The organism is Streptomyces sp. NPDC056222 (assembly GCF_042264065.1).
In the GTDB taxonomy this organism is placed as follows: Bacteria; Actinomycetota; Actinomycetes; order Streptomycetales; family Streptomycetaceae; genus Streptomyces.
Genome location: NZ_JBHJTL010000022.1, coordinates 1 through 93,173, shown reverse-complemented (window position 1 = coordinate 93,173; position 93,173 = coordinate 1). Strand labels below are relative to the sequence as shown.

Annotated in this window: 84 protein-coding genes, 1 tRNA gene and 1 pseudogene; 40 read left to right on the top strand and 46 right to left on the bottom strand. The window is 70.9% G+C overall.

Features of this window, described 5'->3' with window-relative positions:
* Positions 1 to 45: 45 nt before the first annotated feature.
* From pknB to ACFC0D_RS13645, 6 genes are all read right to left on the bottom strand, one after another.
* Positions 46 to 2,013, bottom strand: coding sequence for a Stk1 family PASTA domain-containing Ser/Thr kinase (gene pknB, locus ACFC0D_RS13670; RefSeq protein ID WP_376434419.1), 1,968 nt, complete (start codon positions 2,011 to 2,013; stop codon positions 46 to 48).
* Positions 2,014 to 2,166: 153 nt separating this feature from the next.
* A complete protein-coding gene (locus ACFC0D_RS13665; protein ID WP_376434417.1) occupies positions 2,167 to 3,633 on the bottom strand; it encodes a peptidoglycan D,D-transpeptidase FtsI family protein in 1,467 nt (488 codons plus the stop codon).
* Positions 3,630 to 5,060, bottom strand: coding sequence for an FtsW/RodA/SpoVE family cell cycle protein (locus ACFC0D_RS13660; RefSeq protein WP_329118513.1), 1,431 nt, complete (start codon positions 5,058 to 5,060; stop codon positions 3,630 to 3,632). Before ACFC0D_RS13660 ends, ACFC0D_RS13665 begins: the two co-directional genes overlap by 4 nt.
* 25 nt (positions 5,061 to 5,085) lie before the next feature.
* Positions 5,086 to 6,564 carry a Stp1/IreP family PP2C-type Ser/Thr phosphatase gene (locus tag ACFC0D_RS13655; protein WP_376434414.1) on the bottom strand — a complete coding sequence of 493 codons (1,479 nt, stop codon included), beginning with the start codon at positions 6,562 to 6,564 and terminating at the stop codon, positions 5,086 to 5,088.
* Between the two features lie 176 nt (positions 6,565 to 6,740).
* Positions 6,741 to 7,265 (bottom strand): FHA domain-containing protein, encoded by a 525-nt coding sequence (locus ACFC0D_RS13650; RefSeq protein ID WP_329118517.1) that lies wholly within the window; start codon positions 7,263 to 7,265, stop codon positions 6,741 to 6,743.
* A gap of 10 nt (positions 7,266 to 7,275) precedes the next feature.
* Entirely contained in the window at positions 7,276 to 8,136 is an 861-nt protein-coding gene (locus ACFC0D_RS13645) for an FhaA domain-containing protein (protein ID WP_376434411.1), read from the bottom strand.
* Positions 8,137 to 8,589: 453 nt separating this feature from the next.
* Here ACFC0D_RS13645 and ACFC0D_RS13640 point away from each other — a divergent pair.
* The 3 genes from ACFC0D_RS13640 (at position 8,590) to ACFC0D_RS13630 (ending at position 11,338) form a co-directional block, all read left to right on the top strand.
* Positions 8,590 to 8,673, top strand: a tRNA-Leu gene (locus ACFC0D_RS13640).
* Positions 8,674 to 8,944: 271 nt separating this feature from the next.
* Entirely contained in the window at positions 8,945 to 10,639 is a 1,695-nt protein-coding gene (locus tag ACFC0D_RS13635) for a sensor histidine kinase (RefSeq protein WP_376434435.1), read from the top strand.
* Positions 10,640 to 10,678: 39 nt separating this feature from the next.
* Positions 10,679 to 11,338, top strand: coding sequence for a response regulator (locus ACFC0D_RS13630; RefSeq protein ID WP_376434408.1), 660 nt, complete (start codon positions 10,679 to 10,681; stop codon positions 11,336 to 11,338).
* A 21-nt stretch (positions 11,339 to 11,359) separates the two neighbouring features.
* Here ACFC0D_RS13630 and ACFC0D_RS13625 read toward each other — a convergent pair whose 3' ends face one another.
* A complete protein-coding gene (locus tag ACFC0D_RS13625) occupies positions 11,360 to 11,857 on the bottom strand; it encodes a MarR family winged helix-turn-helix transcriptional regulator (protein ID WP_376434406.1) in 498 nt (165 codons plus the stop codon).
* A gap of 81 nt (positions 11,858 to 11,938) precedes the next feature.
* Here ACFC0D_RS13625 and ACFC0D_RS13620 point away from each other — a divergent pair, with 81 nt between their 5' ends.
* The 4 genes from ACFC0D_RS13620 to ACFC0D_RS13605 all read left to right on the top strand — a co-directional run bounded on the left by ACFC0D_RS13620 (position 11,939) and on the right by ACFC0D_RS13605 (position 16,014).
* Positions 11,939 to 13,063, top strand: a complete 1,125-nt coding sequence (locus ACFC0D_RS13620; RefSeq protein ID WP_376434404.1) for a hypothetical protein — start codon at positions 11,939 to 11,941, stop codon at positions 13,061 to 13,063.
* A 124-nt stretch (positions 13,064 to 13,187) separates the two neighbouring features.
* The gene (locus ACFC0D_RS13615; RefSeq protein WP_376434402.1) at positions 13,188 to 14,636 is read left to right on the top strand and encodes a DUF2252 domain-containing protein; all 1,449 of its coding nucleotides are present in this window, start codon (positions 13,188 to 13,190) and stop codon (positions 14,634 to 14,636) included.
* A 102-nt stretch (positions 14,637 to 14,738) separates the two neighbouring features.
* Positions 14,739 to 15,626, top strand: a complete 888-nt coding sequence (locus ACFC0D_RS13610; protein WP_376434400.1) for a hypothetical protein — start codon at positions 14,739 to 14,741, stop codon at positions 15,624 to 15,626.
* Between the two features lie 43 nt (positions 15,627 to 15,669).
* Positions 15,670 to 16,014, top strand: coding sequence for a rhodanese-like domain-containing protein (locus tag ACFC0D_RS13605; protein WP_329118527.1), 345 nt, complete (start codon positions 15,670 to 15,672; stop codon positions 16,012 to 16,014).
* A 7-nt stretch (positions 16,015 to 16,021) separates the two neighbouring features.
* Here ACFC0D_RS13605 and ACFC0D_RS13600 read toward each other — a convergent pair whose 3' ends face one another.
* The 6 genes from ACFC0D_RS13600 to paaA form a co-directional block, all read right to left on the bottom strand.
* Positions 16,022 to 17,155, bottom strand: coding sequence for an acyl-CoA dehydrogenase family protein (locus tag ACFC0D_RS13600; RefSeq protein ID WP_376434433.1), 1,134 nt, complete (start codon positions 17,153 to 17,155; stop codon positions 16,022 to 16,024).
* Positions 17,156 to 17,234: 79 nt separating this feature from the next.
* Entirely contained in the window at positions 17,235 to 18,323 is a 1,089-nt protein-coding gene (locus ACFC0D_RS13595; RefSeq protein ID WP_376434398.1) for a 2Fe-2S iron-sulfur cluster-binding protein, read from the bottom strand.
* Positions 18,324 to 18,821, bottom strand: a complete 498-nt coding sequence (gene paaD / locus ACFC0D_RS13590) for a 1,2-phenylacetyl-CoA epoxidase subunit PaaD (protein WP_376434396.1) — start codon at positions 18,819 to 18,821, stop codon at positions 18,324 to 18,326. It lies immediately after the preceding gene.
* On the bottom strand, positions 18,815 to 19,540 hold the full coding sequence (paaC, locus tag ACFC0D_RS13585) for a 1,2-phenylacetyl-CoA epoxidase subunit PaaC (RefSeq protein ID WP_376434394.1): 726 nt from the start codon (positions 19,538 to 19,540) through the stop codon (positions 18,815 to 18,817). The genes paaD and paaC overlap by 7 nt, the downstream gene beginning before the upstream one ends.
* On the bottom strand, positions 19,537 to 19,824 hold the full coding sequence (paaB, locus tag ACFC0D_RS13580; RefSeq protein ID WP_315893767.1) for a 1,2-phenylacetyl-CoA epoxidase subunit PaaB: 288 nt from the start codon (positions 19,822 to 19,824) through the stop codon (positions 19,537 to 19,539). The genes paaC and paaB overlap by 4 nt, the downstream gene beginning before the upstream one ends.
* The gene (gene paaA, locus ACFC0D_RS13575) at positions 19,821 to 20,852 is read right to left on the bottom strand and encodes a 1,2-phenylacetyl-CoA epoxidase subunit PaaA (RefSeq protein WP_376434391.1); all 1,032 of its coding nucleotides are present in this window, start codon (positions 20,850 to 20,852) and stop codon (positions 19,821 to 19,823) included. Before paaA ends, paaB begins: the two co-directional genes overlap by 4 nt.
* 126 nt (positions 20,853 to 20,978) lie before the next feature.
* Between paaA and ACFC0D_RS13570 the strand changes: the two genes are divergently transcribed.
* From ACFC0D_RS13570 to ACFC0D_RS13560, 3 genes are read left to right on the top strand one after another with little or no spacing between them, the layout of a single operon-like run.
* Positions 20,979 to 21,707 carry a DUF5819 family protein gene (locus ACFC0D_RS13570; RefSeq protein WP_376434389.1) on the top strand — a complete coding sequence of 243 codons (729 nt, stop codon included), beginning with the start codon at positions 20,979 to 20,981 and terminating at the stop codon, positions 21,705 to 21,707.
* Positions 21,704 to 23,035, top strand: a complete 1,332-nt coding sequence (locus tag ACFC0D_RS13565; protein ID WP_376434387.1) for an HTTM domain-containing protein — start codon at positions 21,704 to 21,706, stop codon at positions 23,033 to 23,035. The genes ACFC0D_RS13570 and ACFC0D_RS13565 overlap by 4 nt, the downstream gene beginning before the upstream one ends.
* On the top strand, positions 23,032 to 23,712 hold the full coding sequence (locus ACFC0D_RS13560) for a TrmH family RNA methyltransferase (protein ID WP_376434385.1): 681 nt from the start codon (positions 23,032 to 23,034) through the stop codon (positions 23,710 to 23,712). Before ACFC0D_RS13565 ends, ACFC0D_RS13560 begins: the two co-directional genes overlap by 4 nt.
* Positions 23,713 to 23,732: 20 nt before the next feature.
* Here ACFC0D_RS13560 and paaN read toward each other — a convergent pair whose 3' ends face one another.
* Positions 23,733 to 25,430: a phenylacetic acid degradation protein PaaN gene (paaN, locus tag ACFC0D_RS13555; RefSeq protein WP_376434383.1), complete on the bottom strand. Its 1,698-nt coding sequence runs from the start codon at positions 25,428 to 25,430 to the stop codon at positions 23,733 to 23,735.
* A 262-nt stretch (positions 25,431 to 25,692) separates the two neighbouring features.
* Here paaN and ACFC0D_RS13550 point away from each other — a divergent pair, with 262 nt between their 5' ends.
* Positions 25,693 to 27,192, top strand: coding sequence for a 3-hydroxyacyl-CoA dehydrogenase (locus ACFC0D_RS13550; RefSeq protein ID WP_376434431.1), 1,500 nt, complete (start codon positions 25,693 to 25,695; stop codon positions 27,190 to 27,192).
* Complete coding sequence (locus tag ACFC0D_RS13545) at positions 27,189 to 27,782, top strand: TetR/AcrR family transcriptional regulator (protein ID WP_329118546.1); 594 nt, start codon at positions 27,189 to 27,191, stop codon at positions 27,780 to 27,782. The genes ACFC0D_RS13550 and ACFC0D_RS13545 overlap by 4 nt, the downstream gene beginning before the upstream one ends.
* A 65-nt stretch (positions 27,783 to 27,847) precedes the next feature.
* On the opposite strand, the gene ACFC0D_RS13540 is transcribed toward ACFC0D_RS13545, so the two are convergent.
* On the bottom strand, positions 27,848 to 28,393 hold the full coding sequence (locus tag ACFC0D_RS13540) for an Lrp/AsnC family transcriptional regulator (protein WP_376434380.1): 546 nt from the start codon (positions 28,391 to 28,393) through the stop codon (positions 27,848 to 27,850).
* 177 nt (positions 28,394 to 28,570) lie between these two features.
* On the opposite strand from ACFC0D_RS13540, the gene pdhA (ACFC0D_RS13535) reads away from it, so the two are divergent.
* The 7 genes from pdhA (ACFC0D_RS13535) to ACFC0D_RS13505 all read left to right on the top strand — a co-directional run bounded on the left by pdhA (ACFC0D_RS13535) (position 28,571) and on the right by ACFC0D_RS13505 (position 36,683).
* Positions 28,571 to 29,731 (top strand): pyruvate dehydrogenase (acetyl-transferring) E1 component subunit alpha, encoded by a 1,161-nt coding sequence (gene pdhA / locus ACFC0D_RS13535; RefSeq protein WP_376434429.1) that lies wholly within the window; start codon positions 28,571 to 28,573, stop codon positions 29,729 to 29,731.
* The gene (locus ACFC0D_RS13530; protein WP_376434378.1) at positions 29,731 to 30,759 is read left to right on the top strand and encodes an alpha-ketoacid dehydrogenase subunit beta; all 1,029 of its coding nucleotides are present in this window, start codon (positions 29,731 to 29,733) and stop codon (positions 30,757 to 30,759) included. Before pdhA (ACFC0D_RS13535) ends, ACFC0D_RS13530 begins: the two co-directional genes overlap by 1 nt.
* Entirely contained in the window at positions 30,759 to 32,081 is a 1,323-nt protein-coding gene (locus tag ACFC0D_RS13525) for a dihydrolipoamide acetyltransferase family protein (protein WP_376434376.1), read from the top strand. The genes ACFC0D_RS13530 and ACFC0D_RS13525 overlap by 1 nt, the downstream gene beginning before the upstream one ends.
* A gap of 94 nt (positions 32,082 to 32,175) precedes the next feature.
* Positions 32,176 to 33,069, top strand: a complete 894-nt coding sequence (locus ACFC0D_RS13520) for an NTP transferase domain-containing protein (RefSeq protein ID WP_376434374.1) — start codon at positions 32,176 to 32,178, stop codon at positions 33,067 to 33,069.
* Positions 33,066 to 34,607, top strand: a complete 1,542-nt coding sequence (locus ACFC0D_RS13515) for a molybdopterin-binding protein (protein WP_376434372.1) — start codon at positions 33,066 to 33,068, stop codon at positions 34,605 to 34,607. Before ACFC0D_RS13520 ends, ACFC0D_RS13515 begins: the two co-directional genes overlap by 4 nt.
* A 20-nt stretch (positions 34,608 to 34,627) precedes the next feature.
* A complete protein-coding gene (locus ACFC0D_RS13510) occupies positions 34,628 to 35,686 on the top strand; it encodes a potassium channel family protein (RefSeq protein WP_376434427.1) in 1,059 nt (352 codons plus the stop codon).
* Between the two features lie 10 nt (positions 35,687 to 35,696).
* Positions 35,697 to 36,683, top strand: a complete 987-nt coding sequence (locus tag ACFC0D_RS13505; RefSeq protein ID WP_376434370.1) for an NAD(P)H-quinone oxidoreductase — start codon at positions 35,697 to 35,699, stop codon at positions 36,681 to 36,683.
* 87 nt (positions 36,684 to 36,770) lie between these two features.
* Here the strand turns inward: ACFC0D_RS13505 and ACFC0D_RS13500 are convergent, their stop codons facing one another.
* The 5 genes from ACFC0D_RS13500 to ACFC0D_RS13480 form a co-directional block, all read right to left on the bottom strand.
* Positions 36,771 to 37,316, bottom strand: coding sequence for a bacterial proteasome activator family protein (locus tag ACFC0D_RS13500; protein ID WP_376434368.1), 546 nt, complete (start codon positions 37,314 to 37,316; stop codon positions 36,771 to 36,773).
* Between the two features lie 96 nt (positions 37,317 to 37,412).
* The gene (locus ACFC0D_RS13495; RefSeq protein ID WP_376434366.1) at positions 37,413 to 40,268 is read right to left on the bottom strand and encodes an FtsX-like permease family protein; all 2,856 of its coding nucleotides are present in this window, start codon (positions 40,266 to 40,268) and stop codon (positions 37,413 to 37,415) included.
* Positions 40,265 to 40,999: an ABC transporter ATP-binding protein gene (locus ACFC0D_RS13490; protein ID WP_376434364.1), complete on the bottom strand. Its 735-nt coding sequence runs from the start codon at positions 40,997 to 40,999 to the stop codon at positions 40,265 to 40,267. The genes ACFC0D_RS13495 and ACFC0D_RS13490 overlap by 4 nt, the downstream gene beginning before the upstream one ends.
* A 148-nt stretch (positions 41,000 to 41,147) precedes the next feature.
* On the bottom strand, positions 41,148 to 41,843 hold the full coding sequence (locus ACFC0D_RS13485) for a PadR family transcriptional regulator (protein WP_376434362.1): 696 nt from the start codon (positions 41,841 to 41,843) through the stop codon (positions 41,148 to 41,150).
* Between the two features lie 106 nt (positions 41,844 to 41,949).
* Positions 41,950 to 42,330, bottom strand: a complete 381-nt coding sequence (locus ACFC0D_RS13480) for a hypothetical protein (RefSeq protein ID WP_376434360.1) — start codon at positions 42,328 to 42,330, stop codon at positions 41,950 to 41,952.
* Positions 42,331 to 42,340: 10 nt separating this feature from the next.
* Here ACFC0D_RS13480 and ACFC0D_RS13475 point away from each other — a divergent pair, with 10 nt between their 5' ends.
* Entirely contained in the window at positions 42,341 to 42,673 is a 333-nt protein-coding gene (locus ACFC0D_RS13475; protein WP_376434358.1) for a hypothetical protein, read from the top strand.
* A gap of 116 nt (positions 42,674 to 42,789) precedes the next feature.
* Here ACFC0D_RS13475 and ACFC0D_RS13470 read toward each other — a convergent pair whose 3' ends face one another.
* Positions 42,790 to 44,415 (bottom strand): protein kinase, encoded by a 1,626-nt coding sequence (locus ACFC0D_RS13470; RefSeq protein WP_376434356.1) that lies wholly within the window; start codon positions 44,413 to 44,415, stop codon positions 42,790 to 42,792.
* A 269-nt stretch (positions 44,416 to 44,684) separates the two neighbouring features.
* On the opposite strand from ACFC0D_RS13470, the gene ACFC0D_RS13465 reads away from it, so the two are divergent.
* Positions 44,685 to 46,340 carry a protein kinase gene (locus ACFC0D_RS13465; RefSeq protein ID WP_376434354.1) on the top strand — a complete coding sequence of 552 codons (1,656 nt, stop codon included), beginning with the start codon at positions 44,685 to 44,687 and terminating at the stop codon, positions 46,338 to 46,340.
* 15 nt (positions 46,341 to 46,355) lie between these two features.
* Here ACFC0D_RS13465 and ACFC0D_RS13460 read toward each other — a convergent pair whose 3' ends face one another.
* The 3 genes from ACFC0D_RS13460 to ACFC0D_RS13450 all read right to left on the bottom strand — a co-directional run bounded on the left by ACFC0D_RS13460 (position 46,356) and on the right by ACFC0D_RS13450 (position 48,597).
* Complete coding sequence (locus tag ACFC0D_RS13460) at positions 46,356 to 47,372, bottom strand: phosphotransferase (protein ID WP_376434352.1); 1,017 nt, start codon at positions 47,370 to 47,372, stop codon at positions 46,356 to 46,358.
* Between the two features lie 15 nt (positions 47,373 to 47,387).
* Entirely contained in the window at positions 47,388 to 47,804 is a 417-nt protein-coding gene (locus tag ACFC0D_RS13455) for a pyridoxamine 5'-phosphate oxidase family protein (protein WP_376434350.1), read from the bottom strand.
* 133 nt (positions 47,805 to 47,937) lie between these two features.
* Positions 47,938 to 48,597, bottom strand: coding sequence for a response regulator (locus ACFC0D_RS13450; protein ID WP_376434348.1), 660 nt, complete (start codon positions 48,595 to 48,597; stop codon positions 47,938 to 47,940).
* Positions 48,598 to 48,933: 336 nt separating this feature from the next.
* Here ACFC0D_RS13450 and pdhA (ACFC0D_RS13445) point away from each other — a divergent pair, with 336 nt between their 5' ends.
* From pdhA (ACFC0D_RS13445) to ACFC0D_RS13435, 3 genes are read left to right on the top strand one after another with little or no spacing between them, the layout of a single operon-like run.
* Positions 48,934 to 50,100, top strand: a complete 1,167-nt coding sequence (gene pdhA, locus ACFC0D_RS13445) for a pyruvate dehydrogenase (acetyl-transferring) E1 component subunit alpha (protein WP_376434346.1) — start codon at positions 48,934 to 48,936, stop codon at positions 50,098 to 50,100.
* A gap of 2 nt (positions 50,101 to 50,102) precedes the next feature.
* Positions 50,103 to 51,083 carry an alpha-ketoacid dehydrogenase subunit beta gene (locus ACFC0D_RS13440; RefSeq protein ID WP_376434344.1) on the top strand — a complete coding sequence of 327 codons (981 nt, stop codon included), beginning with the start codon at positions 50,103 to 50,105 and terminating at the stop codon, positions 51,081 to 51,083.
* A 31-nt stretch (positions 51,084 to 51,114) separates the two neighbouring features.
* The gene (locus ACFC0D_RS13435) at positions 51,115 to 52,497 is read left to right on the top strand and encodes a dihydrolipoamide acetyltransferase family protein (protein ID WP_376434425.1); all 1,383 of its coding nucleotides are present in this window, start codon (positions 51,115 to 51,117) and stop codon (positions 52,495 to 52,497) included.
* Between the two features lie 80 nt (positions 52,498 to 52,577).
* On the opposite strand, the gene ACFC0D_RS13430 is transcribed toward ACFC0D_RS13435, so the two are convergent.
* Positions 52,578 to 53,423 (bottom strand): SDR family oxidoreductase, encoded by an 846-nt coding sequence (locus ACFC0D_RS13430; RefSeq protein ID WP_376434342.1) that lies wholly within the window; start codon positions 53,421 to 53,423, stop codon positions 52,578 to 52,580.
* A gap of 101 nt (positions 53,424 to 53,524) precedes the next feature.
* Here ACFC0D_RS13430 and ACFC0D_RS13425 point away from each other — a divergent pair, with 101 nt between their 5' ends.
* The 3 genes from ACFC0D_RS13425 to ACFC0D_RS13415 all read left to right on the top strand — a co-directional run bounded on the left by ACFC0D_RS13425 (position 53,525) and on the right by ACFC0D_RS13415 (position 55,936).
* Positions 53,525 to 53,917, top strand: coding sequence for a winged helix-turn-helix transcriptional regulator (locus ACFC0D_RS13425; protein ID WP_376434340.1), 393 nt, complete (start codon positions 53,525 to 53,527; stop codon positions 53,915 to 53,917).
* Between the two features lie 67 nt (positions 53,918 to 53,984).
* Positions 53,985 to 54,626: a GntR family transcriptional regulator gene (locus ACFC0D_RS13420; protein ID WP_376434338.1), complete on the top strand. Its 642-nt coding sequence runs from the start codon at positions 53,985 to 53,987 to the stop codon at positions 54,624 to 54,626.
* The gene (locus ACFC0D_RS13415; RefSeq protein WP_376434336.1) at positions 54,623 to 55,936 is read left to right on the top strand and encodes a nitrate/nitrite transporter; all 1,314 of its coding nucleotides are present in this window, start codon (positions 54,623 to 54,625) and stop codon (positions 55,934 to 55,936) included. Before ACFC0D_RS13420 ends, ACFC0D_RS13415 begins: the two co-directional genes overlap by 4 nt.
* A gap of 55 nt (positions 55,937 to 55,991) precedes the next feature.
* Here ACFC0D_RS13415 and ACFC0D_RS13410 read toward each other — a convergent pair whose 3' ends face one another.
* Positions 55,992 to 56,819, bottom strand: a complete 828-nt coding sequence (locus tag ACFC0D_RS13410) for a maleylpyruvate isomerase family mycothiol-dependent enzyme (protein WP_376434334.1) — start codon at positions 56,817 to 56,819, stop codon at positions 55,992 to 55,994.
* 155 nt (positions 56,820 to 56,974) lie between these two features.
* On the opposite strand from ACFC0D_RS13410, the gene ACFC0D_RS13405 reads away from it, so the two are divergent.
* Together ACFC0D_RS13405 and ACFC0D_RS13400 are read left to right on the top strand one after the other, a co-directional pair.
* Positions 56,975 to 57,769, top strand: coding sequence for a carbon-nitrogen family hydrolase (locus tag ACFC0D_RS13405; RefSeq protein WP_376434332.1), 795 nt, complete (start codon positions 56,975 to 56,977; stop codon positions 57,767 to 57,769).
* Between the two features lie 210 nt (positions 57,770 to 57,979).
* Positions 57,980 to 59,182, top strand: coding sequence for a trans-sulfuration enzyme family protein (locus ACFC0D_RS13400; RefSeq protein ID WP_376434330.1), 1,203 nt, complete (start codon positions 57,980 to 57,982; stop codon positions 59,180 to 59,182).
* A 27-nt stretch (positions 59,183 to 59,209) separates the two neighbouring features.
* Here ACFC0D_RS13400 and ACFC0D_RS13395 read toward each other — a convergent pair whose 3' ends face one another.
* Together ACFC0D_RS13395 and ACFC0D_RS13390 are read right to left on the bottom strand one after the other, a co-directional pair.
* The gene (locus tag ACFC0D_RS13395) at positions 59,210 to 59,701 is read right to left on the bottom strand and encodes an LURP-one-related/scramblase family protein (protein ID WP_376434328.1); all 492 of its coding nucleotides are present in this window, start codon (positions 59,699 to 59,701) and stop codon (positions 59,210 to 59,212) included.
* 4 nt (positions 59,702 to 59,705) lie between these two features.
* Entirely contained in the window at positions 59,706 to 59,873 is a 168-nt protein-coding gene (locus ACFC0D_RS13390; protein WP_376434326.1) for a hypothetical protein, read from the bottom strand.
* 9 nt (positions 59,874 to 59,882) lie between these two features.
* Here ACFC0D_RS13390 and ACFC0D_RS13385 point away from each other — a divergent pair, with 9 nt between their 5' ends.
* A complete protein-coding gene (locus tag ACFC0D_RS13385; protein ID WP_376434324.1) occupies positions 59,883 to 61,688 on the top strand; it encodes an NHL domain-containing thioredoxin family protein in 1,806 nt (601 codons plus the stop codon).
* A 550-nt stretch (positions 61,689 to 62,238) separates the two neighbouring features.
* Here the strand turns inward: ACFC0D_RS13385 and ACFC0D_RS13380 are convergent.
* From ACFC0D_RS13380 to ACFC0D_RS13350, 7 genes are all read right to left on the bottom strand, one after another.
* The gene (locus ACFC0D_RS13380; protein ID WP_376434322.1) at positions 62,239 to 62,583 is read right to left on the bottom strand and encodes a hypothetical protein; all 345 of its coding nucleotides are present in this window, start codon (positions 62,581 to 62,583) and stop codon (positions 62,239 to 62,241) included.
* Between the two features lie 71 nt (positions 62,584 to 62,654).
* On the bottom strand, positions 62,655 to 62,882 hold the full coding sequence (locus ACFC0D_RS13375) for a DUF6458 family protein (RefSeq protein ID WP_376434320.1): 228 nt from the start codon (positions 62,880 to 62,882) through the stop codon (positions 62,655 to 62,657).
* 53 nt (positions 62,883 to 62,935) lie between these two features.
* Complete coding sequence (locus ACFC0D_RS13370; protein WP_376434318.1) at positions 62,936 to 64,225, bottom strand: M18 family aminopeptidase; 1,290 nt, start codon at positions 64,223 to 64,225, stop codon at positions 62,936 to 62,938.
* Positions 64,226 to 64,333: 108 nt separating this feature from the next.
* Positions 64,334 to 66,163 carry an acyl-CoA dehydrogenase gene (locus ACFC0D_RS13365; protein WP_376434316.1) on the bottom strand — a complete coding sequence of 610 codons (1,830 nt, stop codon included), beginning with the start codon at positions 66,161 to 66,163 and terminating at the stop codon, positions 64,334 to 64,336.
* 205 nt (positions 66,164 to 66,368) lie between these two features.
* On the bottom strand, positions 66,369 to 66,923 hold the full coding sequence (locus ACFC0D_RS13360; protein ID WP_376434314.1) for a hypothetical protein: 555 nt from the start codon (positions 66,921 to 66,923) through the stop codon (positions 66,369 to 66,371).
* Positions 66,920 to 68,836, bottom strand: a complete 1,917-nt coding sequence (locus tag ACFC0D_RS13355; protein WP_376434312.1) for an alpha/beta hydrolase — start codon at positions 68,834 to 68,836, stop codon at positions 66,920 to 66,922. The genes ACFC0D_RS13360 and ACFC0D_RS13355 overlap by 4 nt, the downstream gene beginning before the upstream one ends.
* Positions 68,837 to 68,841: 5 nt before the next feature.
* A complete protein-coding gene (locus ACFC0D_RS13350) occupies positions 68,842 to 69,279 on the bottom strand; it encodes a hypothetical protein (RefSeq protein WP_376434310.1) in 438 nt (145 codons plus the stop codon).
* Positions 69,280 to 69,517: 238 nt separating this feature from the next.
* Between ACFC0D_RS13350 and ACFC0D_RS13345 the strand changes: the two genes are divergently transcribed.
* The 8 genes from ACFC0D_RS13345 to ACFC0D_RS13310 all read left to right on the top strand — a co-directional run bounded on the left by ACFC0D_RS13345 (position 69,518) and on the right by ACFC0D_RS13310 (position 77,986).
* Entirely contained in the window at positions 69,518 to 70,009 is a 492-nt protein-coding gene (locus ACFC0D_RS13345) for an SseB family protein (RefSeq protein ID WP_361849412.1), read from the top strand.
* A gap of 114 nt (positions 70,010 to 70,123) precedes the next feature.
* Positions 70,124 to 71,095 (top strand): pirin family protein, encoded by a 972-nt coding sequence (locus ACFC0D_RS13340; RefSeq protein ID WP_329118615.1) that lies wholly within the window; start codon positions 70,124 to 70,126, stop codon positions 71,093 to 71,095.
* Positions 71,096 to 71,435: 340 nt separating this feature from the next.
* The gene (locus ACFC0D_RS13335; RefSeq protein ID WP_376434307.1) at positions 71,436 to 71,906 is read left to right on the top strand and encodes a hypothetical protein; all 471 of its coding nucleotides are present in this window, start codon (positions 71,436 to 71,438) and stop codon (positions 71,904 to 71,906) included.
* A gap of 108 nt (positions 71,907 to 72,014) precedes the next feature.
* Complete coding sequence (locus ACFC0D_RS13330) at positions 72,015 to 72,980, top strand: hypothetical protein (protein ID WP_376434305.1); 966 nt, start codon at positions 72,015 to 72,017, stop codon at positions 72,978 to 72,980.
* Positions 72,980 to 74,446: a peptidoglycan-binding protein gene (locus tag ACFC0D_RS13325; RefSeq protein ID WP_376434303.1), complete on the top strand. Its 1,467-nt coding sequence runs from the start codon at positions 72,980 to 72,982 to the stop codon at positions 74,444 to 74,446. Before ACFC0D_RS13330 ends, ACFC0D_RS13325 begins: the two co-directional genes overlap by 1 nt.
* A complete protein-coding gene (locus tag ACFC0D_RS13320) occupies positions 74,443 to 75,528 on the top strand; it encodes an ABC transporter ATP-binding protein (RefSeq protein ID WP_376434301.1) in 1,086 nt (361 codons plus the stop codon). The genes ACFC0D_RS13325 and ACFC0D_RS13320 overlap by 4 nt, the downstream gene beginning before the upstream one ends.
* Entirely contained in the window at positions 75,525 to 76,757 is a 1,233-nt protein-coding gene (locus ACFC0D_RS13315; RefSeq protein ID WP_376434299.1) for an ABC transporter permease, read from the top strand. The genes ACFC0D_RS13320 and ACFC0D_RS13315 overlap by 4 nt, the downstream gene beginning before the upstream one ends.
* 140 nt (positions 76,758 to 76,897) lie before the next feature.
* Complete coding sequence (locus ACFC0D_RS13310) at positions 76,898 to 77,986, top strand: AI-2E family transporter (protein ID WP_376434297.1); 1,089 nt, start codon at positions 76,898 to 76,900, stop codon at positions 77,984 to 77,986.
* A gap of 9 nt (positions 77,987 to 77,995) precedes the next feature.
* Here ACFC0D_RS13310 and ACFC0D_RS13305 read toward each other — a convergent pair whose 3' ends face one another.
* Both ACFC0D_RS13305 and ACFC0D_RS13300 read right to left on the bottom strand, forming a co-directional pair.
* Entirely contained in the window at positions 77,996 to 78,814 is an 819-nt protein-coding gene (locus tag ACFC0D_RS13305; RefSeq protein WP_376434295.1) for an MBL fold metallo-hydrolase, read from the bottom strand.
* Positions 78,815 to 79,057: 243 nt separating this feature from the next.
* Entirely contained in the window at positions 79,058 to 81,274 is a 2,217-nt protein-coding gene (locus ACFC0D_RS13300) for a SpoIIE family protein phosphatase (protein WP_376434293.1), read from the bottom strand.
* A gap of 136 nt (positions 81,275 to 81,410) precedes the next feature.
* Between ACFC0D_RS13300 and aspS the strand changes: the two genes are divergently transcribed.
* Positions 81,411 to 83,228, top strand: coding sequence for an aspartate--tRNA ligase (gene aspS, locus ACFC0D_RS13295; protein WP_376434291.1), 1,818 nt, complete (start codon positions 81,411 to 81,413; stop codon positions 83,226 to 83,228).
* Between the two features lie 90 nt (positions 83,229 to 83,318).
* On the opposite strand, the gene ACFC0D_RS13290 is transcribed toward aspS, so the two are convergent.
* Positions 83,319 to 83,852: an SMI1/KNR4 family protein gene (locus ACFC0D_RS13290; RefSeq protein ID WP_376434289.1), complete on the bottom strand. Its 534-nt coding sequence runs from the start codon at positions 83,850 to 83,852 to the stop codon at positions 83,319 to 83,321.
* Positions 83,853 to 84,047: 195 nt separating this feature from the next.
* On the opposite strand from ACFC0D_RS13290, the gene ACFC0D_RS13285 reads away from it, so the two are divergent.
* Entirely contained in the window at positions 84,048 to 84,980 is a 933-nt protein-coding gene (locus ACFC0D_RS13285; protein WP_376434287.1) for an intradiol ring-cleavage dioxygenase, read from the top strand.
* Here the strand turns inward: ACFC0D_RS13285 and ACFC0D_RS13280 are convergent.
* From ACFC0D_RS13280 to ACFC0D_RS13245, 8 genes and pseudogenes are all read right to left on the bottom strand, one after another.
* Positions 84,977 to 85,744 (bottom strand): triphosphoribosyl-dephospho-CoA synthase, encoded by a 768-nt coding sequence (locus ACFC0D_RS13280; protein ID WP_376434423.1) that lies wholly within the window; start codon positions 85,742 to 85,744, stop codon positions 84,977 to 84,979. The genes ACFC0D_RS13285 and ACFC0D_RS13280 overlap by 4 nt on opposite strands.
* A gap of 119 nt (positions 85,745 to 85,863) precedes the next feature.
* Positions 85,864 to 86,190, bottom strand: a complete 327-nt coding sequence (locus tag ACFC0D_RS13275; protein ID WP_376434285.1) for a hypothetical protein — start codon at positions 86,188 to 86,190, stop codon at positions 85,864 to 85,866.
* Between the two features lie 133 nt (positions 86,191 to 86,323).
* Positions 86,324 to 86,821, bottom strand: coding sequence for a hypothetical protein (locus tag ACFC0D_RS13270; protein ID WP_376434283.1), 498 nt, complete (start codon positions 86,819 to 86,821; stop codon positions 86,324 to 86,326).
* Between the two features lie 136 nt (positions 86,822 to 86,957).
* Positions 86,958 to 87,308 (bottom strand): hypothetical protein, encoded by a 351-nt coding sequence (locus tag ACFC0D_RS13265; protein ID WP_376434281.1) that lies wholly within the window; start codon positions 87,306 to 87,308, stop codon positions 86,958 to 86,960.
* A 17-nt stretch (positions 87,309 to 87,325) separates the two neighbouring features.
* Complete coding sequence (locus ACFC0D_RS13260; protein WP_376434421.1) at positions 87,326 to 89,773, bottom strand: polymorphic toxin type 30 domain-containing protein; 2,448 nt, start codon at positions 89,771 to 89,773, stop codon at positions 87,326 to 87,328.
* A pseudogene (locus ACFC0D_RS13255) lies at positions 89,753 to 91,564 on the bottom strand (putative T7SS-secreted protein); the annotation flags it as partial. The gene ACFC0D_RS13260 and the pseudogene ACFC0D_RS13255, both read right to left, overlap by 21 nt.
* Complete coding sequence (locus ACFC0D_RS13250; RefSeq protein WP_376434279.1) at positions 91,455 to 92,192, bottom strand: hypothetical protein; 738 nt, start codon at positions 92,190 to 92,192, stop codon at positions 91,455 to 91,457. The gene ACFC0D_RS13250 and the pseudogene ACFC0D_RS13255, both read right to left, overlap by 110 nt.
* On the bottom strand, positions 92,189 to 92,719 hold the full coding sequence (locus ACFC0D_RS13245) for an SseB family protein (protein ID WP_376434277.1): 531 nt from the start codon (positions 92,717 to 92,719) through the stop codon (positions 92,189 to 92,191). Before ACFC0D_RS13245 ends, ACFC0D_RS13250 begins: the two co-directional genes overlap by 4 nt.
* Positions 92,720 to 93,173 lie beyond the last annotated feature (454 nt).

The window sequence follows — 93,173 nt, the reverse complement described above, 5'->3', positions numbered from 1 at the left end:
TCATGGATGCCGGGGCCCTCCCCTTACTGCCTTCGCGCGCGGTCGCTAGTCGAAGATGCCGCCGTTGTTGCCGAACATCTTCACGTTGATCGCCTGGTTGGGCTGGCCCACCGTGCCCGCCTGGACGTCCTGCTCCTTGATGCGGGCGTTCGGGTCGTTCGAGCCGTCCACGTTGCCGAGCTGGTAGCCGGCCGCGGACAGCTGGGCGCGGGCCTGGTCCAGAGTCAGGCCGAAGAGGCTCGGGACGGGCTGCTGCGTCTGCTGCGGGCCCTTGGAGACCTTCAGCGTGATCTGGACGTCCTTGGGCTGCTGCGTCTGACCCTCGGGCGTCTGACCGGTGACCGTGCCGGCAGGCTGCTGCGAGTCCTCCTGCTGCTGGGCGATGTTGGTGAACCCGAGCGCGTTGAGCTGCTGGATGGCGACGTTGACGTCCCGCCCGGTGACGTCCGGAAGCGGGGTCTGCTTCTTCTTCGCCACCGTGATCGTGACCTCGGCGTTCTGCTCAGCCTTGGAGCCGCCCGTCGGGTCCTGCTTCAGGACACGGCCGGCTTCCTCCTCGGACTCCTCGAACGCGATCTTGACCTTGAAGCCCTTGTCCTTGAGCGACTGCTCCGCCGTCTCCTGGGACTTCTCGACGACGTCCGGTACCTCGATCTGCGGCGCGCCCTCGGAGACGATCACCGAGACCGTGGCGCCGACGTCCATCTTCGCCGTGCCGTCGGACACCGGCGTCTGGCTGCAGATCTTGCCCTTGGGCTGCTCGCACCGCTCCGCGCCCGCCTGGGTGACCTTGACCTGGGCGTTGGTCGCCAGGCCGTTGGCCTCCTCGAGCGTGTGGCCGACCAGCTGAGGCACGGACACCTGGTCCGTGCCCTTCTTGTCGTCGAAGATCGCCTGGCCGATGAGGATCGCGCCCACCAGCACCAGGATGCCCGCGAGCACCAGCAGGATCGTCGAGGTGTTCGACTTCTTCTGGCGGCGGCGGTCCGGGCGGTCGTCGTAGCCGTAGCCGCCGTCGTCCGGGTTCATCGGGGGAAGCATCGACGTCTGGCCGGCCGGGTCGGCCTGGCGCAGCGCGGTCGTCGGCTGGTCGTCCGACGCGTAGCCGCCGTACCCGCCGCCGTAGCCGCCTCCGTACCCTGCCGCGCCCATCGCCGCGGCCGCGGCGACCGGCTGCCCGTCGAGGCAGGCCTCGATGTCGGCACGCATCTCGTCCGCGGACTGGTAGCGGTAGTCGGGGTCCTTGACCAGCGCCTTCAGGACGATGGCGTCCATCGACGGCGTGATCTCGGGGTCGAAGTTGCTCGGCGCCTGCGGCTCCTCGCGGACATGCTGGTACGCGACCGCGACCGGGGAGTCGCCGACGAACGGCGGCCGGACGGTCAGCAGCTCGTACAGCAGGCAGCCGGTGGAGTACAGGTCGGAGCGGGCGTCGACCTGCTCGCCCTTGGCCTGCTCCGGGGAGAGGTACTGCGCCGTGCCGATGACGGCCGCGGTCTGCGTCATGGTCATGCCCGAGTCGCCCATGGCGCGCGCGATGCCGAAGTCCATGACCTTGACCTGGCCGGTCCGCGTCAGCATGACGTTCGCCGGCTTGATGTCACGGTGCACGATGCCGGCGCGGTGCGAGTACTCCAGCGCCTGGAGGATGCCGACCGTCATCTCGAGCGTGCGCTCGGGCAGCAGCTTGCGCCCGGAGTGCAGCAGCTCACGCAGGGTCGAGCCGTCGACGTACTCCATCACGATGTACGGGATGGAGACCCCGTCGACGTAGTCCTCGCCGGTGTCGTAGACAGCGACGATCGCCGGGTGGTTGAGCGAGGCGGCCGACTGGGCCTCACGGCGGAACCGGGCCTGGAAGGACGGGTCGCGGGCGAGGTCGGCCCGCAGCGTCTTCACGGCGACGGTGCGGCCGAGCCGGGTGTCGTGGGCGAGGTAGACCTCCGCCATGCCACCACGGCCGAGCACCGAGCCCAGCTCGTACCGGCCGCCGAGGCGACGCGGCTCTTCCATAACTGATCCAGCCCTCTCCGTCTGTCCCGACCGCACCCGTGTGTGGTCCGGCGGTGTGCTGTTCGCGCATACGCTACCGGCCACGGGAAGGCGAACCGCCCCGGACCGGCACCTGATACCTGACCGGTACCTGGCCGGTGCCCGGCCGAAAGGTCAGCTCCTGCTCTTCACTACCGCCTTCATCACGGCCTTGGCGATCGGGGCGGCGAGGCCGCCACCGCTGATGTCCTCGCGGTCCGTGCCCGCCGAGTCCTCGACGATAACCGCGACCGCGACCGGGGCGCCCTGGTCGGTCTTCGCGTATGAGATGAACCACGCGTAGGGGCGCTTGGCGTTCTTCTCGCCGTGCTGGGCCGTACCCGTCTTGCCGCCGACCTTCACGCCGCTCATGTTCAGGTCGGCCTTGCCGCCGGTGCCGTTCGAGACGACGTTCTCCATCATCTGCTGGAGCAGCTGCGCGTTCTCGGGCGAGACCGGGCGGCTCATCTCCTCCGGCTCGTTCTGCTTGATCACGTCGAGGTTCGGCGCCACCAGCTTGTCGACCATGTACGGCTTCATCAGCTTGCCGTCGTTGGCGATCGCGGCCGTGACCATGGCCATCTGCAGCGGGGTCGTCGCGGTGTTGAACTGACCGATCGAGGAGAGCGCGTTTCCGCCGCGGTCGGCCTTCTTGTCGTAGACGGAGGCGGCCGAGCGGACCGGCGTGAACTGCTCGGCGTTGAAGCCGAACTTCTCGGCCATCTCGGCCATCTTGTCGCGGCCGACCTCGTCACCGAGCTTGGCGAACACCGAGTTGCAGGAGACCTCAAGCGCCTTGTTCAGGCTGGCGTGCTCGCACCCGCCGGAGTGGTTGATCATGGGCTTGGTGGAGAGCGGGATCTTGTACGGCTCCGGCGTGTCCGTCGCCGCGTTGATGTCGGTGACCTTGCCGTTCTCCAGCGCCGCGGCCGCCGTGACGACCTTGAAGACGGAGCCGGGCGGGTAGATCTCGCGCAGGGCGCGGTTCTGCTTCGGCTTGCTCTTGTCCTTCTCCAGCGCGATCCACGCCTTCTCGTCCTTGCTGGAGTAGCCGGCGAAGGACGAGGGGTCGTACGACGGGGTCGAGGCGAGCGCGAGGATCTTGCCGGTGCTCGGCTCGATGGCCACGACCGCGCCCGTCTTGCTGCCGAGCCCCTCGAAGGCGGCCTTCTGGGCGGCGCCGCTCAGCGTCGTGACGACGTTGCCGCCCTTCTTCTTGTCGCCTGTGAACATCGACAGCGTGCGGTCGAAGAAGAGCCGGTCGTCGTTGCCGGTGAGGATGCCGTCCTCGATCTTCTCGATCTGGTTGGCGTCGTACGCCTGCGAGGCGTACCCGGTCACCGGGGCCCACATGGGGCCGTCGACGTAGGTCCGCTTGAACCGGTAGTACGGGTCCTGGGAGTCGACCGAGCCCGTGATCGGCTTGCCGTCCACGATGATGTTGCCGCGCTCGTTCGCGTACCGCTCGATCGTGACGCGCCGGTTCTTCGGGTGCGCGTTCAGCTCGTCGGCGCGGACGTACTGGATCCAGTTGTCACGGAGCAGCAGGGCGAGGACCAGCAGGCCGCAGAAGATCGCGACCCGGCGCAGGGGCTTGTTCACGGTCGGACCACCTGGGTCATCTCGGCGTCGGGGGACGGGGCGGGGGCGGGCGCCGGGCGGCGCGCGGTGTCGCTGATCCGGATCAGGATGCCGATCAGGGCCCAGTTGGCGATCACGGACGAACCGCCGTACGCGAGGAACGGCATGGTCATACCGGTCAGCGGGATGAGGCCCATCACACCGCCGGCGACGACGAAGACCTGGAGCGCGAAGGCGCCGGACAGGCCCATCGCGAGCAGCTTGCCGAAGGGGTCGCGGGCCGCGAGGGCCGTACGGACGCCCCGCTCGATGATCAGGCCGTACAGGAGCAGGAAGACCATGACGCCGGCCAGGCCGAGCTCCTCGCCGACCGTGGCGAAGATGAAGTCGGAGTTGGCGGCGAAGCCGATCAGGTCCGAGTTGCCCTGGCCGAGGCCGGTGCCCAGGATGCCGCCGGAACCGAACGACATCAGCACCTGGGTCATCTGGTCACAGGCGGCGGCCATGTTGGAGCCCTCGGGCGCCGTCTTCAGACACTCGAACGGGTCGAGCCAGGCGGCCACACGGGACTTGACGTGACCGGCCGTGGAGCCGACGACGACCGCACCCGCGGTGGACATCAGCAGACCCATGACGACCCAGCTGGTCCGCTCCGTCGCCACGTACAGCATGATCACGAACATGCCGAAGAACAGCAGCGACGTACCGAGGTCGTTCTCGAAGACCAGGATGAGAAGGCTGACGGCCCAGATCGTGAGGATCGGGCCGAGGTCACGGCCACGCGGCAGATAGAGCCCCATGAACCGGCGGCTGGCCAGCGCCAGCGCGTCCCGTTTCACCATCAGATAGCCGGAGAAGAAGACCGCCAGGATGATCTTGGCGAACTCGCCGGGCTGGATGGAGAATCCGGCGACGCTGATCCAGATCTTGGCGCCGAAGACATCGGCACCCAGGCCCGGCACCAGCGGCAGCAGCAGCAGCACGAGGGCCGCCACCATCGAGATGTACGTGTAGCGCTGGAGCACCCGGTGGTCCTTCAGGACCAGTAGCACACCCACGAACATCGCGACGGCGATCGCCGAGTACAGCATCTGGCTGGGCGCGTCCGGGGTGAACGTCTTGTACCGGGAGATGATGCGCGGCGACTGGTCCAGGCGCCAGATCAGCACCAGACCCATCCCGTTCAGCAGGGTCGCCAGCGGCAGCAGCAGCGGGTCCGCGTACGGCGCGAACTTGCGCACCACGAGGTGCGCGACGCCCGCGAGCAGGCCGAGGCCGAGCCCGTACCCGAGCATTCCCGCGGGCACCTTGCCGTCGATCGCCAGGCCGACGTTCAGATAGGCGAACACCGGGATGACGACGGCGAACGCCAGCAGCGCCAGCTCGGTGTTGCGGCGGCTCGGCGCCTCGATCGCGCCGATGGTGGTCGTGTTGGTGACAACGCTCATGGTGGTGAAGGCCTCCTACGGGTGCTTACTGCTTGCCGCAGTTCGAGGCCAGCTTCTGCTCGTCCTCCGTGAGGGTGGGGCCCGGGGAGGGAGCGGCTGTGGTGGGCTTGGATTCGGGGGTGGAACCGTCGGCGGGCGGCTTGCTCGCCTGGTCCGCGGCCTTGTCGGCGGCCTCACGGCGCTGCTCGGCCTTCTTGCAGGCCGAGGCCTGCGCCGAAAGCTCCGCGATCTTCGTCTGCGCCTTGCCGAGGCTGCCGCCGGCGATCGTGTCCTCGACCTGCTTGCGCTGGTACGCCGGCAGGTACTTGAGTTCGATCTCGGGGTGATCCTTCTCCACCTCCGACAGCGAGACCCAGGCCAGGTCCTGGCTGATGCCCCGGTACAGCGCCACGTGCTCCTCGTTGGAGCCGACGTAGTACTGCGTCTGCGTCCAGCGGTAGCCGCCGTACGCACCGCCGCCGAGCACGGCCAGCGCCAGGATCAGGAAGAAGCTCCGCTTCAGCCACTTGCGGCCGCCGCGCTGCTTGGTGAAGTCCTCGTCGTCGTACGACCCGAACGAGCCCTGCGGGGGCATCCCGCCGTACCCGTGGTCGTCGCCGCTGCCGGGCGGACCGAAGCCGCCCGCCGGGGGCTGCTGGTGCGGCGCGGGACGGCCGAGCCCGGAGGCACGGCCGGCCGGTGTCTGCATCGCCCCGCCGTCCGAGGGCTGCACCTGGTTCTCGGCGACCGCGCCGACGATCACCGGGGTGTCGCTGAGCTGACCGGCGAGCGTGTCACCGCCGTCGACGTCGAGGACGTCGGCGACGATCACCGTGATGTTGTCGGGGCCACCGCCGCGCAGCGCGAGCTGGATCAGCTCCTGCACGGTCTCCTGCGGACCCTGATAGCTGGCGAGGGTGTCCTCCATCGTCTGATGGGAGACGACTCCGGACAGCCCGTCGGAACAGATCAGATACCGGTCGCCGGCCCGGACCTCACGGATCGACAGGTCGGGCTCGACATGGTCGCCGCTGCCCAGCGCCCGCATCAGCAGCGAACGCTGCGGATGGGTCGTGGCCTCTTCCTCGGTGATCCGGCCCTCGTCGACGAGGCGCTGCACCCAGGTGTGGTCCTGCGTGATCTGCGTGAGCACCCCGTCGCGCAGCAGGTACGCCCGCGAGTCGCCGACGTGCACCAGACCGAGGCGCTGGCCCGTCCACAGCAGGGCGGTGAGCGTCGTGCCCATGCCCTCCAGCTGGGGGTCCTCCTCGACCATCATCCGCAGCTGGTCGTTGGCACGCTGCACCGCCGCACCGAGCGAGGTGAGGATGTCCGAACTGGGGACGTCGTCGTCGAGGGTGACCAACGTCGAGATCACCTCGGAGGAGGCGACCTCACCGGCGGCCTGGCCGCCCATGCCGTCGGCGATGGCGAGCAGCCGGGGACCGGCGTAGCCGGAGTCCTCGTTGCCCTCGCGGATCATGCCCTTGTGCGACCCGGCGGCGAAGCGCAGTGACAGGCTCATGCGCACCTGCCCTGTCGACGTCGCCTCGGGGTACAGCCGGTCTCGAGCCACACTGCCCACCCTCCGGTCGGGAGCCCGTGCCGGGACACGGCCGGTACCCCACGGTCCGCCGCGCGGCCCACCGTGTGGACCGCCTCGGCCCGCTCGCTCCGCTCGCACTCATACATGACGTGGCACTACTTCCGCAGCTCGATGACGGTCTTGCCGATGCGGATCGGCGCGCCCAGCGGAATCGGCGTGGCGGTGGTGAGGCGGGTCCGGTCGAGATACGTGCCGTTGGTGGACCCGAGATCCTCGACGATCCACTGGCCGTCCCGGTCCGGGTAGATCCTGGCATGGCGGCTGGAGGCGTAGTCGTCGTCCAGCACGATCGTCGAATCGTGGGCACGCCCCAGCGTGATGGTCTGCCCCTGCAGGGCGACCGTCGTGCCGGTGAGGGTGCCCTCGGAGACGACGAGTTTGGTCGGGGCGCCGCGGCGCTGCCGCCCACCGCCCGCGTTCTGCTGCCCGCGCTGCTGAGGCGGCGCGGCAGCCTGCTGTCGCGGATTCTGCTGCGGACGGGCGTCCTGGCGGCGCGAACCGCGCTGCGTGACACGCGTGCCGAACAGGTCGCTGCGGATGACCTGGACGGCCACGATCACGAACAGCCACAGAACGGCCAGGAAACCCAGCCGCATGACCGTCAGGGTCAGCTCTGACATTGCCCCCGCTTCACCCTTCGGCTTGCCGGTAAACGATGGTGGTGCTGCCCACGACGATCCGCGAGCCGTCGCGGAGCGTAGCGCGGGTGGTGTGCTGCCCGTCCACCACGATGCCGTTGGTGGATCCGAGATCCTGGATCGTCGAGGGCGTTCCGGTCCGGATCTCGCAGTGCCGGCGGGAGACGCCGGGATCGTCGATCCTCACGTCCGCGTCGGTGCTGCGGCCAAGGACCAGGGTCGGGCGAGAGATCTGATGGCGGGTGCCGTTGATCTCGATCCACCGGCGCACCTGGGCGCCGGAGGAGGGCATGGGGCCGGGGCCACCGGCGGTGGGACGGCCGGCGGCGGGCGCCTGGCCGGGGCGCGGAGCACCGGCGCCCGGCGGCGGGGCCGCGGGCATCGGCGGAGCACCGGCCGGCGGATAGCCGTAGCCACCCGGCGCGCGGCCCTGCGAGGGGCCGGCCGGGGCCTGCTGCGGTGCCGAGTGCTGTGACGAACTCGACGCGAGAGTGCGGCTGCGCACCCGGTACAGACCGGTGTCGAGGTCGTCGGCCTTCTCCAGGTGGACCTTGATCGGGCCCATGAAGGTGTAGCGCTGCTGCTTCGCGTAGTCCCTGACCAGGCCGGCGAGCTCGTCGCCGAGCTGGCCCGAGTACGGGCTGAGGCGCTCGTAGTCCGGCGTGCTCAGCTCGACGATGAAGTCGTTGGGGACGACGGTCCGCTCGCGGTTCCAGATCGTCGCGTTGTTGTCGCACTCACGCTGGAGAGCGCCCGCGATCTCGACGGGCTGGACCTCGGACTTGAAGACCTTGGCGAAGGTGCCGTTGACCAGACCTTCGAGCCGTTGTTCGAAACGCTTCAGGACTCCCATGGGGCACCTCCTCCGTCGTTGTCGTCCTGGTACTGCTTACTGATCGTATCCACGCGTCGGGAAATCGGCTGGTTCCCCTTCTCTGCCCTGTGGACGAGTGTCACCTCTCACAGACCTTCCCCATGGATCGTAGAGGCGGCCTGTGGACAGTGTCCCGCACCCGGCGAGCGAGCAGGTGGACCGGGCAGGGCGGCGGGGGGTGGTCCGCCCCGTTCCTCCCGTTACCCGTCGGCTCCTCGTTCACGCCGAGTGTCCCTCCTCTCTCTGTGGATCCGTGCATCCGTGCCCACCTCTGTCCCGGCATCCGCGCCGGTCCGGGTCTCCGTCTGTCCCTGTTCGTTCGAGGAGGGGGTCAAACAAACGGATGTGAATCCACGGTCTGCGACGTGCTAATCTTCAGATGTCGCCAGGCGATCGCACCGAAAAGGTGAGGGAGCCCGGAGCACACCCAATGCGCGGGTGGCGGAATAGGCAGACGCGCTGGATTCAGGTTCCAGTGCCCGCAAGGGCGTGGGGGTTCAACTCCCCCCTCGCGCACGAGACGGAAGCCCCGTAGGTCATCGACCTACGGGGCTTCCGCGTGTTGGGGACGTGTGCTCACCGATCGACGTCCGGCGCGGTCGGCGGGCGCTGCGGGTGAGGCGTCTCGGCGTCGGGCGGGCTGCCGGGTGAGACGTTCGTCGCGCCGGGCAGCGACGAAAGAGAGCCGCGGCGCCGGGTGGGCGCTGCCTAGGGTGCGACCGTGGACGCGACTTCGAAGAGCAGGGCCGGGATCGGCGCCGGTTGGACATGGTTCGCGACGCCCGGCATGTGGTCGCGGCGCAGGACCGCCGGCGAAGTGGTGCTCGCCGTCGTCATGGCGCTGCTGGCCGCCGGCACGGAGGAACTCGCCGGCGGGGAAGGATGGCAGCTCGCCGCAGTGGCGCTGGGCGCCGCCGTCCTGTCGCTGCTGCGCCGCCGACTGCCCTCCACCACGCTCATCTTCACCGGCGGCCTCGCGCCCCTCCTGCCCGGCTTCCTGGTGCTGCTGATCCTCGTCGGCTGGTCCGCAGGCCGGTACATCGCCGGCGCCGGCCGGGCGCTGATCGCCTTCACCGTCGCGTACGTACTGAACATCGCCACGTCCCTGCTGGACATCTGGGACCTGCACCGGACGCTGACCGTCGTGTTCATGTCGACGCTGTACTACCTGGGGACGACGCTGGCACCCGGCCTCGCCAACCGGTACTGGACCCAGCGACGGACCCTGCTGCACGCGCTGCAGGAGCACAACGCCCAGCTGCTGCGGGAACGCGTGATGGTCGCCTCGTCGGCCCGGCTCCGGGAACGCCAGCGCATCGCCCAGGACATGCACGACAGCCTCGGACACCAACTCGCCCTCATCTCCGTGCACACCGGAGCCCTCGAGGTCGACCGCGAGCTGACCGACCGGCAGCGAGAGGCGGTCGGGGTCCTGCGCAACGCGTCGGTGACAGCGATGCACGAACTGCGCGAGGTCGTCGGCATCCTGCGCGACGGCATCGAAGCCCCGGCGGAGGCGCTCGCGGCGCCCGTACGGGCCGGCGACGAATCGGGACGGGCGGCGCGGGGGACCGCCGGTATCGAGGGGCTCGTCGAGGCGGCACGGGCCGCCGGGAACAAGGTGGAGCTACGGCGGCTCGGGGAGTACCAGCCCCTCCCGCCGGCCGCCGACCACGCCGCGTACAGGATCGTCCAGGAGGCACTCACCAACGCCTACAAGTACGCGCCGGGGGCGCCGATCGACGTCGAGGTGCGGTACGAGCCGGACTCCTTCGTCGTCGAGATCGGCAACGAACCGGTCGCCGACCCGCCGCGGGACGTGGTGAGCGGCGGGCAGGGGCTGACCGGGCTGTACGAGCGGGCCCGGCTCGTCGGCGGCATGGTCCACGCGGGCCCGGCCGACGGCGGCGGGTTCAGGGTCGCCGGCGTACTCCCCTACGGGGTGGTCGACGCGGCGCCCCTGGTCGAAACAGCGCCTTTGGTCGATGCGGCCGACGACTTCCGGCAGCAGTCGACGCGGCATCCGGTCGGCGACCTTGGTCCGGTCACGGTCGGACCGGCCGACCGGACGTTCACGGAACGGGAGCTGGCGATGGCGACGCGCGGGGGCAGGAGCACGGGTGGCGGGATCGCGCTGGGATGCGGGATAGCGTTCGCCGCGCTGGTTCTGCTGCTGGTGGCAGGGGGCTTCGGCATCTACTTCCTGATGGGGTCGATGCGCGAGGGGATGATCGACCCGGCCGAGTACGAGAAGGTCAAGGTCGGCGCGGCCGAGCAGGAGGTGCGCGACCAGCTGCCCTCCGGCGACACCATCGCCACCACCGGGTTGCACGGCAAGGGCCCCGAGGAGCCCGAGGGTTCGAAGTGCCTGGTCCTCATGTCCTCGGAGGTCGGCAAGGACATGGAGACCGAGCCGGTTTTCCGGTTCTGCTTCAAGGACGGCAAGCTGATCGAGAAGAAGTCGTACGAGGTCAAGCGCTAACGCTGGCCCGCCCGAATCGGTAGCCGTTGGGGAGAAGCTGTGGCAGGGCAGCGCATCAGGGTCGTGATCGCCGATGACGAGCCGCTGATCAGGGCCGGAATCCGGATGATCCTCACCTCGGACCAGGACATCGAGGTGGTGGCGGAGGCCGTGAACGGGCGGGATGCGGTCGAGCAGGCCCGCGCGCACACCGCGGACGTCGTCCTCCTCGACATCCAGATGCCGGTCCTCGACGGCCTCTCCGCACTGCCCGAACTGCGCCGGGCGGCACCCTCGACGAAGGTGATCGTGCTCACGACCTTCGGCGAACGGGAGAACGTTCTGCGGGCCCTGGAACACGGCGGCGCCGGCTTCCTGCTCAAGGACACGGCGCCTGCCGAGCTGATCCGGGCGGTACGGGCCGCGGCGGCGGGAGACGCCTATCTCTCGCCCGCCGCCACGCGGCACGTCGTGGAACAGCTGGCCTCGGGGCGGGAAGTGGCCCGCGCCGAGCAGGCGAGGGCGCGGGTGGCGGCGCTGAGCGAGAAGGAACGCGAGGTGCTCGCGCTGCTCGGGGAGGGGCTGTCCAACGCGGACGCCGGGCGGCGCCTGCACATGAGCGAGGCCACCGTGAAGACGTACGTCAGCCGGATCCTCGCCAAGCTGGGGTGCGAGAACCGGGTGCAGGCGGCGCTGCTGGCGCGCGACGCGGGGCTCTGACCTCTGACCTCTGAGCTCTGGCTAGGCGCTTGTCGTGTGAGGGGCGGCGGGGCTGTCGGGGAGCGGGACGGGGCTGTCGGGGAGTGGGACCGGGCCGGCCGCGTTGTAGCGGAGCAGGTACGTGGCGAATCGGGAGAGGTCCTCGGCCGACCAGTCCTTGAGGCGTTCCTGGTAGGCGGCGCGTCGGCTCGCCTGGGTCGAGGCGAGGATGCGGGTGCCCGCCTCCGTCGGGTGCAGCACCTGGACCCGGTGATCCTCCGGGTCCGGTCGACGCTCGACCAGGCCGAGCTTCTCCAGGCCGGCGACCTGGCGGCTGACCGTCGACTTGTCCAGCAGATAGTGGGCGGCGAGATCGGTGGCGCGGCAGCCCTGCTGGTCGACGATGTGCGAAAGCAGTGTGTACGAGACGAGCGGGAGCTCGGGATGGAGCCGGGCGGCCGCGGCGCGGGCCCGGCGGGCGAAGGCCGTCAGCTCCCGCTGGATGGTGTCGACCGATGTCTCGCGCGGGGCGTCGGTCATGGTGCGCTCCTTGGGGTCCCGGTTTGCTCGCTAATATTTCAGTTGTATAGTACAACGGTTGTTTAGTTGCAAAAGCCAACCATGGAGGTGCTCGTGCCCGCAGGGACCGCAGGATCGGCATCAGCGGGAGCGACGGCTCCGGGATCGGCAACGGCACCGACGGCCGCGCTACGGCACGTGCTCCGGCATCTGCTCACCCCGCTCCTCATGTGCGTCGGCATGGGACTCGCCTACCTCGGCGCCTTCCACGCCCCCCAACCCCACGACCTGCGCGTCGACGTCGTCGGCTCCGGCCCGACCACCCAGGTCCTCGCCCAGACCCTCCACGACAAGAGCGCCGGCGCCCTCGACGTCCGTACCGTCGCCGACCGGCAGACCGCCGTCACCGCACTGCGCGAACAAACCTCCTACGGCGCCTACATCCCCGGCGCCCACCCCGAACTGCTCGTCGCCTCCGCCTCATCGGACACCAGCGCCATGGCCGTCGAGAAGGTCTTCACCAAGGTCGCCGCAGGACAGGACGAGCCCCTGAAGGTCACCGACGTCGCCCCGGTCTCCGACGGCGACCCCACAGGACAGGGCATCTTCTTCCTGCTGGTCGCCCTCAGCATCGGCTCGTACGCCTCCGTCGCCGTCATCGGCGGCGCGGGCGCCGTCCTCCCCCTGCGGACCCGCGCCCTGCTCGCCGCCGGAATGTCGCTCGCCGTCAGCCTCATCGGCACCGTCTTCGCCGGACCGATGTTCCACCTCGTCGACCACGGACTCGGCGGAGTCTGGGCCATGTCATGGCTGTACTCGGCCGGCATCCTGCTGATCGGCGTCGGCCTCCACACCTTCCTGCGCCGCTGGACCACCCTCGGCGTGATGGTCCTGTTCGTCATGCTCAACTTCACCAGCTCCGGCGGCATCTACCGCCCCGAACTCCAACCCGGCCTCTTCGCCGCCCTGCACGCCTTCTGGAACGGCGCCGGCTTCGTCGAGGGCGTCCGCAGCCACGTCTACTTCGCCGGCCACGCACTCGGCGGACACCTCCTCGTCCTCACCCTGTGGTTCCTCGCCGGACTCGCCCTCATCGCCATCGCGGCGGTGACCGAAGCGCGCCGACGACCCGCCGTCGCACCCGCGCGGCAGCTGACGGAAAAGGAAGCCGAACAGGAGCAGGAAGAGGAGCTCGAGGAGGAGCTGGAGGAGGCCGTCGGGGTCTGAGCGTTCGGACCCGTGTTGTCCACAGGCCGTTGTCCACAGGGGAAGACGGGCCGCAGGACCCGGCGGTACCGTCATGCCCAGTTGATGTTGGGCAGCGCCACACCAAGTCGGGGGAGGACGTCCCATGGGCGAGATCCGGGCAGCCGTACCGGAACAGCGAGGCACGGACAGCGGACGCGTTCCGCACGTGCCCGGGTTCGCACATCGCGCAGCCGCAGGGGCGACGGACACACCCAAGGAAGAGGGCAAGGCACTGCGCGAGCGCGTCCCGCGCTCCACCCACAGCACGCTCGCCCTCACCGATGACCGGCCCGACGCCGTCCGCGCCGTCGAGGAATCCAGCCGCGACCGCGTGAAGGAACTCGCACCGATACGCGTCGGCAGAATGGCCGCCAGCCCCTTCGCGTTCCTGCGCGGCTCCGCCGGACTCATGGCCCACGACCTCGTCGGCTCCCCCGTCACCGGCGTCGCCGCCCAGATATGCGGCGACGCCCACGCGGCCAACTTCGGCCTCTACGGGGACGCACGCGGCCGCCTCGTCATCGACCTCAACGACTTCGACGAGACCGTCGTCGGCCCCTGGGAATGGGACCTCAAGCGACTCGCCACCTCCCTGGTGCTCGCCGGACGGGAAGCGGGAGCGAGCGAGGACACCTGCCGGGCCGCCGCCTTCGACACCGTCGGCGCCTACCGACGCACGATGCGCCTGCTCGCCAAGCTGCCCGCCCTCGACGCCTGGAACGCCATCGCCGACGAAGAACTCGTCTCCCACACCGACGCCCGCGACCTGCTCGGCACCCTCGAACGGGTCTCGGAGAAGGCCAGGAACAACACCAGCGCACGCTTCGCCGCCAAGTCGACCGAGTCCGTGACCGACACCGAAGGCGGAGGCCGGCGCTTCGTGGACGCACCGCCGGTACTGCGCCGCGTACCGGACCAGGAAGCCGCGGCGGTCGCCGCCTCCCTCGGCGACTACCTGGCCACCGTCTCCGAGGACCGGCTGCCGCTGCTCGCCCGGTACGCCATCCACGACGTCGCCTTCCGCGTCGTCGGCACCGGCAGCGTCGGCACCCGCTCCTATGTCGTGCTGCTCCTCGACCACCGGGGAGAGCCCCTGGTCCTCCAGGTGAAGGAGGCACGGCCCTCGGCCCTGCTCCCCCACCTCCCGGCCGTCGGCTTCGCCGTCCCGGACCCGGGCCACGAAGGACGGCGTGTCGTCCTGGGACAGAAGCGGATGCAGGTCGTCAGCGACATCCTGCTCGGCTGGACCACCGTGCAGGGGCGCCCCTTCCAGGTGCGCCAGTTCCGCAACCGCAAGGGCAGCGTCGACCCGGCCGCCCTCACGCCGGACCAGGTCGACGACTACGGCCGTATGACCGGCGCCCTGCTGGCCCGCGCGCACGCCCACAGCGCCGACCCGCGCCTGATAGCCGGCTACTGCGGAAAGAACGAGGAGCTCGACGAGGCGATCGCCGCCTTCGCCGTCGCGTACGCCGACCGCACGACGGCAGACCACACCGACCTGGTCACAGCGGTGAACAACGGCCGTATAGCGGCCGAGCTCGGAGTATGACGGCCGACGCCTGCCCGACCACGGGCTGACGTCGCCGACGGGGGGACGGGGGCGGGGGGAGGGAGGGGGGAGGGGCCCCCGACGGGATCGTAGGCTGGTGGGGTGACGGACCGGAGCGAGGACGTGGGCGTGGACCAGGACGTGGACCCGGACGCGGGCGCAGGTGCGGGCGAGGACGAGGGCGCGGGTGCGAGCCCGCGTGGTGACGCCGGTGCGGAGCGGCCCGAGGCTCGGCTGGAGAAGGCCGTGCGGGTCGCCGAGCAGGCGCTGATCGAGTTCGAGATCGCGGTGGAGACGTTCCGGGTCGAGGTGGACAACTTCTCCCGGCTGCATCACCAGCGGCTCGGCCCGATGTACACCCGTCTCGACGAGCTGGACGCGCAGATCGCCGAGGCGCGGGCGGCCAGGACCGGGGATCCGGAGGATCTGCGGCGGGCTCAGGAGGCGCGGGCGGTCGTGATGCCGATGCCCGGCGTCGAGGAGCTCTTCCACGACTGGATCGACTCGGACGGGCTGTCTCCCGAGGCCGCCGCGATGCTGACCGAGCAGCCGGTGCAGCCGCCGAAGCGGGTCCGGCCCGGCGAGGAGGCCCGGAAGCTGTATCGCGAGCTTGCCCGGCAGGCCCACCCGGATCTGGCGCGGGACGAGGACGAGCGCAAGCGGCGCGATGCCTTCATCACACGGGTGAACGCCGCGTACGCGCGTGGTGACGTCGCGCTGCTGCGCGAGCTGTCCGCCGAGTGGGCCGCGGGTCCCGTGCCGGAGGAGGAGCGGCTCAGTGAGAGCGAGGAGCTGTACGCGCGCCTCGAGTGGCTGACGCAGCGCAAGGAGCTGTTGACGCTGGTGGCGCGGGAGCTGGAGGACAGCGCGATCGGCGCGATGCTGCGGATGGCGCCCGACGACCCGGACCAGCTGTTGGAGGAGATCGCCGAGCAGCTGCTGGCGCAGGTGTCCGAGCGTGAGGCGGAGCTGGCCGCACTGGTGCAGTAGGTTTTCGTCAGAGCTCGGTTCTGAATGAGAGAAGGCCTGTCCCATGAACTTCGCCCCGCTGCCCTCGGTGGAAGCGGCCTCTGTGCCGGCCGATGCCCTGGTGCTGGATGTCCGGGAGGACGACGAGTGGGCGGCCGGTCATGTCGTGGACGCGCTGCATGTGCCGATGAGTGATTTCGTGGCGCGGTTCGGTGAGGTGACCGAGGCGGTGGCCGATGGCCGTCGCGCGTATGTGATGTGCCGGGTGGGTGGCCGTTCGGCGCAGGTCACGCAGTATCTGGTGCAGCAGGGGATCGACGCGGTGAACGTCGACGGCGGGATGCTCGCCTGGGACGGTGCCGGGCGGCCGGTCGTGGGGAACGACGGCAGCCCGGGCTTCGTCCTGTAGGGGCGGTTCAGCCGAGGGGGTGGGCGGCCAGTAGGTCGCCGAGGGCTTCCTCGTGGGCGGCGGCGGGGCCGAGGGCGAGTTCGAGCTGTTTGGCCCAGGCGTGGTAGCGGTGAAGGGGGTAGTCGGTGTCGGCGCCGAAGCCTCCGTGGAGGTGTTGGGCGGTCTGTACGACGCGGCGGACGCCTTCGGATGCCCAGATCTTGGCGACGGCGATGTCCGCGGCGGGGGGCAGTGGTCCGCCGGCTCCGGTGCTGATGCGCCAGGCGGCCTGCCAGAGGGTGACTTCCATGGCGCGCAGGTCGATGTAGCGGTCGGCGGCCTGGACGGCGACGGCCTGGAAGGTGGCCACGGGGTGGCCGAACTGTTCTCGTTTGCCGGTGTACTGGCTCGTCATGGTGAGGACGTTCTCGCCGAGGCCGAGGGCGAGGGCGCAGGTTCCGGTGGCGAGGACGCCGCGTAGCCATTCCCAGGCGCCGTGGGTGTCGATGACGTCGGCGCTGTCGAGGCGTACGGAGTCGAGGTGGAGTTCGGCGAGGAGTTCGCCGCTCGTGGAGTACTGCTCGGCGAGGGTGAGGCCGTCGTGGGTGCGGGGGAGCAGCGCGAGGACGGTGTGTCCGTCGGTGGTGTGGGCGGGGACGGCGATGCGGTCGGCGCCGTGGGCCCAGGGGACGGCGCTCTGGAGGCCGTCGAGGATCCAGTCGGTGCCGTCGCGGTGGGCGGTGACGGCGAGTTCGGCGGGGTCGTGGCCGGTGCGGCCGTTGGCGGCGGCGGTGAGGACGAGTTCGCCGCGGCCGACGCGGGGGAGGAGATCGGCTGCTGTGTCCTCGGTGGCGTAGCGCTGGATGGTCATGGCGACCGCGCTGGTCTCCAGGAGGGGTACGCGGGCGAGGACGCGGGCGGATTCGCGGAGGACGAGGCAGAGGGTGATGGTGTCGAGGCCGGCTCCGCCGTGGTCGGGGGCGAGGACGAGGCTGAGCAGGTCGGAGGCGGCGAGGCGGGACCAGAGGGGTCGGTCGAAGTCGTCGGCGACGGCGTGGGGGGTGAGCGCTGGGCTCGGTACGCCGTCGGGTGTGACGTCGGAGAAGACCGCTTTGGCCGCTTCGACGGCCGCCTGCTGTTCTTCGGTGAAGGTGAAGTCCACGGCCATGCCCTCCCGTTGCCGATCTGACGGATCGTCAAGATAGAACAGGTTCTAGGGGAAGGGAATGGCCGCGGGGCCTTCAGCGGTCGAAGTCGAGCTCCACTTCCGCGGTGGCCGGGTGGGACTGGCAGGCCAGGACGTATCCGGCCTCGGTCTCTTCCGGCTCCAGGGCGAAGTTGCGGTCCATACGGACTTCGCCGTCGACGAGGAAGGCACGGCAGGTGCCGCACACTCCGCCCTTGCAGGCGTAGGGGGCGTCGGCGCGGGCGCGGAGGACGGTGTCGAGGAGTGTCTCGCCTTCCTCTACCGGCCAGTTGCCGGAGCGGCCGTGCAGGGTGGCGGTGAGGGTGGCGTGGACGGGTGCGTCGGCGCGGGGTGCCGGGGCGGGTGCCGAGCCGTCGTCGACGTGGAAGATCTCCTGGTGGATCCGGGTGCGCTCGACGCCGAGTCCGCGCAGGGCGTGTTCGGCGCTCTGGACGAGGCCGAACGGGCCGCACAGGAACCAGCCGTCGATGTCGGCGACCGGCAGGAGTGCGGGGAGCAGTCCGGTGAGTCGTTCCTGGTCGAGGCGTCCGGACGGGAGGCCCGCCTGCTGCTCTTCGCGGGAGAGCACGGTGACGAGCTGGAAGCGGTCGGGGTAGCGGTCCTTCAGGTCGGCGACCTCGTCGAGGAACATCGTGGAGGACGCGGTGCGGTCGCTCCGCACGAGGCAGAACCGGGCGTCCGGTTCGGCTGCGAGGAGGGTCGCCGCCATCGAGAGGACCGGGGTGATGCCGCTGCCGCCGACGATGGCGGCGAAGCGTCCGGGGCGGGGGGCGAGAGTGAAGCGGCCCATGGGTTCCATGACCTCGACGGTGTCGCCGACGGCCAGTTCCTTGAGGGCGTACGTGGAGAACTCGCCGCCGTCGACGAGCCGGATGCCGACGCGCAGGACGGGGTCCCGGCCCGTGGGGGTGGCGGCGGCGCAGATCGAGTAGGTGCGGCGGATCTCTTCGCCGTCCTGGGAGGTGCGGCGCAGGGCGAGGTGCTGGCCGGGGGTGTGGCGGTAGGCCTCGCTCAGCTCGGGCGGGACGACGAAGGTGACGGCCACCGAGTCGTCCGTGAGCTGCTCGACCTCGCTCACCCGGAGCGGATGGAACCCGGCCCGTCCGGAGCGTGAGGACACCATCTACAACTCCTTGAAGTGGTCGAACGGTTCGCGGCAGGCCGTGCAGCGGCGCAGCGCCTTGCATGCGGTGGAGGAGAACCGGCTGAGCAGTTCGGTGTCGGTGGAGCCGCAGTTCGGGCAGCGGATCGCCAGGGTGAGGGCGACGGGTCCGCCGGCGGGGCCCTGGGGGCGGGGCGGGGCGATGCCGAACTCGGCGAGTTTGCGCCGTCCTTCGTCGCTGATGTCGTCCGTCGACCAGGCGGGTGCGAGGACGGTGACGACGGTGACGTCGGGCACGCCGTGCTCGTGCAGCGCGTGCTCGATGTCGCTGGACATCGCTTCGATGGCGGGGCAGCCGGTGTACGTGGGGGTCAGCTCGACCTCGACGCGGCCCGGGCCGAGGACCTGGACGCCGCGTAGGACGCCGAGTTCCCCGAGGGTGAGGACGGGCAGCTCGGGGTCGGGAACGGCGCCGGCGATCCGGCTCAGCTCCTGCTCCAGGCCCGTCATGGTCACCATGTCGCCCCCGGGTGGCTGCGGTGCAGGTGCTGCATTTCGGCGAGCATCCGTCCGAAGGGCTCGGTGTGCAGGCCCTGCCGGCCGGCTCCCGCGGCCCAGGCGCCGGTGGTGGGTCCGCTCGGGACGGTGAGGGTGGCCTTTTCGATGACGGCGGTGACGGAGTCGAGCCAGGCGCTCTGCAGGGCTTCGTGGTCGACGTCGAGGCCGTCGACGGGCTGGAACAGCTCGCCGGTGTAGCGCCAGAGTGCGTCGCAGGCCCGCTGCATCCGGTCGTGGCTCTCGGGGGTGCCGTCACCGAGACGCAGGGTCCAGTGTTCGGCGTGGTCCTGGTGGTAGGCGACTTCCTTGACGGCTTTCGCCGCGAGTCCGCTCAGGGGTCCGTCGCCGGTGGCCAACTGGCCGTAGAGAAGCCGCTGGTGGGTGGAGAAGTAGAGCTGGCGGGCGATGGTGTGGGCGAAGTCGCCGTTGGGCTGCTCGACCAGTTGGGTGTTGCGGAAGGCCCGTTCCTCGCGGAGGTAGGCGAGCTCGTCCTCGTCGCCGACGAGGGAGAGCAGGATGCGTGCCTGGCCGAGCAGGTCGAGCGCGATGTTCGCGAGGGCGACATCCTCTTCCAGCACGGGCGCGTTGCCGGCCCATTCCCCCAGGCGGTGGGAGAGGACGAGGGCGTCGTCTCCGAGGGCGAGGGCTGCGGCCGCGGTGGCGGTGGTCTGTGCGGTCACAGGTGCTTCACTCCCTCGGGGATCTCGTAGAAGGTCGGGTGGCGGTAGGGCTTGTCGGCCGACGGCTCGAAGAAGGGGTCCTTCTCGTCGGGCGAGGAGGCGGTGATCGCGGCGGAGGGGACCACCCAGATCGAGACGCCTTCGCTGCGGCGGGTGTACAGGTCGCGGGCGTTGCGCAGGGCCATCTCGGCGTCCGGCGCGTGGAGGCTGCCCGCGTGGGTGTGGGACAGTCCGCGGCGCGAGCGCACGAACACCTCCCACAGGGGCCATCCGTCGGTGGTCATGCGCCTGCCTCCCCGTGCTTCTGCTGCTGTGTGTGCTTGTCGGCGTATGCCGCGGCGGCTTCCCTGACCCAGGCGCCGTCCTCGTGGGCCTGGCGACGCTTGTCGAGCCGCTGTTCGTTGCAGGGGCCGTTGCCCTTGAGGACGTCCCAGAACTCGGCCCAGTCGATGGCACCGAAGTCGTAGTGCCCGCGCTCTTCGTTCCACCTCAGGTCCGGGTCGGGGAGGGTGAGCCCGAGGGCTTCGGCCTGGGGGACGGCGATGTCGACGAAGCGCTGGCGCAGCTCGTCGTTGGAGTGGCGCTTGATCTTCCACGCCATGGACTGCGCGGAGTGCGCCGACTCGTCGTCCGGGGGGCCGAACATCATCAGGGAGGGCCACCACCAGCGGTCCACCGCGTCCTGGGCCATGGCGTGCTGGGCCTCGGTGCCGCGGGAGAGGGCGAGCAGGGCTTCGTAGCCCTGGCGCTGGTGGAAGGACTCCTCCTTGCAGACGCGGACCATCGCGCGGGCGTACGGGCCGTAGGAGCAGCGGCAGAGCGGGACCTGGTTGGTGATGGCGGCGCCGTCCACGAGCCAGCCGATGGCGCCGACGTCGGCCCAGGTCAGCGTGGGGTAGTTGAAGATCGAGGAGTACTTCTGGCGGCCGGAGTGGAGCTTGTCGAGGAGCTCGTCGCGGCTGGTGCCGAGGGTTTCCGCCGCGCTGTACAGGTACAGCCCGTGGCCGGCTTCGTCCTGGACCTTGGCCATGAGGATCGCCTTGCGGCGCAGTGAGGGCGCGCGGGTGATCCAGTTGGCCTCGGGCTGCATTCCGATGATCTCGGAGTGCGCGTGCTGCGCGATCTGGCGGACGAGCGACGCGCGATAGGCGTCGGGCATCCAGTCGCGTGGCTCGATGCGCTCGTCGGCGGCGACGGCGGCGTCGAACACCGCCTCGTAGGCGGCCTGGGTCGCCGCCGTGGCCGCGTCCCGCACGGACTGTGTGTCCTGTGCGCCCGCGGTCGCAGCTGTCGCTGACGTCCCTGTGGTCATCGGACCCCCTAGCGCGCCGGCCTACCGACCGATCGTTCGGTTGAATGACTTCAATGGTCGGTCGGCGGCCCGTATGGTGTCAACCCTGTGGATAACTGCGGTGCACGGATCGGGGATCGGGGCGGGATGGACTCGTACGACGACGCGGGCGCGCGCGAGGCGCGCCCAGCCACCGGACGGGAGCCCCGCACGGGCCCCGGGATCGCCTCGCTCTCGCTTCCGTACCAGGTCACCGCGGCGGTCGCGCTCGCCGCCGTCGGCGTCTTCGCCCTGGTTCATCTCGTGATGGTGTTTCTGCACGTCGCGCCGTCGAACACGCTGACCAAGCAGCACGGAGCGGTCGTCGACGACTGGATATATCCCGAGTTCGAGCAGAACTGGAAGCTCTTCGCGCCCAACCCGCTCCAGCAGAACAACGCCGTCCAGGTCCGCGCCGAGGTCGCCGCCGCCGACGGCTCACGGCGCACCACCGACTGGATCGATCTGACCGCGCAGGACACCGAGGCCATCCGCGGCAGCCTCCTCCCCAGCCACACGGAGCAGAACGAGCTCCGCCGGGCGTGGGACTTCTACCTGAACACCCACACCGAGGACCACCGGCCCGAAGGCCTGCGCGGCCGGCTCTCCGAGAGCTACGTCCGCCGGATCGTCATGCTCCGCCTCGACGAGCAGCGCCTCGACGGCGCGGTGGAGCGGATCCAGCTGCGCTCCACCGTTCGCGCCGTCCCGGCCCCGTCGTGGAGCACCGAGAAGACCGCCACGGACCCCGTCCACCGGGAGTTCCCGTGGTGGAAGATATCCGCCGCCGATCTGCCCGGCGGAGTTCGGCACGACCGTACGGAGGCGGCCCGGTGAACCAGCCCTCCCCGAACCAGGTCCCCGAGAACCAGGTCGCCGAGACCCACGCCCCCGTGCACCAGGCCCCGACCCCCGGCGTCCACGCTGCCCCGGGTGAGTACGCCGCTCCCGGCCTGCCCCCCGAGCCCGTCGACCGGCGGCTCGCGCGGGCCATCCAGCGGGTCACGGCCAGTGCCCTCGGGCCGTACCAGAGCGCGATCATCCGGATCGGCTTCTCGCTCACCTGGCTGCTCTTCCTGCTCCGCGAGCTGCCCCACCGACATGAGCTGTACGGCCCCGACAGTCCCTGGTCGTGGGAGATGGGCCGGCAGCTGATCGCCGACAACAGCGCCTTCACGGTACTGATGTGGTCGGACGGCGGGCTCTGGTTCGAGCTCGTCTACGCGATCGCCGTGCTCTCCGCCGCCCTGCTGCTGGTCGGCTGGCGCACCCGCGCCATGTCCGTCGTCTTCATGGTCGGCGTGCTGTCCCTGCAGAATCGCTCCGTCTTCGTGGGCGACGGCGGTGACAACGTCATCCACCTCGCCGCGATCTACCTCGTCCTGACCCGCTGCGGCCAGGTCTGGTCCCTGGACGCCCGCCGGGCGGCCCGCGAGGCCCGTGACGCGGCCGACGGTCTGCCGCCCCGCCGCGACGTCGTCGGACCGCTGCTGTGGGTGGTGCTCGGCGGCTTCCTGCTCGCCGCCACGTACTTCCTCGGTGCCACCGGCTCCACATGGCTGCTGGTGCTGCTGTGGGTGCTGTGGCTGGCGCAGGCGCTGTGGTGGGCGGTGTGCCGCTACGCCCCGGGCGAGCCGCGCACACTCCTCGACGTCCTCGCCAATCTCGCCCACAACGCGACCCTCGTCGTGATCATGGCCGAGGTCTGTCTGATCTACGCCACGGCCGGCTGGTACAAGATCCAGGGTTCGCGCTGGCAGGACGGCACCGCGCTGTACTACCCGCTCCAGCTGGACTACTTCACTCCGTGGCCCGCGCTCTCCGACTTCCTCGGCTCCAGCGGTGTGATGGTCATGGTCCTGACGTACGGCACCGTGATGATCCAGGTCGCGTTCCCCTTCGCCCTGTTCAACCGCAAGGTCAAGAACGTCCTGCTGGTGGCGATGATGCTGGAGCACGCCGGGATCGCGCTGCTGCTCGGACTGCCCCTGTTCTCGCTCGCGATGATCTCCGCGGACGCGGTGTTCCTGCCGACGGCGTTCCTGGTCTGGCTGGGCGCGCGGGTGGGGCTCGGCCGGGACCGGCTGCTGTCCCGCACGCGTGGCAAGGTGCCCGATCAGCGCCGTTCGAGTGAGGAACCCGCCGCCCGTACCCTCGTGGGGTGAGCACCGCAGAACAGTCCGAGCCGATCCAGTACGACGAGGGGTACGCCCCCGAGGTCGGTGTCGGGCCGCATCCGCTGCCCTGGCCGGACGGCGAGCGCTACGACCCCGAGCTGCTGGCGGGCGGGGACCGGCGCAATGTCGTCGACCGGTACCGGTACTGGACGCGGGAGGCGGTCGTCGCCGACCTGGACACCCGTCGGCACGACTTCCATGTCGCGGTGGAGAACTGGGGCCACGACTTCAATATCGGGTCGGTGGTGCGGACCGCGAACGCCTTCCTGGCGAAGGAGATCCACATCGTGGGTCGCCGGCGCTGGAACCGGCGCGGAGCGATGGTCACGGACCGCTACCAGCATGTGCGCCACCACCCGGACACCGAGTCGCTGACCGCGTGGGCCGCGGCCGAGGGCCTGCCGATCATCGGGATCGACAACCTGCCGGGCGCGGTGCCGCTGGAGCGCACCGTGCTGCCGCGGCGCTGTGTGCTGCTCTTCGGCCAGGAAGGGCCGGGTCTGACCGAGGAGGCCCGCAAGCACGCGGAGATGGTCTGCTCGATCGCCCAGTTCGGTTCGACCCGTTCGATCAACGCGGGGGCCGCGGCCGCGATCGCGATGCACGCCTGGGTGCAGCGGTACGCCGAGATCGAGGGTCCGGAAGGGCTCGCGGAGACCCCGTAGGGCCTCCGCGAGACCGTGGCTCACGCCTGGCGGCGGACCTCCACCACCCGGAAGCGGTTGGCGACGAACGCCGCGTCGCACAGGGCCGCGTTCGCGGCCGGGTTTCCGCCGGAGCCGTGGAAGTCGGAGAACGCCGCCGTCTGGTTGACGTAGACCCCGCCCGTCAGGTTCAGCGAGAGCTGGGCCGACTCCTCGAGGCAGACCTCCTCGACGGCGCGCTCGGTGTCGGCCGAGGTGGTGTACGCCCCGACCGTCATCGCGCCCTTCTCACGGACCGTGCGGCGCAGCAGCTCGAGGGCGTCGGCGGTCGAGTCGACGGAGACGGCGAAGGACACCGGGCCGAAGCACTCGGAGAAGTACGCGGCGTCCGCGTCGGGCTTGGAGCCGTCCAGCTTCACGATCACCGGCGTACGGACGACGGCGCCCGGGAAGTCCGGGTTCGCCACCTCGCGGGAGGTCAGCGCCACCTCGCCCAGGCCGGCCGCGGCCTCCAGGCGCGCCTTCACGTCCGGGTTGACCAGCGCGCCGAGCAGGGCGTTCGCCCGGGCGTCGTCGCCCAGCAGGCCGCCCACCGCCGCCGCGAGATCGGCGACCACCTCGTCGTACGACTTGGTGCCCGCGTCGGTGGTGATGCCGTCGCGGGGGATCAGCAGGTTCTGCGGGGTCGTGCACATCTGGCCGCTGTACAGGGACAGCGAGAAGGCCAGGTTGGAGAGCATGCCCTTGTAGTCGTCGGTGGAGTCGACGACGACCGTGTTGACGCCCGCCTTCTCCGTGTAGACCTGCGCCTGGCGGGCGTTGGCCTCCAGCCAGTCGCCGAAGGTGGTGGAACCGGTGTAGTCGATGATCCGGACCTCGGGGCGGACGGCCAGGGTCTTGGCGATGCCCTCGCCGGGCCGCTCGACGGCCAGCGCGACCAGGTTCGGGTCGAAGCCGGCCTCGGCGAGGACCTCGCGGGCCACGCGGACCGTGAGCGCCAGCGGGAGGACGGCCCGGGGGTGGGGCTTGACCAGGACCGGGTTGCCGGTGGCCAGGGAGGCGAACAGGCCGGGGTAGCCGTTCCAGGTCGGGAAGGTGTTGCAGCCGATCATCAGCGCGATGCCGCGGGCGACCGGGGTGAACTCCTTGGTCAGCTCCAGCGGGTCCCGCTTGCCCTGCGGCTTGGACCAGTGGGCGGCGCCGCCGGGGGTGCGGGTCTGCTCCGCGTACGCGTACGCCACCGCCTCCAGGCCGCGGTCCTGCGCGTGCGGGCCGCCGGCCTGGAACGCCATCATGAAGGCCTGGCCGCTGGTGTGCATCACCGCGTGCGCGAACTCGTGGGTGCGGGCGGAGATCCGGGCGAGGATCTCGATACAGACCAGGGCACGGACCTCGGGTCCGGCCTCGCGCCAGGCGCCCATGCCGGCGCGCATCGCGGGCAGCAGGACGTCGATGTCGGCGTGCGGGTACTCCACGCCGAGCGCCGGGCCGTACGGCGAGACCTCGCCACCGGTCCAGCCGTCCGTGCCGGGCTGGTCCAGCTCGAAGCGGGTGTCGAGCAGAGCCTTGTACGCGTCGAGACCGGCGGCGGCGTCCAGCGAGCCGTTCTCGCCGTAGGCCTTCGGGTGCTCGGGGTGGGGCGACCAGTAGGCACGGGTGCGGATCGTGTCGAGAGCCTGGTCGAGTGTGGACCGGTGCTTCTCGGCCAGAGCGTCGGTGGTCAGCTGAGCGGCGGCCATGGCAGGACCAACTCCTCGTTGAGCTGGGCAGGAAGGGACGGACAGAGTTAGAGTAACCGAACGATCGGTCGGGACAAGGGGGTCTGTCGAAGCTGTGGACAACCCATCGGGGAGGATCAGTCGCATGACCGCCAATGTGAGCGACTCCGCGCCGGACGCCGTCCCGGGTTCCGCGCCGAAGCCCGCGCCGGTTTCCGTGCCCGAGCCCGGCACCGACGCCATCGACCGGAGCCGGACCGTCGCCGTCGTCGGCACGGGGACCATGGGCCAGGGAATCGCGCAGGTCGCCCTGGTCGCCGGCCATCCCGTCCGGCTCTACGACAGCGCGCCCGGCCGGGCCGAGGAGGCCGTGACGGCCCTCGCCGCCCGCCTGGACCGCCTCGTCGAGAAGGGGCGGATGGACCGGGCCGAGCGCGACGGAGCCGTCGCGCGGCTCCACGCCGCGGCCGAGCTGACCGAGCTGGCCGACGCCGCGCTCGTCGTCGAGGCGATCGTCGAGCACCTTCCGGTCAAGCAGCAGCTCTTCGGCGAGCTCGAGAAGATCGTCGGCGACGACACCCTGCTCGCCACCAACACCTCCTCCCTCTCCGTCACCGCGATCGCGGGAGGGCTGCGACTGCCCGGCCGGTTCGTCGGGCTGCACTTCTTCAACCCGGCCCCGCTGCTGCCGCTCGTCGAGGTCGTCAGCGGCTTCGCCACCGACGAATCCGCCGCCACGCGCGCGTACGAGACCGCGAAGAGCTGGGGCAAGACGCCGGTGCGCTGCGCCGACACCCCCGGGTTCATCGTCAACCGGATAGCCCGGCCCTTCTACGCGGAGGCGCTGCGGGTGTACGAGGAGGGCGCGGCCGACCCCGCCACCATCGACGCGGTGCTGCGCGAGTGCGGCGGCTTCCGGATGGGCCCCTTCGAACTGACCGACCTCATCGGCCAGGACGTCAACGAGGCCGTCACCCGGTCCGTGTGGGAGTCCTTCTACCAGGACCCCAAGTTCACGCCGTCCCTCGCCCAGCGGCGCCTCGTCGAGTCGGCGCGGCTCGGCCGCAAGTCGGGGCAGGGCTGGTACCCGTACGGGGAGGGTGCGGCGGCCCCCCGGCCGCACACCGCGCCCCCGGCCGAGCCGCCGGCCTCCGTGACCGTCCAGGGCGACTTCGAGCACATGCGCGACCTGGTGGCGCGGATCCAGGAAGCCGCGATCCCGGTCGACTTCGGCAACGAAGGCGTGCCCGGCTACCCGGGCTGGATCGAGCTGCCGAGCGGCACCCGGCTCTTCCTCGCCGACGGGACCTCGGCCGACGAGGCCGCGATGCCGGTCATCCACTTCGACCTGGCGCTGAACTTCTACACCTGCGAGCGGATCGCGCTCGCGCCCTCGGCCACCGTGGACGACAGCGCCCTCCAGGAGGCGATCGGCCTCATCCAGGCGGCGGGCAAGGCGGTCAGCGTCATCCGCGACATCCCCGGCATGATCGTCGCCCGTACGGTCGCGATGCTCGCCGACTTCGCCTTCGACGCCGCCGCGCGCTCGGTGGCCGAAGGCGACGACATCGACACCGCGATGCGGCTCGGCGTGAACTACCCGCGCGGGCCCCTCGCCTGGGGTGAGGAGCTGGGCGCCGGCTGGGTCCTCGAGATGCTGTCGAACCTCCACGAGGAGTACCCGACGGGGCGCTACGCCCCCTCGCAGGCGTTGCTCCGCCGGGCCGCCGCCGAGCGGGTCGCCGCCGAGGCGGCCGCGGCCGCGCAGGAGGCGAAGGCATGACCACCGCGAAGCGCGACACGTACACCCCCGAGACGCTGCTCTCCGTCGCCGTACGCGTCTTCAACGAGCGCGGCTACGACGGCACGTCCATGGAGCACCTCTCCAAGGCCGCGGGGATCTCCAAGTCCTCGATATACCACCATGTCGCGGGCAAGGAGGAGCTGCTGCGGCGGGCCGTCAGCCGGGCCATCGACGGGCTCTTCGCGATCCTCGACGAGCCGGGCGCGGGGCGCGGGCGGGCCATCGAACGGGTCGAGTACGTCACCCGGCGCACCGTCGAGGTGCTGATGGCGGAGCTTCCCTACGTGACGCTGCTGCTGCGGGTCCGGGGCAACACCGACACCGAGCGGTGGGCGATGGAGCGGCGCCGGGAGTTCGACCAGAGGGTCGCCGAGCTGCTGAAGGCGGCCGTGGCTGACGGTGACCTGCGGGCCGATGTGGACATCAAGCTGGCCACGCGACTGCTCTTCGGCATGATCAACTCGCTGGTGGAGTGGTACCGGCCGCTGCCGGGCGCCGACGCGGTCCGTGAGCAGCTCGCCGACACCGTGGTCCATCTCGCGTTCGACGGGCTGCGTACGGCCCGCTGAAGCCGTCCGGGGCCCGCTCAGCGGCCCCGTACGGGCCCACCGCTCTGCGGCCCCGTACGGGCCTCTCAGTGGTCCGGGTCGAGGTCCGTCTCCTCGAAGACCAGCAGTGTGCGGGTGGAGAGCACCTCGGGGATGGACTGGAGCTTGGTGAGCACCAGCTCGCGCAGGGTCCGGTTGTCGGGGGTGTGGACCAGCAGGAGGACGTCGAAGTCCCCGCTGACCAGCGCGATGTGCGCGGCCCCCGGCAGTGCCTGGAGCTGCTCGCGCACGGTGCGCCAGGAATTCTGGACGATCTTGAGCGTGATGTAGGCGGAGGCGCCCTGGCCCGCGCGCTCGTGGTTGACCCGGGCGCTGAAGCCGCGGATCACCCCGTCGTCGATGAGCCGGTTGATCCGCGCGTAGGCGTTGGCCCTGGACACATGCACCCGCTCGGCCACGGAGCGTATCGAGGCGCGACCGTCCGTCTGGAGGATGCGCAGGATGTCGCGGTCGATGGAGTCCAGCGGGCGCGCCGGAGGGCCCTGGGGCACCTGTGACGCCCCGCCGGGCGCATTGCCCGGCGGCTGGGCGAGCTCCCGCTCCCAGCTCTCGGCCATTTGTTCATCCGCCATGTCCCCCCGCCTCTCTCCCATGGACGACATGCTTCCATCCCAGGCTGTGGAGAACCGATTGTCCACAGGCTGAGGGTGCCTGTAGCCAAAATGCCTCCACGACCGAACAATCGGTAGGTGAGGCGCGCCACACCCGCGCCACCCGCCTTCGGGTCTTATGCCCGCTCCCACGAGGAGGTGGACTCGTTGCAACAGCGCAGTTCGACAGTCCAAGAGCCGCCCGGTGCCACCCCTGTCTACCGGCCCACCCCGCCCCCGGCGTGGAAGCCGCGCACCGACCCGGCCCCCCTGCTGCCCGACGCCGAGCCGTTCCGTGTCCTCGGCACGGACGCGGTTGCCGCCGCCGACCCCGAGCTGCTGCGGCGGCTCTACGCGGAGCTGGTGCGCGGTCGGCGGTACAACGCGCAGGCCACGGCCCTCACCAAGCAGGGCCGGCTCGCCGTGTATCCGTCGACGACCGGCCAGGAGGCCTGCGAGGTCGCGGCCGCGCTGGCCCTGGAGGACCGGGACTGGCTCTTCCCCTCGTACCGCGACACCCTCGCGGCCGTCGCCCGCGGCCTGGACCCGGTCCAGGCGCTGACGCTGCTGCGCGGCGACTGGCACACCGGGTACGACCCGCGTGAGCACCGCATAGCGCCGCTGTCCACGCCTCTCGCCACCCAGCTCCCGCACGCGGTGGGCCTGGCCCACGCCGCCCGGCTCAAGGGCGACGACGTGGTCGCGCTCGCCATGGTCGGCGACGGCGGCACCAGCGAGGGCGACTTCCACGAGGCGCTGAACTTCGCGGCCGTCTGGCAGGCCCCCGTGGTCTTCCTGGTGCAGAACAACGGCTTCGCGATCTCCGTGCCGCTCGCCAAGCAGACCGCGGCGCCCTCCCTGGCCCACAAGGCCGTCGGCTACGGAATGCCCGGCCGGCTCGTCGACGGCAACGACGCCGTCGCCGTCCACCAGGTGCTCACCGAGGCCGTGGCACGTGCGCGCCGGGGCGGCGGACCGACGCTGATCGAGGCGATCACGTACCGCATCGAGGCCCACACCAACGCCGACGACGCCACCCGCTACCGCGGCGACAGCGAGGTCGAGGCGTGGCGGGCACACGACCCGATCCTGCTCCTGGAGCGGGAGTTGACGGAGCGCGGGATGCTCGACGAGGACGGAAAGCGGGCCGCGGCCGAGGCCGCCGAGACGATGGCGGCGGCGCTGCGCGAGCGGATGAACGCCGAGCCGGTGCTCGACCCGATGGATCTCTTCTCGCACGTCTACGCCGAGCAGACCACCCAGCTGCGCGAGCAGGCCGCGCAGCTGCGTGCCGAGCTCGACGCCGAGAGCGAGGCGTGATGACGACCCAGGTGGCGGCGGCCAAGGCCGCCAAGCCCGCGAAGCCGGCCACGATGGCGCAGGCGCTGCAGCGGGCCATGCGGGACGCGATGGCCGAGGACCCGACCGTCCACGTCATGGGCGAGGACGTCGGCACGCTCGGCGGTGTCTTCCGCGTCACCGACGGCCTCGCCAAGGAGTTCGGCGAGGACCGCTGTACGGACACCCCGCTGGCCGAGGCCGGCATCCTGGGCACCGCCGTCGGCATGGCGATGTACGGGCTGCGGCCGGTCGTGGAGATGCAGTTCGACGCCTTCGCCTACCCGGCGTTCGAGCAGCTGATCAGCCATGTCTCGCGGATGCGGAACCGCACGCGCGGCTCGATGCCGATGCCGATGGTGATCCGGGTGCCGTACGGCGGCGGGATCGGCGGCGTCGAGCACCACAGCGACTCCTCCGAGGCGTACTACATGGCGACCCCGGGCCTCCATGTCGTCACCCCGGCCACCGTCGAGGACGCGTACGGGCTGCTGCGGGCGGCGATCGCCTCCGACGACCCGGTCGTCTTCCTGGAGCCCAAGCGGCTCTACTGGTCGAAGTCCGACTGGTCGCCCGAGGCGCCCGCGCAGGTGGAGCCGATCGGCAAGGCCGTCGTGCGGCGCCGCGGCACCAGCGCCACGCTGATCACGTACGGCCCGTCCGTGCCGGTCTGCCTGGAGGCCGCCGAGGCCGCCCGGGCCGAGGGCTGGGACCTGGAGGTCGTCGACCTGCGCTCGCTCGTGCCGTTCGACGACGAGACCGTCAGCGCGTCGGTGCGGCGCACCGGACGTGCGGTCGTGGTGCACGAGTCGGCCGGCTTCGGCGGGCCGGGCGGGGAGATCGCCGCCCGCGTGACCGAGCGCTGCTTCCACCACCTGGAGGCACCCGTCCTGCGGGTCGCCGGGTTCGACATCCCGTACCCGCCGCCCATGCTGGAGCGGCACCATCTGCCGGGCGTGGACCGGGTGCTCGACGCGGTGGCGCGGCTGCAGTGGGAGGCGGGGAGCTGATGGCCCAGGTGCTCGAGTTCAAGCTGCCGGACCTCGGCGAGGGGCTGACCGAGGCGGAGATCGTGCGCTGGCTGGTGAACGTCGGCGACGTCGTCGCCATCGACCAGCCCGTCGTCGAGGTCGAGACCGCCAAGGCGATGGTCGAGGTTCCCTGTCCCTACGGCGGGGTGGTGACCGCCCGCTTCGGTGAGGAGGGCACCGAACTGCCCGTCGGCGCACCGCTGCTCACGGTCGCCGTGGGCGGAACGGAAGCTCCCGTGGCGGCGCCCGCGAAGTCCGGGGCGGCCGCCGAGGACGCCGAGTCCTCGGAGTACTCCGGCAATGTGCTCGTCGGCTACGGCACGGCGGGGCCGGCGGCGCGCAGGCGCCGCGTCCGCAAGGACACCGCTCCGGCGGCCCCCGTCGCCCAGGTGGCGGCGCCCGTGAAGCCGGTGCTTCCCGAGGGACCCGTGCCGGTGATCTCCCCGCTCGTTCGGAAGCTTGCCCGGGACAAGGGGCTCGATCTGCGCGAGGTGCGCGGATCAGGTCCGGCCGGACTGATTCTGCGGGCCGACGTGGAGTCGGTCCTGGCCGCCACCGAGCGCCCGGCACCTGCTGCTGCCGCGCCGTCGCCCGTGGCCGTCGTCGCCGCCGGAGGCGAGCGTGTTCCGCTGCGCGGAGTCCGCGGCGCCGTGGCCGACAAGCTCTCGCGCAGCCGTACGGAGATCCCGGACGCGACCTGCTGGGTCGACGCCGATGCCACCGAGCTCATGGCGGCGCGGGTCGCGATGAACGCGGCGGGTGGGCCGAAGATCTCGCTGCTCGCGCTCCTCGCCCGGATCTGCACCCATGCCCTGGCCCGTTTCCCGGAGCTCAACTCCACGGTGGACACGGCGGCCCGGGAGATCGTCCGGCTGCCGTCGGTGCACCTCGGTTTCGCGGCGCAGACCCCGCGCGGACTCGTCGTCCCGGTGGTTCGGGACGCGGGTACGCGCACGGCGGAGTCGCTGACGGAGGAGTTCGCGCGGCTGACCGAGTCCGCCCGGCAGGGGACGCTGACGCCGGCGGACCTGACCGGCGGGACGTTCACGCTGAACAACTACGGGGTGTTCGGGGTCGACGGATCGACGCCGATCATCAACCACCCGGAGGCGGCGATGCTCGGGGTGGGCCGGATCATCCCCAAGCCGTGGGTCCACGAGGGGGAGCTGGCCGTCCGCCAGGTCGTCCAGCTGTCGCTGACCTTCGACCACCGTGTCTGCGACGGCGGCACCGCGGGCGGGTTCCTGCGCTACGTCGCGGACTGTGTCGAGCGCCCCGCGGTCCTGCTCCGCACGCTCTGACGGCCCCGTCCCCGGATCGGCCGCCTGTCTCCGTACGTGAGACGGGCGGCGATCTTCGGGGTCGTACCGGGCGGGCGCGGATCATACTGCTGGGATGACGACCGTGTATGACGCCATCGTGCTCGCCGGGGGTGCCGCGAAGCGGCTCGGCGGGGCGGACAAGCCCGCGGTGCGGGTCGGGGGCCGGGCGCTGCTCGACCGGGTCCTCGCGGGCTGCCGGGGCGCCGGGCGCACCGTGGTCGTCGGCGGTCGGCGGACGACTGTCCGCCCCGTGGTGTGGGCCAGGGAAGAGCCGCCCGGTGGAGGGCCGTTGGCCGCGCTCGACGCCGGGGTGCGCGAGGTGGACGCCGACACGGCGCTCGTCCTCTCCGCCGACCTGCCGTTCCTCGACGAGGGCACCGGTCGGCAGCTCCTGGCCGCCCTGACCGCCGCGCCCGACGCCGAGGCCGCGCTGCTGGTGGACGCCGACGGCCGGGACCAGCCGCTCGTGGCCGCCTACCGCACCGAGGCACTCCGGCGTGAGCTGGCTCTCATCGCCGGCGCGCATGGCACCCTCGCCGGCCTCCCGCTGCGTCTGCTCACGGGGGAGCTCCACATCGTCCGGGTCGCCGCGGAGCCCCTCGCCTCCTTCGACTGCGACACCTGGGAGGACATTGCCGCGGCCCGGGCCCGCATCAGGGAGCATGGGAACGTGCTGGACGAATGGATCACCGCAGTCAAGGACGAGCTGGGCATCGAGATCGACGTCGACACCGGCGTGCTGCTCGATCTGGCCCGGGACGCCGCCCACGGGGTCGCCCGCCCCGCCGCGCCGCTGACCACGTTCCTGGTCGGGTACGCGGCGGCGCAGGCGGCAGGTGCCGACGGCGGCCCCAAGGCGGTCGCCGAGGCCGCCCGCAAGGCCGCCGCCCTCGCCAACCGCTGGGCCGCCGAAGCGGAGCAGGCCGAAGCAGGGCAGGGCGAAGCAGGGCAGGGCGAAGCCGGATGACCCCACAGGAGCGGGCGGCCGGGTCCGGGACCGGCCCGGAGGCCGCCCCCGAGCCCGAGAGCGACGGCAGCGACGAGGCCCTCGCCCTCGTCGCCCCGCCGCGCGCCGCCGAATCCCGACGCGCCGAATCCCGACCCGCCGAGCCCCGCGCCGCCGAGTCCGGGTCGGCAGAACGGTCCGCCGGGCGGCCCGCCGGGCAGTCCGCCGACCCCGCGTCCGCCGATCAGCGCCCCGGCGACCGCCATTCCGGCCCGTCCGACTCCGGCCCGTCCCACCCCGGCCCGTCCCGCTCCTCCGATCCCCACCGCGCCACCGCCTGGCCCGCCGCCCGGGCGGCCGCTGCTCGGGCCGGGGCCGCGATCGGATCCGGTCGCGAACCCCGCCGTACGCCCCTCGGACAGGCCCTCGGCCAGGTCCTCGCCGAGCCGCTCCGCGCGCTCACCGATCTGCCGTCCTTCGACACCTCCGCCATGGACGGCTGGGCGGTCGCGGGACCCGGCCCGTGGAAGATCCACGAGGAGGGCGCGGTTCTCGCCGGCCACGCTCCGCTTGCGCCGCTCGCCGACGGCACGGCGGTACGGATCGCCACCGGCGCACGCGTCCCGCCCGAGACCACAGCGGTCATCCGCAGCGAACACGCCCGCACGGACTCCGGCGGCCATCTGCACGCCCGGCGCGAGGTCCTGCCCGGCCAGGACATCCGCCCCCGCGGACAGGAGTGCCGCTCCGGCGACCGGCTGCTGCCCGCCGGGACGGCGGTGACCCCCGCCGTCCTCGGCCTCGCTGCCGCCGCCGGCTACGACGAGCTGGCGACCCTGCCCCGCCCCCGTGTGGAGGTCCTCGTCCTCGGCGACGAGCTTCTGACGGCCGGACTCCCCCACGACGGTCTGATCCGGGACGCCCTCGGCCCCATGCTCGGCCCCTGGCTGAACGCGCTCGGCGCCGACGTGCTCGCCACCCGGCGGATCGGCGACGACGCCGACGCCCTGTACGCCGCCGTCACCGGTTCCGAGGCCGACCTCGTGATCACCACCGGGGGCACGGCCGCGGGGCCCGTCGACCACGTCCACCCGGTCCTCGCCAAGGCCGGAGCCGTGCTCCTGGTCGACGGTGTGAAGGTCCGCCCCGGCCATCCGATGCTGCTCGCCCGCCTCGACGGCGGCCGGCACCTGGTCGGCCTGCCCGGCAACCCCCTCGCCGCAGTCTCCGGACTGCTCACGCTGGCCGAGCCGCTGCTGGGTGCCCTCGCGGGCGCCCCGGTCCCGCCGCCGTACAGCGTGTCCGTACGGGACGAGGTCCAAGGCCACCCGTACGACACCCGGCTCGTCCCGGTCGCCCACCGGGGCGACGAGGTCGTGCCGCTGCACTACAACGGCCCGGCGATGCTCAGGGGCATCGCCGCCGCGGACGGGATGGCCGTCGTGCCGCCCGGGGGCGCGCGGTCGGGGGACGCACTGGAGATCCTCGACCTCCCCTGGCCGGTGGCCCCGGGCCAGGCACCAGGACAGGGTGCGTCCCAAGGAGCGTGTTTCACGTGAAACTTCCCAGCCGTGACGTCATGGCCCGGAACGCGGACGAGAAGACGTCTCCGTCCCGGATCCGGATGCCCCGGCGCATCGTCGAGAAGCCTCTGCGGCAGGTGACCAGACGGCTGCTGATGGCCCTCGGCGTGCTGACCCTGACCACCTTGATCGTCTATTTCGATCGCGACGGCTACCACGACAACGCCGACGAAACCCTGGACTTCCTCGACTGCGCCTACTACGCGACCGTCACCCTCTCCACCACGGGATACGGCGACATCGTCCCGTACAGCGACTCGGCGCGGCTCATCAACATTCTGGTGATCACGCCCTTGCGCGTCCTGTTCCTGATCATCCTGGTCGGCACCACTCTCGAGGTCCTCACCGAACGGACCCGGGAGGAGTGGCGGCTGAACCGCTGGAGGTCCACCTTGCGTGAGCACACTGTCGTCGTCGGCTTCGGCACCAAGGGCCGCTCGGCGATCCAGACGCTCTGCGCGACAGGGTTGCGGAAGGAACAGATCGTCATCGTCGACCCCTCGACGAAGGTGATCGAGACGGCGAACGCGGACGGCTTCGTCGGAGTCGTCGGCGACGCCACCCGAAGCGATGTGCTGCTCCGCGCGGAGGTCCAGAAAGCCCGTCAGATCGTCATCGCCACCCAGCGCGACGACACCGCCGTCCTGGTGACGCTCACCGCCCGGCAGCTCAACAGGGGCGCGAAGATCGTCGCCGCGGTCCGCGAGGAGGAGAACGCGCAGCTGCTGCGCCAGTCCGGTGCGGACGCCGTGATCACCAGCGCCAGCGCCGCCGGCCGGCTCCTCGGTCTCTCCGTGCTCAGCCCCAGCGCGGGCACGGTGATGGAGGACCTGATCCAGCAGGGTTCGGGGCTCGATCTGGTGGAACGGCCGGTGATAAAGGCCGAGGTGGGCAAGAACGTACGGGAGACCGAGGACCTGGTGGTCAGCGTGCTGCGCGGACACCGGCTGCTCGGATACGACGATCCCGCCGCCAGCCCACTGCAGTTGACGGACCGTGTGATCACGATCGTCCGGGCGGCGCCCGTCACCCCGCTGTCGACGCCGCCCGAGTAGCCTCGCCGCCATGCATGCGATCACGATTCCGGAACCCGGCGGCCCCGAGGCACTCGTCTGGGCCGAGGTGCCCGATCCCGTGCCCGGCGAGGGCGAGGTCCTCGTCGAGGTGGTGGCGAGCGCCGTCAACCGTGCCGATCTGCTCCAGCGACAGGGCTTCTACGACCCGCCGCCGGGCACCTCCCCGTACCCCGGCCTCGAATGCTCGGGGCGCATCACCGAGCTCGGGCCGGGGGTGTCCGGCTGGTCCGTCGGCGACGAGGTGTGCGCGCTGCTCGTGGGCGGCGGTTACGCGGAGAAGGTCGTCGTGCCCGTCGGCCAGCTGCTGCCGGTACCGGACGGGGTGGACCTGGTCACCGCCGCGGCGCTGCCCGAGGTCACCAGCACCGTCTGGTCGAACGTCTTCATGATCGCCCACCTGCGGCCCGGCGAGACGCTGCTGGTGCACGGCGGTGCGAGCGGCATCGGCACCATGGCGATCCAGCTGGCCAAGGCCATCGGCGCACGGGTCGCCGTCACCGCCGGCGGCCCCGAGAAGCTGGCGCGCTGCGCCGAGCTGGGCGCGGACATCCTCATCGACTACCGCGAGCAGGACTTCGTCGAGGAGCTGCGCAAGGCCACGGACGGGGCCGGGGCGGACGTGATCCTCGACATCGTCGGAGCGAAGTACCTGGATCGCAATGTGAAGGCCCTCGCGGTCAACGGACGCCTGGCGATCATCGGGATGCAGGGCGGGGTGAAGGGCGAGCTGAACCTCGGCGCCCTGCTCGCCAAGCGTGCCGCGATCACCGCGACCACGCTGCGTGCCCGCCCGCTGCACGAGAAGGCGTCCATCGTCGCCGCGGTGCGCGAGCATGTCTGGCCGCTGATCGGCGCGGGCACGGTACGCCCCGTGGTCGACCGTACGGTGCCGATGCCCGACGCCTCCGAGGCCCACCGGGCACTGGACTCGGGCTCGCACGTGGGCAAGGTCCTGCTGCTGGCCCCGCGGGCCTGACCCGCTCCAAGGGTTACCTGTACGTGGAAGGGCCCGGCACACACGCGTGTGTGCCGGGCCCTTCCCCTGCGACAGGCGACCTACGGCCTACAGGTACGGCCCCGAGCGGATCGCGTGCCCGTGGCCCTGGTCGTCGTCATCGTCGTGCGGCGCACCCGGCGGAAGCGCCCGGCGCATCTGCTCCAACTGGGCACGGGCCGCCATCTGCTGGGCGAACAGCGCCGTCTGGATTCCGTGGAAGAGGCCCTCGAGCCAGCCCACCAACTGGGCCTGCGCAATGCGCAGTTCCGCCTCGGAGGGGATCGCCTCGTCCGTGAACGGCAGGGAGAGACGCTCCAGTTCCTCGACCAGCTCGGGCGCGAGCCCGTCCTCCAGCTCCTTCACGGAACTGGCGTGAATGTCCTTGAGCCTGACGCGGCTGGCCTCGTCGAGAGGTGCCGCGCGTACTTCCTCCAGGAGCTGCTTGATCATGCTGCCGATGCGCATGACCTTCGCAGGCTGCTCGACCATTTCCGTCACCGGGACCTCGCGGGATTCGTCGTCACCCTGAGTGCCGCCGAGCGCCATTCCGTCCTGTCCCACGATGAGGACCTGGGGGCTCTCCTGCGACCGTTCATTCCTCGGCATCTCCATGCCGCCATTCTCTCGCACACGTGCCTCACCACACGGTGTGCCCCCGGAGGAGGGTGATCCACCCTTCTCCGGGGGCACGGGACGGCAACGGTCCGGTCAGATCGCGGCGCGGCGGGCCAGGGCTCCGCGCGAACGGGTGACCAGGGCGGCCAGGAGCGCGGCACCGATCGGCACGAGCACCAGCAGCCCTGTCAGCGTCTCCCAGGGGACGACGATCGGCACGTACGGCGGGGCGTCCACGCCGCCCCAGCCCTCGTCCAGCGCCCGCTCGTAGAACGCCAGCCGCTCGCGTTCCTCGGTGAGCCGCAGCCCCACGGCCGGCAGGACACCGGCCGCCGACCCGAGGATCACACCCATCGCGGCGACCACCCCGCACTGGAAGCCGCTGAGCGTACGGCGGACCCGCGGGGGTGCTCCGACGGCGGAGAGCGTCTTGAGGTCGGCCTCCGCGTCGGCCTGCGCCAGGCCGGTCGCGATACCGGCGGCGCCGATGGTGACGAGACCGGCGAAGACGGCCAGCGAGAGGAGGATGATGCTGCTCTTGCCGACGAAGCCGTCCTCGACGCGCAGCTCGACATCGCTGCCGATCTTGGCGATCTCCCCGTCGAGCTTCTGGCGCTGCTCGCTGGTCGGCATCGTGTCGGTGGAGAACAGCGAGCCCAGCGGGGCCGTGCTGAGGCCGGCGGCCTTGGCGGCGGCGGGGGTGAGGAGCGCCTGGACGCCGTACGAGTTCTTCTCGCCGGGTACCAGGTAGGCGGGAAGCGACTTGATCTCGCCCGGGACGGGCTTGCCGGCCTGCTCGGCCTCGCTCGCCTTCATGGTGTCGGCGATCAGCTTGACGGAGATCTTTCCGCCCTCATCGACCTGGGGCTTGGAGAAGGAAACGATTTTGCCCTCGGCCAGGGCCTTCTCGGCTCCCGAATCGTCGATTCCGAGGACCTTCAGGACCTTGGCGTCGCCGATCGTCAGCCCGCCCTCGACGTAGATGCCGCCGTCGTTGCTCGACTTGCAACGCCAGTCCTCGGCGAGCTTGCGCCGCTGTTCCTTGGTGAACTTCTCCGAAGGGTCCTCGCCGTTCTCGGAGGTCCACAGCGGGCACTCGTTGGCCTTCGGGATGACGATCTCGGACCTGCCGCAGCCCGGGGAGTCCATGAAGGGCTGGCAGTTGGGCTTGCCGACCTGAACACGGTCGACATCCGCGCGGACGTCGACGGGCAGGTGGCGCTGGACGGCATCGCGGACCGCCGGGACGTCCCGGCCGCCGTCCTCCATGACGAGGGCGGAGACCGCGCCGTGCGGCAGGCTCGCCCGGTACTCGGCCCGCTCCTGGGCGTCGGAGCTGGCCGTGTACGTGGAGACGGCGACGGTTCCGGCGACGGCGGCGAGCACGGCGGCGACGGCGGGTGCCGTACGCCCCCGGTTGCGCACGGCGTCCCGCAGGGCGAGGCGCGGCGACAGGGGCAGCCAGCGGCCGGTCCGGCCGAAGAGACCCACGAGGGCGGGGGTCATGGCGACCACGCCCAGCTCGGCGATGGCGCTGCCGCCCGCGACGATGACGAACTGGTCGGAGATCACCGATCCGTAGAGTGCGATCGCCGCGCCCAGGAGCAGGGCGCCCAGGCCGACCAGCGGCAGCACACGGCTGCTGCGGCGGACACCGCGACGGCCGGTGAGCGAGGCCAGGACGGTCTGCCGGGAGGCGGTGACGGCCGGGACGATCGCGGCCAGGACGCCGGTCAGAACGGCGAGCAACGCGATGGCGAGCAGTTCCAGGGGGCGTATGTCGAAGCTGCCGAAACGCTGCCCGAACGAGTCCTCGAGGACCGGCTGGAGGGCGAAGGTCAGAATCAGCGCGAGGACCGTGCCGGTGACGGCGGCGGCGACACCGATGACGAGACCGCCGCCCAGGACGATGGCCCGGATGTGGCGCCGGTCGCCTCCGTTGGCGCCGACGAGCCCCAGCTGACGGCGCGAGCGGCGCGCGCCGACGGCGAACGCGGGTCCGGCCAACAGACAGATCTCCAGCATCGCGAGGCCGACGACCGTGCCGACCGCGGCGAGTTCGGCGGCCTGGGCGCCCGCGCTGGACTCGTAGTTGCCCCAGCCCTCCCTCTGGTACAGCGGGACCTCGGAGTCGGCGGGCGGGTCGAGGAGCACGGCGCGCGAGACGACGGCGACACCCTTGGTGTTGATCTGCTGCACGGTGTTCCACGTGAAACCACCGGGGGCCTTCACCAGGTGCGTGGTCTCGACGCCACCCCGGGTCATACCGGCCTTCTCGGCCACCTTCGAGTACGGGGCGAGGAAGGCACCGGGCAGAGCGTTGACCTGGTCGGCCTTCAGATCGTTGGGGAGCTCGTAGGAGCCGACGATCCGGTAGGTCCTGTCGTAGCCGCGCGCGGACAGGGTCGAACCGATCGACAGGCCGCTGCTCTCCAGGAAGTGCGTGGTCGCGGCGAACTCGTCCGCCTTCTCGGGGAAGCGTCCCTCCTGGAGGGACATGATGCCCTTGGCGATCGGGTCGGCGGCCTTGAGCTCACGGATCTCGGTCTGGAGCAGTCCGTGGACGGTGGTGAGCTTCGCGTTTCCGGAGCTGTCCGTCAGGACGGTGGATCCGGCCGGGAAGGTCTTGGTGACGTCGGTGGTGCCGGTGGGCCACATCTTGTCGCCGTAGTCCTGCGCCGGCGTGCTCATCTCGCCGTCCGGCGACTGGAGGATCGGCACGCCCGCCACGGCGGCGTCGGTGAACCGGGCGTCGGCGGCGCCGATCGTCCGGTCCAGGCTCTCCTCGGTGGACAACTCGGAGCTGCGGAAGGTCAGATCGGCGGCGCTGACACCCAGGATGGGCAGGGCGATCATGGCGAGGACCAGGAAGCTGCGGCCCTTGTAGCGCCAGGCGTCGCGGCGGGCTATACGGATCGCGGCGCGCCAGGAGTGGAACCAGTTGTTCACCGCTCGGCCGCCTGGCCCGAGAGGAGCGAGTCGGCCTCGCTGCGGACGGTCTGGTCGACGACGGCGCCGTCCCGCAGGAAGACGACGCGGTCGGCCCAGGCGGCGAACCGCGGCTCGTGGGTGACGAGCACGCCCGCGGCGCCGGCGTCGCAGCGCGAGCGCAGCAGGGCGAGGACGGACTCTCCGGTCTCGGAGTCCAGGGCGCCGGTGGGCTCGTCGGCCAGGACGAGGCGACGGTCGCCGACGAGGGCGCGGGCGATGGCCACACGCTGCTGCTGGCCACCGGACATCTCGTCGGGGAAGCGGTCGGCGAGGTGACCCAGGTCCATCTCCTCGAGCGCGGCGAGGGCCTCGCCACGCGCCTTGCGTGCCGAGGTGCCGTCCAGCTCGCGGGGCAGGGCGACGTTCTCGGCGGCCGTGAGGGCGGGGATCAGGTTGTAGTCCTGGAAGACGTATCCGATGCTGCGGCGGCGCAGGGCCGCGAGGGCCTTGCGGCCGGCGGTGGTGATGTCGGTGTTCTCGACGATCACCCGGCCGGAGGTGGGGGTGTCGAGACCGCCCGCGATGGTGAGCAGGGTGGACTTTCCGGAGCCGGACGGGCCCATGACGGCGACGAGTTCACCGGGGAAGACATCGAGGTCGATGCCGCGCAGGGCGTGCACCTCGGTCTCGCCGGAGCCGTGGACACGGGTCAGGTTCTGCAGTTGCAGCACGGGCTGCTGTGTGGACATGGAGGGGTCCCCCTTGGGCGTACGCCGACGGACGGTCGTGTGACGTGCGGTCACGCGCGGTCGCGTGCGGTGTCGTACGGAGCGGTTGGTCTCGTACGGAGCGGTTGAGGTGGTGGTGCGTGTGCGGTGCGGTGTGCGGGCCGCGGTTTCAGCGCAGCGGTGACCGGCGGGCGTCCCGGGAGGACGTGACGGCGGAGTCGGGCGGCCGTGCCTCACCGGCGTCGGAGTCGGTACCCGAGCCGGTACCGGGTCCGGTGTCGGGGCCCGATCGGTCGGAGAGGCCGGTGGTGCCGACGGCGGCCGTCGAGAGCCGGATCAGCCGGGCCTCGCAGTGGTCCAGCCAGCGGGCCTCGGCCTCGGTCTGGAAGATCAGCTGCTCCAGGACGAGGAGCCAGGCCACGTCGTCGCGTTCCCGGGACTCGCCGCTCTCGAGGGCGGCGAGTGCCTGGGCCTTGAGCCGGGTGTAGTCCTGCATCGCCTTCACGGTGTGGCGGCGCTGGGACTGGATGACGGCGCGGATGTCGACCCCGGGCGCCCCGACGGCCATGGCGAGCTTGATGGCGAGCTCGTCGCGGGCCGGGCTGGTGCGGTCCACGGGCTTCGCGAACCAGTTCTTGAGCTCTTCGCGACCGCTGTCGGTGATCGCGTAGAGCGCATGGCCGGCGTCGTCCTCGCCGCCCTGCGCGACCATGCCGTCCCGTTCGAGACGGTTGAGGGTCGTGTAGACCTGGCCGACGTTCAGAGGCCAGGTGGAGCCTGTGCGTGACTCGAACTCCGTGCGGAGCTGCGAGCCGTAGCGAGGCCCGCGTTCGAGGAGGGCGAGCAGCCCGTGGCGGATCGACATACTCAGTATGTATACCGGGTATGCCCAAGACGACAAGCGACCTGAGACGGAACCTCCGGGTCCGACTCAAGGGGGACGAGGCACGGCCGGGCGGGGTGCGGGCCGCTCAGCGGCGGCGCATCCGAACCCCGAGGAAACCGATCCCGAGCCCCACCATCGCGAGCCCCGCGCCGAGGGTCAGGACGGGAATCTGCCGGTCAGCGGTGGTGGCGGTGGCGCGGGGACTGAGCCGGGGAGCCGCGGCGGGCGCGGACGCGGGCGGGGGCGTGTCGGTCGTGGACTCCGTCTCGGGTACCGCTTCGAGTCCGTCGTCCGACCCGTCCTCCTCCTCGGGAGACTCGTCGGCTGTTGCCGTTTTGGTACGTGAGGGCTCCTCCGGCCCGGGGGAGGAGCTCGATTCCTGGGGCGGGACGGGCCGGCCGGGCCGCTCGCGCCCCTCCGCGGCAGGCCGCCCCGCCATGGAACCGGCCGGGGCGGGCTCGCCCATGTAGGAGGGCGTGGGCCGCCCCGAGGTGGGCACGGCGGGAGGGCCGGGAGGCCCGGAGACGCCACCGTTCGTGGCGGCAGGCCGCGGGCGGGGCGCGGCGGAGGAGGAGGGCGAGGGAGAGGTCGTCCGGGACGGCGTGGCCGCCGAGGTCGACGACGTCGGCACCGAGGGTGACGCGGCCGGTTTCGAGGGAGCGGCGGTCGACGACGAGGGTCTCGGGTCCGCCGTCGGCCCTCTCTCCGCCCCGTACGCGACCGGTACGGCACCCACCACCAGCCAGCACACGACCACCGGGCCGATGGCCCGTGTCCGCGTACCGCGGAGTCCTGGAGTCACCGGGTGACCCCCTCCCGTACCGAGCCGCCGAGTTTCAACTCAGCGTCACATGTCGGGACACATCCGGCATCCCGGACGGGAGGAGGGAGTGAGAGCCCTGCTCAGAGGGCTCTCGGCGTACGGCTACTGCGGCGGGTTGCCCGTCGAGACCTTGAGCGTGAACTCGGCGCCGTCCTTGCTGACGTCCTCACCGATCGGCGGGTACTGCTCCAGGACCGTGCCGTCGCCGTAGGTGTTCTCGTCCACCGGCGTCTGCGTCTTGATCTGCCAGCCCGCGGCCTGGATACAGGCCTTCACCGACTGGATGTTCTTGTACGTGAAGTTCGGGACCTCGAACTTGTCCGGGTCGTCGCTCGACTCGGTCGGCTCCGTGCACTTCTTCGTCTCGATGGTCTTCGAGAGGTCCGGCTCCTTGTATCCGGGGGCCTGCGACTGGCTCGTGTTCTGGTTGTCGCCCCCGTTCTTCTCCGAGTCGTCCTTGTTGAGGTTGATCGCCGTGATCACGCCGCCGATCGCCACCAGCGCCACGACGATCGCACCCACGAGCACCGGCATGTTCCGCCGGGAGCCGGAGCCGCCGCCCGTGGTGACCGACGTCTGCTGATGCGCCTGCGGCGCCATCGTGTACGGCCCGGGAGCGGGCGTCTGGTACGCCGGGGCGGGCGTCGGGGCCTGCTGCGGGTACCCGTAGGACGGGGCCGGCGTCGGCGGGCCGTACGGGCCCGGCTGCGGCGTCGGGGGCTGGTACGGCTGCTGGACGCCGTGCACCGAGGGCGGCGGGGTCTGGCCGACCGGCGGGAAGACCGCCGAACCCACGCCCGAACCGCTGCTGACCTGACCACCGGCCACGATCACCGGCGCGCCCGTCTGCCCCGCCGACAGCACGCGAAGGCACTCGTCCTGCATCGCGGCCGCGCTCGGGAAGCGCTCGTTCGGGTTCTTCTTCAGCGCGCGGGCGACGAGCGCGTCCATCGCCGGCGTCACCGAGCGGTTGATGGAGGACGGCGCGACCGGCTCCTCCTGGACGTGCGCGTACGCGATGGCGAGCGGCGAGTCCGCGTCGAACGGAAGACGGCCCGTCAGCAACTGGAAGAGCATGATGCCGACCGAATAAAGATCGGAGCGGGCGTCCACACCGCGACCCAGGGCCTGCTCGGGGGAGAGGTACTGAGGAGTACCGACGACCATGCCGGTCTGCGTCATCGAGGTGACACCGGACTGCATGGCCCGCGCGATGCCGAAGTCCATGACCTTGACGACGCCGCGCTTGGTCATCATCACGTTGCCGGGCTTGATGTCCCGGTGGACCAGGCCCATTTCATGGCTGGTCTCCAGCGCGGCCAGCACGTCGGCCGTCACCTTCAGCGCCTTGTCGGCCGGCATCGCGCCGAACTGCCGTACGTCGGAGGCGAGGACCGAGCCGAGCGGCTGCCCCTCCACGTACTCCATGACGATGTACGGCATGACGGCGCCGTCGAGGGTGTCCTCGCCGGTGTCGAAGACCGAGACGATGTTGGTGTGCGACAGCTTCGCGACCGCCTGCGCCTCGCGCCGGAACCGCTCGCGGAACGACTGTTCCCGGCCGAGTTCCGAGTGCAGGGTCTTGATGGCCACCTGCCGGTCGAGCGCGCTGTCGTAGGCCAGGTAGACGGAGGCCATACCGCCCTCGCCGAGCAGGTCGCGAAGCTGGTACCGGCCGTTCGCGACCGAACCGCCCGCATAGCGGCCCTGTGCGCCGTCCTGGCTCATTCGTGCTCCCCCTACGCGCGCGTGGCGGCGCTGATCGGAATTTCCTGGCCAAGTCTGCCCCAGGGCAACGACACGTCAAGCCAGGTGCCCGTTCCGTGACACTCCGCGTGAGAAGCGTCTCGCAAGCGTTACAGGAACCGCCTGGAATTTGCACAGGCGTACGCGGAAGGGGTTGGATGACCGGTCCATCTCGAACCGTGGTGTCGGACGAAGCCTGTAGCGTGACGGCGGTACGGCATTGCACGGCAGACATACGACGGCGAGGACTGATGGCACCCGAATCCGAAGCAGGCGGCGGCGGCCTGTCGGGCGCCGCCGCCGAGTCCTGGGGCGTCGGCGGAGTGGTCGGTGACGGACGGTACCGGCTGACGCACCGTCTCGGACGAGGCGGCATGGCCGAGGTGTTCGCCGCCGAGGACGTCCGCCTGGGCCGCACGGTCGCCGTGAAGCTGCTCCGCTCCGACCTCGCCGAGGACCCGGTCTCCAAGGCCCGCTTCACCCGTGAGGCGCAGTCGGTCGCCGGGCTCAACCACCATGCGATCGTGGCGGTGTACGACTCCGGCGAGGACGTCGTAAACAACCACTCCGTGCCGTACATCGTGATGGAGCTGGTCGAGGGCCGCACCATCCGCGACCTGCTGATCAGCGCCGAGGCGCCGGGTCCCGAGCAGGCCCTGATCATCGTCTCCGGCGTGCTCGAGGCGCTCGCGTACTCGCACCAGCACGGCATCGTGCACCGGGACATCAAGCCCGCGAACGTCATCATCACGCACACCGGCGCCGTGAAGGTCATGGACTTCGGCATCGCGCGCGCCCTGCACGGCGCGCAGTCGACGATGACCCAGACCGGCATGGTCATGGGCACGCCGCAGTACCTCTCCCCCGAACAGGCGCTCGGAAAGGCCGTGGACCACAGGTCCGACCTGTACGCCACGGGCTGTCTGCTCTACGAACTCCTCGCTCTGCGGCCTCCCTTCACCGGCGAGACACCGTTGTCGGTGGTCTACCAGCACGTGCAGGACGCGCCGATCCCGCCGTCCGAGGTCGCCCACGGGGCGCCGCCGGAGCTCGACGGACTCGTGATGCGGTCGCTCGCGAAGGACCCGGACGACCGGTTCCAGAGCGCCGAGGAGATGCGCGGGCTGATCCAGTACGGCCTGCAGATGCTCCAGCAGGCGGGCGGTCACACCGGCACGTGGAACACGGGCCCGGTGGAGGTGCACGAGGGCGGCCACACGCCGGTCGGCGGCGTCGCGGCGACGACCGCGATGGGGCACCCGATGCACCACGAGACGTCGCAGCGCCCGATCCTGCCGCCGATGAACCCGGACGACGGCGGATACGACGGCGGCGGCCACGGTGGCTACGGGCAGGACGGCTACGGGCACCAGGGCGGCGGCAAGAGCGGTCGGGGCAAGGTACTGCTCTTCGTGGCGCTCGCGATGATCGCGATCGTGGCCGGTGTCGTGTACGCGCTCGACAAGGCCGGTGAGAAGGGCGGCGGTACGAACAAGCCGCCGGCCGTCACCGACTCGCCGTCCACGTCCCAGGAACCGTCGACGCCTTCGCAGGAGACGCCGACGCAGGAGACCGAGGAGCCGGACACCTCCACGGGCGGCAACCAGCAGCCCTGGACGCCGTCCTACAAGCCCTCGTACAAGCCGTCGACGCCGGCCACGCCGACGGGCGAACCGTCGACGGAGCCCACGGGCACGACCGACGGGGGCACGGACACCGAGGGCACGACGGAGGGCACCACCGAGGGGACCACGGAGGGCACCACCGAGGGGACCACCGAGGGCACCACGGACGGCAGCACCAACTCGGGTACGTCGCAGGGCAATACGAACACGGGCACGTCGCAGGGCAACACCAACACGGGCACGTCGCAGGGCACGACACTCGGTACGACCGCGGGCACCTGACCCGTTTGGTGAGACTCACCCCGTGAACGCGTCGCGTACCGCCTCGTACTCGCGGGTCCACCACACCGCCAGGGCCGACGCCGCAGGAAACTGCGGGTCGGCCCTTCGGTCGTGGAGCTGGTAGCGCCAGCGCAGTATCCAGAAGTCGTTGAGCCGTTCCCACCACACGCGGTGCACCGCGGACGCCAGTTCCGCCCCGTCCGCGCCGGCCGCCCGCCGGTAGGCCCGCGCGTACGCCCGCACCTTCTCCAGGGCCAGCTCGCCCGCCGGCCGTACGAAGAAGATGGCGGCGGCCCTGACCGCCTCCTCCGCCCGTGGCTGGACGCCCAGGCGGTCCCAGTCGACGATCGCGGCCGGCTCCGCGCCCCGGTAGAGCAGGTTCAGCGGGTGGAAGTCGCCGTGCACCCAGCCGGCCGCCGCGGCGGCCGGGGGACGGCGGTGGGCGTGCTCGGCGAGGAGCACGCGGCGCTCGAGCAGCCGGTGCTCGGCGAGCGCGTCGAAGCCGGTGCGGGGGTGGCGGGCGCGGGAGAGCCGGAGCAGTTCGTCGATGAGCCGGAAGGTGTCCTCGGGGCGGGCGCTCTCGTGCTCCGCGCCGGGCGGCGGGGACTCCATCACCTGCTCCAGGCAGGTGTGGACGTGCCCGAGGAGCGCTCCCAGGCGCCTCGATCCGCCGGTGGAGAGCTGGGCGCCGTCGCGATGGCGGCCGTCGATCCAGGGGTGGAGGGCGTAGCAGCGGCCGCCGATGACGGCGACGGTGCGGCCGGCGGAGTCGGCGAGCGGCGGGGCGACGGGAAGCCCGAGGGCGTGCAGGCGCTGAGTGGCGCGGTGCTGGCGGCTGATGGTGTCCCGGTCGGCGGTGGGGGCGTCGAGGTGCTGCTTGAGGAAGTAGGCGCCCCGGGTGGTGGCGAGGCGGTAGCCGCGGTTGAGGAGGCCCTGGGTGACGGGTTCGCAGGAGAGCGGCTCACCGGCCTCGTGGTAGCGGCGCAGCAGGGCGCCGACGGGCGGAGTGAGCGTTTCAGATGAGCGCGGCACTCCCCAGATGTTAGATCACGCTACGTGGTGGAGATGTCGCTCCATGGTGTAGTCCAGTTCGTGCAGGGTCACGAACTGGGGCTCGATGCGCATGTAGACCGGCTCGAAGGGTTCGCCGTCCACGACCTGGGGTGCGGCGCCGAAGGCCGCCAGCTGCTCCTCGGTCGGCTCGACGACCTCTGCGGTGCCGGTGAACTGCACGGACCACAGGTTCTCGGCACCCGAGTTGAAGTTGTCCGCGCCGTAGGCGACGACGCTGCCGGCGCAGGCCCGGTGGTAGCCGAGGCCCCGGTGCATCCGGAGCAGGACACCGCCGTCGTCCACGATGTGCCGGGCGGGTGCGACGAACGGCATCGCGCGCATACTCGTCGCCACCCGGCCGTACGACACGCCGTTCAGCAGCTCGATGGCGCGAATCTCGTCGGTGGACATGGCTTCCACTCTCCGCCACCGCCACCGTGCGGGAACAGGGGCCCCCGCCCCGGTCGGGCCGGGACGTAAGTCCCGAATCCCCACCGCCGGTCCGGGCCGGTCCGTCCGGGTGACCCGGGTCGGCGGGTGGGTGTCAGTGGCGCTCCGCCTGCAGCCTGGCGACGTAGGCCGCGGCCTGCGAGCGCCGCTCCATACCCAGCTTCGACAGCAGGCTGGAAACGTAGTTCTTGATGGTCTTCTCCGCCAGGTGGAGCCGCTCGCCGATGGCCCGGTTGGTCAGACCCTCGCCGATCAGGTCCAGGATCTTGCGCTCCTGATCCGTCAGGTTGGCGAGCTTGTCGTCACCCTTCGGATTGTTTCCGTCGCGTAGCCGTTCCAGGACGCGGGCGGTCGCGACCGGGTCCAGCAGGGATTTGCCGGCCGCCACGTCCCGCACGGCCGACAGCAGTTCATTGCCGCGGATGGCCTTGAGGACATATCCCGAGGCCCCGGCCATGATCGCGTCGAAAAGTGCCTCGTCGTCGGCGTACGAGGTCAGCATCAGGCACTTGATGTTCTCGTTCTGCGAACGGACCTCGCGACAGACCTCGACACCGCTGCCGTCCGGAAGCCGGACGTCGAGCACGGCCACGTCGGGGCGGGTCGCAGGGATCCTGACCAGCGCATCCGCCGCCGTACCGGCCTCGCCGACCACGTCGATGTCGTCCTCCACGGAGAGCAGCTCGTGGACGCCGCGCCGGACGACTTCGTGGTCGTCCAACAGAAATACCCGGATTTTTCCATCTTCGCGCACGCAGCCAGTCTCACATATTGGCTCTTCCCGCGCCCGGGGTGCCCGGGATAACGTGCCGGTGTTCCGGCGGCCTGCGAGGCTGTTGGCAGTGCGCTGACCAGCTGCGTTCCCGCGTTTCTCGATTTACTTGGAAATCCAAGCAAAATCGCAGGTCAAATGGGGTTTCGCAGGAATGCGACGCACTGGGTAACGTGCCTATGACAGGGCGCTCGCCGGGGCACCTGTCACGCCCGACCCCGGCCGAGTCGCACCCACCCCGTGCGCGGGCACGGACAAGGCGAGCCGCACTGGCCTACCCGGCAACCCCGGGGGCCGGACCGACGGAGGAGCACGCACGTGACCGTGGAAAGCACTGCCGCGCGCAAGACGACGCGACGCAGCAGCGGCACCAAGCGCACCGCTAGCGCGAGCGTCAAGAAGAGCCAGGCCACCGAGCCCGAGCTCGTTCAGCTGCTGACGCCCGAAGGGGAGCGAGTCCAGCACCCCGACTACGACATCGACCTGAGCGCCGACGAGCTGCGCGGCCTCTACCGGGACATGGTCCTCAGCCGCCGCTTCGATGCCGAGGCCACCGCCCTGCAGCGCCAGGGCGAGCTGGGCCTGTGGGCCTCGCTGCTCGGCCAGGAGGCCGCCCAGATCGGCTCCGGCCGCGCCCTGCGCGACGACGACTACGTGTTCCCCACTTACCGTGAGCACGCCGTCGCATGGTGCCGCGGGGTCGACCCCACCAACCTGCTCGGCATGTTCCGAGGTGTGAACAACGGTGGCTGGGACCCCAACACCAACAATTTCCATCTGTACACGATCGTCCTCGGCTCGCAGACCCTGCACGCCACCGGCTACGCCATGGGCATCACCAGGGACGGCGCGGACTCCGCCGTGATCGCGTACTTCGGCGACGGCGCGTCCAGCCAGGGCGACGTCAACGAGTCGTTCGTCTTCTCCGCGGTCTACAACGCCCCGGTCGTGTTCTTCTGCCAGAACAACCAGTGGGCCATCTCCGAGCCCATCGAGAAGCAGACCCGCGTCCCGCTCTACCAGCGCGCGCAGGGCTTCGGCTTCCCCGGCGTCCGCGTCGACGGCAACGACGTCCTCGCGTGCCTGGCCGTGACCCGGTCCGCGCTGGAGCGCGCCCGCCGCGGCGAGGGCCCGACGCTCATCGAGGCGTACACCTACCGGATGGCCGCCCACACCACCTCCGACGACCCGACCCGCTACCGCCGGGACGCGGAGCGCGAGGAGTGGGAGGCCAAGGACCCGATCCAGCGCCTCAAGACGTACATGGAGAACGAGGGCCACGCCGACGCGGCCTTCTTCGAGGAGCTGGAGAGCGAGAGCGAGGCGCTCGGCAAGCACGTCCGCGAGGTCGTCCGCGCCATGCCCGTCCCGGAGCACATGGCGATCTTCGACAACGTGTACGCGGACGGGCACGCGCTCGTCGACGAGGAGCGCGCGCAGTTCGCCGCCTACCAGGCGTCCTTCGAGGGCGGAGAGGCCGAGTAATCATGGCTGTTCAGAAGCTTCCCCTTGCGAAGGCGCTCAACGAGTCGCTGCGCAAGGCCCTGGAGACCGACCCCAAGGTCCTCGTCATGGGCCTGGACGTCGGCAAGCTCGGCGGTGTCTTCCGGATCACCGACGGACTGCAGAAGGACTTCGGCGAGGACCGGGTCATCGACACCCCGCTGGCCGAGTCCGGCATCGTCGGCACCGCGATCGGTCTCGCGCTGCGCGGCTACCGGCCGGTCGTGGAGATCCAGTTCGACGGCTTCGTCTTCCCGGCGTACGACCAGATCGTGTCCCAGCTGGCGAAGATGCGGGCCCGTTCGCTCGGCACGGTGAAGATGCCGATCGTCATCCGCATCCCGTACGGCGGTGGCATCGGCGCCGTCGAGCACCACTCCGAGTCCCCCGAGACGCTCTTCGCGCACGTCGCGGGCCTGAAGGTGGTCACCCCGGCGAACTCCTCCGACGCCTACTGGATGCTCCAGCAGGCGATCCAGAGCGACGACCCGGTCATCTTCTTCGAGCCCAAGCGCCGCTACTGGGACAAGGGCGAGGTCAACACCGAGGCCATCCCGGGCGAGCTGCACAAGGCGCGCGTGGCCCTGGAGGGCAGCGACCTCACGCTCGCCGCGTACGGCCCGATGGTGAAGACCTGCCTGGAGGTGGCCGCCGCCGCCGCCGAGGAGGGCAAGTCGGTGGAGGTCCTGGACCTGCGCTCGATCTCCCCGCTCGACTTCGACACCATCCAGAGCTCGGTCGAGAAGACCCGCCGCCTGGTCGTGGTCCACGAGGCCCCGGTGTTCTTCGGCTCCGGCGCGGAGATCGCCGCCCGGATCACCGAGCGCTGCTTCTACCACCTGGAGGCCCCCGTCCTGCGGGTCGGCGGCTACCACGCGCCGTATCCGCCGGCGCGCCTGGAGGAGGAGTACCTGCCGGGCCTGGACCGCGTGCTCGACGCCGTCGACCGCTCGCTGGCGTACTGAGGAGAGCATCGTGACGATCCGCGAATTCAAGATGCCCGACGTGGGCGAGGGCCTCACCGAGGCCGAGATCCTCAAGTGGTACGTCCAGCCCGGTGACACGGTCGCCGACGGTCAGGTCGTCTGCGAGGTCGAGACGGCGAAGGCGGCCGTCGAGCTGCCGAGCCCCTTCGACGGAGTGGTCCACGAGCTGCTCTTCCCCGAGGGGACGACGGTCGACGTCGGCCAGGTGATCATCTCGGTGAACGTGGGCGGGGACGCTCCGGCGGAGCCCCCGGCCGCGCCCGCCGCCCCTCCGGCGCCCGCAGCACCCGCCCCCGCGGCGGAGGAGCCCGAGCCGCAGGGCCGCCAGCCGGTCCTCGTCGGTTACGGCGTCGCCGCGACCTCCACCAAGCGCCGCCCGCGCAAGGGAGCCACGGCGGCCGCCGCCGCGGTGCCCGAGCAGGCCGCCGCCGCGATCCAGGGCGAGCTCAACGGGCACGGCGGTGTCGCCACCGCCGCCCGGCCGCTGGCCAAGCCGCCGGTGCGCAAGCTCGCCAAGGACCTCGGCGTCGACCTCACCACGGTCGTCCCGACCGGTCCGGACGGGATCATCACCCGCGAGGACGTCCACGCGGCCGCCGCTCCGGCGGTCGAGGCCCCGGCCCCCGTGGTCGAGGCGCCCGCGCCCGTCTCCGCCCCCGCCGCCGTCCCGGCTCCCGCCGTGTCGGCGGACGCCCGGGAGACCCGTATCCCCATCAAGGGCGTACGGAAGGCCACGGCGGCGGCGATGGTCGGCTCGGCCTTCACCGCGCCGCACGTCACCGAGTTCGTCACCTTCGACATCACGCGCACGATGAAGCTGGTCGAGGAGCTCAAGTCCGACAAGGACATGGCGGGCCTGCGGGTCAACCCGCTCCTCCTCATCGCCAAGGCCGTCCTGGTCGCCGCCAAGCGGAACCCGGACATCAACGCGGCCTGGGACGAGGCGAACCAGGAGATCGTGCTCAAGCACTACGTCAACCTGGGCATCGCCGCGGCCACCCCGCGCGGTCTGATCGTGCCGAACATCAAGGACGCGCACGCCCAGACCCTCCCGGAGCTGTCGAAGTCCCTGAGCGAGCTGGTCGCCACCGCCCGCGAGGGCAAGACCACCCCGGCGGCGATGCAGGGCGGCACCTTCACCATCACCAACGTCGGCGTCTTCGGCGTCGACACCGGTACGCCCATCCTCAACCCGGGCGAGTCCGCGATCCTCGCGGTCGGTGCGATCAAGCTCCAGCCCTGGGTCCACAAGGGCAAGGTGAAGCCGCGTCAGGTCACCACGCTGGCCCTGTCGTTCGACCACCGTCTGGTCGACGGCGAGCTCGGCTCCAAGTTCCTGGCGGACATCGCCGCGATCCTGGAGCAGCCGAAGCGACTCATCACCTGGTCGTAACGGACCGCGCACACTGCGCTGTTTCACGTGAAACGCCCGACCGGCCTGCCGGTCGGGCGTTTGGCTTCCCTGGGCGAGAGCTACCGGAACGCGGCGACGTAGCGCTGCGCCCAAGCGGCGAAGGTTCGCGGCGTACGGCCCAGCACCTGTTCGACGTGCGGGCTGACGCGCTGCTCGGCGGGGTTGGGCTCGCCGAGGATGGTCAGCGTCGTCTCGACCACGGGCTCGGGCATGAAGTGCAGCATCTGCGCCCGGGCCTCCTCCCGGTTCTGCTCCACGAACCGGACGGGCTCGCCGAGGGCGATCGAGATCGCCTCGGCCCGTTCCCGGGGCGTGCTGAGGGCGGGACCGGTCAGCTCGTAGATCTGCCCGTCATGGCCGTCCTCCCGTAGGGCCGCGGCACCGACCTCGGCGATGTCGTCCGGGTCGATGACCGGCAGGCCGGTGTCCGCGAAGGGTGCGGCGATCTCCCTGCGGGTACGGACCGACTCGACCCAGGCGAAGGCGTTGGAGGCGAAGCCACCGGGCCGCAGGACCGTCCACTCCAGGCCGGACGCCCGGACGGCGTCCTCGATGGCGCGTCCCGTGTCCCCGTGGGAGGCCGACTCCGGCCGTGTCGCGACGCCCTGGGAGGACAGCAGGACGACCCGTCGGATGCCGCCGGCTTTCGCGGCGTCGAGGATGGCGTGCGGATGGAGCTGATGCGCGCTGGGGCCGCCGCTCTGCAGGAACAGCGCGTCGGCGCCGTCGAAGACGGGCCGCAGGCTCTCCGCCTCGATCAGATCCGACCGCACATGCCGGACGTTCGGCGGCACATCCGTCTCCGAGATCCCCCGGGACGTCGCGGTCACCTGTTCGCCGGCCGCCGCGAGTACCCGTACGAGCGATCGGCCGACGTTACCCGTCGCCCCCGTCACAACGATCATCGTGAACTCCCCTGTCGTTCCACTTGGTTGACGTCGAGGACGCTAACAGCCTCGGTATAGTAGGTACCTAGAGGAAAGCGACTATGCCCGAGGGGGCGCGCATGGCTACCGAGACGATGCGGACGGCTTCGGCGGACACCGACCCGGAGCTCGCCTGCCCGGTCGCTCCCGTGGTGGACATCGTCTTCAGCCGATGGACCACGCCGATCCTGTGGACCCTCAACGCCCGTGGCCGGCAACGGTTCGTGGAGCTGGAGCGGGCGATCGGCAGGATCACGCCCAAGGTGCTGACTCAGCGGCTGCGTCAGCTGGAGCGCGACGGCCTGGTCGTCCGGACGTACCACCCGGAGGTGCCGCCCCGGGTGGAGTACGAGATCAGCGAACTCGGCCGCAGCCTCGCCCCGCTCTTCGCCCACCTGGCCGAATGGGCAGCCGACAACCTGGACAAGGTCGACGAGGCCCGCCAGGCCTACGACGCCGATCCGGCCCACTAGAACCCCGCCCCGTCCGTATCGCGGACGGGGCTGCCTGTTGCACCCCTGTTGTATCTAAGCTGTGCGCATGCCATCCGCACCCCCAGCAGCCGACCGTGTCTACATGCACGTCAAGCAGGCCGTCCTCGAGCGTCGGTACGAGGGAGGCACGCTCCTCACCGAGGGCGAACTCGCCCAGGCCGTGGGGGTCTCCCGCACCCCCGTACGGGAGGCGCTGCTCAAGCTGGAGATGGAAGGGCTGCTCAAGCTCTACCCCAAGAAGGGCGCCCTGGTCCTCGCCGTCTCCGCGCAGGAGATCGCCGATGTCGTCGAGACCCGGCTGCTCGTCGAGGAGTTCGCCGTCCGCCGTGCCGTGCCCGCGCCGGCCGCACTGATCGCGCGGCTGGAAGAGCTCCTGGAGGAGCAGAAGCTGCGGGCCGAGGCGGGGGACCTCGCCGAGGTCGCCGTCACCGACCGCTGCTTCCACGCCGAGATCGTCAAGCACGCCGGCAACCAGATCCTCGCCCGCCTCTACGACCAGCTGCGCGACCGCCAGCTGCGGATGGGCGTGGCCGTGATGCAGTCCCAGCCCGACCGCATCACCAAGAACATCACCGAGCACGCCGAGATCCTGGAGCGGATCCGCGCGGGTGACGTCGAGGGCGCGGCGCACTGCGTCCGACAGCACCTGAGCTGGGTCAAGGTCCTGGTCCGGGGTGAGGAACGGTGAGCGGACGAGGCTTCGGATCGGCCGTCACCCTGCCCGGTGACCCTCCCGGCGGCAGGCGCGCCGCCCTCGTCTGGGGCGTCGGCGTCGCCGTCTACTTCGTCGCCGTCATCTTCCGTACGTCGCTCGGCGTCGCCGGTCTCGACGCCGCCGACCGCTTCGACGTCAACGCCTCCGCGCTCTCCACCTTCTCCATCCTCCAGCTCCTCGTCTACGCCGGGATGCAGATACCCGTCGGCCTCATGGTCGACCGGCTCGGCACCAAGAAGGTCCTGACGCTCGGCGTGGTGCTCTTCACCGTCGGGCAGCTGGGCTTCGCGCTCTCCCCCTCGTACGGCATGGCACTCGCCTCCCGCGCACTGCTCGGCTGCGGTGACGCCATGACGTTCATCAGCGTGCTGCGGCTCGGCAGCCGCTGGTTCCCCGCCCGGCGCGGCCCGCTCATCGGCCAGGTCGCCGCGCTGTTCGGCATGGCGGGCAATCTGGTCTCCACCATCGTCATCGCCCGCGCCCTGCACGGCATGGGCTGGACGACGACCTTCGTCGGCAGCTCGATCGCGGGCGTGATCGTCCTCGTCCTGCTGCTGCTCTTCCTCAAGGACCATCCCGAGGGTCACGAGCCCCCGCCCGCCGCGCACACCGGCGCAGCGTTCGTCCGCCGCCAGATCGCCGAGTCCTGGCGGGAGCCCGGCACCCGGCTGGGCATGTGGGTGCACTTCACCACCCAGTTCCCCGCCATGGTGTTCCTGCTGCTGTGGGGCCTGCCGTTCCTGGTCGAGGACCAGGGCCTGTCCCGGGGGGTCGCCGGCGAGCTGCTGACGCTCGTCGTGCTCTCGAACATGGTGGTGGGGCTCGCGTACGGGCAGATCATCGCCCGGCACCACGCGGCCAGGGCCCCGCTCGCCCTCGGCACGGTCGTGTCGACCGCGCTGCTGTGGGCCGCCACCCTCGCGTACCCCGGCGACGCGGCCCCGATGTGGCTGCTGATCACCCTCTGCGCGGTCCTCGGCGCCTGCGGGCCCGCCTCGATGATCGGCTTCGACTTCGCCCGCCCGGCCAATCCGCCGGAGCGTCAGGGAACGGCATCGGGAATCGTCAACATGGGTGGTTTCACCGCCTCGATGACGACGCTTCTCGCGGTCGGCGTCCTCCTCGACGCGACCGGCGACAACTACCGGATCGCCTTCTCCTCCGTCTTCGCGCTGCAGGCGTTGGGCGTCGTCCAGATCCTGCGCCTGAAGAGCCGTTCGGCCCGCCGGGAGAAGGAACGCCTCGTCGCCAGCCGCGTCGAGGCCGTGCACGTACCGGCGTAGCGGCCGTCGCGCCCGACCGGGGCCGGCCGTAGCCGTGGACCGCGGCGCCCCGGTGCTACCGCGGCGTCACCGTGAAGTTGTCCAGGATCGCCTGCGCCAGGTCGAGGTCGCCCTCGGCCTTGATCCGGTCGGCCACATCGGCCGGCCGGACGCGGCCGCAGGCCAGGCGGACGTACGTCTCCCAGCCCAGCGCCAGTGTCACGAGCGGCCCCAGGGAGGGCGCACCGTCTATCGTCCCGCGGCCGTCCGCGTCCACCCGTACCGTCCGCAGGAACTCGACCGGTCCGTGCACGTCGAAGACGACCGCCGAACTCGTCGGAGCGCCCGCGTCCTTGGCGACCACCTTCGGCAGCGCCTCCAGGAGGACGTCACGGGCGACATGGGCGGCGGGGGAGTCCAGGTTGCCCGGCCGGCCGAGCGTGGTGCGCAGGTCCTGCTCGTGCACCCAGACGTCGAACGCGCGCATCCGGTAGCCCAGTTCCAGCGTCTGCTCGGCGCCGAGCGGCGCGCGGATCAGATGGTCGGGCTGCCGGCTCTCGTTGCGCAGCTGGCGCGCGCGGCGGATCAGGATGTACTCCAGCTCCGAGGTCATCTCGGGGCCGGTGTGGTGCCGCCGCACATCGACCTGCATCTCCATGTAGCGGGCGAACTCACTGCGCACGTGGTAGAGGTCGCGGGGCAGCGAGTGGATGGGGCGCGGGTCCCCGAGCATCTCGCACTCCATGCCGATCACATGGGACACGATGTCGCGCACCGACCAGCCCGGGCACGGTGTCGCGCGGTTCCATTCGCCTTCCACGAGCGGCTGAACCAGCTCGGATATCGCTTCGATGGAGTGGGTCCAGGCGTCGGCGTAGGTCTGAAGGCTGGGATGGACGGTCACGGGACCCCTCGGCGGTTCTGCGGTGCGCGGGCTGAAAACAAGACTGCGTGGGAGGCTCGGACGCTAAGTTACGCTGCCCGAAGGCACCCCGGCAGTGCTTTCGTGTGACGATCGTAGGCCCGTGTTGACGGCTCGAATGCCAGGACGGTGGTAGTGTGCGCGCCTCGCTGATCCAGATCGCAGTAGACCCGGACGAATCGGTCGAAGCTCGCCGAGCGCGGGTGGCCGGTCTCGTACGGGAGGAGCGCGGCGCGGCGGACCTCGTGGTTCTGCCGGAGCTGTGGCCGATGGGGGCGTTCGCGTACGAGTCCTTCGCGGCGGAGTCCGAGCCGCTGAACGGTCCGACGTACGAGGCGATGGCGGCGGCGGCCCGGGACGCGTCGGTCTGGCTGCACGCCGGATCGATCGTCGAGGCGGTCGGCGGAGCGCTTTTCAACACGTCGCTGGTCTTCACTCCGGAGGGTGAGCTCGCCGCGAGCTACCGCAAGATCCACCGTTTCGGCTTCGACAAGGGCGAGGCCGTGATGATGGCGGCGGGGGACGAACTGGTGACGGTCGCGCTGCCGGCGCTCACGGTCGGCGTCGGCACCTGCTACGACCTCCGCTTCCCCGAGCTGTTCCGCGGGCTGGTCGACGCGGGCGCGCAGGCGTTCGTCGTCCCGGCGGGCTGGCCGGCCCGCCGCCGCGCCCACTGGACGCTGCTCGCGCAGGCGAGGGCCGTGGAGAACCAGGCGTTCATGCTGGCCTGCGGCACGGCGGGCACGCACGCGGGCGTGGAGCAGGCGGGGCACTCGATCGTGGTGGACCCGTGGGGCGAGGTCCTCGCGGAGGCGGGCCCGGACGAGGAGATCCTGCGCGTCGAGCTCGACCCGGCGAAGGTGACGGCGACGAGGGAACAGTTCCCGGCACTGAAGGACCGGGTACTGGGCGTGGCGAGGCCGGGGCGCTGATCCACCCCGGGGGATTGACGGGGGCCGACGGGCCAAGGCGCCTGACGGGGTCACCGGGGCCGACGGGCGAAGAACACCAGCCAGGCCAAAGCCCCTGACGGCTCGGCGGGCTGACGGGGTGTCCACTGGGCGAGTGTGTGGCAGGGGCGGCGGACCAATCCGGCGGGATTGGTTCTGGGCCCGCGGGCTCCGTCCCGCTTCACTGGCGCCATGAGCGACGACACCGGAGCCCTCCGTCCCGAGACCCTCGCCGTCCACCCGCCGCACCCGGACATGACCGGCAGCAGACCGATGAGCGTCCCCCTGTACCAGGGGCACATCTTCTCCTTCGACACCGCCGACGCGATGGCGGACGCCTTCCACACGCCCGGCACCTTCCTCTACAACCGCTTCGGCAACCCCACCGTCCGCGCGCTCGAGGACGCCGTCGCCCGCCTGGAGGGCGGGGCGGCCGGGCTCTCGTACGCCTCCGGCATGGGCGCCATCAACGGCGTCCTGCTCGCCCTGCTTTCCGCCGGCGGCCATGTCGTCGCCCAGCGCTGCCTCTACGGCGGTACGTACGCGGTCCTCACCGACCTCGCCGAACGCTGGGGCGTCGAGGTCACCTACGTCTCCGGGACGGACCCGGAGGAGGTACGCCGCGCCCTGCGTCCCGAGACGCGGCTGCTGTACCTGGAGACCATCGCCAACCCGACCACCCGCGTCGGTGACCTGCCCGCCCTGATCGCCGTCGCCGCCGAGGCCGGCGTGCCGAGCGCCGTGGACAACACCTTCGCCTCGCCGCTGCTGTTCCGGCCGATCGAGCACGGCGCGGACATCGTCATCCACTCCGCGACCAAGTACCTCGCCGGGCACGCGGACGTCCTCGGCGGCATCGCGGTCTTCAAGGACGCCGAGCTGTACGGCCGGGTCCGTCACTACGCGGTCGAGCTGGGCGCGTCGACCGACCCCTTCGCCGCCTGGCTGACCCTGCGCGGCCTGCAGACGCTGCCGCTGCGGATCGAGCGGCAGTGCGCGAGCGCCCTCGACCTGGCCGGCCGGCTCGCCGCGCACCCCGCGGTCTCGGCGGCGCTCCATCCGGCGCTCGCCGGACACCCCGACGAGGCCGTCGCCCGGCGGCTGCTGCCGAAGGGCGGCGGTGGAGTGATCTCCTTCGACCTCGCGGGCGGCCGGGAGGCGGGCCGCGCCTTCGTCGGGGCGGTACGGGTGGCCTCGCTGAGCCCCTCGCTCGGCGATGTGAAGACCCTGGTGATGCACCCGGCCTCCACCTCGCACCGCCAGCTGGACGCGGCGGCCCTGGAAGCGGCGGGCATCGGCCCGGGGACGGTACGGGTGTCGGTCGGCATCGAGCACGTCGACGACCTGTGGGCGGATCTGGAGCAGGCGCTGGAGGTGGCGGTGAAGGCGGTCTAGTACGGGTGAGATCCCGGGCCGTCCGGGTCAGCCCTCCCGTTCCCGCTCCGCCATCCGGATCACGCACACCGCGACCGCGATCAGCAGCGCCGCGTCGGTGTCCTCGCGGACCACGTTCACGGCGTAGGTGTCCCGGACGCGGAACCACTGCCGGGAGATGTGGGCGAGGAGTTCACCGTCGTACTCGACGGTGAACTCCCGGTCCAGGATCCGGCCGCTGACGTCGAGCTCGGTGCCCTCGGCCATCGTGACCCGGAAGTGGTTGCGGAGCAGCGAGAGCCGCTTCCTGCGGATCGTGGCGAGCGGGCGGTCGTCCCGCTCGACGGTCATCGTGTCCCGCAGGCTGAACATCTTCTGCCGCAGGGTGATCAGGACCCGCCCGAGCGGATCCTTCAGCTCCAGGGTGTCGCGCAGCCGCAACGCCTTGCCGTCGACGAGGAAGGCGTGCCGCCCGCGCTCGTCCTCGATCCAGTAGTCGTCGCCGATGGCGAAGATTTTGTCCCTTACGAGGTATTTCATGACGTCAGGGCTTCCCCGTCGGGTGCGGGTTCACGCAGGCGAGAAGGAGCGGGTGGAGGGCTCGGCGGTGGCGCTGAGCAGCGCGCCGGAAGGGGGCGTCGGGCTCCTCGCTCTCCAGTTCCGGGTGCCGCCGTACGACGCGTGTGATCCGGCCTTCATACGTGGATGGCAAGCTTGAAGCATGAACGATGCCGCCCCGGCGCCCACCCCCGCGCCCGCGACCCGCCGTGCCCGTGTCCGTGCCCCCGAGCTGATCGGCAAGGGCGGCTGGCTGAACACCGGGGGTAAGGATCTCACCCTCGCCGAACTGCGAGGTAAGTGTGTTGTTGTCGATTTCTGGACGTTTTGCTGCATCAACTGCCTGCATGTTCTCGACGAGCTCCGTGAGCTGGAGGAGAAGCACCGCGACACCCTCGTGATCATCGGTGTCCACTCCCCCAAGTTCGTCCACGAGGCCGAGCACCAGGCCGTCGTCGACGCCGTCGAGCGGTACGAGGTGCACCACCCCGTCCTCGACGACCCCGAGCTCGCGACCTGGAAGCAGTACGCCGTACGCGCCTGGCCGACGCTCGTCGTCATCGATCCCGAGGGGTACGTCGTCGCCCAGCACGCGGGTGAGGGGCACGCCAACGCCATTCGGACGCTCGTCGAAGAGCTGGAGGCCGAGCACGGGGCCAAGGGGACGCTGCGGCGTGGGGACGGGCCGTACGTACCGCCGGAGCCCGTGGCGACCGATCTGCGCTTCCCCGGCAAGGCGGTCCTGCTGCCTTCCGGGAACTTCCTGGTCTCCGACACCACCCGCCACCAGCTCGTCGAGCTGGAGCCGGACGGGGAGACCGTGGTGCGGCGGATCGGGGACGGCGAGTTCCGCGAGCCGCAGGGGCTCACCGTGCTTCCCGACGGCACGGTCGTCGTCGCCGACACCGTGAACCACGCGCTGCGCTCGTACGACCCCGAGAGCGGTGCCATCGAGCTGCTCGCCGGCACCGGGAAGCAGTGGTGGCAGGGGTCGACCACCTCCGGGCCCGCCCTGGAGGTCGACCTCTCGTCGCCGTGGGACGTGGCCTGGTGGCAGGGCAAGGTGTGGATCGCGATGGCCGGCGTCCACCAGCTGTGGACCTACGACCCCGCGACGCGGACGGTCGGGGTCGCCGCCGGTACGACCAACGAAGGGCTCGTCGACGGGCCGGCCGCGGAGGCCTGGTTCGCGCAGCCCTCCGGGCTCGCCGCCACCGAGGACCGGCTGTGGATCGCCGACTCGGAGACCAGCGCCCTGCGCTGGATCGACACCGACGGCGTCGTCCACTCCGCCGTGGGCACCGGCCTCTTCGACTTCGGCCACCGCGACGGCGCCGCCGCCCAGGCGCTCCTCCAGCACCCGCTGGGCGTGACCGCCCTTCCCGACGGCTCGGTCGCCGTCAGCGACACGTACAACCACGCCCTGCGCCGCTTCGACCCGGCGACGGGCGAGGTGACGACCCTCGCCACCGATCTGCGCGAGCCGAGCGACGCCGTGCTCGTCGGGGACGAGATCGTCGTCGTCGAGTCGGCGCGGCACCGGCTGACCCGCCTGCGGCTGCCCGAGGAGGCCGTCCAGGTCGAGGCGGTCGCCCACCGCACGCAGCGCGAGGCCACCGAGGTGGCGCCCGGCCGGCTCCGGCTCGACGTCGTCTTCCAGGCGCCGACGGGGCAGAAGCTGGACGAGCGGTACGGCCCCTCGACCCGGCTCCTGGTCTCCTCGACCCCGCCGGAGCTGCTGCTCGCGGGCGAGGGCACGGGTACGGACCTCTTCAGGGAGCTGGACCTCAACCCGGAGATCACCGACGGCGTGCTGCACGTGTCGGCGATGGCGGCGTCCTGCGACGACGACCCGGCCAACGAGTACCCGGCCTGCCATGTGCACCAGCAGGACTGGGGCGTACCGGTGAAGGTGACGGCGAAGGGCGCCGAGCGGCTCCCGCTCATCCTCGCCGGAATGGACGCCTAGAGGACGACGCCGCGTCGCCCCCGCCGACGAGGCCACCGCCTGTCGGCCACGACCCGGTCGTGTCCGACAGGCCCAGGCGTCCACGGGCTCGACGGGCCCCAGGCGTCCACGGGCCCCGGCCGTCCACGGGTCCGACGGGTCCCGGCCGTCCGCGGGCCCGACGGGCCCAGGTGCCCCCGGGCCCGACGCCCCAAGGCGTGCACGGGCCTGACGGCCCCCAGGCGTGCACGGGTCCCGGCCGTCCGCGGGCCTGACGGGCCCAGGTGCCCACGGGCCCGACGCCCCAAGGCGTGCACGGGCCTGACGGCCCCCAGGCGTGCACGGGTCCCGGCCGTCCACGGGTCCGACTGGGCTCCGGCCCGTCCCTGGCGTCCACGGGTCCGACCGGCCCCTGGCGTCCGCGGGCCCGACGGCCCCCGGCCGTCCACGGCCCCGACGGCCCCCGGCCGTCCACGGCCCCGACGGCCCCCGGCCGTCCACGGCCCCGACGGCCCCCGGCCGTCCACGGCCCCGACAGGTCCCAGCCGCCCGCAGGCCCGGCGCGGTGGTCCTAGCGTACGAATCCCTGGTTCTTGGATGGGCGACCCGCCGCCCCGTCCAGGCAGCCTTCCACCCATGCCCCGGGGTCGTGGACGGCACGGTCGCCGCCCATTCCTCGGCGCTCCATGGCCCCGCACTCGCCGGCCAGCAGCGCCCGGGTCCGCTCCCCGTCCAGGTCGGCCTTCCGGATCCGGACCGCCTGGAGATAGCCGCCCTCGTAGGCGATGTCCGTGCCCCAGGGCGGGCGTTCGTTGTACGTGGCGATGCCGTAGCCCGCCACGGCCGTGCCGATCAGCACGGCCGTGGCGACGCAGGCGATGAACTTCCCCCGGGGAGGGCCTTCGTGACGATCCATGAGGTGGACGGTGTCAGGAGCGGCCTTTCCCGGATGTTTCGCCGGACGCCCCGGGGCGTGGGCGCGGGCTGTCAGTAGCCGCCGTCGCGCCGGTCCTCGTCCACGACCGTGGGAGCTGTCGGCGGCACGACGACCCGTCGGCGCCGGGCGATGCTGGTGAAGGTGGCCAAGCCGATGAGACCGACCGCCATCATGATCAGTCCCATCAGGTCGAGGTTGACGCCGTCGAGCTCCCAGTCCGTGGCGAACGTGAGGATCGCGCCCACGGCGATGAGGATGATGCAGCCTCCCAGGCCCATGAATCCCGCCTCCTAGTGGGGTAGTCAGGATCGGGTACCCGGGCCGGAAGTGACTATCCCTCCAGGAAGGCCACGAGCGCGTTCGCGAGCAGGTACGGGTCCTTCGCGCCGCACAGTTCGCGGGCGCTGTGCATGGAGAGGATCGCGACGCCGATGTCGACGGTCGTGATGCCGTGGCGGGCGGCGGTGATGGGGCCGATCGTCGTGCCGCACGGCATCTCGTTGTTCGACACGAACGTCTGCCACGGCACGTCGGCCTTCTCGCAGGCCGCGGCGAACACGGCGCGGCCGCTGCCGTCGGTGGCGTAGCGCTGGTTGACGTTCACCTTGAGGATCGGGCCGCCGTTGGCGCGCGGGTGGTGCGTCGGGTCGTGGCGCTCCGCGTAGTTGGGGTGGACGGCGTGGCCGGTGTCGGAGGAGAGACAGACGGTGCCGGCGAAGGCGCGGGCCTTGTCCTCGTACGCGCCGCCGCGTGCGAAGACGGAGCGCTCCAGGACCGAGCCGAGCAGCGGGCCCTGGGCGCCGGTGTCGGACTCGGAGCCGTTCTCCTCGTGGTCGAAGGCGGCGAGGACCGGGATGTACGCGAGGTCGGGCTGCGTGGACACGGCGGCGAGGGCGGCCACGCCCGCGTGGACGGAGAGCAGGTTGTCCATGCGGGGGCCGGCGACGAGTTCGCGGTCGCGGCCGAGGTAGGCGGGGGCCTCGACGGAGTGGACCATCAGGTCCCAGCCGGCCACGTCCTCGGCGTCGACGCCGGCTTCCTGGGCCACGAAGGAGATCAGGTCGCCCTCGTGGACCTCTCCGAGGCCCCAGATGGGCTGCATGTGGCGCTGCCGGTCGAGCTTGAGGCCGTCGTTGGCCTGGCGGTCGAGGTGGATGGCGAGCTGCGGGACGCGCAGCACGGGACGGTCCACGTTCACCAGGTGGTGGCTGCCGTCGCGGAGGGTGAGGCGGCCGGCGAGGCCGAGGTCGCGGTCGAGCCAGGTGTTGAGCAGCGTTCCGCCGTACGTCTCGACGGCCACCTGCCGCCAGCCCTGCGCGCCCATGTCGGGCTGCGGCTTGACCCGCAGGTTGGGGGAGTCGGTGTGGGCGCCGACGATCCGGTACGGGGTGTGGGCGTCGGCGCCCTCGGGCACGTACCAGGCGATGAGCGCGCCGCCGCGGATCACGTACTTCCCGCCGGCGGAGGCGTCCCAGGCCGCGGTCTCCTCGACCTGCCGGAAGCCTGCCTTCTCCAGTCGCTCGGCGGCGTTCGCCACGGCGTGGTACGGCGACGGGGACGCCGCCAGGAAGGTCATGAGGTCGTCGGTGTGGCCGCGGTCGAAGCGGGCAGTGCTCGTCATGGGTTCACCTTACGCAGGCGTCGGAATGCGAGAACGGCGCCCCGAAAGACGGAACGGCCCACTCCCCTCCCCGGGAGCGAGCCGTTCGTCAGTGGACGGGGGCGCGTACTAGAACGCGGCCTCGTCCAGGTCCATCAGCGAGCCGTCGACGGCCTCGGCGAGGGCGCGCTCGGCGCTGACGCCCGGCAGGACGTTGGCGGCGAAGAACTTCGCGGCCGCGATCTTGCCCGTGTAGAAGGCCTGGTCCTTGGCGGAGGCGCCGGCGGCCAGCTTCTCGGCGGCGACGGCCGCACCCTTGAGGAGCAGGTAGCCGACGACGACGTCACCGGAGGCCATCAGCAGGCGGGTGGTGTTGAGGCCGACCTTGTAGATGTTCTTGACGTCCTCGCCGGTGGCGGTGAGGTCGGTGAGCATCGCGCCGACGATGCCCTCGAGGTCCACGGCCGCCTTGGCGAGCGCGTCGCGGGCGCCGGCCAGCTCCTCGCCGCCGGTGCCGACCGCGAGGAACTTCTTGATCTCCTCGGCCAGCGCGTTCAGGGACGCGCCCTGGTCGCGGACGATCTTGCGGAAGAAGAAGTCCTGGCCCTGGATCGCCGTGGTGCCCTCGTAGAGGGTGTCGATCTTGGCGTCCCGGATGTACTGCTCGATCGGGTACTCCTGCAGGAAGCCCGAGCCGCCGAAGGTCTGGAGCGACTGCGCGAGCTGCTCGTAGCCCTTCTCGGAGCCGTAGCCCTTCACGATCGGCAGCAGCAGGTCGTTCAGGCCGACCTCGGCCTTCGCGTCCTCGCCGGCGGCCTCCTTGAGCTGGATCGCGTCCTGCACGGCGGCCGTGTAGAGGACGAGGGAGCGCATGCCCTCCGCGTACGCCTTCTGCGTCATCAGCGAGCGGCGGACGTCGGGGTGGTGCGTGATGGTGACCTTGGGCGCGGCCTTGTCCATGAAGTTCGCCAGGTCGGTGCCCTGGACGCGCTCCTTGGCGTACTCCAGGGCGTTGAGGTAGCCCGTGGAGAGGGTGGAGATCGCCTTCGTGCCGACCATCATGCGGGCGAACTCGATGATGAGGAACATCTGGCGGATGCCGTCGTGCTTGTCGCCGATCAGCCAGCCCTTGGCGGGGTGCTGGTCGCCGAAGGTCATCTCGCACGTGTTGGAGGCCTTGAGGCCCATCTTGTGCTCGACGTTGGTGGCGTAGACGCCGTTGCGCTCGCCCAGCTCGCCGGTCTCCCAGTCGAAGTGGTACTTCGGCACGAGGAAGAGCGAGAGGCCCTTGGTGCCCGGGCCGTGGCCCTCGGGGCGGGCGAGGACGTAGTGGAGGATGTTCTCCTCCATGTCGTGCTCACCGGAGGTGATGAAGCGCTTCACGCCCTCGATGTGCCAGGAGCCGTCGTCCTGCTGGACCGCCTTGGTGCGGCCGGCGCCGACGTCCGAGCCGGCGTCCGGCTCGGTGAGGACCATGGTGGAGCCCCACTGGCGCTCGACGGCGATCTGCGCGACCTTCTTCTGCGCCTCGTTGCCCTCGTTGAAGAGGATGCCGGCGAAGGCCGGGCCGGAGGAGTACATCCACACGGCCGGGTTCGCGCCGAGGATCAGCTCCGCGTAGGCCCAGATCAGGGAGCGCGGGGAGGTGGTGCCGCCGATCTCCTCGGGCAGGCCGAGGCGCCAGTACTCGGAGTCCATGAAGGCCTTGTAGGACTTCTTGAAGCTGGCCGGGACCGGGGCGGTGTTCGTCTCGGGGTCGAAGACCGGCGGGTTGCGGTCGGCGTCGGCGAAGGACTCGGCCAGCTCGTTCTCGGAGAGGCGGGTCAGCTCCTCCAGAACGCTCTTGGCGGTCTCGACGTCCATCTCCTCGAACGGACCGGTGCCGTACACCTTGTCGCGCCCGAGCACCTCGAAGAGGTTGAACTCGATGTCGCGGAGATTCGACTTGTAGTGCCCCATGGCGACGGCTCCGTAAGGATCGGGGAGGCGGATGTCTCGGTATGCGAGCGTGCTCGTACTACCGGTGAGTAGCCCACGCTTCTCTACGATGATGCTACCCACCAGTAATAAGGGCAACCCCTATCCGGCCATCTGTGACGCGGGCCGCAGAAAAAGGGGCCCGGGGCGTGTGCCCCGGGCCCCTCTCGCGGTCGCTGTGGGCCGTTCAGGCACCCACTTCGTACGCCGGGTCGGTGTAGCAGGGCGAGGTGACGGAGACCGAGATGCTGTCGCGCGCCTCCTTCTCCCACTTCGAGGCGTCCTTGTACGTCGACGGGAGCAGCAGCTCGATCGTCGCCGTGTGGTGGTCCTTCTCGTGCTCGACGTCCAGCTGCAGCTGCTTGGCCTCCGACTTCGCGGGCTCGAAGCGGAGGACCTTCCATCCCTTGGCCGGAAGATCCTTGTGGAGCTTGTCCATGGTCTGCTTCAGGGCGTCGGCGGTCGGCGCGTACATCGACCAGAAATGGCGCACCCGGAAGCCGTTCTCCACACCGTCGCAGGGGGAGGCGTCCGGCGCCCCGTTGTTCGCCTCGCGCAGCCCCGCCGCGTCGAAGATCGCGCTGGACCGGCTCCTGACCAGGTCCTTGGCCGCGTCGACCTTCATCGGCTGCGGGTCGTAGGGCAGGCCGTCGTCGTTGCTCATGGTCGTGCATCCCGTCGCGAGGAGAAGGGCCGTGGCGGTGAGGGCTCCGCCGAGTCGGGCGATGGTGCGGCGGCTCATTGCGAAGTCACTTCCTTGTACCGGCCCGTCACGACGCGGGCCTGGTTGTTGAGGCTCTCGGTCCCGTTGTCCCAGTAGCCGCTGTGGCCGCGCGAGCCGTCGGTGGCCACGATGTGCGCGCCGAAGTCGGGGTTGGTCGGGGTCAGCGGCTTCACGACACTGGCGCCGTCGCCGTCCATCCACGACGGAAGGATGTCGATGTCGACCTTCTTCGGCGCGTGACCCCAGCCGCCGAGGTCGGGGACCGGGTCGCTGCTCACGAACGGGATGTTGAAGCCGCCGTACTTGTCGTCGGTGAGGCCGCTGAGCGGGGGAGGCAGGTGCAGGCCCTTCAGGTACGGGTCGCTGTCCGCCTCCGCCGCGTAGACGTGGCCCTTGGGGACGTCCAGGTCGGTGGCGCTGCCCACCTGCATACCGGGGCTGCCGGCCACGAAGATGTCGTCGGCGTCCAGGTGCCCCTGCCGGGCGGCCGAGCCGATGACGGTGCTGCCGTAGCTGTGACCGGTCACGGTCAGATGGTCCCGCCCGCCCTCGTGCGAGGCGCGCAGCCCGTCGACGAAGTTGTTCAGCTTCGGGGCGCCGTCGTTGGCGTAGTGGCTGAACGGCGCGTCCTTGACGATGTGCTGCGGGGCGTCGTAGCCGAGCCAGGTGATCGTCGAGACGCTCTGCCCGTTCGCCAGGTTGTCACTGGCGCGCCAGAGGGTCTCCATGCGCTTGATGTCGCCGCCGATCCCCTCCAGGTTCGACGTCGTGCCCGGCACGTACATCGCCGTGTGCGTCGCGGTGTCCGGGTTGCCGTTGGCGACGATCGCGTGCCCGTGGCCCTTGGTGTCGAAGCCGAGGAGGTACGCCTCGGGGAGCGGCTTCTCGCCGGGCCGCTCCGCGATCCCGCTGCGGTCGAAGCGGGCCTGGATGGCGTCCATGCCCTTCAGATCGCCCTCCAGCTCCTTCTTCCGGTCGCCGTACTTCTCGTCCCACTCGCGCCACGCCGGGTTCTTGATCACCGCCGGGTACTGGCCGCTCGGGTTCTGGATGTACTCCTGCGGCTGCTTGGGTATCGCGTTCAGGTCGAGCTGGGTCTGGGCGCGGGTCTCTGCCAGGACCATCCGGTTGGCGTCGTCACGCACGGTGGAGGGGATGCCGTCCAGTGCGCCGATGGAGGCCGGGTAGAGCGTGGCGTACTCGTCACGCTGCTCCTGGGTCAGCCCGTTCCACCACTCGGCGTTCTCCTTGGGGGACTTGCCGTTCGGGATGCTGCCGTCGTCGGCGTACTTCCCGGCGGCGTCCTGGAGCGCCTTGGTGTCCTTGGCGGCGTCGGCGAAGGTCTCGTCGCTGACGGTGAGTCCCGGCTCGGCCTTCAGTTTGCGCAGGACGGAGGCGTAGCGGCCGTCGATCTCGTTGGCCTCGCGGACGGCGTCGCCGATGCGCTGGGCGATCTCCTCGGCCTTGCCCTTGTTGGCGTCGGCGCTGCCGACGCCCTCGCCCTTTCCGGGCGCGAGGGGCACGGGCGCACCGTGCTGGGCGGTGTTGTTGCCGGGGGCGAGGACGAAGGACTGGGTCGGGTACTCCACGGACCCGTCGGGCTTCACCGTGAACTTGAGGTTCTCGGCGTCCTCCAGCGCCTGCTTCAGCTTCTTCTGCGGGGCGGCGAGCTCGGAGGCGAGGCCGTTGAGCGCGGTGCGGATCAGCCCGCACTCGGTGTGCAGGTACTGGTAGTTACGGCTGAGCTGCCGGACGTCGCCGGTCGCGCGCTCGGCGGTCTCGCCCTTCTGCGTGTCGTTGATCTTGGCGAACATGCCGTTGTCGACACGGTCCTTGTCGACGTTGGAACGGGAGCTGATCTTGCCCCAGCCGTCCGCCGCGTCCGTGTACTCGTTCAGCTTCACATCGCGCAGCTGCTGCCAGGTGGGCATCCGGATCAGCCCTCCTTCTTCTGGGAGGGGGCGGGTGCCTCGGCGGCGATCTTGCGCTGGGTGTCGAGCTCGCGCTCGCCGAAGTCACGGCCGGCGCTCTTGAGGGCGGATTCCAGCCGCCCGCACTCGTCGCGTACGGAGGTGAGGCGCGTCTTCCAGGTGCCGAGGATCTCGGTGAGGGCCGCGGAGGAGTCGAAGCCGGCGGTCCCGCCGCCGACGCCCTCGTTGGCCGTGTCGAGGTCGGTGAGCGAGGTGGTGGTGGAGGTGCGCAGCTCGCTCGCGGTGCCTCCGGCCTTGTGCCACGGGCCCACGTCGGCCTTCAGATTCGCGTCGCCGCCTCCGCCGCCGTCGGGGGCGGGCAGACCGGCCAGGGTCATCGACGCGGGCTGTTCGGTCGGCTTGGCGTCGCCGAACAACTCGTCCCATTCGGCATTCAGCGCCATGTTCCACCCCCGTGGCGGCCGGAAATTGCTCACGCGAACCTAGCAAGAGAAAGGGGCCGGTGCGAAGAATCGTGCGAAGAGACGGGTGCTTCGTTCGGACACCGTTCGGCGCCCGGGAGCGCGTGGCCGTTTCTCGGGGGTCCGTGCCCCTTTTGCCGCCCGCGCCCGGGGGTGTGCGCTCCGTCTCGGCCGACCCGATCCGCTCTGCGCGCCGCGCCCGCTCGCTAGGCTGGGGGCCATGTACGGCTACGACCAGAATCAGGGCGCCCAGCAGCAGTACGCCCCACCGCCGCAGCAGCCGATGTCGGGCGGTGTGCAGGGCGGGATGCAGGGCGGTTACGGGCAGCAGCCTCCCCTGTACCCGGAGCCGTCGCCGCCGTCGCTCGCCGACGCCGTGCGGGCCTTCACGACCGGGTCCCTGGCGGCCGAGGACTTCCAGCAGATCTTCGCGACCTCGAAGGTCTACTGCCCGCGCGGGGACAACCCCGGTTTCCTCGCCCTGCACAACACCCAGCAGCCGGTCATCCCGATGTTCACCTCGCTGAAGGAGCTGCGCCGGTACGCGGGCAAGGAGTCGAAGTACTTCGTGATCACCGGCGCCGAGGTGATCGACCTGCTCCCGACCGGCTACGGCTTCGTCCTCGACATGGAGGGCGACCACCGGATGGTCTTCGACGCGAAGGCCGTGGAGCAGATGGTCGACTTCGCGATGCGGCGGATGTACGGCTGACGCACGCTGGAGAAGTGGGAGAACGCCCGGGAGGAATTCCTCCCGGGCGTTTCGTGTTCCGGGTGGCAGGAAGTTCATCTTTCAACTAAACTGGCCGCACAAGGAGGTCCCGCCATGCCCGCTGTGACTGTCGAGAACCCGCTCGCCCTGCCGCGCGTCGCCGCCCCGGCCGACGCCGTCTCCCGCCCCGTGCTCGCCGTGACCACGGCCCCGTCCGGCTTCGAGGGCGAGGGCTTCCCGGTGCGCCGCGCGTTCGCCGGGATCAACTACCAGTACCTCGACCCGTTCATCATGATGGACCAGATGGGAGAGGTGGAGTACGCCCCCGGTGAGCCCAAGGGCACCCCGTGGCACCCCCACCGCGGCTTCGAGACCGTCACGTACATCATCGACGGGATCTTCGACCACCAGGACTCCAACGGCGGTGGCGGCACCATCACCAACGGCGACACCCAGTGGATGACCGCCGGCTCCGGACTCCTCCACATCGAGGCCCCGCCGGAGTCCCTCGTCGTGAGCGGCGGACTCTTCCACGGGCTCCAGCTGTGGGTGAACCTGCCCGCCTCCGACAAGATGATGGCCCCGCGCTACCAGGACATCCGCGGCGGCCAGGTGCAGCTGCTGACCTCCCCCGACGGCGGCGCGCTGCTCCGCGTCATCGCCGGCGACCTCGAAGGGCACGCCGGCCCGGGCGTCACGCACACCCCGATCACGATGATCCACGCGACGATCCGGCCGGGCGCCGAGGTCACCCTGCCGTGGCGCGAGGACTTCAACGGGCTCGTGTACGTCCTCGCGGGGCGCGGCTCCGTCGGTGCGGAGCGACGGCCGGTCCACATGGGCCAGACCGCCGTGTTCGGCAAGGGCGGCGCGCTGACGGTCCGGGCCGACGAGAAGCAGGACGGGCACACGCCCGACCTGGAGGTCGTCGTCCTCGGCGGGCAGCCGATCCGCGAACCGATGGCCCACTACGGCCCGTTCGTCATGAACACCCAGGCCGAGCTGCGCCAGGCCTTCGAGGACTTCCAGGCGGGGCGCCTCGGCACGATCCCGGCGGTGCACGGGATGGGCGAGGGCGGCCTGTAGGGCCCCTGGGGGCACGGACGGCCTGTAGGGCCGTGGAGCACGGACGAGGACCCGGCGACCTTCGGTCGCCGGGTCCTCGCGTTGGCGCAAGGGACGTTCCGTCAACTCTGCGATCAGCACGGGAGTTGGCTAAAAATGCTTGACGCATATATGTCAATCCTGTGATGATCATGGGCGTTTACGGGGTGGCCCTCCTCGTTTCGTTCACCAGGCGGACACCTTGTGCACGCCCCTGCGTGGACTCGCCGGACGCAGGGGGCACCCCTCGCTCGGGTGCCGCTCCCGTGACCGGGGATCTCCCGGATGCCGGAGAGGGCCCACGGGAATGAGGAGTAACCGCATGCTGAAGAAGGCTCTTGGAACCGGCGCTGCCGCCGTGGCGCTGCTGGCCGTCACCACGGCCCCGGCCTCTGCCGACGAATACTGGAAGCCGCACCACCGTTCATCCGGCAATGCCAACTCCGCCAAGTGCTACGTCCCCGGACTCCAGGGATCGATGCCGATGTGCCTGTTCTGGCACCACACCGGCACCCAGGCCGTGTGGGCCCAGGAGGGAAGCACGTACGACCTGGCCGGCCAGAAGTTCCGCGAGAACACCGGAACCGGTTCCGGTTCGTACGTGAAGAACAACGCCACCGCCATGGAGGTCCGGTACAGCCAGGGCGTCGGCGGCACCGTCTGGTTCAACAGCGGTTACGCGGGCAACTGGGACTACGCCTACGACGACCAGGGCGGGCCGCTCTACTACACCTGGAACGAGAACGCCTCGACCATGGTCGGCATCGGCACCCGCTGGTCCATCACCCTCTGACCCGCGGCTCTTTTCTCCACCTCGATGTGCCGGGCGGCAGCCGGAATCTGCCGCCCGGCACATCGGCAATTCTTCCCTCCCTGCCCGCTTCTCGCGCAAGGTGCCTTCATGATCACGACTCGTTCTGCTCGTACTCGGCTGGCCGCGGCCGTACTCACGGTTCTCGCCGCCACCGCCTGCAGCTCCGGCGGCGAGGAGGCCGGGAGTGACCGGGCGGCGCCGCCCGCCAAGGAGCAGCGCGAGGTTCCCGGCGTCGGCAAGGTCGAGGAGAAGGACGCCACGAGCGACCTGGTCCTGCCGATCGACGCCTACGACGTGTCCGCCGACCGCATCGTGCAGACCGGGCAGGCCCTCAACCTGCTGAAGAAGCAGTGCCTGTCCCGTTTCGGCCTGCAGGCGAAGGCACTGCCCGCCTCGACGGTCACGCAAGGCTCCGCGCACACGCGCCGCTACGGCACCCCCGCCTCTCTCGAAGTCGCCCGCAAGTACGGCTTCCACATGGCCCAGGGGGACCCGCGGGCGCTGACCGCCGATCAGATGGTGCGTCAGCCGGCCGCTGTCACCGAGGTGTTGCGCGGCATGAAGGAGGGCAGCAGCGAGCCCGTGACCACGTACAACGGGATGAAGGTGCCCGAGGGCGGCTGTGCCGGGGAGGCCCAGCGCAAGCTCGCGAACGGCAAGCAGGAGCGGGTCGGGCACGCCGAGACCGCCGCGGCGATCAAGGCGCGCTCCTTCGAGGTCGCCAAGAACGATCCGCGGGTGATCGCCGCGGAGAAGAAGTGGGCCGGCTGCATGGCCGGCAAGGGCTACAGCTCCTACAAGAGCCCGTTCGACGCGATCGGCGACCGGAAGTGGAGTGCGCCGAAGGCCACTTCGGAGGAGATCGAGACGGCGGTGGCCTCCTGGACGTGCGGCAAGGAGTCCAACGTCGTCGGCACCTGGGTGGCGGTGGAGACCGCGTACCAGCAGGACCAGATCGAGCAGAACGCCGAGACGCTCAAGGAAGAGCAGAAGACGCTCGAGAGCGACGCCAAGCGGATCAACGAGATCATCGCGACGGCGGGGGCGCAGTAGTGCCCCTGGGAACGGCGGGCCGCCGCCGGATAGGACTCCTGACCGCCGCGGCCACCGCGCTGCTCTCCCTCGGCGGGGTACTCGGCTCCACGCTGGTGAAGTCGCCCGCCCAGGCCGTCGCCGACAGCGCGCCCCCCACACCGAGCGTGATCACCGCCGCGGTGGAGCGGCAGAAGCTGGTGCGCACCCTCGTGTTCCGCGGGGACTTCGCCACCGGACGGCAGACCGAGATCGCGCCGACCGCGATCGCCGCGACGGGCAAGGACGGAGCGCAGGGCGAGAGCGGTGCGCGGAGTTCGCTCGTGGTCACCAAGGTGCTGGTGGCGGAGGGCGACCGGGCGAAGGCGGGCCGGCCGCTGGCCGAGGTCTCCGGCCGCCCGGTGTTCGTCCTGCCCGGCGCGCTCCCCGGCTACCGTGACCTGCTGCCGGGCATCTCCGGCGACGACGTCGACCAGCTCCAGCGGGCTCTGGCGAGCCTTGGTATCGGACGCGGAGGCGACCGGAGCGGATACTTCGGCCCGGGTACGAAGGCCGCCGTCGCCGCGCTGTACCGGCGGATGGGATACGAGCCTCCTGTCACCGGAGCCCGGACCGAGGAAGCGGTGCGGCAGGCCAGGACGGCGTGGGAGGAGGCGTCCACGACCGTCACGCAGATGCAGCAGGGGTCCCCTTCCGGAGCGGACAAGGACGCGACGAGGGAGGGTACGGACGGCGGCGGCTCCACGGCAGGAGCCGGCACGGACGCCGGCCGCGCCGCCGGACCGCCGGCCGATCTGGAGGGGGCCCGTAAGCGGGTGCGGGAGGCGAAGGAGGCTTACGACCTCGCCGTCGCCGCGGACGGGGTGATGCTGCCCGCCTCCGAGGCCATCTTCGTGAAGGACCTGCCGGCCCGGGTGTCAGGTCTCCCGGCGGCCGTGGGCGACCGTCTGGAGGGGCCCGTCGTGGTGCTCACCAGCGGTGGTCCCCAGCTCACCGGCTACCTGGATCCGACCCTCGAGGGGCGCCTCACGCCGGGGACCCGGGTCGAGGTGACCAGCGAGACCCTGGGCGTCACGGTGTCCGGGAAGGTCGCCTCGATCGGCGAGCGGATGACACCGGGCGATGCCAAGGACGCCAAGGGCCAGGGCCAGGGCAAGAGCCAGGGTGCGGGCGCGTCGGTGAACGGCGGCGCCCCCTACCTGCCGGTCACGGTCACCCCGGACAAGGCGTGGGACGACCGGCTGGAAGGCCACAACGTCATGATCACCGTGACATCCCCGCTCACCGGCACCGCCGTCCTGGTCGTTCCGCAGGCCGCGCTGCTGACCGGAGCGGACACCCACACCACGGTGACGGTGCAGGAGCCAGGCGGCCGTGAGCGCAAGGTGCGGGTCACCGCCGGCCCGTCGGCGGACGGCCTGGTCCAGGTCACCCCGGCCCCCGGCGAGTTTCTGCGGGAGGGCGACCGGGTCGTGGTCGGCCGGTGAGCCCGCTGCGTCTGCCGCGCCCCTTCCGGGGGCGCCCCGCGGCCCTCGGCCCGGCCACCGGGAACACACCCCCGGACCTGGCTCCGGCCCCGGATCCGGCCTCGGGCCTGGCCTCGGCCCCGGCCTCGGCTTCGGCTTCGGCCCCGGACTCGGACCTGGCCCCGGCCTCGGACCTGGCCCGGGACCTCGGTCCGGCCTCGGCCCCGGCCTCGGACCTGGCCTCGGACCTCGCTCCGGCTTCGGCCCCGGACCTCACTCCGCCCTTGGCTCCGGCTCCGGCTTCGGCTTCGGCTTCGGCTTCGGCCCCGGCCTCGGCCTCGCCCCCGCCGCCGGGGGCGGCTTCCGCCTCGGGGCCCGGTGTCGGCGGGCCCTCCGTCCCGGTCATCCGGCTCAGCGGGGTCACCCGCACCTTCCCCGGCACCGTGGAGGTGCACGCGCTGCACCCGGTCGACCTCGTCGTGGAGCGCGGCGAGTTCACCGCGATCGTCGGACCGTCCGGCTCGGGCAAGTCCACCCTCCTCAACCTGCTCGGTCTGCTCGACCGGCCGAGCTCGGGCACCTACGAACTCTCCGGGACCGATGTCGCCGGTCTGCGGGAACGACAGCGGACCGCGGCGCGGGGACACCGCATCGGATTCGTCTTCCAGTCCTTCCACCTGCTGCCCCATCGGACCGTCACGGAGAACGTCGTCCTGGCGCAGCTCTACACCGCAACGCGCACGCGGCCCCAGGTGCGGACCGAGCGGGCGCGGGAGGCCCTGCGCCGGGTGGGCCTCGGACACCGGCTGGACGCGCTGCCCACCACGCTCTCGGGTGGCGAGCGCCAGCGTGTGGCCATCGCCCGCGCGCTGGTCAACCGGCCGGCCCTGCTGCTGTGCGACGAGCCGACCGGCAACCTCGACACCCGCACCTCAGAAATGATCATGAACCTCTTCGTCGAACTCCATGCCGAAGGCCAGACCATCGTCGTCATCACCCACGACCCGGCCGTCGCTGCGCGTGCCCAGCGCACCGTGACCCTCCGGGACGGCCGGATCGTCTCCTCGGAACCCGCCGGGCTCCCCGCCGGGGCAGCCGGATGACCGACCTGCCCTCCACCACCCGGTTCCGCGCGCGCGACCTGGTGGCCGAATCCCTGGCCGGATTGCTGCAGCGGCCGGGCCGGTCCGTCCTGACCATGCTGGGCACGGTTCTCGGCGTGGGGGCGTTCGTCGCCGTTCTCGGGCTCACCTCGACCGCGACCGGGCAGATCGGCAAGGCGTTCACCACGCTGAAGGCGACCACCGTCACCGTCCTCGACCACCTGCCCGAGGACAGCTCCACCGCGCCCGAGCTCCACTTTCCCGCCGACGCCGACGAACGCGTCCAGCGCCTCAACGGCGTGGAGGCGGCCGGGGTCTGGTGGCAGCCCTCGCTGCGCAACCCCTCGGTGGGCACCCGGCCAGGGCGCCCGGGAGAGGACGGCGACGGGGCTCAGGGAGTACGTGTCTACGCGGCCTCGCCCGGCCTGCTGGCCGCGACGCGGGCCGAGGTCTCCTCGGGGGTGCTCTACAACCAGTTCCACCGCGGCCGGGCCGAACCCGTGTGTGTACTCGGTGCCGGGGCGGCCCGCATCCTCGGCGTCAGCCGCGTGGACAACCAGCCGGTCGTGTTCGTGGACAACACCGCGTACACGGTCGTCGGGATCGTCGCCGACGCGGAGACCGTCCCCGAACTGATGCTGGGAGTCATCCTGCCGGAGACCACCGCGCTCCAGAGGTACGGTCCGCCGGTCGACGCTCCCGCCACCATGGTGATCCGCACCAGGCCCGGAGCCGCGTCCCTGATCGCGGACCAGGCCCCGCTCGCCCTCCGTCCGGACGCCCCGCAGCACCTCACGGCCGTGCCGCCGCCCGACCCGCACACACTGCGGGACTCCGTGGACACCTCGCTGTCCGGCCTGTTCCTGCTGCTCGCGGCGATCTGCCTGGTGATCGGCGCCGTCGGCATCGCCAACACCACGCTGGTCGCGGTCCTGGAACGGCGCGGCGAGATCGGCCTGCGGCGCGCACTCGGGGCGCGCCCCTCGCACGTGGCGGGCCAGTTCCTCGCGGAGTCCACCGCGCTCGGCACGCTCGGCGGGCTGATCGGCGCGGCGATCGGCGTCGGCGTGGTGGTCGCGGTCGCCCTCGCCCAGGGCTGGACCGCGATCGTCCACCCCTATGTCGCCCTGCCCGCCCCCGCCGTCGGGTCCCTCACCGGTCTTCTCGCCGGCCTCTACCCATCGCTGCGGGCCGCCCGCGTCGAACCACTGGAAGCCCTGAGGCAGTGAGCACGGTGTGGCACCCCGGCCGGGGTGCCACACCTCTTCCACCCGTACCCGCGCCCGTATGCGTACGCGCTCTGACGGGGTGTCACCCGTCCGGTCCGTAGCGCAGGACGACACGCCGGGCGCCGTGGTCCGGTGGACGGGTGCAGACGCCGAGTCCCCGCCCTCTCCTCCCCGAGGTCGCCCGCCGGGTCGCCGCCTGGTGCGTCGTCCTGCTGCTCGTCGCGGGGGTCGCCGCCGTCGCCATCTGGCTGTGCGTGGTCTTCCAGACGGCTGTCACACCCGTCCTGCTCGCGATCCTCGGCACCGCGCTCCTCGGACCGCTCTACCGGCGCCTGCTGCGGATGAAGGTGCGGGAGTCGCTCGCCGCCGGACTCACGGTCCTCGCCGTCCTCGCCTTCGTCGGCGGCGCCACCTACATCGTCGTCCTCGCCCTCATCGAGACCGGCGACCAGATCATCGCCTCGCTGCGGCAGGCCGCCACCGACATCGCCGCCCATCTGGGCGCGGCCGGGACCTCGATCGACGACCTCGGCAAGAACGCGAAGGAGCTGCTCGAGAAGTTCGGCGGGACCGCCGCCTCCGGTGTCATCTCGGGGCTGAGTGTCGTCGGGCAGGTGGCCGCCATGGCCGTCCTCGCCCTGCTGCTGATCTTCTTCTTCCTCAAGGACTCCGACAAGGCCGCCGGGGCCCTGCGCTCGCTCGCCCCCGGCTCGACCGGCGACACGCTGGAGGCCATGGGCCGCCGCGCGTTCGAGGCCGTCGAGGGGTTCATGCGCGGGACGACCCTCGTCGCCCTCGTCGACGCCGTCCTCATCACCGTCGGGCTGCTGATCCTGCGGGTGCCCGGCGCCGTCGGGCTCGGCGCGCTGGTCTTCGTCACCGCCTACATCCCGTACCTCGGCGCGTTCCTGTCCGGGGCCGTCGCCGTCCTCGTCGCCCTCGCCGACCGCGGCTTCGTCATCGCGCTGTGGGTCCTCGGGGTCGTCCTGGCCGTCCAGGTCATCGAGGGCAACGTCCTCCAGCCCGCGATCCAGAGCCGGACCGTACAGATGCATCCGGCCGTCGTCATGCTCGCCATCACGGCGGGGGCCTCCGTCGCCGGGATCCTGGGCATGCTGCTGGCCGTACCGGTGACGGCGGCCGCCTTCGGCGTCATCGGCGAGCTGCGGAGCCGGTACGGGACGCAGGACGCGGGCGCTGCGGGCGCCGGCCCTCAGGCCGAGGAGTGAGGTCGGCGCTCAGGTCGCCGCCGGGATGCCGCCCGGCTCGAAGGACGCCAGCATCTGCTCGAGCGCCGCCTGGTCCGGGCCCACGAACGGGTCCGAGTCCGGGGCCATGATGATCGTGTCGATCATCATGGCGGTCATCCGCACCGCGGGCGGCAGATGTGTCGACAGCACGATCTCCGGGTTCATCTCCCGCAGCGGCTCGACCGTCGCCCGGTACTTCGCCTGGTCCACGACATGCACCCACGGGCTGTCCACGGTCGCCCACAGCAGCTGCGCCTGCCGCAGCTCCTCGGGCTTGAGGTCGTTCGCGTGCCCGCTCTCGGCGAGCTCCGCGGTCGGCATCGGGCCGCCGAAGCAGTCGGAGCTGAAGCAGATCCGGGTCTTCTCGTCGTAGAAGCCGACCGTGGCGGGGTTGTCGTAGAGCGGTGGCCTGAAGGCGTGCAACACGCGGTCGCCGACATCGAGGGACTGGCCGGGGTTGAGGAAGTAGACGCGGTCCATCGGCAGCGGGCGCTCGGTGGTCATGATCCCGGCGCCGATGAAGGTGGTCACGACCTTGGCCTTCGGCGCGGCCTCGAGGAGGTCGAAGATGCCGCCGGTGTGATCGCGGTCGGGGTGGGTGAGCCAGATCCAGCGGACGTCGATGGGGTCCATGACGGATCCGAGGGCGCCGACGAAGTTCCGGTCGGAGAGGGAGAGGCCGGTGTCGACGACGACCGGTTCCTTGGCGGTGAGGACGTACGCGCTGGCGGGGATGTGCCCGATCCCCGGGACTTCGAGGCTGTCGGCCAGGACAGTGGTGTCGCTGCCGACCTTGTGGGTGTCCATGGCGAACTCCGTGGTCCCCCCGGCGACGGCCGTACGACACCAGTCTCCCGCGCAGGACCGTGTGCCGCGCGCGGTGGCGGCGGGCCCGTGCGCGCCGATCGCGCGTCCGGCGTGCGGTATTGCGCGTCCCCGCGCGGTGGCGCCGGGCCGTACGCGCCTCTCGCGTGCGTCCCCGCGCGGTGGCGCCGGGCCGTACGCGCCTCTCGCGCGTCCGGCCCGCTCCACGCACGCGTGCCGGCGCCGCTACCCCCCGCTCTTTCCCTCCGCCGGCTCATGGAGCTCGAACCAGATCGACTTGCCCTCGCCCCGCGGGTCCACGCCCCACGCGTGCGCCAGCATCTCCATCAGGACGAGGCCGCGACCCGACGACGCCATCTCGCCCGGGTGCCGCTTGTGCGGCAGCTCGTCGCTCGTGTCCGCGACCTCCACCCGCAGCCGGCGGCCGCCGTCGTCGCAGGTCACCTCCGCGACGATCAGGGCGTCGCCGTCCGTGTGGATGAGGACGTTGGTGACCATCTCCGAGACCATCAGGACCGCCGAGTCGAGCTGGTCCTCGTCCGCCCAGTCGTGCAGCAGCTGGCGCATGTGCTGGCGGGCCGCCGCGATCCGTTCCGGCTCCGCCTGGGCGACGGTCATCATCGTGCGGCGCGGAGCCTCGCGGACGGCCGGGCCCTGGCGGGACAGGAGCAGGACCGCGATGTCGTCCTCGCGCCGGTCGGCGAGCGGCCCGGTCGTGTGGTGGGAGCCGGGGCCGTGGACGGCCTCGACGAGGCTGTCGGCCAGATCCTCCAGGGAGTCCCCGTCATGCCCTTCGAGCAGCGTACGGATGCGTTCCCAGCCGCTGTCCAGGTCGTGGCCGCCGGTCTCCAGGAGCCCGTCGGTGCACATCATCAGAGTCTCGCCGGGCTCCAGGATGAAGCGAGTGGTCGGGTAGTCGGTGTCCGGATCGATGCCGAGGGGCAGGCCGCCGGCGGTGGGCCGCAGGAGAACCGTTCCGTCGGTCATCCGCACCGCCGGGTCGGGGTGTCCGGCCCGGGCGATGTCCACGACGCCGGTGACGGGATCGATCTCCATGTAGAGGCAGGTCGCGAAGCGCGGCCCACCGTTGTGCGCGGCCCTGTCGGGGTCCTCCCCGCCGAGTCCGACGCCCCCGATCCCGACGCCCCCGATCCCGATGCCCGCGATCCCGATGCCCGCGTTCCCGAAGCCCACGGCCCCGTCCACGCCCCGGCCCGCGACGCCCCCGTCCCCGTCCCCGTCCGTGATCCCGTACAGGAAGCGCGAGGCGCGGGAGAGGACGGCGTCCGGGCGGTGGCCCTCGGAGGCGTACGCCCGCAGCGCGATCCGGAGCTGGCCCATGAGCCCGGCGGCGCGGACGTCGTGGCCCTGGACGTCGCCGATCACGAGCGCGATACGGCCTCCGGGGAGCTGGATCAAGTCGTACCAGTCGCCGCCGACCTGGAGTCCGCCGCCGGTGGGGACGTACCGCGCGGCGACGTGCAGGCCCGGGATCCCGGGGCCGAGCACCGGCATCATCGTGCGCTGCAGGCCCAGCGACAGTTCGCGCTCGGACTCCGCGACCCCGGCCCGGGCGAGGGCCTGGGCGAGCATCCGGGCGACCGTGGTCAGGACGGACCGCTCGTCGGGGGTGAAGGCGACCTGGTGCTTGAAGGCGGCCATCCAGGCGCCCATGGTGCGCCCGGCGACGACGAGCGGGAGGTACGCCCACGACTCCCGGCCGAAGCGCTGCGCGAGCGGCCAGCTGACCGGGAAGCGCCGCAGGTACTCCTCCGGCGACGGGAGATAGATCGCCCGCCCGGTCCGTACGACCTCGGCCGCCGGATAGTCGGTGTCCACCGACATCGAGGTGAAGGGGCCCTCGTCGCCCGCGTTGTGCCCGTGGTGGCCGATGATCGTCAGCCGTTCGCCCGCGACCCCGAAGACGGCGAGTCCGTCGGGCGAGAAGCCCGGCATGGAGAGCGAGGCGGCGACCCGCAGCACCTCGGCGGTCGACCGGGCCTCGGCCAGCGCCCGCCCCGCGTCGAGCAGGAACGCCTCGCGCGAGCGGCGCCAGTCGCCGGTGATGGGCGTACGGGCGGCGGTGCCGGGCTGGGGTTCGGCGACCTCCTGGAGCGTGCCGACGAGCCGGTATTCACCTGCTTCGACGAGCGGCTTGGACCTGCTCCGTACGGTACGGATCACCCGTCCGTGTCCGTCCATGATCCGCAGCCGGGCCTCGGCGAGGGTCCCCTCGGCCACGGCGAGGTTCACGACCCCGTCGATCTCGTTCCAGTCGACGGGATGAAACCGGGAGCGTACGGCGGCTTCCGTGAGCTGGACCGGTTCGGCGGGCAGCCCGAGGAGCCGGGCCGCCTCGGCGTCGAGCGTGACCGTCCCGGACGCGTTGTCCCAGCACCACATGCCGGTCGCGATCGCGGCCAGGACGTCCTCGGTGCGCATTGCCCTACTTTATGAATATCGGACTGCTGGTCGCCACTGAGAGTATTCGAAGGTCGATCTCGGGTCGCCCGGTACCCTTGACGGGCCTGGATATGTCCAGGCATCCCACCGATCCCAGAAGACTGGATGAACGACGATGCATCGGTACAGGTCCCACACCTGCGGCGAGCTCCGCGCCTCTGACGTCGGCACCGACGTCCGGCTGAGCGGCTGGCTGCACAATCGGCGCGACCTGGGCGGCATCCTCTTCATCGATCTGCGCGACCACTACGGCATCACGCAGCTCGTCGCCCGGCCCGGCACCGCCGCGGCCGAGGTCCTCGACAAGCTGACGAAGGAGACCGTCGTCCGTGTCGACGGCAAGGTCGTCTCGCGTGGCGCGGAGAACGTCAACGGCGAGCTCGCCACCGGCGAGATCGAGATCGAGGCCGCCACGGTCGAGGTCCTGGGCGCGGCGAAGCAGATCCCGTTCACCATCAACGCCGACGACGGCGTGAACGAGGAGCGGCGCCTGGAGTACCGCTTCCTCGACCTGCGCCGCGAGCGGATGCACCGCAACATCATGCTGCGCTCCGCCGTCATCGCCTCCATCCGCTCCAAGATGGTGGCCCTCGGCTTCAACGAGATGGCGACCCCGATCCTCGCCGCGACCTCCCCCGAGGGCGCCCGCGACTTCGTCGTCCCGTCCCGTCTGAACCCGGGCAAGTTCTACGCGCTGCCGCAGGCGCCGCAGCAGTTCAAGCAGCTGCTGATGATCTCCGGCTTCGACCGCTACTTCCAGATCGCGCCGTGCTTCCGCGACGAGGACGCCCGTGCCGACCGCTCGCCGGGCGAGTTCTACCAGCTCGACGTCGAGATGAGCTTCGTCGAGCAGGAGGACGTCTTCCAGCCGATCGAGAAGCTCATGACCGAGCTCTTCGAGGAGTTCGGCGGCGGACGCCACGTCACCTCCCCGTTCCCGCGGATCCCGTTCCGCGAGTCGATGCTCAAGTACGGCAACGACAAGCCGGACCTGCGGACCTCCCTCGAACTCGTCGACATCTCCGACGTCTTCGAGAACTCCGAGTTCAAGGCCTTCGCCGGCAAGCACGTCCGCGCGCTCGCCGTGCCGAACACCGGTGACCAGCCGCGCAAGTTCTTCGACCAGCTCGGCGACTTCGCGGTCTCCCTGGGCGCGAAGGGCCTGGCCTGGGTCCGTGTCGGCGAGGGCAACGCCCTGACCGGCCCGATCGCCAAGTTCCTCACCGAGGAGAACGTCAAGGTCCTCGCCGAGCGCCTCGGTCTGGAGCCCGGCCACGCGATCTTCTTCGGCGCGGGCGAGTTCGACGAGGTCTCCAAGATCATGGGCCCGGTCCGGGTCGAGGCTGCCAAGCGCGCCGGCCAGTTCGAGGAGAACGTCTTCCGGTTCGCCTGGATCGTCGACTTCCCGATGTACGAGCGGGACGAGGAGACCGGCAAGATCGACTTCTCGCACAACCCGTTCTCCATGCCGCAGGGCGGCCTCGAGGCCCTGGAGACCCAGGACCCGCTGGACGTACTCGGCTGGCAGTACGACATCGTCTGCAACGGCATCGAGCTGTCCTCGGGCGCGATCCGGAACCACGAGCCCGAGATCATGTTCAAGGCCTTCGAGATCGCGGGCTACTCGCGCGAGACGGTCGAGCACGAGTTCGCGGGCATGCTCCGCGCCTTCGAGTACGGCGCCCCGCCGCACGGCGGCATCGCCCCGGGCGTGGACCGCATCGTGATGCTCCTGGCCGACGAGCCGAACATCCGCGAGACGATCGCCTTCCCGCTCAACGGCAACGCCCAGGACCTCCTGATGGGCGCCCCGACGGAACTGGACGAGGCCCGCCTGCGCGAGCTGAACATCCAGCTCCGCAAGCCGGTCGAGACGAAGGTCGTGTCGGACCGCCCGATCACGGACGCGGTCCACCCGGACGCGGCGCGGTAGTCACTGGCGTTCACTCGCCGAAGGGCCCGGAATCCACTCGGATTCCGGGCCCTTCACGCATCGCGGCCTTCACGTCCGTACGCCACGTCGTCACACCGGGCCGAGCCGGCGGAACTGATGGGTGGTGAGGGGGAAGGAGGACCAGAGGATGCTCGAGCGCAGCTCTCCGTCGAGAGAGGACGCGAGGAATTGCGTGCACGACACGGAGAAGTGCTCCCAGCGGTCGCCGCGTGCCTCGTTCACCATGACGGTCCATCGGTCCGGCTCCAGGCCGGGCAGCACAAGCCAGTAGAGGCATTCTCCGTTGTCCGTGGTCGCCCATGGGACGACCCGGGACCCCTCGGCCTCCAGCTCCGCCGGCTTCTCCTCGAACTCCCACAGGCCTTCCAGGGCGTCGTCCTGATGGTCCGCCCATTCGGCGAGGTCGTAGTGCTCGTTGGGGCAGCCGGGCTCGAGGACGTACAGATAGTCGTCCCAGTGACTTCCTCCATAGACGTGGATGAGCTCCTTGTAGTCGGCGGGAAGCTCGAACCCGAGGCCGCGCTCGACCTCGTCCCAGTCCTTCTGGCGGGGTTCGCTCGGCGCCGGGGCGATGTCGGCAAGGCGCCCGAGGGCGTCGCTCATGGTGGGGATCCTGCTTCCAAGGGTCAACGGGTCGGGGAGCAGCCATGCTTGGGGTCGTCCTTCCGGATCGACGGCCGAGCAGGTCGTACGGGGACCGAGCGTAGGACCCCTGCACGGTGCCCGTCGTCGTACGCCAAGGTGCCTCACAGCTTCGCCCCATGCCCCTGACAGGGTCGCTTCCTAGCCTGCGTGCCCATGAGCGAACACAAGAGGGACATGTCACGGCGCAGGGTCGTGCTCGCCGGAGGCGGGGCGGTGCTGGCGGCCGGGATCGGGGCGGGTGCCGTGGCGACGGCGTCCGCGGGGCAGACCAAGGGCAAGGCGGAGAAGGCGAGCGGTGAGGCGTGCTACCGCCTGACGTCGGAGACGACTGAGGGGCCGTACTACATCGACGCCGACAAGATCCGGCGGGACATCACCGAGGACCGGGAGGGCATCCCGCTGACCCTCCGCCTGAAGGTGATCGACGCGGACACCTGCAAGCCGCTGCGGAACGCGGCCGTCGACATCTGGCACTGCGACGCGCTGGGGATCTACTCGGGGTACGAGAGCCTGAGCACGGGCGGGGGAGGCGGAGGCGGTACGCCGCCGACGGGTACGCCTCCCACCGACGCACCCACGGACGCGCCGACGGACGCGCCGACGGGCACGCCCACGGGTACGCCTCCGAGCGGAGAGCCCGGCGGCGGTGGCGGCGGTGGCGGCCACGAGGAGCCCACGGACGACAAGCGCTACCTGCGCGGCACCCAACTCACCGACAAGCAGGGGTATGTGGAGTTCCGCACGGTCTTCCCCGGCTGGTACCGGGGCCGCTGCGTCCACATCCACACCAAGGTGCACGTCGGCGGGAAGATGACGTCGGCCGGCTACGAAGGCGGTCACACCTGCCACACGGGCCAGTTGTTCTTCGCCGAGCCCGCGGTCCTGGACTCCGCGAAGGTCGCCCCGTACTCCACCAGTACGACGGAACGCACGACACTCGACGACGACACCATCTACCCGGGCAACGGCACCGAGGGCGGCCTGCTCGCCCTCAAGTATCCCAAGGGCAAGATCGCCAAGGGCGCGGTCGCCACCCTCACGATGGGCGTCGACCCGGACGAGACCCACACGGGTACGTCCTCCTAACCCCGTAGTCCGTCCAGGAAGAGGGCGGCGGCGAGCAGGTGGCCGCTGCCCCGAGGGCGTAGACCGCGCTCCCGCAGCCGCCGGTCGAAGTCGTCGAGGGCGAGTCGGCCCTCGACGACGTCCCGGGCGCCGTCCTGCACTTCACGCAGGCCGTGCGGCCCGGCCGCGTGGAGCAGCCCGGTGTCCTGAAGAGTCGTCATGACGACGAGCAGAGTCCGGATCCGAGCCTCGGGCTCCCGAGCCCCACCCCGCCGCGCCGCGTCGAGAGCCTCCAATGCCCGCCGTACGTGCGGAAATCCGGCCCGGGCCTCACCCTTCGCACCGGCGGCCCCGAACCGGACGGACATCGCCGACCCGACCGTGGGCGTCCGTGGAGCACGCGGGTCCGGATGGGTGGCGATCCGCCGCGCGAACCCGGTCGACTCCTCCGGTGTCCCTCCCGGCGCGAGCACGGCCCCGGCGACGAGCAGCCCGAGCGGCCAGAGAGCCCCGTGATGCAGCCCCCGCCCCCCGTCGGCCCGTGCCATGTCCCGCTCCGTGGCCCGCCCGACGGCCCCGAGCTCTGCCCTCAGCTCCTTGCTGGGCGCCCCGACCCGCCGCGCCACGGCGGCCATCGCGGCAAGCCCGGGCCCCAACGCCTCGGCGGACCACCGCAGAGCCCCGGGGTCCACCTCCCCCGCCCCGGGCCCGGACGCCAACGCGACCCCGGCCAGCAGCCCCTCCACAGCGGCGCGTGCCAGCCCCGCGTCCTCACGACTCACGATCATGCGCGGCACGCTAGGCGGCGGACCTGGGCGTTCACTCGCGGCCACCTGTGAGCGGGCTGTGTCCCCCAGGGGGGTGGGGTTGTGGGGTTCCGGGGAACGGCATACGCCGTTCGCCGTCATGGAAGCTCCGGGCCTGTCACCGCACGAAAGCGCCGAAGGGCGGCGACGAAGTCGCTCCTCGCCTTGTCCCCCGGGGGAAGGCGCGAAAGGACCTCTTCCTCAAACTCTTGAGTGGACCGCAGAACCGCGGAGGCAAGCTCCTCAAGACCGCACCGCCCCAGCGGAGTTCCCGCCACCGCGACCGAGACGACCCCCTCGCGATCGCGTCGGAAGTAGATCCGGAACGACGTGCCGACACCGATGAACGAAACCCTCTTCCTCTCACCGGTGAACAACGGCCGGAGCGAGTCGAGCAGGAGAGGAACCGACAGATGGATCATCATCCCCTGATCAGGAACACGCCCGGCCGACCCCACCGGCCCACCGTCTCCCTCACAGGTGACGTCCCCCAGATCGAACCCACTGGGCTCACCCTGCCCGGGCCGTACGGAGAACCTCATCCTCACTGCCACGGCATTACCGCCCTTCCGACTGAACGCCGTCGAAGGAATGCGTGACGATCCAGAGGTCGTACTCTTCGACCGAGACGGCGCACAGGGATGTCCCGTCCAGGGAGAGCGCGATGAAAGAGCGCGATCCGGTCGCGGCGGCGATGCGTGAAGGAAGAGCGCGACCGACGGTGTCCGCCACGTGGATCCAACCGACTTCGTGACCGCCGGGACCTGGGGCCAGGATGTAGAACTCTCCGGCAGCCGAGACCAGTCGAACGGCTGCCGCCCGGGCATCCCATCGGCGATCCAGCTCCGCCGCCGCGTCAACCAACGAATCGCTGATCGAATCGCTGGGCTGTACCTCTATCCCGTTCACGGCATAGACGGCTGACATGACCTCGGGGAACCCATCCGGAACCGCCCGGCCCATGACCACGAGACCGGCGGTCTCAAGCCTCCGTTGCCACTCGGGTGGGTCCGAGAGTTCGTGTGGCCTCGTTGGATCAACCCTGTTGTCAGTCACGTCAGCATGCTTCCACGCGTTCGTTCACACGAGCAACGAGCGTTCGAGGCGCGCCTGTACTTGTGTCGGCGATCACGACGAGATCATCCATGGCGGGGTTTCTTGGTGCTGCCTGCGGGTGGGAACAGGCCCACGTTCACTCCGTCGTGCCGTCCCCCATCCCCGCGATGCGGGGAACGAAGTCCTCCATGTAGTCGCGGTGTTCCACGTGGATCGCGGATTCCGGAATCTCCCCCAAGGGCGAGAGGTCAACGCCTTCGAGCTTCCCGCACCCGTCGAGATCACTCAGGGCATGCAGGAGCGCTTCCAGGGTCACCCGGGACTCCTCGTGGGGAGCCAGCATGGAAACCAGGTCTCCTGCCACTCGCGCCTGGGTGCCGGAGAGGAGGTTCACGAAATCCTGAACGCGGTTGCTCGCCTCCGCACGCACCGCTTCGTCGGGACTCAGAAGCTCTCGGATGAAGTCAATGTATTCTTTGCTTTGCATGAGTCCCGTCTTTCGGATCAGTGCGGATAGGGTATCGGTAGATGGCTGGGCCACGGAATGTGGGTATCGTTGATTGCGGTTTCATTGTAGTTCGGACTATTCGGGTTTCCGATCTGCGTGTGATAGAGCTGGCCCGCCTCGTCCTGAAATTGTTTTCCGATCTGGATTCGGTAGATGGGGCCGCTGCTGGAGTTGGGGCCGGCGTGCGGGCCGAGGTCGATCCCGTGGACGCGCATGCGCACCGTCTTACCCGTGACATCGTCCGTCCAATGCCACTTGATGCCGTGCTCGACACCACCTTCGATCGCCTTCCAAGGCTCCTGAACGGCGTCCTTCGGGATGATGCTCAGCGGATCTGCACCCCCCCTGAGATCCCAGCCTCCACCCTCGATCCGAGTTGGACAGGGACTGAGGCCGAGTGGGTCGCTCCACGTACACGGGTTATGGACGTATGAAACCGGATTTGGATCTGGAATCAGACCCAAAGGGTCCTGGCTGAGGTAGCGAGCCGACTCCGGGTCGTAATAGCGGATGTAGTTGTAGTGAAGGCCCGATTCCGGGTCGAAGTGCTGGCCCGGGAAGCGGAGGGGGGTGTACGTCGTGGCGTCGCGGTTCCACGTCGTCGTGCCCCAGAGGGTCGATCGAGTGCGCCAGGCCAAGTCGCCCGATTCGTCGACGAGTTCCGTCGGGGCACCGATCAGATCGGTGACGATCGCGAAGAAGCGTTCGTCGTCCGTATCCGTGCGGCGTTCCGTTTGGGCGAGGGGGCGCAGACCCGCGTGGTCCCAGGTCAGGACCGTGTTCGCGACCCGCTGCTCGCAGAGGGTCGTGCCGTCCCAGGTGAAGTGGACCGTCTCCAGAGCGGATTGCTTGGATATTCGGCGGCCCAGGGGGTCGTACGCGTAGCGCCAGACCGTGCCGTCCGGTGTCGTCACCGATGCCAGCCGGTCCTCCGCGTCCCACGCGTACCGCCAAGTGTCCGGTTTCCGGGACAGGCGCGACTTCTGACGCAGGACGATTCGGCCCTGGGCGTCGTGTTCGTAGCGGACGGTGCCCGCGCGGGTGATGCGGGTGCCCTCGTAGGCGCGCGGGCCCGTCGCCGAGTGGGCCGGGTGCGTGGACGGCCAGTCCGCTTCCGTCTGGTTGCCGGCCTCGTCGTACGCGTACCGCTCCGTCCAGTGGTCCGCCCGCACCGCCGTGACCCGCCCCGCCCCGTCGAGGTCGAAGCGGCGCGTGCCCGAGAGCCTGTCCGTGACGGAGACCAGCCCGCCGTCGGGACGGTAGCCGTACGCCCGGTGCTGGAGACGGCCGCCGCCCCGGAACGTGACCTTCTGCGCCGTCAGCCGACTCATCGCGTCGTACGACGATGTCAGCGACACGAAGTCCGAGACCGTGCGCTCCGCCTCGCGGCCCAGCGCGTCGTAGGAGAAGGCGATTTCGCGCCCGGACGCGGTGAGGCTCGTCCTGCGGCCCGCTGCGTCGTACGACCACGTGCTGACCGAACCGCCCGGCGTCGTCCTCCCCAACTGTCGGCCCACCCTGTCGTACGCGTACGCCAGTGTCCGGCCGTTGACCGTCTCGGACGTCAGACGGCCGTACCGGTCCCGGAGGCGCTCCAGCCGCGCGTCCGGGTTCGTTGCCACCGCCAGCTCGTCGAAGACGTCGTACTCATAGGTGCTGACCGCGCCTTCTGCATCCTTGCAGACGATCCGGCCGAGGGCGTCGCGCACGAACCGGACCGTCTGCCCGAGACCGTTCGTACGGGAGATCAGCCGCCCCGCCGCGTCGTACGCGTAGCCCAGCGTCCTGCCGTCGAAGTCCGTCTCGGACAGCGGGCGGCCCGCCGGATCGTAGGCGTAGTCCCACGTCAAGCCCTGCGGGTCGGTAACCCGTGTCAGCCTCAGGTCGGCGTCGTGCGTGAACTCGTAGCGGACACCGTCCGGGCCTGTGCGGGAGGTCAACAGGTCGAAGTCGGTGTACGTGAAGCTGGTCGTGGCGCCCATCGCGTCCGTGTGGCTGAGGCAGTTGCCCTCGCCGTCATACGTCCACGACTCCACCGTGCCGTCCGGTGCCGTGCGGCGGGACGGCCGGCCCTCGACCGTCCACTCCATCCGGGTCACCGCACCGAGAGCGTCGGTGACCCGGACCGTGCGGCCGAAGGCGTCGTACGCGTAGCGGGTGGTGGCGCCCAGGGGATCGGTGACCCCGACGGGAAGCCCCCTGCGGTCCAGGATCTGCCGGGTGGTGGCGCCGAGCGGGTCCGTCACCGAGGTGAGCCGACCCGCCGCGTCGTAGGCGAACGTCGTCGTCGCCCCCGAGGGGTCGGTCATCGTCGTACGGTTGCCGCGCTCGTCGAAGGTCTGGTGCGTGACGTTGCCGTCGGTACCGACGATGCGTAGCGGGAGCCCGATCTCGTTGTACTCGGCTCGCGCCTGCCGTCCGTCCGGGCGCTCCAGCACCGTCATGCGGCCCTGCTCGTCATAGGTGGAGCGGATGACGTGGCCCAGCGGGTCCGTCCGTGACAACAGGCGGTTGTGACGGTCGTACTCGAAGCGGGTGACCGCGCCCAACGCGTCGATCTCGGCGACGACCTGGGAGCGGTCGTTGATCAGATGACGCTCGGTGTGCCCCGTGCCGTCGGTGAGGGTGGTCAGGCGGAGCCCGGTCGTCGGATCGACATCGTCCCAGGTGAAGGTGGTTTCGAGGTGGCCGTTCGTGCCCGACTGGTAGGTGCAGCGGTCCTGGTCGTCGTAGACGTAGTCGAAGCGGCTGCCGTTGGTGTCCGTCCACGAGGTGATGCGACCGAAGGCATCGCACCCGAAACGGACGGGAACACCAGATGAGTTGGTGACCTCGGTCAGGTGGCCGTCCGAGTACCCGTACCGCAGGATCTCCTGGTCGGAGCCGTCCGGCGCCGCTCCCGCGAGGTGGAGCGCCGTCACCCGGCCGTTGTTCGTCTTGAGCCTCAGGTGGTAGCCGCCGTGGTGGACGATTGCCGTCGGCGCGCCCGCCTCGTCGTGCTCGAAGGCGATCCAGCGGCCGTTGCGGTCGTCGATCTGCGCCAGCAGCGCGAGTTCGTCGTCGTGGTCGGCGAAGTGCCGGACCGTGCCGGTTCCGGGGTCGGTAATCGTGTAGCCGTCCTCGATCCGGTCCAGCGGCCACTGTCGGCCGTGGGTGGGCATGACCGGGACGCCGGGGGCGGGGTGCGGGTAGGCGAGCAGGCTGCCCTCGTCGCAGCTGAAGACCACCCCCTCCGCGTCGATCTCAAGGCGCTGGTCGACTGTCGACGACCACGCCGGGCCGAACCAGCGGCCCGAGCGGCGCGAGGAGTCGAAAGTGCGCCGGAAGACTAGCGGCAGCGAGCCGGGCAGGGTGATGTCCGTCTGCGGAAGCAGCATCCGGCCCGTTGCGATGTCGACCGGGTCCTTCTTGCAGACCGTCTCGCTGCACTCCTTGCTGTTGCTGTCCGGGTTCTTCTCGTGGTCCCCGCGGCTGCCGGGCGGCTTCTTGCCGTCCGGCAGGTGCTTGGCGCCGTCCATCCCGGCCCGTAGGCCGCCCTTGATGACCCCACCGCCCTTCGTTCCGAGCAGCTCCGGCATCAGGCGGCCGAAGAACTCTGACGGATCTCCCTTTGCCGCGTCCCAGGCGTTCTTCAGCGCCCTGTCCGGGTTCGCCGCCGTGGACACCAGACCGGCGAGCGTCATGTTGACGCCCTTGTAGTACTCCGCCGGGTGGGTCAGGTTGTACGGATCCATCGGGGTCACCGACCGGACGAAGTTGACCAGGCCCGCCGTTCCCTTGATGACACCACCGCCGAAATGGGCCAGTTCGATGCCCTGGCCGAGCCCGTAGTCCATCAGCTCGAGCTTGGCCCGCTCGCGGCCCGTCGGCTCCTTGGGCGCGTGTGCCAGCGCTGCGCGCACCGCGGCCTTCGCGGCCTCGCCGGCTTCATTCCGTGCGGTCCGGGCGTCGTTCAGGATCTCCCGCGCGCGTTTCCGCTTGGCCTTGCCCGGATCGGAGAACTCCCCAGGATGGGGCAACGGACTGTCCCCGGTGCGGGCCGCGTTGTACGCGTCGACTTTCTTGTTGAACGTATCGGCCGCCGTCTTGGAGTCCTTGTCGCCCTCCTTGTACAGCGCGATGGCCTCACGCGCTTTGCCCTGCGCGCTGACGATCGCCTGGGAGTACGTCTCCAGCGCCTTGGCCGCGTTCTCCATCGCGTCCGCCGCGTGCAACCAGTCGGTCGGCAGCGTTTGGAACTTCTCCCGGAAGGTGTTGGCCGCCTCGCCCTTCCAGTGGCTGGAGTCCAGCTTCCTCGTCCATCCCGTCACGCAGCTTCGGGTCCAGCACACCCGAGCGCTCCATGGAGTCGAGCATCGAGTCCTCGACGTCGTACGCGGTGTTCTTCCAGGTCTGCTTCACCTCGCCGTGCGCCTCGGTGAACGACTCGCGGCTCCAGTCGGCGTTGTCCCACATCTGCTGGTCGCGGATGGTGTCCCAGCGCATCTGCTTGACCTCGTCCTCGGACAGGTGCGGGTTCCCGTTCAGGGAGTTCACCCCGATCTTGAACGAGTCCTTGATGTACTGCTCCTGCTCCGCGAACGAGCCCGCCGACAGCCCCACCCCCTGCGCGAAAACGTTTCCCCGCAGGGTCAGCGCCCGCACGCCCCACTCCCACCGGTTGCAGAACGTCTCGAACTCCGACGTCAGACCACCGTGACCCAACTCCAGCCCGGACAAGGCCAGATCGGAGAACCCACGCCCCGTCGACGCCTCCCCGATCATCCCGAGCTCCTTCAGCTCGGTGTGCGCCAGATTGATGCCTTCTGCGATCTCCGTAAGCGCCGCTGCCGGCGCCGCGAGATCGGGCTCATTCCCACTCACCGCGTCCCCGTTCCCCCGAGATCCACTGCCACCTCATCCGGGACGATGCCCGCCACCGGCGGAAACACCATCCCGTCCGCACTGCCCGCATCCAGCGCCACCCCGCCCGGCCCGGGCAGCATCGGCACCATCACGTCCAGCAACCGCGCACCCAGAATCGTCTGGTACGCCCACTCGCGCGTCGCGTCTCCCCGTGCCTCCGCGAACCGTGCCAGCGCCTCCTCGTGTGAGAACGCGCAGATCCATCGGACCCCATTGAAGTCTGCGGTCCACAGACTCCCGTAGTCATCGAATGGCACCAGCACGGCAGTACGCCGGAATTCGCCGAGCAACCGTGCAAACTCCCGCCGCGCCGCAGCCTCGTCGGCCGATTCCGTGTCCGGTGCGGTCCGTACCGACGCGGGCGGTGTCACCGGAGTCAGTTCCGGTTCCCGCTCCGGCTGCGTCGCCGGAACCGAAGCATCCGCCAACTCAGCAAGTCTCGAAACCCTTTGAGGCCTCGCTATGTCGTCCCCGTTCTCAGTCACTCACGCATGCTGCCACGCGATCGTTCCCACAAGCAACGAACAAGCGGTCGACATCAGCCACGTCCGGCACCGCCGGGAATGCGTCCGTCGCGCCGGTGTGCGCCGGGCCGCCCACGCCTGCGCGTCTCGCCGACGAACAGGGCATCGCGCAGATGACCAGCCTGCCGCACCATGCGGGAACTCCGAGAGCGCGGACTCATCCACACGAGGCCCGGCAAGGGGTCGTACGTGGTCCCCGCCCCTGACACCACGGCTGAAGAGCAGCCCCCGGCGGCCGACTGATGCCGGATTCTCGTCACCCACCTTGGGCGTACCCCCGACTGAACCCAGGTTCCGAGGCCGTTTCCGTACGAGCAAGGCCTACGCCTCCTGTTCGGCCACCCGGACCTCGCGGTTCCGCCGCGTCCGTCCACACACGACGGTGGCCGCCGCCCCCTGAGGGAGCGGCGGCCCC

Bases quoted from the DNA above. Each gene is read 5' to 3' on its own strand.
- pknB (WP_376434419.1), bottom strand. From the start codon at position 2,013: ATGGAAGAGCCGCGTCGCCTCGGCGGCCGGTACGAGCTGGGCTCGGTG.
- ACFC0D_RS13660 (WP_329118513.1), bottom strand. From the start codon at position 5,060: ATGAGCGTTGTCACCAACACGACCACCATCGGCGCGATCGAGGCGCCG.
- ACFC0D_RS13655 (WP_376434414.1), bottom strand. From the start codon at position 6,564: ATGAGCCTGTCACTGCGCTTCGCCGCCGGGTCGCACAAGGGCATGATC.
- ACFC0D_RS13650 (WP_329118517.1), bottom strand. From the start codon at position 7,265: ATGTCAGAGCTGACCCTGACGGTCATGCGGCTGGGTTTCCTGGCCGTT.
- ACFC0D_RS13645 (WP_376434411.1), bottom strand. From the start codon at position 8,136: ATGGGAGTCCTGAAGCGTTTCGAACAACGGCTCGAAGGTCTGGTCAAC.
- ACFC0D_RS13635 (WP_376434435.1), top strand. From the start codon at position 8,945: ATGTGGTCGCGGCGCAGGACCGCCGGCGAAGTGGTGCTCGCCGTCGTC.
- ACFC0D_RS13625 (WP_376434406.1), bottom strand. From the start codon at position 11,857: ATGACCGACGCCCCGCGCGAGACATCGGTCGACACCATCCAGCGGGAG.
- ACFC0D_RS13620 (WP_376434404.1), top strand. From the start codon at position 11,939: ATGGAGGTGCTCGTGCCCGCAGGGACCGCAGGATCGGCATCAGCGGGA.
- ACFC0D_RS13615 (WP_376434402.1), top strand. From the start codon at position 13,188: ATGGGCGAGATCCGGGCAGCCGTACCGGAACAGCGAGGCACGGACAGC.
- ACFC0D_RS13605 (WP_329118527.1), top strand. From the start codon at position 15,670: ATGAACTTCGCCCCGCTGCCCTCGGTGGAAGCGGCCTCTGTGCCGGCC.
- ACFC0D_RS13595 (WP_376434398.1), bottom strand. From the start codon at position 18,323: ATGGTGTCCTCACGCTCCGGACGGGCCGGGTTCCATCCGCTCCGGGTG.
- paaD (WP_376434396.1), bottom strand. From the start codon at position 18,821: ATGGTGACCATGACGGGCCTGGAGCAGGAGCTGAGCCGGATCGCCGGC.
- paaB (WP_315893767.1), bottom strand. From the start codon at position 19,824: ATGACCACCGACGGATGGCCCCTGTGGGAGGTGTTCGTGCGCTCGCGC.
- paaA (WP_376434391.1), bottom strand. From the start codon at position 20,852: ATGACCACAGGGACGTCAGCGACAGCTGCGACCGCGGGCGCACAGGAC.
- ACFC0D_RS13570 (WP_376434389.1), top strand. From the start codon at position 20,979: ATGGACTCGTACGACGACGCGGGCGCGCGCGAGGCGCGCCCAGCCACC.
- paaN (WP_376434383.1), bottom strand. From the start codon at position 25,430: ATGGCCGCCGCTCAGCTGACCACCGACGCTCTGGCCGAGAAGCACCGG.
- ACFC0D_RS13550 (WP_376434431.1), top strand. From the start codon at position 25,693: ATGGGCCAGGGAATCGCGCAGGTCGCCCTGGTCGCCGGCCATCCCGTC.
- ACFC0D_RS13545 (WP_329118546.1), top strand. From the start codon at position 27,189: ATGACCACCGCGAAGCGCGACACGTACACCCCCGAGACGCTGCTCTCC.
- ACFC0D_RS13540 (WP_376434380.1), bottom strand. From the start codon at position 28,393: ATGGCGGATGAACAAATGGCCGAGAGCTGGGAGCGGGAGCTCGCCCAG.
- ACFC0D_RS13530 (WP_376434378.1), top strand. From the start codon at position 29,731: ATGACGACCCAGGTGGCGGCGGCCAAGGCCGCCAAGCCCGCGAAGCCG.
- ACFC0D_RS13525 (WP_376434376.1), top strand. From the start codon at position 30,759: ATGGCCCAGGTGCTCGAGTTCAAGCTGCCGGACCTCGGCGAGGGGCTG.
- ACFC0D_RS13520 (WP_376434374.1), top strand. From the start codon at position 32,176: ATGACGACCGTGTATGACGCCATCGTGCTCGCCGGGGGTGCCGCGAAG.
- ACFC0D_RS13515 (WP_376434372.1), top strand. From the start codon at position 33,066: ATGACCCCACAGGAGCGGGCGGCCGGGTCCGGGACCGGCCCGGAGGCC.
- ACFC0D_RS13510 (WP_376434427.1), top strand. From the start codon at position 34,628: ATGGCCCGGAACGCGGACGAGAAGACGTCTCCGTCCCGGATCCGGATG.
- ACFC0D_RS13505 (WP_376434370.1), top strand. From the start codon at position 35,697: ATGCATGCGATCACGATTCCGGAACCCGGCGGCCCCGAGGCACTCGTC.
- ACFC0D_RS13500 (WP_376434368.1), bottom strand. From the start codon at position 37,316: ATGGAGATGCCGAGGAATGAACGGTCGCAGGAGAGCCCCCAGGTCCTC.
- ACFC0D_RS13490 (WP_376434364.1), bottom strand. From the start codon at position 40,999: ATGTCCACACAGCAGCCCGTGCTGCAACTGCAGAACCTGACCCGTGTC.
- ACFC0D_RS13485 (WP_376434362.1), bottom strand. From the start codon at position 41,843: ATGTCGATCCGCCACGGGCTGCTCGCCCTCCTCGAACGCGGGCCTCGC.
- ACFC0D_RS13480 (WP_376434360.1), bottom strand. From the start codon at position 42,330: ATGGGCGAGCCCGCCCCGGCCGGTTCCATGGCGGGGCGGCCTGCCGCG.
- ACFC0D_RS13470 (WP_376434356.1), bottom strand. From the start codon at position 44,415: ATGAGCCAGGACGGCGCACAGGGCCGCTATGCGGGCGGTTCGGTCGCG.
- ACFC0D_RS13465 (WP_376434354.1), top strand. From the start codon at position 44,685: ATGGCACCCGAATCCGAAGCAGGCGGCGGCGGCCTGTCGGGCGCCGCC.
- ACFC0D_RS13455 (WP_376434350.1), bottom strand. From the start codon at position 47,804: ATGTCCACCGACGAGATTCGCGCCATCGAGCTGCTGAACGGCGTGTCG.
- ACFC0D_RS13440 (WP_376434344.1), top strand. From the start codon at position 50,103: ATGGCTGTTCAGAAGCTTCCCCTTGCGAAGGCGCTCAACGAGTCGCTG.
- ACFC0D_RS13435 (WP_376434425.1), top strand. From the start codon at position 51,115: ATGCCCGACGTGGGCGAGGGCCTCACCGAGGCCGAGATCCTCAAGTGG.
- ACFC0D_RS13430 (WP_376434342.1), bottom strand. From the start codon at position 53,423: ATGATCGTTGTGACGGGGGCGACGGGTAACGTCGGCCGATCGCTCGTA.
- ACFC0D_RS13425 (WP_376434340.1), top strand. From the start codon at position 53,525: ATGGCTACCGAGACGATGCGGACGGCTTCGGCGGACACCGACCCGGAG.
- ACFC0D_RS13420 (WP_376434338.1), top strand. From the start codon at position 53,985: ATGCCATCCGCACCCCCAGCAGCCGACCGTGTCTACATGCACGTCAAG.
- ACFC0D_RS13400 (WP_376434330.1), top strand. From the start codon at position 57,980: ATGAGCGACGACACCGGAGCCCTCCGTCCCGAGACCCTCGCCGTCCAC.
- ACFC0D_RS13395 (WP_376434328.1), bottom strand. From the start codon at position 59,701: ATGAAATACCTCGTAAGGGACAAAATCTTCGCCATCGGCGACGACTAC.
- ACFC0D_RS13385 (WP_376434324.1), top strand. From the start codon at position 59,883: ATGAACGATGCCGCCCCGGCGCCCACCCCCGCGCCCGCGACCCGCCGT.
- ACFC0D_RS13380 (WP_376434322.1), bottom strand. From the start codon at position 62,583: ATGGATCGTCACGAAGGCCCTCCCCGGGGGAAGTTCATCGCCTGCGTC.
- ACFC0D_RS13375 (WP_376434320.1), bottom strand. From the start codon at position 62,882: ATGGGCCTGGGAGGCTGCATCATCCTCATCGCCGTGGGCGCGATCCTC.
- ACFC0D_RS13370 (WP_376434318.1), bottom strand. From the start codon at position 64,225: ATGACGAGCACTGCCCGCTTCGACCGCGGCCACACCGACGACCTCATG.
- ACFC0D_RS13365 (WP_376434316.1), bottom strand. From the start codon at position 66,163: ATGGGGCACTACAAGTCGAATCTCCGCGACATCGAGTTCAACCTCTTC.
- ACFC0D_RS13360 (WP_376434314.1), bottom strand. From the start codon at position 66,923: ATGAGCCGCCGCACCATCGCCCGACTCGGCGGAGCCCTCACCGCCACG.
- ACFC0D_RS13355 (WP_376434312.1), bottom strand. From the start codon at position 68,836: ATGCCCACCTGGCAGCAGCTGCGCGATGTGAAGCTGAACGAGTACACG.
- ACFC0D_RS13350 (WP_376434310.1), bottom strand. From the start codon at position 69,279: ATGGCGCTGAATGCCGAATGGGACGAGTTGTTCGGCGACGCCAAGCCG.
- ACFC0D_RS13345 (WP_361849412.1), top strand. From the start codon at position 69,518: ATGTACGGCTACGACCAGAATCAGGGCGCCCAGCAGCAGTACGCCCCA.
- ACFC0D_RS13340 (WP_329118615.1), top strand. From the start codon at position 70,124: ATGCCCGCTGTGACTGTCGAGAACCCGCTCGCCCTGCCGCGCGTCGCC.
- ACFC0D_RS13335 (WP_376434307.1), top strand. From the start codon at position 71,436: ATGCTGAAGAAGGCTCTTGGAACCGGCGCTGCCGCCGTGGCGCTGCTG.
- ACFC0D_RS13330 (WP_376434305.1), top strand. From the start codon at position 72,015: ATGATCACGACTCGTTCTGCTCGTACTCGGCTGGCCGCGGCCGTACTC.
- ACFC0D_RS13315 (WP_376434299.1), top strand. From the start codon at position 75,525: ATGACCGACCTGCCCTCCACCACCCGGTTCCGCGCGCGCGACCTGGTG.
- ACFC0D_RS13305 (WP_376434295.1), bottom strand. From the start codon at position 78,814: ATGGACACCCACAAGGTCGGCAGCGACACCACTGTCCTGGCCGACAGC.
- ACFC0D_RS13300 (WP_376434293.1), bottom strand. From the start codon at position 81,274: ATGCGCACCGAGGACGTCCTGGCCGCGATCGCGACCGGCATGTGGTGC.
- aspS (WP_376434291.1), top strand. From the start codon at position 81,411: ATGCATCGGTACAGGTCCCACACCTGCGGCGAGCTCCGCGCCTCTGAC.
- ACFC0D_RS13290 (WP_376434289.1), bottom strand. From the start codon at position 83,852: ATGAGCGACGCCCTCGGGCGCCTTGCCGACATCGCCCCGGCGCCGAGC.
- ACFC0D_RS13285 (WP_376434287.1), top strand. From the start codon at position 84,048: ATGAGCGAACACAAGAGGGACATGTCACGGCGCAGGGTCGTGCTCGCC.
- ACFC0D_RS13275 (WP_376434285.1), bottom strand. From the start codon at position 86,190: ATGATGATCCATCTGTCGGTTCCTCTCCTGCTCGACTCGCTCCGGCCG.
- ACFC0D_RS13265 (WP_376434281.1), bottom strand. From the start codon at position 87,308: ATGCAAAGCAAAGAATACATTGACTTCATCCGAGAGCTTCTGAGTCCC.
- ACFC0D_RS13260 (WP_376434421.1), bottom strand. From the start codon at position 89,773: ATGACGGTGCTGGAGCGCCCGGACGGACGGCAGGCGCGAGCCGAGTAC.